The organism is Bowmanella denitrificans (assembly GCF_039522935.1).
GTDB lineage: Bacteria > Pseudomonadota > Gammaproteobacteria > Enterobacterales > Alteromonadaceae > Bowmanella > Bowmanella denitrificans.
The window spans coordinates 230,966-316,754 of sequence record NZ_BAAAEI010000001.1; the positions used below are offsets into that span (position 1 = coordinate 230,966).

60 protein-coding genes (1 of these 60 only partly in view) are annotated in these 85,789 nt (G+C 52.2%); 39 read left to right on the top strand and 21 right to left on the bottom strand.

All coding sequences use genetic code 11. The features are described from left to right. Positions 1-211: the 3' portion of an aldehyde dehydrogenase family protein gene (locus ABD028_RS00875; RefSeq protein ID WP_343840588.1), read on the top strand. It extends 1,163 nt beyond the left edge of the window; 211 of the gene's 1,374 nt are visible here — the last part of the coding sequence; the start codon falls outside the window, past its left edge; it ends in the stop codon at positions 209-211. 661 nt (positions 212-872) lie between these two features. Here ABD028_RS00875 and ABD028_RS00880 read toward each other — a convergent pair. From ABD028_RS00880 to ABD028_RS00895, 4 genes are all read right to left on the bottom strand, one after another. Continuing rightward, the gene (locus tag ABD028_RS00880; RefSeq protein WP_343840591.1) at positions 873-2,153 is read right to left on the bottom strand and encodes an alanine racemase; all 1,281 of its coding nucleotides are present in this window, start codon (positions 2,151-2,153) and stop codon (positions 873-875) included. Beyond that, entirely contained in the window at positions 2,153-3,580 is a 1,428-nt protein-coding gene (locus ABD028_RS00885) for a D-arabinono-1,4-lactone oxidase (RefSeq protein ID WP_343840594.1), read from the bottom strand. The genes ABD028_RS00880 and ABD028_RS00885 overlap by 1 nt, the downstream gene beginning before the upstream one ends. Continuing rightward, positions 3,570-3,902: a c-type cytochrome gene (locus ABD028_RS00890; RefSeq protein WP_343840596.1), complete on the bottom strand. Its 333-nt coding sequence runs from the start codon at positions 3,900-3,902 to the stop codon at positions 3,570-3,572. Before ABD028_RS00890 ends, ABD028_RS00885 begins: the two co-directional genes overlap by 11 nt. A gap of 280 nt (positions 3,903-4,182) precedes the next feature. Continuing rightward, the gene (locus ABD028_RS00895) at positions 4,183-4,836 is read right to left on the bottom strand and encodes a TetR/AcrR family transcriptional regulator (protein ID WP_343840599.1); all 654 of its coding nucleotides are present in this window, start codon (positions 4,834-4,836) and stop codon (positions 4,183-4,185) included. A gap of 203 nt (positions 4,837-5,039) precedes the next feature. Between ABD028_RS00895 and ABD028_RS00900 the strand changes: the two genes are divergently transcribed. Then, positions 5,040-7,367, top strand: a complete 2,328-nt coding sequence (locus tag ABD028_RS00900) for a TonB-dependent receptor (RefSeq protein WP_343840602.1) — start codon at positions 5,040-5,042, stop codon at positions 7,365-7,367. Between the two features lie 87 nt (positions 7,368-7,454). On the opposite strand, the gene ABD028_RS00905 is transcribed toward ABD028_RS00900, so the two are convergent. Together ABD028_RS00905 and ABD028_RS00910 are read right to left on the bottom strand one after the other, a co-directional pair. Then, positions 7,455-7,760: an Mpo1-like protein gene (locus ABD028_RS00905; protein ID WP_343840605.1), complete on the bottom strand. Its 306-nt coding sequence runs from the start codon at positions 7,758-7,760 to the stop codon at positions 7,455-7,457. Between the two features lie 6 nt (positions 7,761-7,766). Then, positions 7,767-9,446, bottom strand: coding sequence for a methyl-accepting chemotaxis protein (locus ABD028_RS00910; protein ID WP_343840608.1), 1,680 nt, complete (start codon positions 9,444-9,446; stop codon positions 7,767-7,769). Positions 9,447-10,025: 579 nt separating this feature from the next. Here ABD028_RS00910 and ABD028_RS00915 point away from each other — a divergent pair. The 6 genes from ABD028_RS00915 to ABD028_RS00940 all read left to right on the top strand — a co-directional run bounded on the left by ABD028_RS00915 (position 10,026) and on the right by ABD028_RS00940 (position 18,554). Further along, a complete protein-coding gene (locus ABD028_RS00915; RefSeq protein WP_343840611.1) occupies positions 10,026-12,989 on the top strand; it encodes a TonB-dependent receptor in 2,964 nt (987 codons plus the stop codon). 63 nt (positions 12,990-13,052) lie between these two features. Next, positions 13,053-14,591 (top strand): tryptophan halogenase family protein, encoded by a 1,539-nt coding sequence (locus tag ABD028_RS00920; RefSeq protein WP_343840614.1) that lies wholly within the window; start codon positions 13,053-13,055, stop codon positions 14,589-14,591. A gap of 7 nt (positions 14,592-14,598) precedes the next feature. Beyond that, positions 14,599-15,312: a SapC family protein gene (locus tag ABD028_RS00925; protein WP_343840617.1), complete on the top strand. Its 714-nt coding sequence runs from the start codon at positions 14,599-14,601 to the stop codon at positions 15,310-15,312. Next, complete coding sequence (locus tag ABD028_RS00930) at positions 15,312-16,319, top strand: cupin-like domain-containing protein (RefSeq protein WP_343840620.1); 1,008 nt, start codon at positions 15,312-15,314, stop codon at positions 16,317-16,319. Before ABD028_RS00925 ends, ABD028_RS00930 begins: the two co-directional genes overlap by 1 nt. Positions 16,320-16,338: 19 nt before the next feature. Beyond that, entirely contained in the window at positions 16,339-17,832 is a 1,494-nt protein-coding gene (locus ABD028_RS00935) for a tryptophan halogenase family protein (protein ID WP_343840623.1), read from the top strand. Positions 17,833-17,834: 2 nt separating this feature from the next. Further along, entirely contained in the window at positions 17,835-18,554 is a 720-nt protein-coding gene (locus ABD028_RS00940) for a DUF6445 family protein (RefSeq protein WP_343840740.1), read from the top strand. A gap of 10 nt (positions 18,555-18,564) precedes the next feature. Here ABD028_RS00940 and ABD028_RS00945 read toward each other — a convergent pair whose 3' ends face one another. The 3 genes from ABD028_RS00945 to ABD028_RS00955 are packed head-to-tail and all read right to left on the bottom strand — an operon-like array spanning position 18,565 to position 22,284. After that, the gene (locus tag ABD028_RS00945; protein ID WP_343840626.1) at positions 18,565-19,566 is read right to left on the bottom strand and encodes a LacI family DNA-binding transcriptional regulator; all 1,002 of its coding nucleotides are present in this window, start codon (positions 19,564-19,566) and stop codon (positions 18,565-18,567) included. Positions 19,567-19,584: 18 nt separating this feature from the next. Then, entirely contained in the window at positions 19,585-20,916 is a 1,332-nt protein-coding gene (locus ABD028_RS00950) for a glycoside-pentoside-hexuronide (GPH):cation symporter (protein ID WP_102796493.1), read from the bottom strand. Positions 20,917-20,922: 6 nt separating this feature from the next. Beyond that, positions 20,923-22,284, bottom strand: a complete 1,362-nt coding sequence (locus ABD028_RS00955) for a GH1 family beta-glucosidase (protein WP_343840632.1) — start codon at positions 22,282-22,284, stop codon at positions 20,923-20,925. Positions 22,285-22,484: 200 nt separating this feature from the next. Between ABD028_RS00955 and ABD028_RS00960 the strand changes: the two genes are divergently transcribed. The 4 genes from ABD028_RS00960 (at position 22,485) to ABD028_RS00975 (ending at position 29,242) form a co-directional block, all read left to right on the top strand. Next, positions 22,485-23,738 carry a sugar MFS transporter gene (locus tag ABD028_RS00960; protein ID WP_343840635.1) on the top strand — a complete coding sequence of 418 codons (1,254 nt, stop codon included), beginning with the start codon at positions 22,485-22,487 and terminating at the stop codon, positions 23,736-23,738. Between the two features lie 2 nt (positions 23,739-23,740). Next, positions 23,741-26,272: a glycoside hydrolase family 3 protein gene (locus tag ABD028_RS00965; protein WP_343840637.1), complete on the top strand. Its 2,532-nt coding sequence runs from the start codon at positions 23,741-23,743 to the stop codon at positions 26,270-26,272. A 14-nt stretch (positions 26,273-26,286) separates the two neighbouring features. Then, a complete protein-coding gene (locus ABD028_RS00970; protein ID WP_343840639.1) occupies positions 26,287-27,096 on the top strand; it encodes a polysaccharide deacetylase family protein in 810 nt (269 codons plus the stop codon). Between the two features lie 112 nt (positions 27,097-27,208). Beyond that, a complete protein-coding gene (locus ABD028_RS00975) occupies positions 27,209-29,242 on the top strand; it encodes a TonB-dependent receptor (RefSeq protein WP_343840642.1) in 2,034 nt (677 codons plus the stop codon). Here the strand turns inward: ABD028_RS00975 and ABD028_RS00980 are convergent. Next, the gene (locus ABD028_RS00980) at positions 29,239-29,478 is read right to left on the bottom strand and encodes a VF530 family protein (RefSeq protein ID WP_102796498.1); all 240 of its coding nucleotides are present in this window, start codon (positions 29,476-29,478) and stop codon (positions 29,239-29,241) included. The two genes, ABD028_RS00975 and ABD028_RS00980, sit on opposite strands and share 4 nt — an antisense overlap. A gap of 157 nt (positions 29,479-29,635) precedes the next feature. Here ABD028_RS00980 and ABD028_RS00985 point away from each other — a divergent pair, with 157 nt between their 5' ends. Together ABD028_RS00985 and ABD028_RS00990 are read left to right on the top strand one after the other, a co-directional pair. After that, positions 29,636-30,811: an efflux RND transporter periplasmic adaptor subunit gene (locus ABD028_RS00985; protein ID WP_343840649.1), complete on the top strand. Its 1,176-nt coding sequence runs from the start codon at positions 29,636-29,638 to the stop codon at positions 30,809-30,811. 9 nt (positions 30,812-30,820) lie between these two features. Further along, on the top strand, positions 30,821-33,973 hold the full coding sequence (locus ABD028_RS00990; RefSeq protein ID WP_343840652.1) for an efflux RND transporter permease subunit: 3,153 nt from the start codon (positions 30,821-30,823) through the stop codon (positions 33,971-33,973). A gap of 27 nt (positions 33,974-34,000) precedes the next feature. Here the strand turns inward: ABD028_RS00990 and ABD028_RS00995 are convergent, their stop codons facing one another. Beyond that, the gene (locus ABD028_RS00995) at positions 34,001-35,077 is read right to left on the bottom strand and encodes a substrate-binding domain-containing protein (protein WP_343840655.1); all 1,077 of its coding nucleotides are present in this window, start codon (positions 35,075-35,077) and stop codon (positions 34,001-34,003) included. A gap of 346 nt (positions 35,078-35,423) precedes the next feature. On the opposite strand from ABD028_RS00995, the gene ABD028_RS01000 reads away from it, so the two are divergent. From ABD028_RS01000 to ABD028_RS01025, 6 genes are all read left to right on the top strand, one after another. After that, positions 35,424-37,235: an aminotransferase-like domain-containing protein gene (locus ABD028_RS01000; RefSeq protein WP_343840658.1), complete on the top strand. Its 1,812-nt coding sequence runs from the start codon at positions 35,424-35,426 to the stop codon at positions 37,233-37,235. Positions 37,236-37,343: 108 nt separating this feature from the next. Further along, positions 37,344-38,183 carry a carbon-nitrogen hydrolase family protein gene (locus tag ABD028_RS01005; RefSeq protein WP_343840661.1) on the top strand — a complete coding sequence of 280 codons (840 nt, stop codon included), beginning with the start codon at positions 37,344-37,346 and terminating at the stop codon, positions 38,181-38,183. Positions 38,184-38,309: 126 nt separating this feature from the next. Beyond that, entirely contained in the window at positions 38,310-40,730 is a 2,421-nt protein-coding gene (locus ABD028_RS01010) for a TonB-dependent receptor (protein ID WP_343840663.1), read from the top strand. Between the two features lie 34 nt (positions 40,731-40,764). Beyond that, entirely contained in the window at positions 40,765-42,177 is a 1,413-nt protein-coding gene (locus ABD028_RS01015) for a tetratricopeptide repeat-containing sulfotransferase family protein (RefSeq protein WP_343840665.1), read from the top strand. Continuing rightward, complete coding sequence (locus tag ABD028_RS01020) at positions 42,171-43,856, top strand: serine hydrolase domain-containing protein (RefSeq protein ID WP_343840667.1); 1,686 nt, start codon at positions 42,171-42,173, stop codon at positions 43,854-43,856. Before ABD028_RS01015 ends, ABD028_RS01020 begins: the two co-directional genes overlap by 7 nt. A gap of 12 nt (positions 43,857-43,868) precedes the next feature. Further along, positions 43,869-45,050 (top strand): MFS transporter, encoded by a 1,182-nt coding sequence (locus ABD028_RS01025; protein WP_343840669.1) that lies wholly within the window; start codon positions 43,869-43,871, stop codon positions 45,048-45,050. A 110-nt stretch (positions 45,051-45,160) separates the two neighbouring features. Here the strand turns inward: ABD028_RS01025 and ABD028_RS01030 are convergent, their stop codons facing one another. Then, entirely contained in the window at positions 45,161-46,081 is a 921-nt protein-coding gene (locus ABD028_RS01030; protein WP_343840672.1) for a LysR family transcriptional regulator, read from the bottom strand. Between the two features lie 102 nt (positions 46,082-46,183). Between ABD028_RS01030 and ABD028_RS01035 the strand changes: the two genes are divergently transcribed. From ABD028_RS01035 to ABD028_RS01055, 5 genes are all read left to right on the top strand, one after another. Beyond that, on the top strand, positions 46,184-47,644 hold the full coding sequence (locus ABD028_RS01035; protein ID WP_343840674.1) for an NAD-dependent succinate-semialdehyde dehydrogenase: 1,461 nt from the start codon (positions 46,184-46,186) through the stop codon (positions 47,642-47,644). An 11-nt stretch (positions 47,645-47,655) separates the two neighbouring features. Continuing rightward, positions 47,656-48,954 (top strand): 4-aminobutyrate--2-oxoglutarate transaminase, encoded by a 1,299-nt coding sequence (gene gabT, locus ABD028_RS01040; protein WP_343840676.1) that lies wholly within the window; start codon positions 47,656-47,658, stop codon positions 48,952-48,954. A gap of 539 nt (positions 48,955-49,493) precedes the next feature. Further along, positions 49,494-50,435, top strand: coding sequence for a helix-turn-helix transcriptional regulator (locus tag ABD028_RS01045; protein WP_343840679.1), 942 nt, complete (start codon positions 49,494-49,496; stop codon positions 50,433-50,435). Between the two features lie 34 nt (positions 50,436-50,469). Beyond that, a complete protein-coding gene (locus ABD028_RS01050) occupies positions 50,470-51,972 on the top strand; it encodes a DUF2779 domain-containing protein (RefSeq protein ID WP_343840681.1) in 1,503 nt (500 codons plus the stop codon). Positions 51,973-51,980: 8 nt separating this feature from the next. After that, on the top strand, positions 51,981-52,616 hold the full coding sequence (locus ABD028_RS01055; RefSeq protein ID WP_343840684.1) for a hypothetical protein: 636 nt from the start codon (positions 51,981-51,983) through the stop codon (positions 52,614-52,616). A 280-nt stretch (positions 52,617-52,896) separates the two neighbouring features. On the opposite strand, the gene ABD028_RS01060 is transcribed toward ABD028_RS01055, so the two are convergent. Beyond that, entirely contained in the window at positions 52,897-55,098 is a 2,202-nt protein-coding gene (locus ABD028_RS01060; protein WP_343840686.1) for an AAA family ATPase, read from the bottom strand. A gap of 171 nt (positions 55,099-55,269) precedes the next feature. Between ABD028_RS01060 and ABD028_RS01065 the strand changes: the two genes are divergently transcribed. Together ABD028_RS01065 and ABD028_RS01070 are read left to right on the top strand one after the other, a co-directional pair. After that, entirely contained in the window at positions 55,270-57,387 is a 2,118-nt protein-coding gene (locus ABD028_RS01065) for a DUF262 domain-containing protein (RefSeq protein WP_343840688.1), read from the top strand. 307 nt (positions 57,388-57,694) lie between these two features. Next, positions 57,695-58,117: a PH domain-containing protein gene (locus ABD028_RS01070; protein WP_343840690.1), complete on the top strand. Its 423-nt coding sequence runs from the start codon at positions 57,695-57,697 to the stop codon at positions 58,115-58,117. 614 nt (positions 58,118-58,731) lie between these two features. On the opposite strand, the gene ABD028_RS01075 is transcribed toward ABD028_RS01070, so the two are convergent. The 3 genes from ABD028_RS01075 to hppD are packed head-to-tail and all read right to left on the bottom strand — an operon-like array spanning position 58,732 to position 61,395. After that, complete coding sequence (locus ABD028_RS01075; protein ID WP_343840691.1) at positions 58,732-59,739, bottom strand: fumarylacetoacetate hydrolase family protein; 1,008 nt, start codon at positions 59,737-59,739, stop codon at positions 58,732-58,734. After that, positions 59,736-60,284, bottom strand: a complete 549-nt coding sequence (locus ABD028_RS01080) for a VOC family protein (protein WP_102796505.1) — start codon at positions 60,282-60,284, stop codon at positions 59,736-59,738. The genes ABD028_RS01075 and ABD028_RS01080 overlap by 4 nt, the downstream gene beginning before the upstream one ends. A 22-nt stretch (positions 60,285-60,306) precedes the next feature. Then, positions 60,307-61,395, bottom strand: a complete 1,089-nt coding sequence (gene hppD / locus ABD028_RS01085) for a 4-hydroxyphenylpyruvate dioxygenase (RefSeq protein ID WP_343840743.1) — start codon at positions 61,393-61,395, stop codon at positions 60,307-60,309. 126 nt (positions 61,396-61,521) lie between these two features. Here hppD and ABD028_RS01090 point away from each other — a divergent pair, with 126 nt between their 5' ends. The 4 genes from ABD028_RS01090 (at position 61,522) to ABD028_RS01105 (ending at position 65,918) form a co-directional block, all read left to right on the top strand. After that, positions 61,522-61,971: a MarR family winged helix-turn-helix transcriptional regulator gene (locus ABD028_RS01090; RefSeq protein ID WP_343840695.1), complete on the top strand. Its 450-nt coding sequence runs from the start codon at positions 61,522-61,524 to the stop codon at positions 61,969-61,971. 113 nt (positions 61,972-62,084) lie between these two features. After that, entirely contained in the window at positions 62,085-64,964 is a 2,880-nt protein-coding gene (locus ABD028_RS01095) for a TonB-dependent receptor domain-containing protein (protein ID WP_343840697.1), read from the top strand. Positions 64,965-65,124: 160 nt separating this feature from the next. Beyond that, on the top strand, positions 65,125-65,499 hold the full coding sequence (locus ABD028_RS01100) for a helix-turn-helix transcriptional regulator (RefSeq protein WP_343840699.1): 375 nt from the start codon (positions 65,125-65,127) through the stop codon (positions 65,497-65,499). A 59-nt stretch (positions 65,500-65,558) separates the two neighbouring features. Then, entirely contained in the window at positions 65,559-65,918 is a 360-nt protein-coding gene (locus ABD028_RS01105; protein WP_343840702.1) for a VOC family protein, read from the top strand. A gap of 27 nt (positions 65,919-65,945) precedes the next feature. Here ABD028_RS01105 and ABD028_RS01110 read toward each other — a convergent pair whose 3' ends face one another. Next, on the bottom strand, positions 65,946-68,396 hold the full coding sequence (locus ABD028_RS01110) for a helix-turn-helix domain-containing protein (RefSeq protein WP_343840704.1): 2,451 nt from the start codon (positions 68,394-68,396) through the stop codon (positions 65,946-65,948). A gap of 217 nt (positions 68,397-68,613) precedes the next feature. Here ABD028_RS01110 and katG point away from each other — a divergent pair, with 217 nt between their 5' ends. After that, positions 68,614-70,839 (top strand): catalase/peroxidase HPI, encoded by a 2,226-nt coding sequence (gene katG / locus ABD028_RS01115; protein ID WP_343840706.1) that lies wholly within the window; start codon positions 68,614-68,616, stop codon positions 70,837-70,839. A 65-nt stretch (positions 70,840-70,904) separates the two neighbouring features. On the opposite strand, the gene cueR is transcribed toward katG, so the two are convergent. Then, a complete protein-coding gene (gene cueR, locus ABD028_RS01120) occupies positions 70,905-71,312 on the bottom strand; it encodes a Cu(I)-responsive transcriptional regulator (protein WP_102796521.1) in 408 nt (135 codons plus the stop codon). After that, entirely contained in the window at positions 71,305-73,677 is a 2,373-nt protein-coding gene (locus ABD028_RS01125) for a heavy metal translocating P-type ATPase (protein ID WP_343840711.1), read from the bottom strand. Before ABD028_RS01125 ends, cueR begins: the two co-directional genes overlap by 8 nt. Positions 73,678-73,915: 238 nt before the next feature. Between ABD028_RS01125 and ABD028_RS01130 the strand changes: the two genes are divergently transcribed. From ABD028_RS01130 to ABD028_RS01155, 6 genes are all read left to right on the top strand, one after another. After that, on the top strand, positions 73,916-75,067 hold the full coding sequence (locus tag ABD028_RS01130) for a TonB-dependent receptor plug domain-containing protein (RefSeq protein WP_343840714.1): 1,152 nt from the start codon (positions 73,916-73,918) through the stop codon (positions 75,065-75,067). Beyond that, entirely contained in the window at positions 74,979-76,457 is a 1,479-nt protein-coding gene (locus ABD028_RS01135) for a TonB-dependent receptor domain-containing protein (RefSeq protein WP_343840717.1), read from the top strand. The genes ABD028_RS01130 and ABD028_RS01135 overlap by 89 nt, the downstream gene beginning before the upstream one ends. Before the next feature lie 165 nt (positions 76,458-76,622). Next, entirely contained in the window at positions 76,623-79,040 is a 2,418-nt protein-coding gene (locus ABD028_RS01140; protein ID WP_343840720.1) for a TonB-dependent receptor plug domain-containing protein, read from the top strand. Between the two features lie 126 nt (positions 79,041-79,166). Next, a complete protein-coding gene (locus ABD028_RS01145) occupies positions 79,167-80,474 on the top strand; it encodes an aminotransferase class V-fold PLP-dependent enzyme (RefSeq protein WP_343840723.1) in 1,308 nt (435 codons plus the stop codon). Next, complete coding sequence (locus tag ABD028_RS01150) at positions 80,449-81,018, top strand: RNA polymerase sigma factor (protein ID WP_343840725.1); 570 nt, start codon at positions 80,449-80,451, stop codon at positions 81,016-81,018. The genes ABD028_RS01145 and ABD028_RS01150 overlap by 26 nt, the downstream gene beginning before the upstream one ends. Continuing rightward, a complete protein-coding gene (locus ABD028_RS01155; protein ID WP_343840727.1) occupies positions 81,005-82,039 on the top strand; it encodes a FecR family protein in 1,035 nt (344 codons plus the stop codon). The genes ABD028_RS01150 and ABD028_RS01155 overlap by 14 nt, the downstream gene beginning before the upstream one ends. 537 nt (positions 82,040-82,576) lie before the next feature. Here the strand turns inward: ABD028_RS01155 and ABD028_RS01160 are convergent. Next, positions 82,577-82,960, bottom strand: coding sequence for a helix-turn-helix domain-containing protein (locus tag ABD028_RS01160; protein ID WP_343840729.1), 384 nt, complete (start codon positions 82,958-82,960; stop codon positions 82,577-82,579). 90 nt (positions 82,961-83,050) lie between these two features. Next, complete coding sequence (locus tag ABD028_RS01165; protein WP_343840732.1) at positions 83,051-84,205, bottom strand: P1 family peptidase; 1,155 nt, start codon at positions 84,203-84,205, stop codon at positions 83,051-83,053. A gap of 887 nt (positions 84,206-85,092) precedes the next feature. Here ABD028_RS01165 and ABD028_RS01170 point away from each other — a divergent pair. Next, a complete protein-coding gene (locus tag ABD028_RS01170; protein ID WP_343840735.1) occupies positions 85,093-85,386 on the top strand; it encodes a hypothetical protein in 294 nt (97 codons plus the stop codon). The last annotated feature ends 403 nt before the right edge of the window (positions 85,387-85,789 follow it).

Consider the following 85,789-nt stretch of genomic DNA (forward strand, 5'->3'; position numbering starts at 1 on the left):
CATCAACGACGGCATGATGTTTATGGCCAATCCAGACCTGCCCTTTGGTGGCGTAGGTAATAGCGGTATGGGCCGTTATCATGGCCGCTGGGGCTTTGACACCTTCAGCCATTTAAAGGCCGTAATGAAACGCAGCACCTGGTTTGATGTGAATTGGCGCTACCCGCCATTCAGTGCCGGAAAAATGAAACTGCTGAAAATGATAAAGTGAGCGACTGTGACTGGGGGTGAACGCCCCCGGATGAGGCTAACAAACCAGAACCATCAGAGTGACAATACCTTCAACCACTCTGCGCCTCTGTGGTGAATAACAAAGGCCTCTCGCAAAGACGCTAAGGCCGCAAAGAAAAGCCCGCCGGTAACCCACCCTCAACCACTCTGTGTTCTCTGTGCCTCTGTGGTTATTTATATTTTGACTTAATTCGTTTTCACCACAGAGGACACGGAGAAGAGCAGGAGATCTTTTAATCTATCCCCTTGAAATCTCTGCGTTCTCTGCGCCTCGGCGGTGAATAACAAAGGCCTCTCGCAAAGACGCTAAGTACGCAAAGAGAAGCCAGCAGAACCATCTTCCCTTAGACAACTCCGTGATCTCTGTGCCTCTGTGGTTTTTTGTATTTTTAAACTGATACGTTCTTACCGCAGAGCCGCAAAGGGCTCAGAGAAAAACAGGAGGTCTTTTAATCTATGCCCCTGAAACCTCTGCGTTCTCTGCGCCTCGGCGGTGAATACTAGTGCCTTCTCGCAAAGACGCTAAGGCCGCAAAGAGAAGCCCGCGGATAACCACATCTTCTAACACTCTGTGTTCTCTGTGCCTCTGTGGTTACTGGTATTTTTTTAAACTAATACGATGTCACCACAGCGAGACGCTTTTAGTCGCCAGCGAGTACCGGCCAGCGGGCCACTAGCTGGCCGCCGCATATGGCCAGTAAATCGCCAAATTGCAACAACACCGCTTCACTTTGCAATGGCCGCAGATAGACCCAGTCATCCACTTCCAGTGGCACTTGCCTGGAGCCGCTTAAACCTTGCTGATTGGAGCTGTCGTACAGGCCATTAAAAGTCAGTCCCGGCGGTGACCAGGGCGTGGCCAGCCATTTGCCGCCATAGATAAAAAAGCTTACCTGCTGATTAGGATCCCACCAGGCTGCCAAATCTCCCAGCCATTCCTGGGTTGGTACGCCCAGATTGGGCTGCTTTTTTAACACCCGGGTGGCGATGATGGCGGCCGGACTAAACTCATTGAGTATAGGTAAATCAAAATCTGCCGGTTTAAGCAGGCAGGAGCCCACCGACAGATCGTTGACCCACTCCACCTGGCCATAACGCAAGAACGTTGGGCTACCAGCGCCATTAAAGCACAACCGCTGTTCAAGCCAGTGCGGGTACGCCTGGCGAATTTGCTCCACATATCCCTGATATTTTTCCTGCACCCGGGTAAATTCACGCTCACCTAAAAAGCCGGGAAGTTTGCTGACATGGGCGTCATACCCCATTAAGCCGGCAAATTGCAGATGCTCTGGATTGGCCGCCACCAAATCCAGGGCCTGGCGGAATTGACCGGGGTGATTAAAGCCGCCGCGGTGCAAACCCACATCTATCTCAAAATTGACCCGCAACCTCTGCCCTTGGGTTTTGGCCAGTTGCAGGTACTGCTCCAGCCGGGGCAGACTATCGATGAGCCATTGCAACTGCTGCTGTGGCACAAAATCCTGTTGAGTCTGGTCAAAAGACTGGTAAAAAGCCCTGGCCGAGGCCACCGGCATAGGTTTTCCAAACAGAATGTCGGCGTCAGGCTGGCGCTTGACCAGAGCCTGTAAAAAAGGCAGGTGAAACACCATATAGGCATGGGTATGGGTGCGTTCGGCAATGTAATCCAGCAGGGCCGGGCTAGGCAGTGATTTCACCACGATGCGGTAAGTTTTATCCGGCTGTTTCTGAAAAAAGCGGTTCAGTGCTGCCAGGTTGCTATCTAACCTGTCCAGATCCACCAGCAACGACGGATGACTAATGGCGGCGCGATTCAAAACATCCGATATACCATTAAAATAATCATCCGCGGCAGCGGCACTGTCCCAGGGTTTGGCCAGCCAGGCTCCGCCTAGCACTGCAGCACCGACACCGGCTTTTAAAAAGGTTCTTCTGCTTGTCATCAGCTAATGACTCCCAATACCTGTTGCAGATGCGTATTCAGTAGTTTTCCGCTTGGATCCAGACTTTCCCTGAGGGCCAGAAAGTCTTGCCAGTGTTTAGGGTATAGGGCCGCCAACTGTGGCGCTTGCAGTGTGTGGATCTTACCCCAGTGCGGCCGCCCGTCGTAGCGATGGAAAATGGGTTCAATCTCGGCAAAGAAGGGGCGGTAGTCCAGGTCGCCAAACTGGTGAATAGACAATACCGCACTGTCCCGCCCCTGATACATGGACAACATAATATCGTCGCCTTTGACGTGGCGATATTCGATGGGAAAACAGGCCGGTAGCCTGCGTTTTTGAATGGTTGCCAAAACCTCACGCAGGCATGCAGGCCCGGCTTCCACTGGTATGGAGTATTCCATTTCACAAAAACGCGTGGTTCTGGCATGCGCCAGTACGCGATAGGATGCGCCGCTGCGGATCACCGGCGGGTTGCCACCGAAGGCCTTTTCCAGCAACCAGGCATAAAGCGATTCCCCTACCCCGGGCAGCCAGGAAACAGATTCAAATACCTGCCGAAGCTGGTTCAATGCACCTGGGTCGTCTTCGCCCTGATTAGCATCACCGGCGCTTGCCTCATTCGTGGTAACAGAGATACCCAATGGCGAATAGGGCAAGGCGAAAAGCTCAAAATTGCGGTTTTGCGCCATTCGCTGGTCCAGCTCGGCCAGCATCTGTTCCAGCGGCTCAACCTGGCTGACCTCGGTCAACTGATAGGCGGGTTGGCATTGCAGGTTAACGCGTGTCACTATACCCAAGGCGCCCAGATGTGTGCATGCCGCCTTAAAGATATCCGCATGACGGTCTGCACTGACATCCAGCAATCGCCCATCCAGGGTCGCCAGGGTCAGTCCCGCCACTTGTGTGGACAAAGAGCCAAAGTTTTTACCTGTGCCATGGGTGGACGTCGCAATAGCGCCGGCCAGCGATGGATAATCCATATCCGGCAGATTCACCGTGGCCAGCCCGACACTTTCCAGTAACGGCCCGAGATTGTGTAATCGGGTACCGCCCCACACCTGCGCCTGCTGTTTTTCGGCATCATGGCTAATCAGGCCGGACAGATAGTCGGTAGTCAGTAAGGTATCGTCGGTGGGCACTAATGCGCTGAAGGCGTGGCTGGAGCCAACGGCCCTGACCGTACCTTTGGCGTTAACTAGCCCTTCCAGCAACTGCGCTTCGTTGCGCGGCGCCAGGCGCTGAGCCGGATAACAGCTATGATTTTTACCCCAATTGATCCAGGGCAAAGACTTACCCGGCACAAAAGGTGCTTGCAGTTGCGGCGCAGCAGGATTGCGTGAACAACCGGTCAGCGGCAAGGCCGCCCCGGCTGCCAGGCCTTTTAGCATAGTGCGTCGGCTAATTTGTGCCTGAGATTTATTGTGCATCACTGTCCTCCCCGGCATCACCCAGCATAAAGTCGATAAGGGCTTGCATATCCTCTTTTGTGCAGGAACTGCAATAGCCCATCGGCGGCATGCCACCAATCCCTTCAATACTGTTTATCAGGAGCTGTTCGCGGCCCTTTTGCAAACGCGCCTGCCAGGCTTTTGTATCGCCTAGCAATGGTGCACCGGTATGCGGCATGGCATGGCATTGCAGGCAGTTAGTACCCAACAGTTGCATCTGTTCGGGTGTAACCTGAGCCTGTGCGGCGAAGGCGGTCAAGCTGGCAATCATCAGCATGATGCGTCTGGCGGGCAGGAGCATAAGTGCCTCAGCAAAAAACATTTATTGGACGAACGTCCAAATTACATAATTGGCGGATGGCTTGTCAATAAGTTGTTAAATCTGAGTTTTGCTGTCGGAATAAATTCCGACCCACTGTGGGTTGGGCTTAAGCCCAACAATAATGGAATACAAAGACTAGCTGCCTTGTTGGCGGGCCGCTCAGTATCTTGCTCTCTTGCTCTCTTGCTCTCTTGCTCTCTTGCTCTCTTGCTCTAAGGAGAATATATGCAATGGCTGTATTTAGCCTATGCTGATGCCTTTAGTGTATTTTTTCTGCACTAAATAAACAGCCAAATAAGCGTTTCAGGCACTGATGCACAAAGGCGGCATCGAATTCCCGGCCACCATTGGCATGGGCAAACTCCATCTGGCTGATGGCGGCAAGGATAAGATGAGCATCCTGCCAGGGCATAGCACTGCCAAAACGCTGGCAAACCGACTCAATCATTTGTAATTGCATATGAGTAAAGGCCTGAATCTTGGCTGCCAGCGGCGGGGCAATGTTAAAGGCATACACAAAATGGCTTTCCACCCCAAGCTCTCGGCGTCGCTGCGTGACCCCGGCCTGAATATGCTGAGTCAGAAAATCAGCCAGTTGCTCGGTCAGTAACGTCATCTGTGCTGCATTTATCTGCCCTTCAGGCAACTGACATTGCTGATCAATACTGGTCCGCACTTTGTCACGATACGGCTGGGTTTGCTCGACAAAACGATCAAAGGCCGCTTCCACCAGTTTGTCCAGGGTGCCAAAGTAGTAACTGGTGAGTGACAGCCTGACCCCGGCGCGATTGGCAATAGTGCGGTGAGACAATGCGGAAAGGCCTCCCTCGGCAATAAGATCCAGCGCAGCTTCAAGTATTTTGCTGCGGGTAATTTCACTTTTAGCTGCCTTTTTATCCGCCTTGTCTGTCATGCCGTATCCTGTCTGTTACAAAAGTCTGACGTTATCCAAGCCCCAAGGACCAGTCAAGCCGCTTTCTCCGTCAGGCTATGCCGGTGCCCAACAACAAATCCATAACAAATCATTGACATACCCACTACTCAGAAATTAAATTGGACGAGTGTCCAACAAAACATACCGACCACTCTGGCCGGACGCACGCAGGAGAATCCGCCATGCCCGTTAGTTTGAAATTCAGTGCTGTGGCACTGTCCACCAGTCTGGCCCTGGCTCCGGCCTGGGCGCAGGATGCCCAACCGGCTGACGAAGGCGCGCTGGAAGTGATTATGGTATCGGCACAAAAGCGTAGCCAGAGTGTCAAAGAGGTACCCATTTCCATTACCGCCATCCCGGCACAGAAGCTGATCGATAACAATCTCAGCACCGCAGAGCAGCTTTCCAGTAATATCGCCAACTTTTCGGTAGGCCAAACCGGCCAGGGCTTTGCCATCAATATGCGAGGCCTGGGATCTGGCTCCAACCAGGGCTTTGAGCAGACCGTCGGCACTTACGTAGACGGCATTTATCGCGGCCGAGCGCAGCTGATGCGCAGCAGTTTTCTGGATGTCCAGCGTATAGAAGTGCTGCGCGGCCCGCAAAGCACCTTATTCGGTAAAAACACCACCGCCGGGGCGCTGAATATTGTCACCGCCAGACCCACAGACGATCTGCGCGGTTATCTGCATGGTGCATATGAGCTGGACAATGGCTACAGCGTGGAAGGGGCAGTTGGTAATGCCCTGACAGACAACCTGCAAGGGCGCATTGCGGTAAAGATCATTAGCGAAGACGGTTTTTTGCGCAACGACCTGATGAACCGTGACGAAGTCGCCAGAGATACCCTGCTCGGCAGAGTGTCGCTGGCCTGGCAGCCAGCCGATGACATCGAGGTATTATTTCGCTATCAGTTTGACCGTGAAGATTCAGACGGGGTACGCAATGCCCAGCCCGTCGCTGAATCCGTATATTTAAACGGCACAGCACAGTTGCCGGATTACTTTGGCGACCCACGCCAATATGTTTTAGACGATGTCACCCAAAAAGGCCTGCGCGAGCTGGGTGAAGACGAAGGCACCGACTATCAGGCCGATCACCTGACCCTTGACGTGCAATGGCAACTTGGCGATCTCAGCCTGACGTCCGTCACTGGCTGGCAACGCTATGACTTGGCCCTCACCAGTGACGGCGATGACAGCCCAGCCCCGCTGGTGTATCGCCAGTACAATGATGAAGAATATCGCCAGCTCAGTCAGGAGCTAAGACTGACGTCCGACTGGCAGGGACCACTGAATTTTATTGCCGGTGCTTACTATCAGGATTCTGAGCTGGATTTTGCTGAGGCGTATCGAATCTACCCCCTGAATGCGCTGGGGCCGCGTGATTACCAGAATGATTCAGATACCTGGGCCATATTCAGCCAGTTTGACTATAGCTTCAGTGACAACTGGCAGGCGACCTTAGGGCTGCGCTACTCCCAGGAAGACAAACAAGGCAGTCGCACCCTGACGTTGGTGGAGCTGTCCAGCGGACAGGCCATAGCCGGGCAGGCGCTGGTCAATGTACCGGATATGTTGCAGGCCATGGGGCTGCCCGAACAACTTCCGTCCGACATCTATCTGGGTATTCTGGCCAGTGAATTGCAACTGGAACAACATGGAGTAAAGGGTGAGCGCACCGAAAAGGCCTTTTCGCCAGCACTGAATGTGAAGTATAAGTTCGACGGCGGCATGCTGTATGGTGCAGTGTCCACCGGTACCAAAGCCGGTGGCTTTGATGCCCGGGCCAATGTGGCCAGGGACTGGGAGTTTGAAGACGAGTCGGTGGTGGCCTATGAGCTGGGCGCCAAGCTGACTCTGGATGATGGCAGCGCTGATTTGAATCTGGCCTTGTTCAATATGGAATTTGAAGATCTGCAAACCTCCACCTTTGACGGCACTGCTGGCTTTTTCGTTGAGAATGGCGGTAAATCCACCAGCCGCGGGGTGGAGATGGATGGGCGCTGGCAATTTGCTGATAATTGGCGTTTGTCAGGCAACCTGGCCTGGCTGGACTTCAGTTGGGACGAATTCAAAGGCGCTAAGTGTTTCTACAGCCTGATGTATACCCCGGATAATATGGCAGCCGACGGTCAGTCCTGCGACTTATCCGGTAAAACCGGCGCTTTTGCCCCTAAATGGTCCGGCTCGGTGGATCTGGATTACATAGTGGAAGTCGGCGACGGCATGGAGCTGAAGGTGAATCTGCAGAATCAGTTCAAATCCATGCATTACACCAATTATGACTTAAACCCCTTTACCGCCCAGGGCGGCTACAACAAGATTAATCTGCGGGTCGCGCTAGCCGATTATGTGAACGGCTGGTCGGTGGCTTTATTAGGCAAAAACCTGACCGATAAAACCACCATCAACTATTCCACCGATATGTCTTTCGGGCCTGTGGGCATGTATAGCATTTATACCGAACAGGGTCGCAGTCTGACCCTGCAGTTTGGCTATCAGTTCTGATACCCTCTTCGGCGTGGCAAAGCCTTGTGCCTGTCACGCCGAAAACAACAAGTTGACTGCCAGTATAATGCAGACAATATCCGCAATTCAGGCTTTTAAGCGCCCCAGCAGAATATCCTTAAACATCACCCAGTCCCCCATCAGACTGTACAAAGGGTAACGAAATGTCGCCGGCTTGTTATGCTCAAAAAAGAAATGCCCTACCCAGGCAAATCCATAGCCCACCAAAGGCACCAGCAGCAGCGTCCAAAGCACCCCGCTGAGCAGGCTATAGGCCAGTAGCGCCAGCACCAACCAGGAGCCGATAAAGTGCAAGCGGCGGCAAATCAGATTACGGTGCTCTTTCAGATAGTACGGATAGAACTCGCGAAAGCTCTGATATTCTTTATTCATACAACCTCAGGCTCTTAATTTGAATCGGTTGACCTCTTCGGTAAGGGTTTTGGCAATATTCAGCAACTCCCCGGATGAAGATGACACAGAGCGGCTTTGCTGGTTAGCCACTTCCGACCCATCACGAATAATAATCAGCCGCTCGGCAATATCATCGGACACCTTGGCCTGTTGCTCCGAGGCTGCGGCAATAGACAGATTCATATCGTTGATATGTTTTACCAGTGCCTGAATATCTGACAGCATTTCCCCCACTTTCTGGGAATTATCCACGGCCAGACGGGCATTTTGATCACTGTTGTTAATACGCTCAGAAACCGATTTGGTCACTGACTGCAAAGCGTCGATTTTACTTTGAATTTCGGTGGTGGACTGTTGGGTACGCTGCGCCAGAGTTCTTACCTCGTCAGCCACCACGGCAAATCCACGCCCTTGGTCACCGGCACGCGCGGCCTCAATGGCGGCGTTCAGAGCCAACAAGTTGGTTTGTTCAGCAATATTGTTTATCACATCCAGTATCGCTGCCATGTCCCGCACTGAACTCTGCAAATCCTGTAAACCTTCGGTGGCGGAGCGCAACACTTCCGATACCTGCTCAACAGAACCAACACTCTGCACTACCGTTTGCTGGCCACTGGTGGTCATATCATCGGCCCGTGACGCCGAATCAGCCGCCTCATTGCAGTTTTGTGCCACTTCCTTTACCGCAGTGGAATTTTCGTACACCGAACTGGAAATCATCTCAATGGCATTATTTTGTTCTTCACTTAACGCCGCCGACTTTTGTGCAATATCACTCAGCACCGCTGAGGCTTTGCTGGCCAATTCAGCCTGAGAGCGTATCTTGCCCAGCAACTCACTGAGCTTGTCTATCATCAGATTAAATGCTGCCGCCAGTTGTGCCAGTTCATCAGAGCCGGGCATACTGATTTGTTCGGTCAGATCCCCTTCGGCTATCCGCACGGCCTTGGCGATCAGCGAACGGCTGGTGTGCACCACGCGCTTTTCCAACCACCAGTAACAGAGGATCAACATGGCAATAATCACCACCACCGCCAGTACACTGAGCATACTGAAGTTGTCGGCACTGGCCTGGGTGTTATCCAAGGCCTGCTGGGACGATTTGTCGATGGCAAGAATGAATTTCTCTACCGGCGCTTTGATTTTTTTGGTTTCCCGTTCGTAAGCCTGGTTATGCAACATATCCACTGCTTTGAGCCAGCTTTGCCGCTCGCTGTCATCCAAGGTGGTGATGTCTTTATGCCTGAAGGGCTCAACCAGCTCAAAAGCGGCCACTTCGGTATTAACCAACGCCATGGATAACTTATTTGATTCTTCCAGATAGACCAACTCATCACTGCTGATGCCCAGAGCCCTTAACCGATCCAGATACCCGGTGGTTTGTCCGTCGTCCCATTTGGCATTGCCCTGAATCTGTTCCACCAGCAGGTTGTATGCATTCAGATATTGGCTGTCCAGGGTGACCACATAATGTCTGGCCAACATGGTTAACATGGAAGAGTTGGTGGCTGACAACTTGGCCAGGTGGCTGGATTGGTAGCGATACTCCGCAGCTTCAAAACTGTCAGCCAGGTTCTGCTTAAGCAACAACACAATTAACAGTAATAACGCAGCAACGGCAATAGTCACGCCAAAGGCTATTCGCAGCAGGTTCTTGATGGTCATAGAGTGGTCCTAACTTAATTTTGCGTGTGACATACCCAGGACCTCCTGTCCTTCAACCTTTATATTCAAACGAGAACAGTTCCATATTCAGAAACCGGGTATAAAAGGCATCAGAATCAATTACTAACCATAGCAGCTTTTAGCAAAGCGCAAGGCCATGTACGGATAAAATCAGCATGTTTGCCATTTAGCCTCTGCTCTTTCGGTAACCCGTCGTTTAATCAGCCCGGCAACGAATTAACAATTTAAAAACACTTGCATTACAACACAAAACAATCTAACTTAATGAAAGCGCTTACATGTCTGTTAAAACAGTTAACATAAGTTGCCCTCAAACTTACACACTCTGTCACAGGCCTTGCTGTTCAAGTGTATTAGCCGTTGTGGACCGAACCCGCAGCAGCCATTAACCTCAGACCCAAAGGTTAAATTTATGTTACACTTGCGATGTTCAGCCAGCGCGGGATGCATCTGGGTAGGCGGCGCCACACGTTCAGGTCAGGCGCTTTTTTCTGACCAAGAATTGTAAGCGCTTACAAAACAAGATAAATCGATGTCACAGGTCACATCGGGGGACACATGAGATACAACAAATTCAATAAAACCCGGCTGGCTACCAGTCTGTCGCTAATTTTAGGGGCCACCATCTCCCCAGCCTTCGCTCAGGAACCCGCTCAGGCGCAAGGTGCAGAAGATGTGGAAGTCATTCAGGTTTCCGGTATTCGCAGCAGCTTGATTCGCGCCATGGACGTAAAACGCGACAGCAAAGGCGTGGTAGATGCCATTACAGCTGAAGACATGGGTAAGTTCCCAGACACCAACCTGGCGGAATCCCTGCAACGTATCACCGGCGTCTCCATTGACCGTTCAAATGGCGAGGGCAGTAAGGTAACAGTGCGTGGTCTGGGACCAGACTACAACCTGGTGACCCTGAATGGTCGGCAAATGCCAGCCTCCTCACTTGAAGCCACTGTGGCATCATCATCCCGTTCATTTGATTTTGCCAACCTGGCTTCCGAAGGAATTTCAGGTGTTGAAGTGTATAAGACCGGACGCGCCGACGTGCCAACCGGCGGCATGGGTTCCACCATCAATATCCTTACCACCAAACCTCTGAATGCGCCCGGCATGAAAGCCACGTTTGGGGTCAAAGGGGTTATTGATCAATCCAGCGATGAAGGCGATTCCATCACACCTGAATTTTCAGGTCTGTACAGTAATACCTTTGCCGACGATAAATTTGGCGTGGCCATTTCCGGCTCTTACCAGGAAAGACAAAGCGGTAACGCACAAGCCACATCCGGCGGCTGGCGTACCTTCCCCGGCGATATTAACGGCTGGGACTGGGGTGGCGGCAAGGCCGAATGGGGTGGTCTGATTCCTGATGGCGACGACGCCTACCAAAACTATCCCACCGCCGATGACGTGTATTCCGTACCGCAAAGCCTGGGCTATGCCTTCCATGAGGTGAAGCGCACCCGTACCAATGGTCAATTGGTACTGCAATACCGCCCGGTAGATACCCTGACCACTACACTGGATTACACCTACTCCAAGAACGAGGTCGACGACCGATACCACGACGTTTCCGCCTGGTTTAACTTCGGCCCCTCCACCGGGGTATTCTCTGACGGTCCGGCTGTTGCACCTATCATCTACTCCGAAGCTTTTGCCGATCCGGGCGATCTGGCCATGGGTGCGGGTAAGTTTGCCACGGTCAATGAAAACAAATCACTGGGCCTGAATATTGAGTGGCAAGCCACCGATAACCTGCAGCTTGAACTGGATGTGCACGACTCATCCGCAGAATCCAAGCCTGACAGCCCATTTGGCAGCAACAACACTATTGGTATGGCAACCTGGGTGCGTGACGTCACCACCGGGCACTTTGATACGCCACTGCCGGTATTGGAAATTGCCTATCCGGATGGCTTTAACGGTATCCAGGCTGAGGATATGCGCGTCACCGGCAGCTCATTCCGCAACAGCCAGATGCGCAGCGACATAACCCAGGCACAAATTAAAGGCACCTACGTATTCGACGAAAGCATCGTCAAGAGTATCGACTTTGGTGTCAGTAGCTCGGAAGTGAAGAATCGTTCTGCTTATTCCAATGTCCAACAGGACAACTGGGGGGGCTTGGGTGAAGCCGGAGATATTGACCTCAGCGCCTTCTCGTTAGATTCCATCGGCCATCACTTTGATATGGGTGGCAGCGATTCCTCGTTGCTACTGCAGCAATACTTCCGCTGGGACTTCGATACAGTGCGTGCCATCGCTGCGGAAAAATATGGCAATCTGGGGCAAACCGGTGATTGTGGCAACTCTTTCTGTTCCTCTTCGGTGATGACTACAGACCGTCGCACCACGGAAGAGCAGCTTGCCGCCTATGCACAGGTTAACTTTGAAGGTGAATGGGGTGACAAGCCTTACAACCTGTCGGTAGGCGTGCGCTATGAGAAAACCGATGTCACCTCCAGAGCGCTGGTGCCTACTTACAGCAATATTGCCTGGGCCGGTGATAACGAATTCAATCTGGTGGCCACCGGGGATCAGGAGTTTACTGAACTGAGCGGCGATTACTCCAACGTTCTGCCCAGCATCGACTTTGACATTGAAGTGATTGATGACGTGGTAATGCGTGCGTCAGTGAGTAAAACCATTGCCCGCCCAAGCTATGCCGATATCCAGGGGGGGCAGACAGTTGATGCCCTGATCCGTATTGATGGCGGTACAGGTCAGCGTGGTAACCCAGGACTTAAACCACTGGAGTCCACTAACTTCGACCTGTCGCTGGAATGGTACTACGATGAAGGCAGCTATGCGTCGGTGGGCTACTTTAAGAAAGACACCAAGAACTTTGTCGGCCGCACCACGGTGGAAGAAACCACCTTTAATCTGCCGCACCCAGCCCAGGGCGCAAGATATGCAGAAGCCGTGGCAGCCGGCGCTGTGGGTAACACCGCCATTCGCGAGTACATTAAACAGAATTATCCCGAAACACTGGATGCCAACGGCTTTATTCTGGGGGTAACCGGTGATGCCATTGCCACCTTTGATATCACAATTCCGGTTAACCAGGATGATGCCAAACTGGATGGTTTCGAACTGGCGGTGCAACATCTGTTTGGTGAGAGCGGGTTTGGCTTTATTGCCAATGCCACCTTCGTAGATGGCGATTTTGACTATGACAACAGCAGTCTGGGTGAACAGTTTGCTTTGCTGGGCATGAGCGACTCCTACAACCTGATTGGCTTCTACGACAAAGACGGTTTGCAGGCCCGTATTGCTTACAACTGGCGTGACAAGTTCCTGTCCAACACGGTGAATGGCCAGGGCCTGCAGAACCCCACGTACGTGGAAGACTACGGTCAGTGGGACGCCAACGTCAGCTACCAGTTGACCGAGAACCTGACCCTGTTTGTTGAGGGATTAAACCTGACCGATGAATACACGCGCAGCCATGAGCGTAATTCATTGCAACTGGTGAACCTGACCCAGACAGGTCGTCGCTTTAATATCGGCGCGAGATACAACTTCTAATCGCGCATTATGTGGTAAAAAAGTAGCCACGAGGGTGGCTACTTTTATTTGCGGATGTCGATCATGGGAAATGCACAGTGCAATATCGTCATTGTGGGTGGCGGTAGCGCCGGCTGGTTAACAGCCGGGATACTTGCTGCAGAGTATCTGCACACGCCAGGCATCCATATTACCCTGATTGAATCCAGTGATATCAGCAGCATTGGCGTTGGTGAAGGCACCTGGCCTTCCATGCGCACAACCCTGCAACGTATTGGCATTAGCGAAACGGACCTTATCCGTTGCTGCAACGCGTCATTCAAACAAGGTTCGTTATTTCGTCAGTGGCGAAACAACGATGCACAGGACCTTTACCACCACCCCTTTTCACCGCCGGTGGCAGCAGTTGAATTTGATATTTATCCCCATTGGCAACCTTATCAGCAGCAAATTGACTTTGCCCATGCGGTGTCACCGCAGCCCAGACTGATTGAAGCCGGTTTGGCGCCAAAACAAATCAGTACCCCCGAATATGCCTTTGTCTGCAACTATGGCTACCATTTAGACGCCGGTAAATTTGTTGAGCTACTGCGCCGTCACTGCACCGACAAACTGGCGGTGCGGCATATTATCGACAACGTGATTGCCGTGCATGGTCAACCAGACGCACCGATTCGCGCCGTGCAAACCGAGCAGCATGGTGAAATCAGCGGCGAGCTGTTTATTGATTGCAGTGGCTTTGCCGCCTTATTGATTGAGCAGCACTTTAAGATTGGCCTGCACCAGCAGAATAAGGTGTTGTTTAACGATACCGCCCTGGCCATACAAGTGCCTTATACCGATCCACAGCAGCCCATTGCTTCGGCGACCTTATCCAGTGCCAGGCAAGCCGGTTGGATCTGGGATATCGGCCTGCAAAATCGGCGCGGGGTCGGGTATGTCTATTCATCCGCCCATACCAGCGACGAGGCAGCACAACAAACCTTAAGCGAATACATAGGCGAACAGGGACAGGATCTGAGTTTTCGCAAGATCCCGATTCGTTCCGGTTATCGGCAAAAACTCTGGCATCACAATTGTGTCGCCATCGGCCTGTCGGCCGGGTTTGTTGAGCCCCTGGAAGCGTCGGCGTTGGTATTAATTGAACTGTCAGCCAGATTTGTTGCAGAACAATTGCCGTTGAACGGCGCCGATCTGTCGTTGGTCCGGGACCGGTTTAATAGCACTTTTGCCTATCGCTGGCAGCAAATTGTCGACTTTTTAAAACTGCATTATGTGTTGTCGAGCCGGGATGACAGCGATTATTGGCAGGACAACCGCCAACCAGACTCCATTCCCGACAGCTTGCAGCACCTGTTGACCTTCTGGCAGCACAATATGCCCAGTCGTTACGATTTCCCTCAAGCCGAGGAAATGTTTCCATCGGCAAGCTTTCAATATATTTACTATGGTATGGGCAAGCACTCCCAGCTGACCGCCAGGCAGTCCATCCAGCGTTATCAGCAACGTGCTCAGGAAGAATTCAGGCAGACAGCGCAAAAAGCCCGGCAACTCGTTAGTCAGCTTCCCGGCAACCGGGCGCTGATCGAAAAAATTCAGGCCCACGGCCTGCAGACACTCTAGGAACATTATGAGCCAGATGAAAGTTGAGTCACTGAATAATATTGATCATAAAGATGTACGTATCGACACGACGAAAGGGGCCTCACTGGGGGACAAGGTGATGCTGAGCATGCTGACCCTGCCCGAGTTCAGAACGGCTCAGGCTTATTACCCTGTGGTGTTGCATAAAAATGCCCAGACCGGGGAATTTTACCCTGTCGCCCTGTTTGGCTTTGAGGCAGAAGAAAATCTGTTTCTGCAGGGGGACCAGTGGCAGGCCGGTTACATTCCGCTTTATCAGCAGCGTGGCCCCTTTCTGATTGGTCAAAGTAATGGGCAGCGGGTGATCCATATTAATATGCAACACCCCAGGGTTAACCTGGACAAGGGTGAGCCTTTGTTTCTGGAATACGGCGGTTACTCACCTTATCTGGAACAACTGGTGTCGGTACTGGAGACCCTGCATCAGGGGGTGGAAATGAACAACCACTTTATCGCCGCATTGCTCGAACTGAACCTGATAGAGTCCTTCTCCCTGGAAGTGCAACTGGACAATCATGCCAAGCATCAGCTACTGGGTTTTTATACCGTGAATGAAAAAAGCCTGTCAGAGCTGAGTGCAGAACAGCTGGCGGGATTGAACCAGCAGGGCTATCTGGAAGCCATCTATATGATGCTGGCGTCCCAGTCACAGTTTGCCAAACTGGTGGCCATGAAAAATGCGCAGCTGGCACTGACCTGATGTCTGAACCGCTGCACAGCATTGCCCAGGTACAGGGTGCCAGTATTGAACATTTTGCGCTGGCCATGATTCAGGACGCCAGACCAAAGGTGTTCAGGGGCTTAGTCAATAATTGGCCAGTGGTTAGCGCAGCCAAAGCAGGGGATGAGCAACTGGCAGCCTGTTTACAACACTATGCGGTGGACGAGCCAGTGACGGTCTACCAGGCGCCTGCCGAGGCTGACGGCAGAATATTCTACAACCAGGATATGACTGGCTTTAATTTTCGGCCCGACCGTATGCCATTAAGGCAATTCTTAACAAGCCTGTTGAACGCCCGTCACCAGGCCGACGCCGAAACGCTGTATCTGGGCTCGACCCTGGTAGATAAATGGTTGCCGGGACTTAAACGCGACCACGCAATGCCATTAACGGATGTTGCACCGCTAACCAGCCTGTGGCTGGGCAATCGCAGCCGGGTAGCCGCTCATTTTGATTTTCCCGACAATCTGGCCTGCGTGATTGCCGGGAAAAGAAAGTTCACCCTGTTTCCCCCCGAGCAGTTACCAAATCTGTATATCGGCCCGCTGGATTTCACCCCGGCCGGGCAGGCCATTAGCCTGGTGGATGCACAGGCGCCGGATCCGGAAAAATTCCCACGTTTTCACATTGCCATGCAGCATGCCCTAGAAGTCGAGCTACAAGCCGGTGATGCCATTTACATTCCCAGTATGTGGTGGCATCAGGTACAAGGGTTATCGGCAGTTAACGGCCTGATTAATTTCTGGTGGCGCAGCAGCCCGGCCTTTCTGGGCAACCCGTTTGACGCGCTGCGCCACGCTTTACTGGCCATTGGTCAATTGCCTGACCAGCAGCGCCAGGCCTGGAAACATCTGTTTGACCAATATGTGTTTGACAAGCCCGCGCTTACACATATTCCTGAACATGCCCAAGGTGTGCTGGGCGAGATAGACCAAACCGCTGCACGCCAGCTTCGGGCAGATCTTTTAAATAAACTCAACCGCTGACGTGGCTAAGAGACCCAAGATGAACAAACACGCAATCAAAAGAATCGTTATTGCCGGTGGTGGCACCGCTGGCTGGATTGCTGCGGCCTGTTTCGCCAAGCTGATTGGTAAGCATCTGGATATTACCCTGGTGGAATCCGACGATATTGGCACTGTGGGAGTGGGGGAAGCCACCATTCCGCCGCTGTTGACCTTACACAAGTTACTGCAGATTAAAGAGCAGGACTTTATGGCGGCCACCAACGCCACGTTTAAACTGGGCATCGCTTTCGAACACTGGCGCAATCTCGACCAACACTATATTCACTCTTTTGGTACCACGGGCAAGGATTGCTGGGCCGCCGGTTTCCAGCATTTCTGGCTTAAGGCTGAACAATTGGGTATCGCCGATGATTTTGGTCAGTATTGCCCCGAGCTGGTGGCCGCGCAGCAGAATAAGTTCGCGGTGATGGGCAATCAGGCCATTAATTACGCTTATCACCTGGATGCATCGCTGTATGCCAGGTTTCTGCGTAATATCGCCCAAAGCCATGGTGCCAAGCGCATAGAAGGCAAAATATCCCAGGTACAAACCTGTGAGCACAGCGGCAATATCACTGCCCTTAAGCTGGCAGATGGGCAGCTTATTGAAGGCGATTTGTTTATCGACTGCACCGGATTCAGAGCCCTCTTAATTGAGCAAACCCTGCATACCGGCTACGACGACTGGACCCACTGGCTGCCCTGCGATTCGGCCTGGGCAGTGCAAACCAGTTCAGTGCAACCGGCCATTCCCTATACCCGTTCCATTGCCCACCCCTGGGGCTGGCAATGGCAGATCCCGCTGCAAAACCGGGTAGGTAACGGCATGGTATATTGCAGTCGCTATGTAGCAGACGACGAGGCCAAACAAGCTCTGCTGAATTCGGTACAAGGCGATTGCCTGACCGAACCCAGACTGATTAAGTTTAAAACCGGTCAGCGGCGTAAGCACTGGCATAAAAACTGTGTGGCGATGGGTTTGTCATCCGGCTTTATCGAACCACTGGAGTCCACCAGCATCCATCTGATACAACGTAGTATTGTCAGACTGTTGCAATTACTGCCTTATGCGTCAGTGGAACAGTGCGATATTGATGAGTTTAATCGCCAGACCGAGCATGAAGTTAACAATATCCGCGACTTTATCATTCTGCATTACCATGTCACCAATCGCACAGACAGCAAGTTCTGGCAGCATTGCCGACAGATGGCCGTGCCGGACTCCCTGCGGCATCGCATTGAGCTGTTCAAACGCACCGGCCGGGTATTTAAGGTGCCAGACGAGCTGTTCGCGGAAAATTCCTGGATCCAGGTGATGATGGGCCAGGGACTGACACCACAGCAATATCACCCAATCGTGGATATGATGTCAGAGCAGGAGCTGCGAGACTTTCTGGCGCATATTAAATCCAACGTCAGCCGTTTTGTGGCCCAGCTTCCCCCGCACCATAATTTTATTCGCCACTATTGCCCCGCCGCGAAGGCCCAGTGACGATGCAGGCAGAGCTGGATACCGCAATTCAACTCAATAGCCGTGCTGCCATTGAGATTTTGCAGGTCGGTCGGGAACAAACGCCGGTGGTGGTGATTGACGATTTCGCCCTGGATATTCAGGCTGTTATCGCTCATGCCAGCCAACAAACCTTTACTCCGCCGAGCGAAGCGGCTTATCCGGGGGTTCGCGCGCCCCTGCCCCGTCCATATATTTTCAGCTTGCTGGACGGAGTGTTTAAGCTGATTTACCAACTGTACCGGGTGCCTGCTCAGTTACGTATGCAGCCGCAAAATTTTGTTTATTCGCTGGTCAGCCAGACACCCGAGCAACTTAGCAGCAGACAGCGTCTGCCCCACTATGACAGCCACTATCTCTATCACTTTGCCTTGATGCATTATCTGAATCCGGGTCCCCATGGCGGCACCGCTTTTTACCGGCATAAACCGACCGGATTTGAAACCATCAGTCAACCCAGAAGAGTGCCCTATATTGCGGCGGTGCAGGCGCATATGGCCGGTTATGGCGAACCCGATAACGCCTATATTCATGACAGCACTGACCAGTTTGAACAAATTGGCCAGGTCGCCTACCGCCCTAACCGATTACTGATTTATCCGGGATTCTTGTTGCACTCCGGTCTGATTGACACAGACTCAGACATCGACAGCAACCCCGTCACCGGCAGGCTGACCGCCAATTTGTTTATTGAGTTCAGATAACGCTTTTTTGCTAGGCAGAGACCGGCAACGCAGAATCCCGCAATACCAGGCTGGGTTCAAACAGGTTTTGCACCTTAAGCTTGTCATCCTGATAGATGTGCTTGCGCACCCAGCGAGCCGCCATACGGCCCATTTCGCCGGCCGGAAAGTCGATTGTGCTTAAATGGGGGAAGGTGTAGCGAGACATAATCACGTTGTCAAAGCCTATAATCGACAAATCTTTGGGGATCTCCAACCGGTTGTCACGCGCACAATTCATCGCACCGCAGGCCATTTCATCGTTGGCGCACACCACAGCGCTAAAGGAACGGCCTCGTGCCAGTAATTTTTCCATTGCAGCGACACCCCCAGCCTCATGAAAGTCACCTTCCATAAACAGCCCCGGATCAAATACCAGTCCCGCTTCCTGCAGGGCACGTTGATGACCGGCCAGGCGATCACGTACATCCAGTTTAAACAAGGGCCCGGAGATATAGGCAATCTGCTTATGGCCAAGCTCAAGCATGGCTTTAGTGGCCAGATAGCCACCCAGCTCGTTGTTCAGGCAGATACAGTTCTCTTCCATACCTTTTACCAGGCGGTTTAACACCACCACCGGCGTCTGCTTGTGCAGCTCCAACAGGTATTCATCGGTTACCGCATCCACATGCAGGATCAGGGCGTCACATTTACGGCTGATTAAAAATTCGATGGCGTCTTTTTCGCTGGCCACGTCACTGTGACCCGCGGCAATAATCACGTGCTTGCCCACCGAGCGCAGTTCGTTTTCCACCCCACTCATCATTTCACCGAAGAACGGACCATGCACTTCCGACACCAGCATACCAACGCTGTTGGAGCAATTGGATGCCAGCGACTGGGCGATGGAATTAGGACGGTAATTAAGTTCCTGCATGGCCTTGAGCACTTTGGTGCGGGTGGCTTCGCCAACTTTGGCGCTGCCGTTCATCACCCTGGACACTGTGGCCAGTGACACCCCGGCTCTTTCAGATACTTGGTAAATGGTTGCCATGCTAAAACTCTTGCACTCCTATCGACTTTCGGCGCCTGCAAGCGCCAGCCTGACTTTTTCGACTTCCTGGTTGCCGAGTTTATAGAACTTCATAATCAGTGCCACTATTAAAAACGCCAATGCCGGTAACCAGGTAAAAGACAACAGAATACCCTGTAGGGTTTCAGAAGATTGCGGTTGGTCGGGTTGATAGCTGTAAAAGGCCAGTAACCAACCAGCCAGTGCACCACCCAGTGCCAGGCCCATTTTGATAAAGAACACCACAGATGAGTAGGTCATACCTGTGATACGCACACCGCTGCGATACTGCCCATAATCCACTACATCGGCCATTTTTGCCCATAACAGGGGGGTGCCCATTTGCAGAATAAAGCACCACAGCACATAAATGCCAAAGGCCAACAGGGTTTGCTCACCCGCCACAAAATAGGTTGCCACACACAACAAGGCCGCAATCAGTTGTATCGTCATATAGGCTTTAACTTTGCAAACCCTGGCTGCCAGCCACTGCGCCACCGCACAACCGGCAATATTGCCCAGCATGCCTAAAGTGACAAACAGGGTAATCAAATCCTCACGGCCCAGGTAATATTTAACGTAATAAATCGCCAATGTGTTACGCAGTACCATCCCCACCAGCACAAATAAGGCGGCCAGACTCAGAATACGCCACTGATCGTTATGCCACAGCGCCCCCATGTCCTGCCAGAAACTGGACTTCTGGTCGGCCGGTGGAAATACCCTTTCCTTGGTGCCAGCGAAGCACAGCCAGAACATGATCACGCCCAGCACACTCATGGCAGCAATAGTCAGTTGATAACCTTTGGCCTTGTCGCCCTGACCGAAGAAATCCACCAGCGGCAACGTGCAGGCAGTCACCAGCAAGCCGCCCAGCATGCCAAACACAAAGCGGTAGGATTGCACCGACACCCGCTCGGCCGGATTCGCGGTAAGCACACCACCCAAGGCCGAATAGGGAATATTGATGGCGGTATAAGCCAGCATCAGCAACCCATAGGTGGCAAAGGCGTAAATAACCTTGCCATCCGCACTGAGGTCCGGGGTGGTAAAAGCCAGCACACTGATAACGCCAAAGGGTACGGCCAGCCACAACAGATAGGGGCGAAATTTGCCATGGCGGGTCTGGGTTCTGTCATTGATAGCGCCCATCAAAGGGTCGGTCACCGCATCAAAGATGCGCACCACCAGAAACAAGGTACCCACCAGCGCCGGTGACAAGCCGAAAATATCCGTATAGAAAAAGGATAGAAACAGCATAACCGACTGAAATACGATATTACTGGCGGTATCGCCAAGTCCATAAGCTACTTTTTCTCGTACCGACAACATTCGCTGTTACTCCCCGGCTATGGCACTTGTCTGACGATGCTTGAGCATGTGCGCATACGCCTGACCACTGGCCTTGATAATACGCTGCTGACTGTCATAGTCGACATACACCAGTCCAAACCGCTTCAGGTAGCCTTCTGCCCATTCAAAGTTGTCCATCAGGCTCCAGGCAAAGTAGCCACGAATGTCCACGCCCTGCTCTGCCGCTTCGTTAACCGCATTGATATGGCTGTGCAGATAGGCCAGGCGGTCCCAGTCATTCACCTGTCCCTCTTCAAGCTTATCCACCATGGCTGCGCCGTTTTCAGTAATATACACCGGTGGCAGTGCATATTGCTGATGATACGACAGCAGCAGGTTGCGCAACCCCTGAGGATAAATTTCCCAGCCCATATCCGTCAGTGGTAGCGATTTCTGCTGACCACCACGGAATAATTCAGTGTCGTCGGCCTGGTATATCTCGCGGGTGTAGTAATTGATCCCCAGATAGTCCAACGGGTGAGCAATCACTTGCATGTCCCCCTCTTCAATTACAGGCCTTTCATGCTCAGGCAAGGCGTGCATCAGATCAGGGTAGCGACCTTCCAGTACCGGGCGCAAATACCAGTGATTATAATACTGGTCGGCGTTTTGGGCCGCCTGAATATCCTCTGGCGCATCGGTTTTGGCGTAACAAGGGCTGAAATTCAGCACGATACCATTTTGGGCATGCGGCGCGTGTTCCGTCAGCTCCCGCATGGCCAGACCGTGCGCCAGCAATAAATGATGAGCCGCCTGTTTGCCCCAGGCCTTACTTTTGTGGCCAGGCGCATGCACGCCGATTTCATAGCCCAGATAGGCACTGCAATAAGGTTCATTGAGTGTGGCATAAGAATACACTCTGTCGCCGAAGGTACGGGCTATCAGCCGGGCATAATCGCGAAAACGATAGGCCGTCAGACGGTTCAGCCAGCCACCCTGATCTTCCAGGTATTGCGGCAAATCCCAGTGATAAAGGGTCACAAAGGCTTTAATCCCGAGCGCATTGAGTTTGTCCAGCAACTGCACATAAAAGTCCAGGCCTTGTTGATTGGGCGTACCATCGGCATGCATGACTCTGGGCCAGGAAACGGAAAAACGATAGGCATCCACCCCCATGCTATGGATTAAGTCGATATCCTGTTGCCAGTGCTCAATATGCCGGCAGGCCTGCAAACCGTTGGAACCGTCGCGAATCTTTCCCGGCTCAGCACAAAAAGTATCCCAGATACAGGGCAAGCGGCTGTCGGCAGCGCCTTCAATCTGGAAGGCGGCAGTCGCCACCCCAAACAGGAAATCCGGCTTCAGTAATGGTGCCCCATCGGGCAGTTCAATGCGTTTGTTATTCAAGATATCATCCAGTCAGGCAAGAGAATTTACATTTCGCTCACACACCATCCCAGACCTCAACATTACTTTTTACATCAGCAATGTGTTGCGCATCGGTTTCAGTGATGCTAATAATGTAAGCGCTTTCACAAATGTTAAACCCTTGTAACTGGCGGGTCAATGCAAAACATCACCCGCCCTCAGCCAAGCCGGAAATTGTTATGCGCCAAGCCGCTTTAGGGGAACAACCCCGCCACGCTAATCTGACCTTTGCACTGGTCTCGTTAACCTCGTTGTTTTTTATGTGGGGGTTTATTACCGCCCTGAATGACATATTGATTCCGCACCTTAAAGCGGTATTCAGCCTGAGCTATACCCAGGCCATGTTGGTGCAGTTTTGCTTTTTCGGTGCGTACTTTCTGATTTCCGTGCCAGCCGGGCGCCTGGTGGACAAAATCGGGTTTCAGCGTGGCATTGCCACCGGCCTGCTTACTGCCGCTTGCGGTTGTTTGCTGTTTGTACCTTCGGCACTTTACGCAACCTACTGGATGTTCCTGATGGCCTTGTTTGTGCTGGCCGCAGGTATCACCATTTTGCAGGTCGCGGCCAATCCACTGGTGACCTTGCTGGGCAACCCGGATACCGCATCCAGCCGTCTGACCATGACCCAGGCATTTAATTCCCTGGGCACCACAGTCGCCCCTGTGCTGGGCGGCATCCTGATTTTTTCCCACACACAGACTGAGCAGTCAGCCGACAGTGTTATCGCCCCCTACATTGGTCTGGCGCTGATTCTGGTCGCCATGGCCCTGTGCTTTTTCCGCCTGCAGTTACCTCAACCGCAGTTGGAGCATACACAGTCCACCACCGATGACAGGCACCGTTCCTTGTTTCACTACCCCCATCTGATCCTCGGTGCGGTGGGGATCTTTGTGTATGTGGGGGCGGAAGTTTCCATTGGCAGCTTCCTGGTGAATTTCCTCGGCGAAGCGCATGTGATGGCAATGACAGAAGCACAGGCATCTAAATACATTGCCTATTACTGGGGCGGAGCCATGGTCGGTCGCTTTATCGGCGCGGCACTGATGCAACGTGTTGCGCCAGGCAAACTGCTGGCCTTTAACAGTTTGGCTTCCATGGCTTTGATACTGACCGCTATTGTTGCCGATGGCAGCCTGGCCATGTGGAGTATCCTGGCCGTGGGTCTGTGCAATTCCATCATGTTTCCAACAATTTTCAGTCTGGCGGTTCGTGCACTTGGGCCGGATACCGGTCGCGGCTCGGGCCTGCTGTGCCTGGCCATTGTCGGCGGGGCGGTGGTGCCACTGTTGCAGGGTATGCTGGCTGACAGTCTGGGCCTGCAATTGTCATTCCTGCTGCCGCTGGTGTGCTACCTGTATATCGCTTTTTATGGTTTGGCCGGGGCCAAAGCCCGCCAGTCTGACTCTTCCACCGTTCAACAAGAGGTTGCCTGACAATGCCATCTTTGACCCCTTCCCTGTCTGCCCGCCCCTTGCTGGGCCTGGCGTTGTGTACTGCATTGTCAGCCTGTAGCGATAGCCAACACAGTCAAAATACGGCAACGCCGGCGGTGCCGGATTTCTGGCCGGTTATTCAATCAGAAGTCAGTCGCAGTGAAGCAATCGAACAACGTGTGCAGTCGCTGCTGGCCAATATGACCCTGGAGCAGAAGGTTGCGCAAACCATGCAACCGGAAATTCGCGATATCAGTATCGAGGATATGCGACGCTATGGCTTCGGTTCGTACCTGAACGGCGGCGGGGCTTTTCCCGACAACAATAAGCACGCGTCGGTGCAGGATTGGGTGAAACTGGCCGAAGCCATGTATCAGGCCTCGGTGGATGACAGTCTGGATGGCAGTCGTATTCCCACCATGTGGGGCACTGATGCCGTGCATGGCCATAACAATGTTATCGGTGCGACACTGTTCCCGCATAATATTGGCCTGGGTGCGGCCCATAACCCGGCGTTGATTGAAAAAATTGCCGGCGCAACCGCCAAAGAAGTCGCCGCCACGGGGATTGACTGGATATTTGCGCCGACCGTTGCGGTGACCCGTGACGACCGCTGGGGTCGTACCTACGAGGCCTACTCCGAAGACCCGGACATTGTCCGTGACTACGCCTACGCCATTGTTAAGGGCCTGCAGGGCCGCGACGAGGCCTTTTTATCTGAACAGCAGGTGATCAGCACCGTTAAACATTTCCTCGGCGACGGCGGCACCCAAAATGGTGATGATCAAGGTGACAATCTTGCCACCGAACAGCAATTGTTTGATATTCATGCGCAAGGCTACGTCGGTGGTTTGACAGCTGGCGCACAGTCGGTAATGGCCTCATTCAACAGTTGGCATGGTGTAAAAAACCACGGCAACCCTTATTTACTGACACAAGTCCTGAAAGAGCGTATGGGTTTTGACGGTTTTGTAGTGGGCGACTGGAATGGCCATGGGCAGATCCCCGGATGCACCAATGAAAGCTGCCCCGCCGCGATCAATGCCGGGCTGGACATGTATATGGTGCCCACCCAGGCCTGGAAGCCACTGCTGGAAAATACCATCGCCCAGGTAAAGGCCGGACAAATTAGTCAGGCAAGATTGGACGATGCGGTAGCGCGAATTCTGCGGGTAAAGCTGCGGGCTGGACTGTTTGACAAGCCATCGCCCGCTAATCGTGCTTTGGCTGGTGACAGCAGCCTGATCGGCCATGCGGCGCATCGCGCCATCGCGCGTCAGGCTGTGCGCGAATCTCTGGTGCTGTTGAAAAACAAAGACCAGCTCCTGCCATTATCGCCTCAGTCACGCATCCTGTTGGCCGGTGACGGTGCCGACAATATTGGCAAACAGTCAGGCGGCTGGACGATTACCTGGCAGGGTACAGGTAATCAAAATAGTGATTTTCCTGGTGCCACGTCTGTTTATGACGGTATAAAACAGGCCGTAGACGCAGCTGGTGGTCAGGTTGAACTGGCAGCCGACGGTCAATATAGTCAGGTACCTGATGTGGCCATTGTGGTGTTTGGCGAAGAGCCCTATGCCGAAGGCAATGGCGATCTGGCGAACCTGGAATACCAACGCGGCAATAAAACCGACTTAGCCTTACTGAAGAAATTACAATCCCAGGGGATCCCGGTGGTGTCGGTCTTTATCAGTGGGCGGCCAATGTGGGTAAACCCTGAACTGAACGCCTCAGATGCCTTTGTCGCCGCCTGGCTACCCGGCTCCGAAGGCGGGGGGATCGCGGATGTGCTGCTGCGCCGTACCGACGGTGCGGTGCACCACGACTTTAAGGGTAAGCTGTCCTTTTCCTGGCCCGCCAGCCCAGAGCAGACTACCGTCAACCGCCATGATCCTGATTATCAACCATTGTTGCCTTATGGCTTTGGTCTGAGCTACGGCGATAAAGACGTACTAAGCGCACCACTGGACGAAAGTGTGCAAACCACCAATGCCGCTTTAGCGCCACTGAGCCTGTTTGAAAATGATATCAAGGCCCCCTGGCAGCTTAGCATCGGCGCCATAGGAAACACTCAGGCGGTGATCAGCAGTGTCCAGCAGCAAGGTCCGGTCAGCCTGCGCACCAGCGACTGGAAAATCCAGGAAGACAGTCGTCGTCTGCATTTTGATGGTTCAGCGCCGGGTGAAGTGCAAATTGGAGCCAGTTTCCCGCAGGATCTGCGTGCCTATGTGGAAGCTAACGCCAGCCTGCATCTGGCGGTAAAACTGGACAGTCAGTTACAAAGCCCAGTCACCCTGGCCATGCTATGCGGCGAAAATTGCTCGTCTGAGCTGGACATCAGTGCCAGGCTCGCGGCACTGCCTGTGGGCGAATGGCACAGCGTTTCGGTGCCCTTGCAGTGTTTTAACCAGGCCAATCATCTTGCCCGGGTGTTCAGCCCTTTTAGTTTGAGGGTGCAAGGTGAATTACACATCAGCATCGCTAATATTCGTCTGCTGCCGGGTCAGGCAGAGGCTAATCAATGTCAGTAGGCAGATAAACAGATATGCACAAGCACCAGAACACCTGCCAGTTAGCCTGCCGTTTAGCAATGCTGCTGATGGGTGGGTGCTCTGCTGTGGTCCATGCAGCTGACTTTGCCTGGCCACAGGGGCAACAGGCGGCGGTCAGTCTGGCCTACGACGACGCACTGGCAAGCCACCTGGATGTGGTTATTCCGCAATTGAATAAACTGGGGTTTAAGGCCAGTTTCTATCTGACCTTGTCCTCTGCCACACTGGTAAACCGGCTTGATGAGTGGCGACAGGTCGCAGCAGATGGTCATGAACTGGGTAACCACAGCATTAACCATGCCTGTCGGGCATCACTCCCAGGCCGGCAGTGGGTGCCGCCACAGCACAATCTGGATACCTGGACGGCACAACGTATGGTAACCGAGGTATTGCAGGCCAATACCCGGCTGCATGCCATAGACGGTCAACTGCAGCGCACCTTTACCCCACCTTGTTCTGACCGTCTGGCTGGCGGTCAGGATTATGTGACAGAGGTCAGCCCGCATTTTATTGCCATTCGGGTGGCAGGCGCCCCGATCACCGGTATGGATAGTCTGGATGTTAAGCAGGTTCCGGCCTGGTCACCGCAAAAACCCAGCCTGCAAAGCCTGATAGATTATGTTGAACAGGCCGCAGCCAATGGCACAATGGCCAATATCACCTTTCATGGCGTCGGGGCGGATTATCTGCAGGTTGATAAGGATGTGCATCAGGCCTTTCTCGACTATCTGGCCGAGCATCAGGACAGATTCTGGGTAGCCGACTTTCGCCGTATCAGCCTGTATATCCGCGATAGCCAATAGCCATCACAGTTCCCCCAACGTTTAGCCCGCATTTTGCGAATTTCATCTCAGTGTAATATTTGCCATACCGGCAATATGTCAGAATGCCGGCCTTTCGTATCGCGGGGGTTATATGTTCAGGGTCAGGCACATTGCGTTTTTCATCAGCACGGTTTTCAGCTCAGCCGCCTTGGCTCATGGCCTGGACTATGAACATATCGCCGTGCATGGTCATCAGACCCGTCTGCTGGGACAGGCACTTTCAGCATCAGAAGGTGTCATAGGTCAGGGCGAGATTGCCCAGCGTCCGCTGCTGCGTACCGGCGAGGTACTGGAATTGGTACCAGGTATGGTCGTCACCCAGCACAGTGGCTCGGGCAAAGCCAACCAGTACTTTTTGCGCGGCTTTAACCTTGACCATGGCACAGATTTTCAAACCAGCCTGGAAGGAATGCCCCTGAATATGCGCACACATGGCCATGGGCAGGCCTATACGGATCTGAATTTTATTGTGCCGGAGTTTATCGGCAATATTCAGTACCGCAAAGGTGCGTACCATGCTGACCAGGGTGACTTTGCCACGGCAGGCTCCGCCCGTTTCTTTCTGGCCTCTGCACTCCCTTCAATGCTTTCCTTGCAGCTTGGACAGGACAATTATCAGCGTGCCGTGGTATCCCATCACCTTGCTCTAGACGATGCCACGCTCAGCGTCGGACTGGAAGCTACCGGCTATGACGGCCCCTGGACAGATATCGACGAAGGTATCCGCAAGTATAATGGCCTGGTTCGTTACAACCGTGCCACTGACAGCGGCCAGTTTAATCTGACCTTAATGGCCTACGACAATCGCTGGCAGTCCGCCGACCAGATCCCGCAGCGTGCCGTGGACCAGGGTCTGATCGACAAACTAGGTTCGTTGGATACCACACTCGGCGGCGAGTCTGACCGCTACAGCCTGTCACTTAACTGGCAATGGTATGACTGGGCCATCAGCGCCTATGCCATTGAGTCGAATCTGGATCTATTCTCCAACTTTACTTATTACCTGAACGATCCCATCCAGGGGGACCAGTTTAAGCAGGTGGACAAACGCCGGATCTGGGGTGGTGAAATCAGCCGTCACGCTTTCACCAGCCTGTTCGGCAAAGAATGGACACATGAAGTAGGTGCACAACTGCGCTACGACGACATAGGTGAAGTGGCGCTGTATAACACTAAAGCCCGGCAAGTTTTGTCGCCAGTGCGGGTGGACAGCGTGGATGAACTCTCCAGCGCCTTGTACTGGCAATCCGAATTGCTGCTGACTAACCGTCTGACCTTAAGTACTGGTGTGCGCTATGACTATTTTGATGTGTCGGTAAACAGCGACCTGGCACAAAACAGTGGTGATGCCAGTGATGATTTACTCAGCTTCAATGCCAGCCTTAGTTACAGCCTGACACCCAGCCTGGAAGGCTATATAAATGCCGGACAGTCTTTTCATTCCAATGACGCCAGAGGGGCCACGATTCAGTTAGATCCGGTCACCGGTGACCGTGCCGAGCCGGTGGATTTGCTGGTTCGGGGTGATGGCATGGAGATCGGTCTGCGCTATTTCGACAGCAAAAGTCTGAATCTGTCGGTGGCTATCTGGACGCTGGAACTGGATTCCGAACTGTTGTTTGTCGGTGATGCCGGTAATACCGAAGCCAGTCGCGGCTCCCGCCGCTATGGTGTGGAAGCGGCCGCTTACTATTGGCTGAATAACAGGCTCAGTCTGGATATGGAGGTGGCATTAAGCCATTCCAGATTCCGCGGTCAGGAAGCAGGCGAAGGCGATCGTATTGACGGTTCTCTGCCGGTGGTGGCCAGTGCCGGATTCACCTGGCAGGCAAATGACAATATCAGCAGCAGCTTGCGGATCAGGCATTTCGGCAAACGCCTGCTGGACAGCAGGGGCGAGGTACGTTCTGAACCTCTGACCGTGATGAATCTGTCCCTCACCTACGCGCTGCAAGCCTGGCAATTCAAGCTGGAAGTGCTGAACTTGCTGGACAGCGATGACCATGACATTGATTATTTATACGAATCCCGCTTACCCGGTGAGCCGCCTGAAGGTGTGGAAGACATTCACTATCATCCCATAGAACCACGGACCTTAAGGCTGGGAGCTACCTATCATTTCTAGGGCGTGCCACGCCCCCAGATATGGAACGCGCTGATATACAAGCGCTCCACTTTTTCTCTGGCCCAGGGAGTGCGGCGCAAAAACTTGAGGCTGGATTTGATTGAAGGTTCATGGGTAAAGCAGCGAATCTCCACCGCCTTACCCATAGCTTCCCAGCCCAGCTCTTTTTCAAGGCGGATTAAGATCTGCTCCAGGGTAACGCCATGCAGGGGATTATTCGCCTGACTGCCACTCATTGATATCTCCGGAAAATTAAGGCCAGCAGGCATTTTAACAGAGTTGCCAGCGGGGTGATCTAATCTGGTTTCTAACACATATTTACAATTGCCTAACGCCTTCATTGCAAAGCTTCGTTATTATAGGCCCATTAAAGACCAGAATATGCACACACCGATGAACAAGATTTGGATCAAAATCACTCTGCCATTGGCTGCTATCGCCGTGGGGATCATAGGCTTTATGGCGATTAATGCGACCGCCAGCGACAAAGGTGACAAGGTAGAGGTTGACTCCCGCCCCACAGTTAAAGTGGAAGCCCTGAGTACCGAAGACTACCAGGTGCTGATTAACAGCTATGGTGAAGTTAAACCACTGGAAAGCACCAAACTGGCGGCCTTGGTCGGCGGGGAAGTGGTGCAATGGCATGAAGATTTTGTACCCGGTGGTCTGGTCAAACGCGGCACTCTGTTGTTCAGCATAGACAAACAGCAATATCAGGCAGCGTTGTTGCAGGCTGAAGCCAGTCTGAGTCAGGCCCAGGCACTGTTGGTGGAAGAGAGAGCCAGAGCCGAAGTGGCAAAACGCGAAGCCAAATCCATGCCGTCCACCCAGGTTACCGACCTGTATCTGCGTAAGCCACAGGTGATGAGCGCCGAAGCGGCGGTTAAATCTGCCGAAGCCCAGCTGAAAATTGCCCAGCGCGATCTGGCCTACACGGATGTACGCGCCCCTTACGATGCTCTGGTGATATCCCGTAATCTGGGCCTGGGCCAGTATGTGCATCAGGGTAACGAAGTGGGCGAGCTGTATAATGTCGAAACCGCCGAGATCAATCTGCCGATTGCCGGCTTTGATGCCATGTTCCTGCCGGCCGAACTGGCTGGCAGTCAAGCCCAGATTACCAGCCGCGGCGCAGTCAGTCTGACCCGTAGCGGTACCATAGAGCGGGATTTAGGCATTATCGATCAGGGCACCCGTATGAGCCAGGTGGTAGCGCGTATTCGCGATCCATACAGCCTCAACACCGACGCACCGGCCTTTAAATTTGGCACCTATGTGGAAGTCACATTAAAAGGTGCCACCCTGGAAGATATCTTCCGCCTGCCACAGGATCTGGTGACCAATCGCAAAGTCTGGGTGGTTAACAAAGACAACGAGCTGGAATCTCGCACCGTTAAGGTACTGCGTGAAGAGGCCGAATACTTCCTGATTGGCAATGGCCTGAATGAAGGTGAACGCGTGGTGATGACGCTGCCCGAATATCCGCAAAACGGCATGAAGGTTAAAATTGCCGGTGAGCAGGACAAGACCAGCGCCGACAGCGCCCTGGTTGCCCAGGCAAACGAGTAAGGAAAGGTCATGTCCAATACCGAAGCCAAAGAACAGGGCCTGATAGCCTTTTTTGCCCGTAACACGGTGGCGGCCAACCTGATGATGTGGTTTATCATCGTCATGGGCCTGGTGAGCTTTTTCACCATCCAGCGCCAGATGTTCCCCAATATTGAAATTAACTACATCAATATCAGTGCCACCTATCGCGGCGCTTCGCCGCAGGAAATTGAAGAAGGCATACTGATCAAGATTGAAGAATCTTTAAAGGATGTCACCGAAATTAAACGTCTGGTGTCCCGTGCCTTTCGCAACAGCGGTCGGGTTACTCTGGAGATTCATACCAAGGAAGATATCACCGATGTGCTGGACAAGGTCAAACTGCGGGTCGACAGTATTGCCACCTTCCCGGCCGGCATGGAACCTGTCACGGTTTCACAGGAAGAATTCCGCCAGGACGTGATTGAAATGGCGGTGGTGGGCGACCTGCCCCTCAAAGACCTGAAAACCATTGCCATTCAGATGGAGCGCGAACTGTTACAACTAGGCAATGTGTCGCTGGTGAATCTGGATGCACCGGATGATGAAATCGCGGTGGAAATCAAACCCGAGATGCTGCGCCGCTACAATCTGACCCTGGACGATGTGGCCACCGCTATTCGTCGTTACTCGGCCAATATCTCGGCCGGCCAGATCCGCACCGATTCAGGCATTATTGCCGTGCGGGTGGAAAATCAATATTACAATGGTGACGAGTTCCGCAATATACCGGTCAAAATAGGTGCAAACGGAGCCAAGGTATTGCTACAGGATGTCGCGTTTATTCAGGACGACCTGACAGAAGGCGAACGCTATTTCAAATACTCGGGTGAAAACGCCATCTTTATGTCGGTAAAAGCCACCAAGGACCAGAATATGGTGCCGGTGGCCAAATCAGTGAAAGACTTTATCGACCATCGTAACCAGACGCTGCCACATGGAGTGGAAATGCGCGTGCTGGTGGATATGACCTATTACCTCAATGCCCGTCTGGATATGATGCTCAACAACCTGTGGCAGGGTGCCATTCTGGTTGCACTGATGCTGACCCTGTTCCTGCGCTTCCGCCTGGCATTCTGGGTTATGGTGGGTCTGCCGGTATGTTTCCTCGGGGCGGTAATGATGATGCCGGTGTTCGGGGTTACCATCAATATTCTGTCGCTGTTCGCCTTTATTATGGTACTGGGGATCGTGGTGGATGACGCCATCGTGATAGGGGAAAGTGCCTACACCGAAATAGAAAACAAAGGGCCGGGGGTGGAGAACGTTATCCGTGGCGCCAAACGGGTGGCCACGCCTGCCACCTTCGGCGTACTGACCACTATTGCCGTATTTGCCCCCTTTGTGTTCAGTAAGGGACCAGAAGGCACGTTCTTTGTCATTATCGCCACTATGGTGATCTTGTGTCTGAGTTTCAGCCTGATTGAATCTAAGCTGATTCTGCCTGCGCACATTGCCCACATCGATTTTAAGCCGGTAAAACCCGGCAGTTGGCGTGATCGCTTCAACCAGCGTTTCTTCGGTTTCGTCAATGGTCCTTACCGCAACTTTGTGACCCGCTGTGTGGAGTGGCGCTGGCTGACCTTATGCGGTTTTATTGCCATGCTGATCATCAGTTGGGCGCTGATTTCCGCCAACCACGTGCGTATGGTGCCCACCCCAAAAGTGCCGCACGATTTCCCGTCGGTCAGCATCGAAATGAATGAGACGGTATCTGACGAAGCCACTATCGATGCATTGAAAATAGTGGAAGCGGCTATCTGGCAGGTGGATAAAGAGATTGCCGCCGAATACGGTAGCGGCATGGTTAAGGACCTGCTGGCCTTTAACCAGGGCCGCACCGAAGCGCGTATAGTAGTGCCGCTGGTAGACGAAGACCAACGTCACTTCACCGCCTTTGAGCTGGCCCGCCGCTGGCGTGAGAAAATTCCGGAGATTCCCGGTATGAAGTCCTTTACCATTCAGGATGATGTGAACGGTGGCGGTGACGACGGAGAATTTGGTTATCTGTTATTTGGTTCAGATATCAAAACCCTGAATGAAGCCGGTCGTTATTTCATTGGCAAGTTGCAGGAACAGGAAGGCTTGTTCGATGTCAGCTCCACCATTGACCCGGCCAGCAAAGAGATCCAGATGCAGTTGTTGCCGGTGGCCTATGACCTGGGCCTGGATTTAACCAGTATTGCCAACCAGATTGGCGACAGCTTCTATGGCAGCGAAGCGCAGCGGGTCATTCGGGGCACCGAAGAAGTGCGCGTGATGGTGCGCTATCCTAAGCTGACCCGCGAACAGTTTGCCGAACTGAAATATGCCATTATCCAGACGCCATCTGGTAAGGAAGTGATGCTGGGCGACGTCGTGACCCTGAGCGAACAGCCAGGCATCAGCTATATCCGCCGCGAAGGTGGGTATCGCAGCGTGTATGTGTGGGGCAATATTGACGAAGAAAAGATTGAGCCCAATGCCGTGGTCAAAACCATTGAGGATAAACTGCTGCCAGATATGCAGGCGATGTTCCCCTCAGTGAAAACCGAACTGGGTGGCGATATTGCTGAACAGCAGGCCCAGCAAAACGAACAGATGATGTTCTTCATTGCCGGCATGATCATCGTCTACATCCTGTTGGCTGTGCCGCTGAAGAGTTACGGCCAGCCCATTATCATTATGTCGGTGATCCCTTTCAGCCTGACCGGCGCCATTTGGGGGCACTTCCTGTTCGGGCTGGATTTAAGCATGATGTCTACTTTTGGCCTGATAGCCGCGGCCGGGGTGGTGATCAACGACAGTCTGGTAATGACCGATTTTATCAATCAGCGCCGCGCCGAAGGACACCGCATATTGGATGCGGTGCTCGAAGCAGGTTGTGCCAGATTCAGGGCCATCACCCTGACCTCTATCACCACCTTCGCCGGGGTATTGCCGATTATGTTTGAAACCAGCCTGCAGGCCAGGTTTGTAATTCCCATGGCGGTCGCATTGGGTTTTGCGGTGATGTACGCCACCCTGGTGACCTTGTTGCTGGTGCCTTGCCTGTATCTGATTCTGGAAGACCTGCGTAAACCCTTCAGATATATACGCACAAAGCTGGGTGGCAAGCTCGCCCAGCAGGAAAGCCAGGACCCGGCCTTAGGCAAAAGCCACTAATACCAAGCCCGTCAAACGACGGGCTTTTTATTGCATTTCAAGACTCAGCGTGGCCGCCAGCGAATCAATACGCATAGGCAGTGGCTCTGCAGTATAGCGGCGGCTAAGCAGGCGAAAATCCAAGGCAGAATATTGACCGGCTTGCATAAACGGCATCAGACGCTTTGCTGCTGCCGACTGATTGCTGACGGAAATAGGTAACGTAATCTGCGGTTGACTTTGCAAGTCACGCAATCCGGCAAAATGTTCATCCAGCATCACCAGGGCCAGACTGCCCAGGGCCATGTGGCCACCAAAGCTGATATAGTCAGCAGGCACATGTGCGGGCTTTTGATCCCAGTTAATACCGGCAAAGCGAGTATGGTTGAGCACATCCACCCCGGCTTCCCGAGCCGCGCGCACCGCACCAAATGCCATGGGATCATTTGCTGCCCATACCGCATCAATGGGTGCCAGTCGTTTAAACAGTGCAAAAGCCACCCGATATGCCTGCGCTTCTGACCAGTTGCCATAATCCTGGTGGACCAATTCAATCTGACCGGGAAACTGATTAATAGCCTGCAGCATGCCCTGGCTGCGCTGTATGGATGACGAAGAGTGACGATCACCGTGAATAGCCAGCAGTCTGAGCGGCCGACGATGATTGGCCGCCAGCAGCGCTGTCACCATCTGATAGCCGGTATCCGCCAGGTCGGCACAAAGGGCACCAAGATAAAACCTTAACTGACGCCCCTGTAGGGCCGCTGTCAGGTCATTGTTAACCAGAAAGTAAGGGATTGCGGCACGCTCCAGGAGCGGCCAGTGCTGGTCCAGTACCCCATTTTCATTCACCAGCAGCAGATAATCGGGACGCTTCTTGATGGCCTGATGCAACAACGCCACCATCTGCACTCTGTCTCTTTGGGCGTAGTCAATATGCAGGTCAACATCCAAATCTTCGGCAGCAGCCCGCATCAAGCCACTGGTTGCCCCCCAAAAATCGCCGGTATGATCAGTTTGCGCTGAGCCTGGGTTAATAAACAACACTTTCGGGCCCGGAGCAGCATAAAGACAGGGATTGACCAACCAGCATAAAACCAACAAGGTAGCACGGCTCAATAACAAAAGGGTTCTGCAGACCAGTGTTTCGTAATCACTAACATAGCGTAAATTGCTATCTCCGTCAGGCCATTTGCCGAGCGGATACTCCTTCCTCCCCAGGCAGAGAAGATGTTAGTACCAGACATTGTTCGCAATTAGAGCCAGATAACACTTAGAGGTCATTCCATGGATCGACAAAATAGGCCCTATACCATTGATTATTAAAATAATTAGCCCACTTACCGTTGTTACAATAGCGGCGGCATTGCTCAAGATAACCGCAGAATAATTCACTGTCCCTATTGTCAGCGGTGGGAAAACCAGATTAGGTTAGGTCCAACAGTGCCAGTTATCAGTCCAGAAGTTGCCTATGCCGTCACTCAACACCTTGCTGATCCATGTCGACCACGGCGACAGAGCAGAAAGCCTGCAAAGCCAGATCCGGCGTCAATTTGTGGATAATATCCTGACCGGCGCGTTGCCAGGTGGCCGCAAAGTCCCTTCCTCGCGCAAGTTGGCAGAGCAGTTGAAGGTGTCACGTAATACCATAGTGCTGGTATACACCAGCCTGATGGAAGAGGGTTTTCTGGTCAGCCGTGAGCGCAGCGGTATTTTTGTCAATGAACAGCTCAGCCCGGCTCGCCCACAAACCAGCAACATTGCGTTAAAGTCAACCAGCGCCAGACCTTCCTTGCACCTGCCAGGTCGTTTGCTGGGCACCTCGCAACATAGTCTGGTGCGCAACTGGCGGGACTATCGCTTCCCCTTTGTGGACGGCGTGTTCGATATCTCGCTCTATCCGGTCCGGGAGCTAAAAGATGCCAACGCCAGGGCCAATGCCAGTAGTGAAATACTGCAGTGGTCCCAACTGCAGCATGACTGTGACGACCCCATGCTACTGGAACAGATTCAAACCCGCATTTTGCCAAGACGGGGGATAAGCGCCAGTGCAGACGAAATCCTGATCACCGCGGGCTCACAGCAAGCGCTGTTTCTGGTCACCCAGTTATTAGCAGATCACAATACCCGTGCGGCCTTAGAAGAGCCGGGCTTTCCTGAAGCCAGGGAATTGTTCCGTCAGCGTACCGACAAACTGGTTTATCAGGGACTGGATCTGCAGGGGATGGTAGTTGACGACAAGCTCAAGGGGTGCGATCTGATCTACACCACACCCAGCCATCAAACTCCCACCAGTGTGACCATGTCGCTAGCCAGACGTCAGGCTCTGTTAGACCTGGCTGTGCAGCAGGACAGCCTGATCATCGAAGACGATTTTGAGTTTGAAAGCAACTTTCTCGGCCAGCCTCATCCAGCCCTTCGCAGCCTCAGTGGTGGAAATCGGGTGGTGTATCTGTCCTGTTTGTCCAAAGTGCTGGCAGCCGGTCTGCAAATCAGTTTTGTGGTAGCCGAAGCAGAGGTGATTGCAGAACTGCGCAAGTTGCGCAAGCTGGTGTGTCGGACACCCTCATTAAATAATCAGCGCACCGCCGCTCACTTTCTTGCCCTGGGTTATTACGATGCCTTTATGATGCAAGTGCATAAAACCATCTATGAGCGCTGGCTGACCCTGCGCGAGGCTCTGAACATTTACCTGCCCAACTCCATCAACACCGGGCCCATTTTTGGCGGCAGCGCATATTGGATAACAGGCCCCAAAGAACTGGACGACAGCTATCTGCTGGATGCAGCGGCCAAGCAGGGCATTCTGCTGGAACCGGTACGTAGGTATTTTGCCGCCGAACAAGCACCGAAAAACTGTTTCCGCATGGGAGTAACCAGTATTAGTGCTGACCGAATTAAAGAAGGAGTGCGAAAACTGGCACAACTGATCCGTGATTTGGTAGCTGACCACGAAGAAAACCTGTCTACAGCCAAGGGCAGGTTATTAAGCCAGTCCGAGCTGGAAAACCGTCTGCCTGGCATGACCTTGTGCTGTGAAATGGTCTACGGTGTGCCTTGTGAGATCCGTCTTCTGGCAGATGGACAAATGGAAGGTGCAACCGGTGGCTATAATCCGGAAGTAGACCAAGGCCGATGGTGGATAAAAGACGGTATGTATTATCGCCAGTGGCAGTTGTGGGGCTACGGTGAAACCCACGGCTATTACGTGATTGTGGATGGCAATGAGATGAAGTGGTTTGATGCCAATTATCGCCTGGTACGCAAGCTCAGCATAGTTTGATCACCACCAGCCCCAATTTGGCCCCATCATTTAACAAAAACTGGCTCTACAGCCAGCCAGCTAAAATGCCTATTGTGCTAGTAAACCGCGCCTGTACTGGAAGACCTTATGGATCATTTTTCCCTTGCCGCCATGCAACTTGCATTACCGCCTGGCAATAACCTGGCGCTGATCAGCCAGAAAATCCGCCACGCCAAAGCAAGATTTCCCTGGCTGAATATGCTGGTACTCAGCGAGCTGTGTATTGATGGTCCATCCATTACGCACGCAGTAGCTTTCCCGTCTCAGGCCGAGCAAGCCTTACAAGCACTGGCTAGTGAACTGAATGTGTGGATTGTCACAGGCTCTCAGTTCGAACAAGCCGATGGCCAGGTGTACAACACCAGCTCTGTGATTAATTGTCAGGGACAATTGCTCAATCGCTATCGCAAGTTATTCCCGTTCCAGCCGTATGAACAAGGAGTCACGCCGGGTCGCGACTTTGTGGTGTTTGACACCCCTGCCGGGCGTATTGGGCTGGCTATCTGTTATGACCTATGGTTTCCGGAAGTGGCCCGAGCATTGGTTTGCATGGGTGCCGAAGTGCTGCTCTATCCGACCATGACAGGCACCATAGACAGGGCCCAGGAGCTAAATATGGCCCTGGCCACTGCGGCCATGCAGCAATGCTATGTGGTGGCGGTTAACGGTGCTGGCAGCCATGGCAATGGTCAGTCCATTGTGGTGGGGCCCGATGGTCGCTGCCTGCATCAGGCCGGAGAGAACGAAGAGATTATTCCTCTGGAACTGGATCTCGGTTGGGTCAGGCGCAGTCGAAAACGTGGCCTGGACAACCTTGGACAGCCACTGAAAAGCTTTCGCGACAGCCAGGTGGTGTTTCCTCAGTACCAGCAAGACAGTCCGTTGGCCGCATTGAACGACCTGGGACCACTGACCATACCAGATTAACAACCATCAGTTTAGCGCCTGAAACTGGCCCCATAGATAGAGCCAAACTGGCGCTAGGGCGACACAACTGGTTGTTCTAGGCTGAACCCACTAGAACAAAAAAACATCCCTTGCCGGAGAAAAAAGATGCAACACCCCTCAGTAAAACTCCACAAGTTGTCTGGCGCCATTGCCAGTGCATTAATGCTGACCCCGTTCAGCCCCATGAGTCTGGCCCAGGAACAGGCCTCGCCCAATAAGGATGTGGAAGTCATTGAGGTTACGGCAAACAGGCGGGTACAGAACATTCAGGAAGTGCCTTACAACATATCGGCTATTTCCGGCGCTGAGCTGGAAAAAGAGAACATAGTGGATGCCAGCGAGATGATGCGTAATGTGGCCGGATTGTCGGTGGTAGATCGTGGCTACCGCAACTCTGGCAATGTCAACGGGGTGGTCATCCGCGGTGTAAACGTAGATGGGGCCACCAATGGAGATGTAGCCTTGTCTTCAGTGGCACCGGTGGCCACCTATATCAACGATACGCCGTTGTACGCAAATTTCATTCTTAAAGACATAGAGGCCGTAGAGGTGTTGCGCGGTCCACAAGGCACACTTTATGGCTCTGGCTCATTGGCAGGTACCGTACGCTACCGCATGAACCGTCCGCAAACCGACGAATTTAGCGGTCAGGTATCGGCCGCCTATGGCCAGACTAAAGGCTCTGACGGCAACAACCTGAATCTGGATCTGACTGTCAATGTGCCCCTTACCGAACGTCTGGCCCTGCGTGCCAATCTGGGCAAAATAGATAATGACGGCATTGTCGATTACGTCAATCTCTATCAGCTTAACGATGCCGGTGCGCCGGTGGCACAAAATGGCGATATTGCCACTGGCGGCCCACAGTTTACCAGTAAGAAAGACGCCGATACGGTAGACATTAACTATGGTCGGGTGTCAGTAGCTTTTGACCTGAACGAACGCTTTCATATTCTGCTTGCCCACCAGTGGCAGGATGATGACATTGGCGGGCGCCGTCAGGTAACCCGCGGAACGAACTGGGTGTCAGGCAGTGAACAGCGCTACGGTGAGTATGAAAATGGCGCAGTGCAATTGGAACCCTCCAGCCGGGATGTCGCCATGACCGCACTGGAAATGGAATGGGATCTTGGCTTTGCCACGCTCACCTCAAGTACCTCTGATTATTCGCACGAGGGCGATTCGGTCAGCGATAACAGTGGCTTTTACGCCAATCAGAACTGGTTTGCAGATCTTTACTATGGTTCTCCCCGTCCCATGGCCAAAGCCGTGCGTGGCTATCGCGATGAGGCATTTGTTCAGGAACTCCGCCTGGTGTCTAATCAGACCTGGAATGGTCTGGACTGGATAGTAGGTGCCTACTATATGGACCAGGACAGCTTTTCCTATCAGGACAGCTTTATGCCAGGTTACCAGGAATGGGCCTCAGCAGCTTTTGCCTGGTGGCCAACGATGGCGGATTACGGTATGGCTTTTACCGACCAGGACTTTCGCTATCGCCGTATGCAGAACTTTAAGGACAAAGCTCTGTTTGGTGAGCTGACCTACCATATGTCAGCCGATTTACGGGTCACTCTGGGTGTCCGTAGTTTCGACAGCGAATTCGTCAATGACACTGAATTGTCGCTGCCTATCTGGCCGGCGCTGGGCGCGGAACCCCGATTTGTAACGGATGAGAGCGACACGCTGTTCAAGCTCAATCTGGCCTATGATCTGGCCGACAAGCACATGGCTTACTTTACCCTGGCCGAAGGCTACCGCCGTGGCGGTGCCAATGCCGTGCCGCTGGAAGGTAGTTTGGCCGAGCGCCCCGAATGGCAACAGTATGATGCCGACAATGCCATTAACTATGAACTGGGCATCAAAGGCAGCCTGGGTGACAGTGGACATAACTATAACCTGTCGCTGTACCGCATAGACTGGGATGATCCACAGCTCAATACAGCTTCCACCTGGGGCTTCTTCACCGTGGCTAACGGTGACACGGCTCGCACCCAGGGGTTGGAGTTTGAACTGAAGGGCTATATTACTGACAGTCTGCGCTATGTACTTGGTTATGCCCATGTGGATGCCAAGTTAACCGGCGATTTCCTGGTGCCGTCATCGGTGGATGCTGAAGCGGCCACCCGTATCGCCGCCAGAGACGGTGACAGATTACCCTCCACACCGAAAAATATGCTGAGTTTGTCACTGGATCATACCTACAGGTTAAACGGCGACTGGTATCTGATTAGCGCCATTAACGGCTATTACCAGTCAGATTCCCTTAACTTCCTGGGCGATAGCCCACAGTTACAAGCAGAAATTGATGGTTTTTCCATCTGGAATGCCAGCGCCCGATTAAGCAGTGATAACTGGGATTTGGTGTTGTATGTGAAGAACCTGTTTAACGAAGAAGGCGTCACAGGCTTGTTGCCAGAAGCCTATATGGGCACCGACCCGGCCGAAAACTTCTATGGTAATGCGTCAAAGGATTATATATCACTGCCGCGCACCATCGGCCTGTCCGCCACTTACCGGTTCTGATAGGCTGAGTGGACCACCAATGTTGGACGTGAGTATGAGCAGCACTGCCAGCCCAGAAGTGTCTACTGAACAGCAAGGCCCGCACAGGGCCAATGAACTGCAAAGGGCCAGAATCTTGTATCAGGCCAATCAGTTTAACGCCCTGGATGACCTACTGGATAAGTTGGTTGCCATACCTTGCAGCTCAGCCACCGAATTGGCTGAACTTGCCTTTCTGGAAAATCTGCGCGGTCGCCTGCAAAGTGCGGAAAAACATTATCGCCAGGCTCTCACACTGGCTCCGCAGCAAGGGGGGCTGCACTTCAACCTGGCCACGGTGCTGCGCTATCAAGGCAAACTGAATGACGCAGAACAGCAACTTGAATTGGCTATTAGCCTTAATCCCCTGGATGCCGAAGCCCATTTGCTACTGAGCCAGCTGCGTACCCAAAATCCGGGTCATCAGCATATTCCCCGTTTGCAGCAGGTGTTGGCACAACCAAATCTAACGTCGCTGGCCAAGGCGCAGTTGCACTATGCCTTGGCCAAGGAGCAGGAAGATCTGGGTTTGCACGCACAAAGCTTCGCCTCGCTACGTGTCGGCGCCGCCCATAAACGGGGCAATATGCGTTACCAGGTGCAAGGGGATATCGACACTTTACAGCAGTTGCAAGCGACCTTTGACGCTGATTGGCTGACGAACACCGCAGATGGCTATGCCAGCCATGAACCGATATTTATTCTCGGTTTACCTCGCACCGGCTCTACTCTAGTGGAACGCATTCTTAGCGCCCACAGCGAAGTGCACAGTGCTGGGGAATTGAACAACTTTGCCTTAACCATGATGGCTCAGTGCCGCTCTGTGTACCAAAAACCGCCGACCAATAAGCAAGAATTAGTGGGAATGACAGCGGCCCTGGATATGCATATGCTGGGCAGGGCATACCTGCAAAGTACTCGCCCAGACACCGGAAAACATGCGCACTTTATAGACAAACTGCCACTTAATTCTTTGAACCTGGGTTTGATCGCCAAGGCGCTGCCCAACGCCAGACTGATTTATGTACGCCGTCACCCCATGGATAGTTGCTACGCTATCTATAAGCAACTATTCACCCAAGGCTACCCCTTTTCTTACGATTTAGGCGAACTGGCTAACTACTATATTGCTCATCACCAGTTAATGCAGCACTGGCAGACAGTGCTTGGGCAAAGACTCTATTGCCTTGACTATGAAGCTCTGGTGCATGAACCGCAAACACAGATTCAGGCCCTACTGAGCTATTGCCGGCTATCCTGGCAGGATAGTTGCCTGGCGTTCCATCAGCAACCTGAACCCAGCAAAACCGCCAGTGCCACCCAGATTCGCCAGCCGCTGTATCGCAGTTCGGTAGGCAACTGGCTGCATTACCAAAATGAGTTAGCTGAATTACGCCAAACCCTGCTCAAGGCAGGTATTGCATGCTAAGAGCAATGGTTTGGTTACTTTGCCTGTGCAATGGCTATGCCGTGGCTTTGCCACCGATGGCCGCCTGGTTGGCCGATCCCGATGGAATAGACAGCCATATTCAGGCGCCACTGAGTTATCAGCAGCTACTGGATAATAGGGCGAAACCAGGTAAAACAACGTCTCAGGGGATGATGTCACTACACCAGGCAAAGCCTGCCCGTCAATTGCTGCACAAGGGTCAGCCCGAGAAAAATGCCAGACAATTGCCCGCTATGCAGGCACGCTGGTATCTCACCAGCCAAGGGCAGGCATTGTCCTTGAATGCATCCATTCAAATACCAAACCAGGGCCGCTGGGACTATGTGATAGGAAATGGCCGCCATTGGCCCGTGCCTGACACTGACGATATTTATCTGGTTGCGCCCTTACATCTGATTGAGAAAAATCAGAACTGCGTACACAATGGTGTTTTAACCCTGCGCTTGCCAGAATCTGGCGGCACAGGCCGTTACTTTTATCAGATCAGCAGTGAAACCTGTGCCTACTACCAGGCAGATTTATGGGGCAGCGGCAAGCTCGATTGGCAGCCAATGTTGCAGCCCGACGCTGACGATGCGCAAAACGCTTTCCAACACTGGCAACAAACCGCGCCGTTGAGCCCGCAGCAATTTGCCAGGCTTTTTCCTGATGCCGATATCGACACACTCATGCTGAAGGACAAGGTCACGGATATCAGTATGCTGGGGTGGGTGCATCAGGGGCTACATGTACAGACTCATTGCCCCACCAGGGCAGGCAACTACCCATTTTGCCGACAATTGTTGCTGCCGTCTTATTCCACTGCCAAGTCGTTTATCGCTGGCAACGGGCTGATGTACCTTAACGCTTTGCATCCTGGCCTTAAAGACGCCCCGATAAGCCAATTTATTCCGCAGTGTAGCGCTCAGAGCTGGCAGGAGGTGACCTTGCAAGACCTGCTGAATATGCGCAGCGGCCACTTTCTTGCCACTGGCTATGGTGAAGACGAAGGTGCACCGCACAGCGCCAGATTCTTTGAGGCCATAACCCATAAGGACAAAATCACCTACGCTTGCGGACAGTTTCCGCGACAGGCTCAGCCGGGCGAGCAATTTGTGTATCACAGTTCAGATACCTATTTACTCGGTGCAGCGCTGCAAACCTTTGTAAAGCAACAGTACGGGCAGGAGCATGAGCTGATCCGTGATGTACTGTTTGCAGGCCTGTATCAGTCTTTATCCCTAAGCGAGGTAGCCAGGCACCACCGACACAGTCAAGGGCAACCCGCCATGCCATTTTTCGGTTATGGTAGCCTGCTCTACGTCGATGATTTATTGGCCATTGCCCGGTTTACCCAGCAGCAACAGTATGCAAGCAGACCACTGCTTGACCCCGTTATGCTGGCCCAGGCATTGCCCAGTCAGCAGGGCCGGGGGCTGGCTACCGGCTTTGACAAACTGGCTTACAGTCAGGGTTACTGGGCGCTGGATGTTAGTGCTGAGCTTGGTTGTCAAACGCCGACCTGGCTGGCGTTTATGTCGGGTTACGGCGGTATTACTGTGGTGCTGCTGCCGGACAACCGGCTGTTTTACTATTTCAGCGACGGTCAGGTTTTTAAATGGCTGAGCGCCATCGAAGCCTTGCACAGTCTGTCGTCTATTTGCCAGCAGGATGTTTAAGAGGTATCAATCATGAACAGCCAGGCTCTTACGTTGACCAAGTATCATGTGGCCCCAGCCGGGGCGCCGGCCAAAATATTCCTGGCCTTTTTGGCCACCGCTGGCATCTTCTACATCAATATTATGCCGGCACTGGTCAGCGGCCTGATCGATGACTTAGGTTTTAGCAATCAACAGGCGGGATACATCAGCTCCGCCAATCTGTATGGTGCCTCGCTCGGCGCATTGGCGGCAGTGGCTTTAGTCAGGCGCATTCACTGGAAACAGTGGAGTTTTGTTCTACTGCTAGGAATTCTGGTTCTCGACTTTGCCTCAATATATCTGACCCAGCCGGTTATGCTGGCCGCATTACGTTTCTTGCATGGCCTGGTAGGCGGCTTGTTAGTGGGCATTGGCTTCGCGGTGATTTCCCGTACCGGTGACGCAGACCGGGCCTTTGGCTATTTGCTGTTTATACAGTGGGGATTTGGCGGTCTTGGACTGATGTATCTGCCGGGTCTGGTGCCGGACTATGGCGTGGCGGTGTTGTTTTACGCACTGATGCTGTTTACTGCCGTTACCTTGCTGATGCTGCCGTTTTTACCTGATTTTGCCATTGCACAGACTCGCCCAGCATCAACCGGTGAATTTCGCCCGGGTAAGGCATTACTGCTAACCCTCACAGCAATTTTCCTGTTTCAGGCTGCTAATATGGGCCTGTTTGCCTATGTTATCGGCCTTGGCCGAAACAAAGGGTTGACTCTGGAATACATCAGCCCGGCTCTGGCACTGGCCAGTTGGATTGCCCTGGCAGGTTCGGCATTGGTGATAGCCCTTGGCACCAAACACGGTCGAACCAGGCCACTGCTGATAGGTATTCTGATTACCGCACTGGCCACCTGGTTACTGCATTACAGCGGCTATCACTGGGTATATGGTGGTTTCAATATTCTAATTGGCATAACCTGGGCCTTTGCTCTGCCGTATTTGTTTGGCATGTGCTCGGAACTGGATCCCAGCGGCAAGCTGGCGGCACTAGGTGGATTTTGTTCCAAGATGGGTCTGGCCAGTGGACCTTTGGTAGCAGGCATACTACTGGGTGAAAATAATTATACTGCCGTTATCAATGCCGCCGCGGTTGGCCTGTTGCTGTGTGCAGCAGCAGCCATCTGGCCAGCCAGGGGGCTGGATAGTGCCAGTCGCAAACCTGACTAGGGATTGTTTATTTTTCAAGTATAGGTTTTAGCCGGTTTACAACGCAGGGCGACAGGTATAATGGGCACAAGCCAAAGGGTGCAACACGTAGGCAAGTTCACTGAACTGCGTTAGCTGTGCACGGCTTGCCAGATACGCATAAAAGCGGACACTTTGTCCTGCTCCCGAGCAGCCTGACGGGTTACCAGGCTGTATTCAACATCATAAAAACGCTTGTGTGGCTGAATAGCCCGTAGCTTGCCTTGTGCCAGCCAGGGCGCAGCATAGTCGGCAGGGAAAAAGCCCAGATAACCACCGGATTGCACCAGTGCCATACGGGCATCGAAATGATAGGCCCGTGCAGCGCGGTTTAACTGGTTAAGCTGCTCACGCCCCTGGGCGTTTACCTCGACTCCCGGATACACCACCGGATAATCCCTGACCTGCTGATCGGAAATCTGCTGTTCGGTCAGAGCAAATAACGGGTGTCCAGCCGCGCAATACAAAAACAGCGGTTGATGATAGACCTGCTGGTATTGCAAGCCTTCAATCTGACGGTAACCCGGAAACAAACCGATATGACACTGATCTTTAAGCAGCATTTGCTCAATACTGTTAATACCGTTTACATCCACGACCACATGCAGTTTTGGTTGTTCCTTTTGTAATGTGCCCAACACCGTCGCCAGACGAATCTGTGGCGATAGTGCCACTTCGTCACTGCATTGAATAACCAGCTCGCCGCTAATTTCGCCCGCCACTGTGGCCACTGTGGTGGCGAATCTATCCAGCGATGCAAACAGCATAGTCGCAGCGTCATACACCTGTTGCCCCGCACTGGTCAGGCAAAAGCCAGCCCGACCGCGGTTACAAAGCTTCAGACCCAGGCGTTGTTCCAGATTGCCCATATGCACACTAATGGTGGAACGGGACAAATTCAGTTCGGATTCTGCCGCGGAAAAACCACCGCATTGCACCACAGTGCGAAACACCCTCAGCAGGCGTAAATCATATTCGCTAACAGGTTTGGGCAGCACCGGTGACTTATACATACAATGTTTGAATTACTTAAACCTTAATTTTGATAGTTTAATATTTATCTGCATAAAAGTTCAGGGCTAAATACAGTGAATTTGTTTAGCTGACCAAGACTTATGCTGACCTTACAAGACCCGACATTGTTAAAAACTCAAAGTTACCTAAACGGAAGCTGGCATGATGCCAGCGCCTACTTCAGTGTGCACAACCCGGCTGATGGCAGTCTACTGGCCGAGGTAGCCGATGGTGGCGTTGAACACTGTCAGTTGGCCATAGCAGCGGCCAGTCAAAGCCAGGCTGACTGGGCCGCCCGGCCCGCCGCCGAGCGGGCGCGTTTGCTGCGCCGCTGGTTTGAGCTGCTGCTGAACCATCAGGAAGATCTGGCCCGTTTAATGACTGCTGAGCAAGGTAAGCCGCTGGCCGAGGCTCGCGCCGAGGTGGTGTACGGCGCGTCTTATATCGAGTGGTTTGCCGAAGAAGCCAAGCGCCTGTATGGCGATACCATACCCGCTCCATCCGGCGATAAGCGCCTGTTGGTCATTCGCCAACCGGTGGGGGTAGTAGCCGCCATTACGCCCTGGAATTTTCCCAATGCCATGATTACCCGTAAGGCCGCTCCGGCCCTGGCCGCTGGCTGCAGTATTGTGGTGCGTCCAGCGGAGCTAACGCCGTTGTCGGCATTGGCACTGGCTGAACTAGCTAATCGTGCTGGCATTCCCGCCGGCGTTTTTAATGTGGTAACCGGCGCTGATGCCAAAGCCATGGGCGAAGTGCTAACCCGCCATCCGGCGGTCAACAAATTTTCCTTTACCGGCTCCACGGCGGTGGGCAAACAACTGATTAGCCAATGTGCCGATAGCGTCAAACGGGTTTCTATGGAGCTCGGTGGCAACGCCCCTTTTATTGTGTTTAGCGACGCGGATCTGGACGCCGCAGTCGCTGGTGCCATCGCCAGTAAATTCCGTAACGCCGGTCAAACCTGCGTATGTGCCAACCGTTTGCTGGTACAGCAAGATATCTATACCGAATTTGCCAATAAACTGGTGTCGGCCGTGCACAAGCTGCAACTGGGCAGGGGCGATAAGGAAGGCGTGCATGTCGGCCCCATGATCCATGCCCGTGCCGCTGCGCGGGTCAATCAACTGGTGCAAGATGCCCTGGCACAAGGTGCAACCTGCCTGACAGGCGGACCGAGGACAGATTTAGGTGACAACTATGTTGCCCCGACCATACTCTGTGGTGTCAGCAATCAGATGGCGGTGGCACAGCAGGAGATTTTTGGTCCGGTGGCACCGCTGATTGCATTTAACGATGAAGCCGAGGCTATTGCTTTGGCCAATGACACCGAGATGGGGCTGGCAGCTTACTGCTACACCCGCGATATTGGTCGCGCCTTGCGTATGGGCGAACGTTTGGCTTACGGTATGGTAGGCCTGAATGAAGGAATTATTTCCAATGTGGCTGCGCCTTTTGGTGGCATTAAGGCCTCAGGCAATGGTCGCGAGGGCTCCAAATACGGTTTGGACGAATATACTGAAATCAAGTACCTATGCCTGGGTGGCATAGAACAGTTTTAAAGGACATTATCATGACCCGCAATGCACAACTTCAGGCCAGAAAAGAACAGGTCATCGCCCGTGGCCAGGGCAACCTTTACCCCATTTATGTGAAAAAGGCCCTCAACGCCGAGCTATGGGACGAAGACGGCCAGCGTTATATCGACTTCGGCACCGGTATTGCGGTGTGCAATACCGGCCATAACCACCCTAAAGTCAGCGCAGCGGCCAAGGCCCAGATCGATGACTTTTCCCATAGCTGTGTGATGATCAACCCTTACGAAGAAGCCGTGGCTCTGGCCGAACAACTTGTGAGCCATACCCCTGGTCCCTCTGCCAAGAAGACCATTTTTGTTACCACCGGCGCCGAAGCGGTGGAAAATTGTATTAAGATTGCCCGCGCCCATACCGGTCGTCGTGGGGTGATTGCTTTTAATGGCGGCTTTCACGGCCGTACCAATCTGGCCATGGCCCTGACCGGTAAGGTCAGCCCGTATAAATACCAGTTCGGCCCCTTTCCTGCCGATATTTACCATGTGCCCTTCCCCACCGCTTTGCATGGTATCAGTGAAATCGACAGCCTAAAGGCCATTGAAACCCTGTTTAAAGTGGCCATTTCCCCCACAGATGTGGCCGCCATTATTATCGAGCCGGTACAGGGTGAAGGGGGCTTTTATATGGCCTCGACCGCCTTTTTACAGGCGCTGCGTCAGCTTTGTGACCAGCACGGTATTGTGCTGATTCTGGACGAAATTCAGACCGGCTTTGGCCGTACCGGCAGTATGTTCTGTCATCAACAGGCCGGCATTGAGGCGGATTTAATGACAGCTGCCAAAGGTATTGCCGGCGGATACCCGCTGGCCGCTGTGGTGGGCAAGGCAGATATTATGGATGCACCACTACCCGGCGGCCTGGGTGGCACCTATGGTGGTTCACCGGTTGGCTGTGCCGCAGCCCTGGCAGTACTGGATGTACTTGAAGAAGAACGGCTGATTGAACGGGCTAACTGGATCGGTGAGCAGTTTAAGGCACGCCTGCATGCCCTGCAGGGTGAGTTTCCCCAACTGGTTGGCGAGGTCAGGGTCAAAGGCGCGATGGTAGCCCTGGAACTGGTGAAAAACGGCGATGCCCACCAACCCAATATAGATCTGACCAAAGCCTTGGTAGCCAATGCACCGGCCCATGGGCTGATTCTGCTGTCCTGCGGCTTTTACGCCAATGTGATCCGTTTCCTGCCAGCCCTGACCATCCCTGAGGCGCATTTGCAGGAAGGCCTGGATGCGTTTGACAAACTGTTCAGGGAACTGGCTGTAGCGGCGTTGGCGGCTTAGACGTTGGTTTTAACTACGAAAAGCACAATGTTGAGGAAAGGCCAGGGGCACTGCCCCTGTGCCCCTGACTAGATATCGGCTTTATCTGGCTTGAACCACAACAGCCGCAGATTCCTTTACATGCTATTGCGCAAAAGCCTCTTCAGGGTTAATCAGACACTGTTCTACAAGTGTCGTTTTGTTAGCACGATTCATGGCAAGATGAAGAAGGCTAACGTCCATATTGGTCATGCCATCCATCTCACTTCAGTCAATATTTTGTGATCTGTTCTACTGAAACGTGTTTTGATGTTGTGATAATGCCCACACCCGGTATTTCTCTTACTCAGGTGCGTTGACACTTTGCTTCTATTTAATGAATTTACCTTAACGTTATGCCAACCCTATCCTCTTGCTTATGACAACGTATCCACCTTGATACATTGTCTGGTTAGCTGAGAGGAAGGTTTTTCTACTCTATTAACCGTTGCCTGCCAGCTTACCATTGTTTATGTTGAGGCGATGTGCGGTTTAAAAGTTATAAATAGAAAGGAAGGTGAATGCCTGCCGCCAATAAAGATTCTCTAATTCGTTTATTAACCATGATGCAGATGATCCCTTTATACCCTCGATGGATAACGGCTAAATCATTGCATCAAGGGCTTGCCGATCAAGGATATGATGTAACCAAAAGAACTATCGAGCGAGATCTTAATCGTTTTTCCACCATACTGGGATTGGTCTCTGTAGACTCGCCAGAGGGCAATAAGTGGTCATATTCACGGGATACACAAGTATCCTTTCTGCCAGCCTTGTCGAATGCAGAAGCCTTGTCACTTAAAATGGTTCAACAGCATTTGAATCATCACCTTCCGCCATTTTTGTTTACTAACATGCAAGCCATGTTCAGCAAGGCTGAAAGGGTGCTACAGGACAGCCACAACCTTAGTCACTGGGTGTTTAAAGTAGCCGTCGTCCCCCCCGGGATCCCTATCCGGCCGCATCAGGACGACCCCAATGTTATCGCTACTTTATATCGTGGGCTGTTGGAAAATCGGAAAGTTAAAATCCGCTACCGCAATCAAAAGCAAGACTACAGCGTTTCATTGCTGGGATTGATTGTACGTGACAATAAACTGGTATTTGTGTGTTACTACGAAGGATTTAAAGACACCCGTATGATACTGGCCCATCGTGTACGCTCAGCTGAATTAGAAGATGAGAAACACAGCGAAGCGTTCGACCTGCAGCAGTATGCCCAATCAGGTCAGCCGGGTAGTGCTATCACCAACGAAGACATCACTCTTGAAATGGAAGTAAGGGGGTATGTTAAATTGTTGCTGAGCGAATCAACCATTGGCAAGCACCAGTCAATGCAAACCAAAGATGAATGCTGGTCGTCAGTCAGTGTGATGTTGCCTTACACTCGAGAGTTAGAGCATTGGCTGATGTCCCATATTAATGACATTAAGATAATCGGACCACAAAGTCTAAAACAGTGAATCCTGAAAGCCTTGACGGAAGGGCTTGAGCAAAATGCCTAAACCTAACCTGTCAAAATCCAAAGTCATGGCATACCGGCAATGTCCCAAAAGATTGTGGTTGCAGATTCATAAGTCTGATGTCGCCCAGGTGTCAGCTCAGTCTAAGGCGAGCTTTGCAACAGGTAATCAGGTGGGAAACATTGCGATTCAACTATATGACCCAGACAACCTGCAGCAAATCCTAGATCCTTTTACCGATGGCTGGGAATCGGCAATGGATACAACTCAGGAGTGGATAAAGGGCAAGCATCCTATCTTTGAAGGCACTTTTGCGATAGATGGGGCATTGGCGCTGGCCGATGTATTGAAACGGGATGGATCCACTCGCAGCAAACAGTGGCATATGGTGGAAGTGAAGTCTGCCACTTCAGTAAAAGATATCCATATCGAAGATACTGCCTTTCAGTACTTTGTGGTGAGTCGAAGTGGCGTCAAGCTTTCCGGGGTAAGCCTCGCCTGTATCGATAGCAATTGGACCTACGCCCGTGAAGGGGATTATCGGGGCTTGCTAAAAGAACACGACTTAACGGAACAGGCCAGAGCACTGCAAGGCGATGTCGAGGTTTGGTTGGCTGACGCCCACCGCGTTGCCCGACAACGCAAAGAGCCCGATGTGAACATGGGCAATCAATGTAATAAGCCTTACGAATGCGAATTTAAAGCTTATTGCAGCAGGCATATCGAACAGCCTGAATTTCCAGTGGAGTGGCTTCCAAGACGTTCGGGAAAACTTAAAGCCTTTATTGAAGAAAATCAGATTTCTGATATGCGTGAGGTGCCAGATCACATGCTGAACGGTAAGCAGATTTTGGTTAAAGAGTGCACGGTAGATAACGAATATTTTCTGGATGAGGAAGGGGCACAGCAGGCCCTCAGCCAGTGCCGCTATCCACTGTATTTTCTGGATTTTGAAACCATTAACTTTGGTGTGCCGCGCTGGGTGGGTACCCGCCCTTACCAACAAATCCCCTTTCAATATAGCCTGCACAAGATTTCTGATAACGGCGCAACCACTCATAAAGAGTTTTTGGATTTATCCGGCAATGACCCGAGTTTGCCATTTGCAGAGCAACTGATTAAAGACTGCGGCAAGCGAGGCTCTATTCTGGTGTACAACCAGGCCTTTGAGAAAAAACGTATTGAAGAGTTGTCAGAAGGTTTCCCACATCTGGCGGAAGAACTGCTGGCATTGAATACGCGGGTGGTTGACCTACTGCCTGTTTGCCAGAATTTTTATTACCACCCCGAACAGCATGGCAGCTGGAGCATTAAAAAGGTATTGCCTAATATGGTGCCGGAACTAAATTATGCTGAACTGGACGGTGTGCAACATGGTGGCGCCGCCATGGAAGCCTTTGTCGAAGCTATCCATCCAGAAACCAGTGACGAGCGAAAACAGGAGTTGGATAGTCAACTACGCGAATACTGTAAACTTGACACTTGGGCCATGGTAAGGATTTGGGAATATATTACCCTAACTCAATTGATTGAATAGGAAGTACTATGCAACGCGCCACAAAAGGCAACTTAAAAAATATAATCATAGATGCTATTTTAAGTTCAGCTGATGAGTATTATGAAATGGCAGGTGTGCCAATCTATAAGGCTCCAGAATATTTTTTAAATGTAAATGTAGCTAAAACAATTGCAGAACAGTTCCCAAAAGTTGGTTACAGACTGGAAATGCAAGTTAAAGAACTTATGTCTCTTTTCGATATTTCAGATAAAGAAGTCTTGAACCCAGATTTACTTAGATTCTCAGGAAACTTCGATTTACTTTTAATCTCCAGGGATAATCTAAAACCGCGGCATGTAATTGAGCTTAAAAGGCACCTAGGGCGGCGTGCAATGAAAATAGAAGCCAGGCGCATCGCCGCCTTGTGCATCCAAAATCATTTTAGAAAGCAGCTAAAGACAGGATTTATAGTAACAATCAGTAGGATCAAGAGCAAAACCTCCAGGGCCATTCCTGCGGATGAAAAGATTGAATCTCGTATAGATGATGTTCAAGATGAGATTGCTAACTTGGGAAACTTTTCAGTTTCTGGATTATATTACCATTGTAAAAATGGTGAATATGGGTATGGAGAGCATGAATCTCTATTGGTATCCGTAATTGAGATAAAACTTTTGGAATAATTTCATTTCAAACCTATTTAAGTTGTTAGTGAACAATAATGTATTGTGTTATCTGTCTGAATTATTATTTCAGATGATTTTTCTGAGGAGTTTAAATTATGCAGAAAAATAGTTAAAAAGGTTTTTACTTTCAAGTTAAAGCCATTCACCAGTAAGTACTGGCAGACTGAAATTTCGATGGATTTATTCCATCTAGACAAATGAACCGTGACTTTATGCTAACGGGGAGGTGCGAGCTCTGCCCAACGCCTTCCCTTAGCACTAGATTAATTACCCTACCTTAGTGCACAAAACCAATAGGGCGGCTCATGCCTTTGACCTTGTAACTATGCTCCTTAGCCAGCAATTCCAAACAGATACCAACGCTTCGTTGCCCGGTTAGGCTGCTTTTACGCTTAATCACTGAAAAATCACCGGGAGTGAGCCTGGGCATTGTTTGCAACTTTGCCATAGCCGACCTGGGTAGTGATTTACATCCCGACACCTCAAGTAGCAAGATTGCAGCCTGGTCAGGTGTCAGATAGTCAAACTCCAGTTTAAAATCAAAGCGTCTGGCCATAGCCCGGTCGAGCCGCTGCTCAAAATTGGTTGAAGCGATTAAAATGCCCTGAAAACACTCTATTTGCGTCAGCAGCTCGTTGACCTGGGATGTTTCCCAACTGCGTTGATGCAAACTTCTGTCTGTCAGCAAGCTGTCAGCTTCATCCAACAGTAAAATGGCGCTTTCCCGAGTGGCCTTTCTAAACACCTCAGCAATGTTTTGCTCTGTTCCTCCGACATACGGATCCAACAAATCCGACGCTCTGGTGTGGTGCAAAGGCATCTCTATCAGGCCAGATAAATAATAAGCAAAGCCGGTTTTGCCAGTGCCCGGTGGACCAAAAAGTAATAATCGTCCTTGTTTGGAGCGTGCCAACATTTGCTGAATATCTACCAAACGGTCCCCTTTTAAATTGGTTAATTCGGGTCGGTAGGTGGTTTCTGACACATATCCGCTTTTTTCCAAGTTCTCCCCCAGAGGCTGCAATTGCCCTTCCAATAACGCTTCTATACAAGACTGCGCTTGTTCTTGGCGGTATCCGAGGGCTGAGGCAACTTTAGCCGCGGAAGCAATATGGCCCTGGGTTAACGCCCCATGTGATGCAAGCCTGTCGCAAAATACCTGTGCCACTTTTAACTTGCCCAATTGTTTTCGATACATCTTAGCCTTTTGGGACATAGTGGGAGGATCCACTTTTACTACCATATCGAAACGGCGCAGCAATGACGGTTCAATGTGCTGGATCCAATTGGTGATCCAGATGGTGGGAACCACTGAATCTTCCAGCAACTCGTTAAGCTGTATTTTGGAACTTACATCTCCCAATAACGTTTTTTCAAAGATGTCCTCGCATTCATCGACGCAGAGCATGGTATTGTCGACCCTGGACAATATCTTTTGAGCCAATCTAACTTTGCTGGTGCGCGAAGGCTTTCTTCCACTCAGGTCATTTTCTAAATTGTCCACACTAAATAAGTTTCCGTTTGCGTGCTTAGCAACGAGTCGAGAGAGTTGAGTCTTTCCCGTCCCCGGAGGACCGTAGAGTAAGATATTGACACCTCGCTCCCTTTTTTTCAGGCAAATAGCGAGATAATTGATTACTGGATCGATTTCGAGGTGGGCATAATGGCCTTTGTTTAGATGGCACTTGGGGTTACGGGATACCACTGCATTTAATAAGCTATCTGCAGTTAGTAGCCCATTGCATAGTAGAAGCTCCCTGATCGTATAGTCTATATCCAAGTCTAGGTACGCAATCCGTGGCAGCACGATTGTCCCCAGTACACCATTTTCGTTAAATGCCTTGACAAAGGAAGTAGCTGGTTGCTTTAACATACGAGCAAGCCCTGACGTACCATGCTTGTCTGTATCGATAAGCATATCGGTGAATCGACAATAGTCGCCGTCTAACTGCCGGGCAAGAGCGAATTCAAGCAGCGCAGACTCTGCGTCATTCAAATTCAGCAACTCTGCCAACCTAGCGAGATTCTTTGCGATTTGAAGTGGATAAGGTATAGCCTCAGCCAGAGTAATAACAGTATAAACCAGCCAATCCCATTGCAGACTTTGTACGTCCGCTAACTCACTGAAGCCTTTTACTATTCCTCTGAATCTGGGCTTGAAGATAGACTCCAACCAGTCAAAAACATCGTTATTTCGTCTACTGACTATCAGCCACTGACGGCGTACCCAAGGTTGAGTCACTATCCTCGACAATATATGAAATTGGAACTGCGTGGTGATATTGGTATCAAGTAAGTATTTTGCTGCCGTCTCTGGAGTAAACCAGCTTTGCCAATCTTCCAATAATACTCTGCCAACCCGCATCTGTTTATGGAAGGTAGACTCAAAATCCCGGATTTGCTCAAACGGAGAGATATCGGATTCTTCGCATCTCGCTTCCAACTGTTGAGTTTCTTTCAATGTAGTTTTATGGCCCATCTATACCTCCAGACTGTTGCTTGGAAGCTAAATCATGTGCCGAAATTGCGACATAATGCGTCGCCATATAGATTGATAAATGCGAATGTTACCATAATGGGCTGTTGCTCCAGCAATAGAGCTTATGCGCATAGCTTCAGGAAACCGTTTAGAGGATTGTGTGGTAACTTAATGGTTCATAAAGCATTTTTCGACAGAGAAGCATATATGTCTGGTATCAAACTTATTGATAACACTAACTTGATTACTGTTCTATTGCCGGACTGGTGTGGTGCGTTAGGGGAAGATATCTATTTACCTTTGATACAACGAAATTTTGTCTGGAAACCAGAACAGATCGCTTATTTATGGGACAGCATTTTACGAGGTTTCCCGCTGGGAAACTTGATGGTTGTGCCGATTGAGCAAGAAACAAAGGTTAAGTGCAATTCAGAATATCAGTCTGTCAGCAGTGGTTGGCTGCTTCTGGACGGCCAGCAACGCTCCAGAGCCATTGCGGGTGGATATAAGTTCTCCGAGGATAATGGTTTCAGGGTTTGGGTGGGGTTGAATTCCGAGCCTGCAAATCCGAAGCTGAAATTCGATATCAGGGTAACCACTCGGCAGCACCCCTTTGGGTTTGACCCTTTGTTTAGACCTCTGAGTATGTCACACCGATCTGCTGCCTATTCTTACTTTGAAGAGCAATACAAGGGTGAGAAGTCTGCTTCACTAGGACTGAATGTGACAACGCCGTTTTCAGCTCAAGGGCATGAGTATCTTCCACTGGATGTATATTTTGACAGTGAGAGGACGCACGAGGAACTAATACCTTTCACTCTGAAAGAAGCTCTTGAGGGAGTTAAAGCTTACCAACTGGTGGCTCTGTCTGTCAGTACAGATGTGTTAAACGCACCAGTTGAAGTAGGTACAAGACAAGACTCAAAGCCCGAAGATAGTAACTTACCTGTTGAACTGCTGTTCGAGCGAATTGGCAGCGGTGGTACGCGTTTATCTAATGAAGACTATGCCTATTCATTAATTAAACAGCGCATGCCCGATGCACACAAAGTGGTCGAAAATGTGCTTAAACAGTCGGATTTACAGGAATTCTTTTCCCCTCTGTCACTCATCAGCATCGCATTGCGGTTATCTTGTAGTTTTTGTGGCGAGGGTGGAAAGGATATTGATGATGTGCATTATTCAAAAAGTAACATTTTCAAGATTATTGAAAACAATGCCAACAGCAGGTTTATCCAAGAACAGGTTGTGCAAGCCGGACGGTTAACCACGCTCCTAGAGTCATTGATCGAATCTCTTATGCATACAAATAGTAACGCCAATGGATTACCGGTCTACTTGCTGAAGGCTTTACCGATTTCGTTTTGGCAACTGATGATATGTTGGATTTGGCAACAGCCTAACAAACATCTGTTGGAAAGTAAGGAGCAACTAATTGGGTTTGCGTTGTTGTGGTTGTTCTATTCACCCAATACGAAGATGGCACGGAAAATTACACGCCATATCATCAAAGATATAAGGACTAACCCTGTTCGCTCCGCTGATTGGCTTGGCGAACAGTTTTGTCTGTATTGTCTCGATCTTTCCGTTAACAACATTACCCCAAAAGCGGGTCTGATTACGCCTGAAATATTTCGCAGTAGCGTGATTACACTGGCGAATCAAGAGGAACCTATCCTAAAAAACCGTAATTTTAGAATTCAGAATCTCAAGAATCAATTTAATGACGAGCGAAGTCAAATTGCTGCGGGTGAATGTTTGTCCCATTTTTGGAGCAACAGAAAGTTACTTATTTGGTTTCAGCGAAAATATTTACGCGAAATAAATAAGCAAAGAGCAGTCAAGATTTCGGAACATATTACACCTTATGACTATGATCATATTGTTCCCCAGAACTATTGGGCAAGAGGCAATACCAGCAGAGGAAAACAGCTGCAGCAGACAAACTTCTACAGTTGGAAACTTCAACACAATGCCCATACCGATTTAGGTAATAGTATTGGCAATTATCAATTGCTGAGCTTTGCCGACAACCGCGTAAAACAAGATAAAGACTATCAACGTTTTATCGCTGACTTTGCAGGTGATAAAGCTCGGGATTTATGCATCGAGCCCAATGTTGGGGCGTTATTCGGGGAAACGCCAGGTAAGCATAATAATTATGAATGGAATTCTGATTCGGTAAAGGCGTATCAGAGTGCTATTGAGCATAGAATAGTCGACCTGTATACCCAGTTTTACCAGTTTATCGCAGACGTTGGCCTCACTTCCACATTGATTGACACCTAAGCTAGACAGATGAAGCAATTATAGGGGAACAGAGCGATGACATTGAGCATACACAACGCAGACAACTGGGCATTGAGGATGTTTGGCAAAGCCGAGCTGAAGGATAAACGCAGAACATGAAGGTTGATAGACGTGACAACCCGGCAGGCGTAGTAAATGGGGTAGTCTGTTACCCCCCTTTGCCCGATTGGTTCAATACACAGTCTGCGATGCGCAACAACACAGATGAAAAAAATAATGCATCATTTTTGTTATTGCAATGTTAACGCCGTCGGGATAGTGTAGAAGAAAACAAGGAATGTTATTTATGAATCAAACCTATAGTTCCAAGGTGGATATTCTTTTTGCTCTAATTTTAATTTTTTCGCTTTTTATTTCTCTTAGAGGTTTGTCATCTTTAGGCTTATCTCTTCAGTTGAACCAATCTTTTATTCCAAAGATAGTGTTGTTACTTTTTGGTATTATTCTACCGCTATCAATATTGTTTTTTACCAACTACAAAGTCGAAGGAGAGCAACTAATTGTTCGGTCCTCAATCTTTAAATGGAATATACCTATAAATTCTATAGAAAAAATAGAGAAGGAAAAGAACTTAGTTGCTTCACCAGCACTTTCCATAGAACTAATCTCTATTAAAGCTAAAGACAAACACATCCTAATTTCACCCAAAGAAGAAGATGAGTTCATTAAAAATCTAATAAGCATCAATGAGAAAATCGTTGTGAAATAAAACAATTAAAAATGAAAATAATTTAAAACAATAAAAAATGAAAATAATTTAAAACAATAAAAAAGGAAACATTCTTGGGTTGTGCTATTTTAATCATCGCAAGAATACACTTATTAATTTAGATGCATAAGAGGTTGATGATGGAAACATTCACTTTTATGGCTTCCTTTATTCTGGTATTTGTCGCTATACCCGGCCTGGTTGTATATCGGCAGCATAAGAGTATTGAAAAAACGGCTCGCTGGATTATTGTATTTCTAGCACTGCCAATAATCGGGATTTTGGTCTATATCTACTTAAACAAAAAACAGTAATTTCTGTTAAGTTTTTTGACTAAGCTTATGATGGCTGCTCTCCTGCAGCCGCCATAAATACCTACCAATTATGCAGATTGGTGACACTAGACAATTCTTACAGAGTAATCATTTAGTGTCTGTATAACGGAGTCATCGCAAACTTCACTTCGTGTCTTTCGTGGTCTTCGTGGTCTTCGTGGTCTTCGTGGTAAATTCTGTTATCCATATTCTAATAACCAGAAAAACAAAAAGCGCCAACCAGGGCGCTTTGCTTAGCCGATGCATCAATAAGCATAGATCGGCAATGTAAAGTCGGGCTTATGCCTGCTGCACAACCTGATCAATACAACCAAATATAGACTGACCGTTCTGGTCCAGCATCTCAATGCGGATACTGTTGCCAAAGTCCATAAAAGGCGTACTGGGCTGACCTTGCTGAATGGTTTCAATCATACGAATTTCAGCAATACAGCTATAACCGACACCGCCTTCTGCTACAGGTTTACCTGGGCCATCATTGAGTTTATTCGATACCGTACCGGAACCGATAATGGTGCCGGCCACCAGCGGACGGGTTTTAGCGGCATGGGCAATTAACTGGCCAAAGTGAAAGGTCATATCCACTCCGGCATTAGGCTTACCAAACAGCTCTCCATTTAAATGGCTGATCAGCGGCAAATGCAGTTTGCCGGCTTGCCAGGCACCACCCAGCTCGTCCAGCGTTACGCATACCGGTGAAAAGGCACTGGAAGGTTTGGACTGGTAAAAACCAAAGCCTTTGGCCAGTTCCGCCGGAATCAGACCACGTAGCGACACATCGTTAACCAGCATCACCAGGCGGATATAGGACAACGCCTGCTCGGCCGAAACACCCATGGGCACGTCATCAACAATCACTGCGACTTCGGCTTCAAAGTCGATACCAAAACCTTCACTTTGCGGCATCAGCACTGGGGCATGAGGGGCAAGGAAGGTATCTGAGCCGCCCTGGTAAATCAGCGGGTCGGTCCAGAAAGTATCAGGCATCTCGGCATTACGCGCCTTACGCACCAACTCAACGTGGTTCACGTAAGCACTGCCGTCGGCCCAATGATATGCACGAGGCAGTGGCGATGCGCAGTCTGCCTGATTAAAGGGTTCGCCGCTCACATCACCCTGTTCCAGGGCCTGATAGCGTTCGCGCAGCGGCGCTTCCAGCTCGGCCCAGTTGTCCAGGGCAAATTGCAGCGTCGGCGCGATATCTGAGACTGACAGCATACGGCTCAGATCTTTGCTGACCAGTACCAACTTACCGTCACGAGCGGATTTCAGACTGGCCAGCTTCATTGCTGACCTCCTGGAAATTCACCTTCGCCGTGCAGCCAGGCGGCGTGTTTAGGCGCCTTTTTGGTTTGTGCCCATTCGTCCAACATGGCCGGAGCAACGCGTTTCAGCTCTTCCAGCATACCGGGTTTGGCGGTATTGGCCGCCAGTTCAATCCGGTGACCATTAGGATCAAAGAAGTAGATGGACTTAAAGATGGTGTGCTCTGTAGGGCCCAGCACCTTTAAACCGGCATTTTCCAGACGCTGTTTAGCGGCCAGCAACTCATCCATTGAGGCCACTTCAAACGCAATATGCTGTACCCAGGCCGGGGTATTCTGATCGCGATCCATATCCGGCGAGTTTGGCAGCTCAAAGAATGCCAACACATTGCCCTGACCGGCATCCAGAAACACATGCATATAAGGGTCCGGGGCCTTGGTGGAAGGCACTTCGTTTTCAGCGATGGCCAGCAGAAAGTCCATATCCAGCAGGTCGCGGTAAAATTCCACGGTCTGCTTGGCATCCTTGCAGCGGTACGCTACGTGGTGAATGCGTTGAATTTTCATCGTTACTCCTTATGCCGTTGCCTTATGCTTTTTCTTTGGCTGAGCTGCCGACCACGCCACGGGCGACCTGGTCACGTTCAATGGATTCAAACAGCGCCTTGAAGTTACCTTCACCGAAGCCTTCGTCTTCTTTACGCTGAATAAACTCAAAAAATACCGGCCCCAGTACAGTTTCAGAGAAGATTTGCAGTAACAAACGTGGGTTGCCACCGTCGGTGGTGCCGTCCAACAAAATACCGCGGGCCTGCAACTGGTCTACCGGCTCACCATGGCCTGGCAGACGTTCTTCCAGCATCTCGTAGTAAGTGGCCGGTGGCGCGGTCATAAACTTCACACCTTTGGCTTTTAGCTTGTCCCAGCAGGCCAACAGGTCGTCACAGGCAAAGGCAATATGCTGAATACCTTCGCCGTTGTATTTCATCAGGAACTCTTCAATCTGACCACCAGCGCTGGCTTCTTCATTGAGCGGAATACGAATTTTGCCGTCAGGGGCCGTCATGGCCTTGGACAGCAAACCTGTGTACTCGCCCTTGATATCGAAATAACGAATTTCACGGAAGTTGAACAGATTTGTGTAGTAGTCGGCCCAGTACTGCATACGACCACGGTAAACGTTGTGGGTGAGGTGATCCAGAGTATGGAAGCCACAACCTTCAGGGTGACGATCCACACCTTCAATCCAGTTAAAGTCAATATCGTAAATCGTCTGACCTTCTTTGTAGCGATCAATCAGGTACAAGGTAGCCCCGCCAATCCCCTTAATGGCTGGCAGGCGTAATTCCATGGCACCGGTCTGAGTATCGACTGGCTGCGCACCCTTTTTCAGTGCGGCTGCATAGGCTTTTTGCGAGTCTTTTACTCTGAACGCCATACCACAGGCTGACGGTCCATGCTCAATGGCATAGTAGTGGGCATGACTTTTAGGTTCATAGTTGGTGATAAAGTTAATGTCGCCCTGACGCCACAGCTCCACATCCTTCGACTTATGACGCGCTACCAGGGTGAAGCCCATGGCTTCAAAAATGGGCTCCAGCACACCTTTCTGCGGTGCGGTAAACTCGACAAACTCGAAACCGTCCAAGCCCATCGGGTTCTCAAACAAATCCGCCATTTCAATCCCCTTATTTACTCTTTGCTGCATTTTGGGCAACCTTTGACACAATGTTACCCAAGTGTTTTGTTTCAGTTGAAAGCATGTTAGTTTCAATTGAAACCATTGACAATGGCGGAGCCGAACTTGCCCTGTAAACCAAACTCTCCACTGCTGTTGCAGCGTTTCCTGCCTTACAGACTGACGACGTTGTCCAATAAAATCTCTCAGGCTTTGGCCGCGCAGTACAGCGAGCGTTTTGATTTAAGCATTCCCGAATGGCGCATAGTGGCGGTACTTGGTGAGGGGGTGGCACTGTCTGCAGCCGAGATTGTGCAGCGTACTGCAATGGACAAAGTGGCCGTTTCCAGAGCCGTTAAAAAGCTGTTGGAAAAGGGTCGACTGGAAAAAAATCAGGACACTAATGACAACCGTCGCTTCGCATTATCATTGTCAGAAGCAGGTAAAACCCTTTATGAAGAGGTAGTCCCCATTGCCCTGGACTACGAAAAACGCCTGATTGCGCAGCTCAACCATGAAGAAATCGACAATATGGACAAACTGTTTAACCACCTGGACAGTGTGATCCTGAAATAGCGCCGGTAGTTTGCCCCAAAACCGGGCATTGACTGCTGCCTGTCAGCAAAAAACTCACGCCTTGCAAAATATGCCATAGAATTTGAAAAGGGCATAAAAGGGCGAGAATCCTGATGACTTGCAGAGCTGATAATCCTAGCGGCCGGTTTTTAGCCTTAACCGGGTTATTGCACAAACACAGTATCACCAACCCTATGCAGCGAGCCTGCATACTGGCCGCGATGCTGTTACCACCACCAGCCCTGTCACAAGAAACGCCTGAGTCTGGCGCAGAATCGCAACAAATAGAACGTATCAGCATCACCGGCTCACACCTGCGTCGGCGCGGCGCCGATGCGCCCATTCCCACTACCGTGCTTGGGGCTGACTATATCGACAAAAAAGGCATCACCAGTATCGGCGATATGATGATCGAGTTACCCGCCATCAATGCTGGCATTAATGGCCAGAATAACAATCTGAACATGGGCAATGCCGGTTTAAATCTGTTAAACCTGCGCGCCCTTGGTTATACCCGTACGCTGGTGTTGGTCAATGGCCGTCGGCATGTGGGTAGTCAGGCCGGAAATACAGCGGTAGATGTTTCGACCTTATCCCCAGCCCTGATAGAGCGGGTGGAAACCATTACCGGTGGTGCATCGGCGGTATACGGTGCAGACGCGGTGTCCGGGGTGGTGAACTTTATCACCAAACAGCAAATGGACGGCCTGCAACTGGACGGTCAGATAGGCGCAGCCGAGCATGGTGCCGCTGAAGATATGAGTGTCAGCATTACCGCCGGTAGCGGCTTTAACCAGGATAAAGGCCAGTTGCTTCTGCATCTGAACTACGCCAAAAACAATGGCCACCTGGCCAGCGATCGTGACTTTTCAAAAACTAACCTGACCTTTCAGGATACCGATAACGACGGTGTGTTTGAGGCATATAACGACAACGTTATCCGCGTGCAAGGTCCCACCGGCGTCACCATTGGGCCAGTACCCGGTGGCCTGGTAGCCTGGACCCGTGATGGCAACTTCACTGATCCCAGTGGCAATCCTATTTTCGGCTTTGCCAGCCAACAGGGCGGCATTGGCCTGCGCACTGCTGATTACGCGCAGCCGCGCCCGGCCACCCAGCGAGTCATCTTTAATGGCCGCATGGATTACGCCTTGTCACCCAGCATGTACAGTTTTTTTGATGCCAAATACGCTCTCACCCGAGCCGAGATCCATGGGCAACCTGCGTATTTCGCCTCCTTTGGTAACTTTGCCAGACCGGCAGATATCTATATCGATAATCCTTATCTGCACCCGGATGTGGTGGCCTATATGCAATCCCAGGGCTTAGCCAGTCTGCGGGTGGAAAAAGCCAGTGAAGAACTGGGTCTGATCGATTTTGATAATCGCCGCCATGTACTGCAGTTGGTTACCTGTCTGGAAGGGGACATCGGCGATGACTGGAACTGGTCGGTTGCTTATCAGTATGGTCGCAGTGAAGGCGATGAAGACGGCCTGGATCGCGATGAAGCACGCGCCCAACAAGCCATCGATGTGATTCGTGACGAGCAGGGGGTGATTCGCTGTCGCGACCAAAGTAACGGCTGCGCACCAATGAACTTGTTTGGCCGCCAAACCCTGTCAGAGGATGTCATCGGCTTTATGATGTTCCGGGATACCGACAAAAATACCCTGACTCAAAAAGTGTTTAGCGCGCGAATCAGCGGCGAAGCCTTTACCCTGCCTGCCGGTCGCCTCGGCCTGGCGGCAGGCCTGGAGTATCGCCAGGAACATAGCGAGTTCAGCCCGTCGCAAGCCCACCAGCTGGGCAGTACCTATCGCACCAACTCAGGCGCCTTGCTAGCCAGCCGCGGTGAATACGATGTAAAGGAGGCGTATATTGAAACCCTGGTGCCCCTGCTACAAGACAAGCCCTGGGCCAATCAGTTAAGCCTGGAGGCGGCGCTGCGGCGTTCGGATTATTCCCTGGCTGGCACCTCTTCGGCTTGGAAGCTGGGATTGAGCTGGGAACCGGTGCAGGATCTTAAGTTACGCTTCAATCGTTCAAAGTCAGTGCGCGCCGCCAATATTGCCGAAATGTTCCAGCCACAGCAGCCGGGCTTTGCCTTTGTGGAAGATCCCTGCCATTTCGAAAACCTTACATTGGGCGCAAGTCCGGCTAATCGGCAGGCCAATTGTCTGGCCCTGGGCTTAAGCACAGACTTTCAATCAGAAGCCGAAACCTCGGTACGTACGGTGCTGACCTCCGGCAGTCGGGACTTAACGCCAGAAACCGCGCTGACCACCACCCTGGGGCTGGTCTACACCCCATCCTGGCTAAACAACCTGACTCTATCCGTAGACAACTGGGAGATTAACATTGCAGATGCCATTCAGGCATTCAGCGCCAACAATATCCTGAATAACTGTGTGGATCTGTCCTCAGTGGATAACGAGTTTTGTCGGCTGGTCAGCCGCGACGCCGAAGGGCAAATTAGCAACATCAGCGTCAAGCAAATCAATATTGCCAATTTTAACGCGGCAGGACTGGACCTGGAGGCGCACTATCAGTGGCAATGGGGCGACGGACAAATGGCACTGAATGTGCTAGCCACCTATTTACGCAACAAGGATTATTACGAAACCCCACAAGCCCAGGTACCACTGCGTCAGGCCGGTAATCTGGAAAATCCCCAATGGCAGGGTATGGCCATGCTTTCATATCAGACAGGTGCCTGGAATCTGAGCCTGCACAGCCGCTATGTTGGTTCGTCACAAGTGGATGCGGCAGAACAAAACCCCAGCTACCACCGCCAGATCCCAAGCTATTTGTTGCATTCAATGCAGCTCGGCTATCAATTCCAATCAGACCTGCAACTTTACCTGGGAATCAATAATCTGCTGGATGAAGAACCCCCGCGCCGCGCCGAAGTGTATTCCGGACAGGGCGTGGCTGGCAGTTTTTATGATACGGTTGGCCGTTTTGCCTACCTTGGTGCCAGATATCAGTTCTGATACTGAGCTGCCAACGCCTTATTGCCTGTGACTATACAAATTGAAATAACCTGCGCCGCTCATAAGCCTATATATTAAGACGGCAATATCATTGCGGTGGACTGAAACCTTGGGCAACAAAGCTTATTTTTATCGTAAAATGCTGTGGGCAAAACAATATATGGACCAGCATTTCGCCGAAGAGCTGGACATAGCACAGGTAGCCAATCAGGCCTGCTTCAGTAAATTCGACTTTATCCGCCAGTTCAAAAAAACCTATCACAGAACACCTTATCAATACCTGAAATTTATCCGGCTACACCGGGCCGCCATACTGCTTAGAAGCGGACAATATTCCGTGCAGGAGGTGTGCTTTCAGGTAGGTTACACCAGCCTTTCCTCATTCAGCGGCTTATTTAAATCCGCTTATGATCAGTCACCCAATAAGTATCTGCAGGCCCACAAAGCAAGAGCCAGACAGCAGGCTATAGGGCCTTCTTGCGTTATCCCGGCTTGTTTTGCCACTTTGCAGAGTTGCATAAAACAGCAATTCTGAAGAAAAAACCTCCGGGTATTTTTCCTATGATAGGGGTTCAGGCAAACCAGGAGCAACGCATGAAACCCCAATTTACACCCGGCAATAACATGGCCATGAAAATACCCAGCCATGAATATCAGGCTACGCTGGCTTTCTATCGTGAGGTGCTGGCCTTAACTGAAATAACCAGCCCGGAGCCCGGCTCAACGCCCAGGTTTGCGTTTGGCGATAAAACCTTATGGCTGGACAACGTCGCGACCTTAAGTCAGGCGGAAATCTGGCTGGAAATTGTCACCGATAATCCGCAGGCGGCGGCGGAGTATTTCAACAAAGCAGGAATTCAGCGCTGCGATGATATCGAGCCGTTACCGGCAGACTTTAAGGGCTTTTGGATCACCAGTCCCAGTAACATCATCCATCTGCTTTCCAGCCAATAGCGATATGACAGTAGGGCGGGACTGGCCCTATTGTCCCGCCAGGGCCAGTCGAATGTCTTCCCAGCTCACCTCATCCCCCAGTGCCGTTTTGACGGCTTTCAGGCTGTTGTCCTGCTGAGCAGCGGCGGCTTGACGAATGGCCTCAATACGTTCTGCTGGCAGTAACTCCTGCACCTCAATCTCACCGGACTGAATAAAGTGGCATAAGTGATTGGCCACCGTTCCAGGCACCAGGCCGCGCTGCTCGGCAATCTGTGCCAGGTTTAAGCCCTGGCGGTAAAGATCCAGGGTGATATCGCGAGTGCTGCGCTTTTCGGTGACATCTTCTGTGCTGTTTTCCTGGCCGGATGATATAGCGGCTGCGCTGTCGACGCTGGATAAGGGTGCAGGATCGGTCTCCAGCCCCTGCTCAGCGCAGTATTCGGTCACCAGCTTAAGTAAATCCTCGCCATATTTTTCCACCGTGCTGGGGCCGACTTTATGCACTTTTAATAACGTCTGGCGACTGCCCGGCAAATGCTTGGCAATTTGCAACAGGACTTGCTGATGAGCAATGCGGTAAGCGGGTACCTGCTGGTGTTCGGCCTGCCCACTGCGCCAGTCCCGTAAGCGCTGAAACAGCGCCGGGTGCGCCAGGTCATCGATGCTCAGTTCTTCTGCCGGGGGGCTTTTCACTGCAGCGCTTTTACTTTCCTGAATCCCCGCTTTGGCCAGGGCTTGTAACCAGATGGCCAGATTGAACCCGGCTGCGCTGCAAGCCACAATGGCCTGCTTCTCGGCCAAAACCCTATCCAGTCGTTCCAGGGCCTTTTTAATCTGCTTGTTAAGCTGTTTGTTGTCGGTGGCATAGTGAAATGCAGCTCGCCAAGTTATCAGTTCAGTCAGGGCCTGACTGAAATAGCCGCTGGCTTTGCTGACCCGCTCCTGTACCGAACGATCCTGCTCAGGCAGCGATGCACTAGCAAACAGGCTGTGTAACTGGCGCTGGAACTTCGTTGCCACTGCGACCACGTTATTCTGGATGGCCTGCTTTAATTCAGGCAAAGCTGCACTGTTATGGCTTTGCACCCTGTCCCCGCCATCCGCCAATTCCCTTTCCAGCCGGTTTAGCGCAAACCCCAACCCACTAAAATCAAAACTTTCCAGCAACAGTCCTTGCTGATACTCACCTTTGGCCTGCTCCAGCATGGCTGCATCCGGCGCCGGACAATGCTGGCTGAAATGTATAATCAGCTCGTCACAACGCACGGCCTGGGGACGCAGTGGGCTTTGCAACACCAGTCCATCCAATTGGCGACAACGACTTAGCGCCACATAAATCTGCCCGTGGGAAAAGGCTGCCTGACCGTCGATTATGGCCTTGTCGAAGGTCAGCCCCTGGCTCTTATGAATGGTAATTGCCCAGGCCAGGCGCAGCGGTATCTGACTGAAACTGCCGATGACGTCCTCGCTAATCTGCTGTTCACCGTCCAATCCATATTTGATGTTTTCCCAGGTGGCCGCTTCTACCTCAATGGGTTCAGGCTCGTCCGCACATTGCACCCAGACCTTGTCGGCCTGTACACGGCTGACCACCCCGCGTTTGCCGTTAAAATAGCGCCGCAGCTCACCCTGGTCATTGCGGATAAACATCACCTGAGCGCCAACTTTCAGTGCCAGTTGCGCGGCGGCCGGATAGCTTTGCTCAGGGTAATCACCGTTAACCCGCGCCTCGAAATATTGAAGTTCGCCAGGCAGCGCCGCCAGTTTGCTGTTATTCAGCTTGTCCGCGCTGTGGTTATGGGTACTCAGCACAATATAATCGTCATCATGAAAATCCGGCTGATAGCGCCGGTTCAAGGCGTCAAGCGCCTGGTCATCCAACTGGTTATTGCGCACCTGATTCAGCAGACTGATAAAGGCCGGGTCGGACTGACGGTAGACCTGCTGCAGCTCAACCTGCACCCACTGGCTTTGCGCCAGGGCCTGGCTGGCAAAAAAGTAAGGGTTGGCATAATGCTGTTGCAGCAGTTGCCAGTCGCTATCTTTCACCACCGGCGGCAACTGGTATAAATCGCCAATCAGCAGCAACTGCACGCCACCAAAGGGCTTGTTGCGGTCGCGAAAACGCCTTAGCACCGCATCCACGGCGTCCAGCATATCGGCCCGCACCATACTGATCTCGTCAATCACCAACAAGTGCAGGCTGCGGATAATATTGATCTTTTCTTTGCTGAAACGGTTATGTTCAGCCTGTCTGGTACCAGGTATATAGGGCCCGAAGGGGAGCTGGAAAAACGAATGCAGTGTTACGCCGCCGGCATTAATGGCTGCCACACCGGTTGGCGCGGTGACCATCATGCGTTTAGGACTATGCGCCTTCAGGTCACGCAGGAAGGTGGTTTTGCCGGTACCAGCCTTACCGGTCAGAAACACATGTACGCCGGTTTGTTCCACCAGCGTTCTGGCTGTGTGCAATTGGGGATTGGGGTTGGTCATATTATCCCTGCCTGGATTCTGAAGTGCCATCCTATCATTAATTTAGAACAGCCTGGGCCAAGGTCCAGTCGAGAGTACCTATTGCTCTTTAATATATTTGATTCAGCCAACCTATTGCATCAATCAGTTTTCTTCATAACCAACCATCTGGTGTACCGATAAAAGCCACCTATAGTTACCCAGGGCAAAAACAACCTGATAACAAAAGGACACTATTATGCTGAGCAAACCCCTTCCCCTGTTCTCCGCCGCAGCTCTGGCCGTCACCCTGGCACTGTCTGCCGGTCAGGTGGCCGCGGATCCCATGGCTAAATCCAACCAGTTCTGGTGGCCAGAAAAACTCGACCTGGCGCCGCTGCGCCAGCACGCAGCAAAGTCTGATCCCCTCGGTGATAATTTTGATTATGCCGCAGCTTTTAAGCAGTTGGATTTGCAAGCGCTGAAAGCGGAAATTCAAGCCTTAATGACTCAGTCTCAGGATTGGTGGCCGGCGGATTATGGCCATTATGGTCCGTTTTTTATTCGCATGGCCTGGCATAGCGCCGGCACCTACCGAGTCGCAGATGGACGTGGCGGCGCAGGCGGCGGTCAGCAACGCTTTGAGCCGTTAAATTCCTGGCCGGACAATGTCAGTCTGGACAAGGCCCGACGCCTGCTGTGGCCAATAAAGCAAAAATACGGCCGCAGTATCTCCTGGGCCGACCTGATGGTGCTGACCGGCAACGTGGCGCTGGAGTCCATGGGCTTTAAAACCTTCGGTTTTGCCGGAGGCCGTGAAGACGACTGGGAAGCGGATATTGTTTACTGGGGTCCCGAGCAGAAATGGCTGGACGATAAGCGCTACCATGGCGATCGCAAGTTAGAAAAGCCGCTGGCAGCGGTGCAGATGGGCCTGATTTATGTCAATCCGGAAGGGCCTAATGGCAACCCCGACCCACTGCTGGCCGCCAAGGACATTCGCGAAACCTTTGGCCGCATGGCCATGAATGATGAAGAAACCGTGGCCCTGATAGCCGGAGGGCATACCTTTGGTAAAGCCCACGGTGCGCATAAACCGGAGGAATGCCTGGACGCGGAACCAGCCGCCGCAGGGTTAGAGCAACAGGGTTTTGGCTGGAAAAATAAATGCGGTAAAGGCAATGCCGAGGATACCATCACCAGTGGTTTGGAAGGTGCCTGGTCAGCCAACCCCATTGCCTGGACCAGCCAGTATCTGGACAACCTGTTTGGCTTCGAATGGGTTAAAAGCAAAAGTCCGGCCGGTGCCACTCAGTGGGTGCCTAAGGATGGTCAGGGACAAGGCTTGGTGCCCGATGCCCATGATAAATCCAAACGCCATGCACCTATTATGTTTACCACCGATCTGGCCCTGAAATTTGACCCGGCGTACCGCAAAATTGCCGAACGTTTCCATAAAAACCCTGCCGAGTATCAACTGGCATTTTCCAAAGCCTGGTTCAAACTGACACACCGGGATATGGGCCCCAAGGTCCGTTATCTGGGCAATGAAGTCCCGGCTGAAGCCCTGATCTGGCAGGATCCTTTGCCCACAGCGGACTATCCCATGATCGACGACGGTGATGTGGCCAGCCTCAAAGCCGAGATCCTGAAATCCAAACTGAGCACAGCGGACTTGGTTCGCACCGCCTGGGCTGCAGCAGCGTCATTCCGGGCCACTGATTTACGCGGCGGAGCCAACGGTGCCAGATTGCGCCTGGCCCCACAAAAAGATTGGGCGGTTAACGACCCTAAATCTCTGGCCAAAGTCCTTAAACGCCTGGAAGAGATACAAAAAGACTTTAATCGCAAACATAAGGGCGGCAAGCAGGTCTCTCTGGCCGATCTGATTGTGCTGGGCGGCGCAGCCGCTATCGAACAGGCGGCTAAACAAGGCGGACACAGCGTAACAGTGCCGTTTAAACCCGGTCGCGTGGATGCCAGCCAGGCACAAACCGATGCCGACTCCTTTGCGGTGCTGGAGCCTAAAGCCGACGCCTTCAGAAATTACTACAGCGCAGACAATCGTCTGCCGCCTACCGAAAGCCTGGTGGACAGAGCCAGTCTGCTCAATCTGAGCGTACCGGAAATGACTGTGTTACTGGGTGGCATGCGGGTATTAGGGGCCAACAGTGGCAACAGTCAGCACGGCGTGCTGACCGACAAGCCCGGGGTCTTAAGTAATGACTTTTTTGTCAACCTGCTGGACATGTCCACCCAATGGGCCAAGTCAGACAAAATGGAAGGCTTATACGAAGGATCAGACCGTAAAACCGGCAAAGCCCGTTGGACCGCCACCCCGGTTGATTTGATTTTCGGCTCCCACTCCGAGTTAAGAGCGGTGGCCGAAGTCTATGCCAGCGACGATGCCAAGCAGAAGTTTGTGCAGGACTTTGTCGATGCCTGGGCAAAAGTCATGACGGCGGATCGTTTTGATCTAATGTAGTATTCAGCAAGCGGCGCGATTGCGCCGCTTGTTATCTGTTGGAATGCCGATATACCAGGCGATGGTCAGGTCTCCGGCCCAGCCAAAGAGTCCAGAATCGCGCAGTCCGGGTGACTGTCACCGCAGCACTGACTGGCCAGCTTCTGAAGCACCCCATGGATCTGCTGTAACTCAGCGATTTTCTGGGCCACATCCTGTAGATGTTGTTCAGCAATCTGCTTCACTTCCCGGCTTTCTCTGCCAGGGTCGCGCCACAGATTCAGCAACGAGTGGATCTCTTCCAGCGAAAAGCCCAGTTGGCGGCCACGGCGGATAAAATGTAACTGGCGTAACTGCTGGGCATTATACAAACGGTAACCGGATTCGGTACGCGGGGTTTTCTCCAATAATCCGGATTGTTCATAATGGCGGATCATTTTAGCCGACAGGCCACTGGCCTTCGCCGCCTCACCAATGGTCAGTAACTTAGTCATGCTTTTTTGCCCTCCAACGCTGTAACAACAGGGCGTTGCTGACCACCAACAGACTGCTGCTGGCCATCGCCGCACCGGCAATAATCGGATTAAGATACCCCAGCGCCGCAGCTGGTATACCAATCACATTGAAAATAAACGCCCAGAAAAGATTCTGGCGGATCTTCTGATAGGTCTTACGCGCCAGCACCAGTGCAGTTGCCACCAGATTTGGCTCACCGCGCATTAAGGTCATGGCCGATGCGCTCACCGCCACTTCGGTGCCGGTGGCCATGGCCATGCCCAGATCGGCCTGAGCCAGGGCCGGTGCATCGTTGATACCGTCGCCCACCATGGCCACCTTAAAGCCTTGCTGCTGATAGCGTTTTACCCTGGCCGCTTTGTCCGCAGGTAACACTTCCGCTTCAACAGTATCCAGGCCTAGTTCAGCGGCCACCTGCTCGGCGCTGGCTTTACTGTCGCCGGTTAACATGGCTACTTTTATGCCCTGGCGCTGCAAACGCTGCACCGCACTTTTGCTGCTGGCTTTGATAGTGTCGGAAAAACACAGCAGCCCCATCAGCTTAGCGCCACCATCGTTAAGTACCGCCAGCCAGGAAATAGACGCCCCGGCCACACTGACCTTGTCCATAGGCAGCTCCAGTTTGTGCTCACGCATCCAGTGAGTGCTACCCAGCAGCCAGGTCTGCCCTTGCATCTCGCCACTCACACCTTTACCTGCCACCACCTTAAAGTTATCCACCGCCAGCGCGCTAATATCTTGCTGCTCGGCTTTTTGTACCACGGCTTTAGCCAGTGGATGCTCACTGTTTTGCTGCAGCGAATACGCCAGTTGCAATAAATCCTGCTGACTATCGGTTAACGCCGTTAACTGACTGAGCTGCGGCTTACCTTCGGTGAGTGTGCCGGTTTTATCAAACACCACTAAATCAATGCCCTGAGCCTGTTCCAGGGCGCGCGCATCCTTAACCAGAATCCCCTGTTTGGCGGCCGTGCCGGTGCCGGCCATAATCGCCGCCGGGGTTGCCAAGCCAAGGGCACAAGGGCAAGCAATCACCAATACTGCCACGGCGTTTAATATTCCCACCGTCCAGTCGCCGGTTGCCAGGCCCCAGCCTGACAGCGCCACCAGCGCCACCAACAGCACCACGGGCACAAACACCGCACTGATGCGATCCACCAAGGCTTGTACCGGCGCCTTGGCACCCTGAGCCTGTTCGACCAGACGGATAATTTTGGCTAGGGTGGACTCGGCGCCGACTTTGGTGGCCACCAGCTCCAGCACCCCATCCAGATTGACAGAGCCGCCAATGGCGTTATCGCCAACTTTCTTATGCAGCGGCAGGCTCTCGCCACTGATCATGGACTCATCTACCTGACTGTCACCGGACTGAATTTCGCCATCCACCGGAATGCGCTCGCCGGGCAACACCTTGACCTTGTCACCGCTTTTCAGGCTGGCGGCAGGCACGGATTGCCAGCTACCGTCCCGCCATAATCGGGCTTCAATGGGCTGCAGATTTTCCAGCGCCTTTAGTGCGTCTGTAGTGCGCCGTTTGGCTCGGCGCTCCAGATATTTACCCAGCAGCACCAGGGTTAATACTGCCGCACTGCTTTCAAAATACAGATGTGGCATGCCCTGGCCCTCGAACACCGCCCACAAATACAACGACAGACCATAGGCCGCCGAAGTACCAATGGCCACCAGCAGGTCCATATTGCCGCTACCGGCTTTTATGGCCCGCCAGCCCGCAGAATAAAAACGCGCGCCGAAGTAAAACTGCACCGGTGTGGCCAGCAACCATTGCCACAAAGGCGGTAGCATCCAGTCGCTGCCAAACAGCATACCGATCATGGGTAGCACCAGCGGCAGAGTGAATAAGCTTGCCCCTGTCACTGGCCAGCTGTCGCGCTGGAAAAAACCTGATTCACTGGTTGTTTTCTCGCTAGCGGCTTTATCCGCATCCAACAGTTGGTAACCAGCCTGCTCAACAGCGGCAAACAGCAGCGAGACATCCAGTCCCGCCAGATGCTCGATGCTGACCTGCTCGCTGGCCAGATTAACCGAGGCCTGAATAACCCCGGGGACCGTGTTTAGCGCCTTTTCCACTGTACCGGCACAGGACGCGCAGCTCATCCCACCCACCCCGTACTGGCGGGTCTGGGTGGGCACCTTGTAACCGGCAGAATCGATGGCGGCAATTAACGATGCCGCATCAGCCTCGCCCTGCACTGTGGCGGTTTCAGCGGCCAGATTAACCTGCGCCTGGCTGACCCCTTCCACTTGCATCAGGGCTTTTTCGATGCGCCCCACGCAGGAGGCGCAGCCCATACCACTAATAGGTAACTGCATGCTATTTGCCATGTTTATCTCCAAAACCAGCTTAGATAGCATAAGGCTAAAGTTTAACCTTATGGGAAGGTCAAGGTTGTATTTTCATCTTCCTTAAAAAAAACATCCCATCGACTGTAAACAATCTGTCATGCTGCTGTCGCACCATAGCGCCTTGCCTTTTTCAGGCCAGTGTAAGCTGGTCGCAACCGCAGGGCCTTTGATAATCGTGTTGAGTCGGCGATGGCAGCTTTGGCTGTGCAGTCTGTGTTTGGTTACCCGAAGTATTTATGCTGCACCATCGCCTGCAGCTGAAACGCCAGCCATGCAGGTCGCGTTAGCGGCCGGTTCTTTTGAGCAGGCGATCAGCCAGATCAGTGCACTATTCAATGCCAATATTCTCTACCCGGCCGGGCTGCTTTCGCAGCAGCAAACCCCAGCGATCAACGGGCAGTACAACTTTAGACAGGCACTGGCGCTATTACTGAGCGAACAGCCGGTGCAGGTGCAATGGCTTAACGCACAAAGCGTGATCCTTACCGCCACAACACAGGACAAACAACCGCGCTCTGACGTCAGCCCGCAGCAAAGCGCCCAGGCCATGGATGAAATTATCGTCACTGGCACCCGGGTTGCTGCCCGTACCCGTTACGACTCCATGTCGGCCATCGATATTCTGACCACGCCGGATGGCACCGGCTCACAAGACTTGCTCAATACCCTGGCCTTTTACCTGCCCAGCTTTACCGCCTTTCGCCTGCCACTCAATGACGGACGGATCTTTAACCGCTCCTTTGGCTTACGCGGGCTGAATTCAGACCACACCCTGATCCTGGTCAACGGTAAACGCCGCCACCGCTCGGCCTTTGTGGAAACCGAGGACGGCCACCCCATCGACCTGTCAAAAATCCCCAGCAACGCCATTAAACGAATTGAGGTTATGCGCGACGGTGCCTCCGCCCAGTACGGCTCTGATGCCCTGGCCGGGGTAATCAATGTGATCCTGGAAGACGGCGAGCAAAGCGCTGGTTTTGCTCAGTACGGCCAGTATTTTCAGGGGGATGGCGTCAACTGGCGCGGTGGTATGCGTTTAGGCTGGCAAGACACCAACGAGGATTTCTCGATGTTGAGCCTGTCCGGTTATCGCAATGCACCGACTTCCAGAGGCACACAGCCACAAGATGCCAGAATATTTGCCCAGCAGCATCCCGAGCTAAAAGTCCCGGACCCGGTACAACGCTGGGGACTGCCAGAGCAGGAAGGGCTGCAGCTGGCGCAACCCGGATACCAATCTGGTCTATCAACCCAGCAGCCTGTATCCGGATTTCAACCTGTTGGATATTTATCCGGTCGGCTTTACCCCCAGATTTGGTCAGCGAGAGTCGGATGTGTCGGTGCATACTGGTATCAGCACCCTGGCTGAAGCGCGCCCGCAGGCCGAACTCAGCCTGGGCTTTGGGCAAAACCGGATCCGCTACTTTTTAACTAACAGCATCAATGCCTCGTTGGGCCCACATAGCCCCACGGCTTTTCATCCGGGCGAGTTAACCCAGCAGGAAGTGACCCTGGACGCCAGCATCAACCAGCAAACCAACTGGTCGGCACAACAGCTCCCGATTAACCTGGCCACCGGCCTGCAATTGCGCCGCGAGCGTTACCGGGTGCAGGCCGGCGATCCTGCGTCCTATGCGGTTGGCCCCGCGGCAATTGAAGGTCTGCCGTCCGGTGCCAACGGCTTTCCCGGCTATTCGCCACTGCAAGCGGGTCACTTCACCCAACAGGGGTTATCGGCCTATGCCGATATGGATATCACCTTAAGCACGCCGCTACGTCTGAATCTTGCCGCCCGTTATGAAAGCTACTCCCTGTTTTCGTCTATGCTGCGCGGCAAACTGGCTCTGTGGTACGAACTTGCTCCTGGCATCATGCTGCGTACCACCCTGTCTAATGGTTTTCGCGCGCCCACCGCCGGCCAGGTATTCAGTGAACGCACCTCGCAATCCCTGAACAGCAGCTTTGATGCCATCACCACCAGCGGCCGCTTTTCGCCCAATGCAGAGGTAGCGGCGGTATTATCCGAGCGCCCCGACGTGACTATTCGCCCGTTGCGGGCCGAAAAGTCGGTGAATATCAGTGCAGGTGTAGGCTTCAGCCTGCCCGGGGAGTTTGATTTAACCCTGGATTTGTATCGTATTGATCTGAGCGACAGATTTGGCCTGTCTCCCACTTACAGTCTGACCAGCGACGAGCAGCAACGTCTGGCGGCGTTTAGCCCCTATCAGAATTATCAGGTCGCCAATGTACGCTTTTTCCAGAATATCTTTAATACCCGCACCAGCGGCCTGGATCTGGTGTTGACCCGCAGCAGCCTGCTTGGCAGCGGCCAGTTGTTTTTTTCGGCAGCCTATAACTACAACCGTACCCAGGTAACAGGCGGCGAGCTGATGGATAATCTAATCCGTCGCACCCAACAGGAACAAGGCGTGCCCCAGCACCGCGCCAGCCTGTCGGCCAGCTATCTGAGCGGCCCCTGGGAATGGCGGGCCGGTTGGCGCTATATCGGTAACTGGCAGGATCAGGCCATCAGCGATTCGGAGCAGTTCCAGCAGTTTTCGCCCTTGCAGCGGTTTGATCTGTCGCTGACCTATGCAGTCGATGCAGCACTGAGCGTGAAATTCGGCATTGAAAATCTGTTTGACACTTACCCCGACGAAGCCAGCCTGCAATCCAACCGCGGACTGCGTTATTCACGTAATTCACCCTACGACACCGATGGCGGCCAGTGGTATCTGCGCACCAATTTTGCTTTTTAAGCAACATGTTAGCGGGAGGAAAAGGTGCTGTTTATATGAAACTTTTATGAACATTGCCCGCCCACCAACAGATCCATCACGCCGCTGCGTCTTTACCCAGGAAGCCCTTGCATAAGGCAATGGGCGGCAACGCAATAAACTGTGCCACACACACTGGGAAACACCATGAAACACCTGAATAAAACCGCCACTTATGGCTGCCTTGTCCTGGCATCCAGCTCCACCCTGGCTCTGTCTGCCCACGCGCAAGACGTGGCAGGTGCAAGCCCCGGTAATCTGGAAAGCATTATTGTGACCGGCACCCGTCAGGCCAACCGCACCGTGTTTGACTCCATGGCGCCGATTGATTTAATCGACGCCTCCGCCATCGACAGCACCACCTCAGAAGATTTGCTCGACAGCGTGGCGCAAATCGTGCCGTCTTTTAAGGTTCAGCGTTTACCTATGGCCGACGGTCAGGTGTTTGTGCGCCCGGCATCCTTACGTGGCTTATCTGCCGACCATACGCTGGTGCTGGTTAACGGCAAACGTCTGCACCGCGCTGCACTGCTGGGCAGCAATGGCGCCCAGTCTGCCGACCTGGCGTCTATTCCCTCCTACGCCATTAAGCGTATTGAAGTGCTGCGCGACGGCGCTTCGGCCCAATACGGCTCAGACGCCATTGCCGGGGTGATCAACATTATTCTTGATGACAAGGCCGGTTATCAGGCCTTCAGCCAGTTTTCCCAATATTTTGAAGGGGACGGCACCGCTTACCGCGCTGGGGTACAGGGTGGATGGGATCTGAATAACCGTGGCTACCTGGCAACCACCTTTGAATATTATGATGCCGAACGTACCGCTCGCTCCCGTCAGCGCCCCGATGCCGAAGAATATCAGGCCGCCCACCCGGAAGTAACCTTGCGCAATCCGGTGCAGGACTGGGGACAGCCTGATCGCGACGCACTGCGTTTTGCCCTGAATTCTCAATACAGCCTGACCGACAACACCGACGCCTACCTGTTTGGTACCTACAACGAAGGCAGCGGCATGAGCGACTTTAACTGGCGTAATCCGGATTCGGCGGTATTCAATCCAAGCGAAACCTACCCGAATTTTGACCTGAAAGACCTGTATCCAGCCGGTTTTGCCCCACATTTTGGCCAGGATGACCGTGACTTTTCCTTGTATGTGGGGGTAAAGGGCATTGTTGGCCAGTTGAGCTGGGATGCCTCCGTCAGCCAGGGCAACAATAAAATCGACTATCAGTTGAACAATACCATCAACGCCTCACTCGGTTCTGACAGCCCCACGGATTTTTATGCCGGTAGCCTGGAGCAGGACGAGTTTACCGCCAATCTGGATGCCAGCTATCTGTTGTCAAACGACTGGTTTGCCGATGACCTGAATATTGCCTTTGGTGCCGAGTACCGCGAGGAAACCTACAAGGTATCGCCGGGTGACGAAGCCTCTTATCTGGTTGGCCCGGCCGCTAAGGAAGGCTTACCGTCCGGCTCCAACGGCTTCTTCGGTTTCAGCCCGGATCAGTCTGGTGAGTTTGATCAGGACAGCGTGGCCTTGTATGTGGATATGGAAACCATGCTAAGCAGTGCCTGGACTATTGGTCTGGCGGCCCGTTACGAAGATTTCTCCGAATTCGGCGATACCCAGAACGGTAAAATTTCCACCCGCTATGCCTTATCAGACCATGCCGCATTGCGTGCTACCTACTCAACAGGGTTTCGTGCCCCTACCCCAGGCCAGCTTTACAGTGAGCGGGTGTCTCAGGGTTTAGATACCAACACTCTGGAGGTGTTTACCCGTGGACGTTACAGCCCGCAAGGTGAAATCGCACAGATTATTAATGCGCGCAGCGATGCCAATATCGCTTCACTGACACCGGAAGAGTCCAACAACCTGTCATTGGGCTTTACCTATCAGGATGCCAGCGGCCTGAACGCCAGTGTCGACTTCTACCGTATCAGCATCTCTGATCGTTTCGGCACCTCTACTACCTTCAACCTGACGGCGGATGAGCGCGCCAAGCTTATCGCCCTGGGTGTTACAGGTGCCGAGAGCATCACCAGCGTGAACTTCTTCCAGAATGACTACGACACCAAAACCACCGGTGTGGACTTGGTACTGAGCCGTAAGTTCGAACTGGGCGAAGGCAACTTGAATCTGGTGGCGGCCTACAACTACAACAAAACCGAAGTGACCGGCGGCGATATCAGCCGCAATGAAAGCCAGCGCATTCTGCTGGAAGAACGCCTGCCCAAACAGGCCGGTAACCTCAGCGCCAGTTATAGCTGGGCAGACATGACCTTCAACGCCAAGCTACGTTACTACGGTAGCTGGAAAGATAGCTCCGGCAACGCCGACGGCGATATTTTCCAGCAGTTCGGCGCCGAGACCTTCTTTGATATCGGTTTGAACTACGATATTACCCCCGCCATTGCCCTGAGCCTGAACGTGGAAAACCTGTTCGACAACTACCCCGAAGAGGCCACCTTTCAGGCCAACCGTGGCTTGATCTACTCGCGTAATGCGCCGTACGACTCCGACGGCGGCAACTATTCACTGCGTGTGGATATGAAGTTCTAACTCCAGGCATGGTCACAAAACTGTGACCTTATCTGGCTACAGTACCCGCCTGTCCGGCCCCTGCGTTGGACAGGCTGATTAGCCCGGCCCTGACCGGGCATTATGTTGTAAGCAAGAGGTATCATCATGAGCAGTTTTACCCGGCGCCAGTTTCTTACCACCAGCCTGGCATCGGCCGCCGCCGGTTCACTTTTGGCCTCGCCGGCCGGCTGGTCAGCGCCACTGCCAACATCCGCGCAATCGCCCCTGGCACAACCCCGGGACGAAGCCTATTGGGCACAGGTTGCCAGCCAGTATGAGGTGCGCCCCGGCATCATCAATGTGGAAAACGGCAACTGGGGCATAATGGCCAAGCCGGTAATGCAGGCCTATTTCAAACATACCGAGCGGGTCAATCGCGACAACTCCTATTTCTCGCGCCGCCAATACTGGCCGCTGCTAAAAGACATAGTTGCCGCGGTGGCCGACCGTTTGGCTGCCAAACCCGAAGAAATCGGCCTAACCCGTGGTGCCACCGAAGCTCTGCAAAATCTGATTGGTGGCTTCAACGGCCTGAGTAAAGGCGATGCCCTGATGTATGCCGACCTGGATTATGGTGCCATGCAGGATGCCATGCGTACTAAGTCCGCCCAATGCGGCGCCGAGGTGATCGAGCTGGCCATTCCCGAACCGGTTGACCATCAGGGGCTGATAGATTTTTACCAGGCGGCTTTTACCCGCCACCCCCACTGCAAACTGCTGCTGCTCACTCATATCAGCCACCGCACCGGGCTGGTGATGCCGGTAAAAGAAATCACCGCCGCCGCACGGCAAAAAGGCATCGCAGTGATTGTGGATGCCGCCCATTCCTGGGGGCAAATGGACGTTGATGTGGCGGATTTGGGCGCTGATTTTATCGGTTTTAACCTGCACAAATGGATGGGCGCACCACTAGGGGTGGGTGTGATGTATATCCGCCAGGGCAAACTCGGGCAGATTGCCGCCAATATGTCGGCCTCGCCGGGTCAGGAGCAGAGTATTTGGGGTAAGTTTCACTCCGGCACCAGTAACTTTGCCGCCTTTCTTAGCGTGCCCGATGCCTTTGCCTTTCATGACCAGATAGGCGCCAGGGCCAAAGCCGCGCGGCTGCAATATTTACGTAATCTGTGGGTTGATGAGGTTCGCCAGCTTGAGGGCATTGACATTCTCACCCCGCAAGACCCGCGCCTGTACGCCGGTATTACCTCGTTTCGTATCAAAGGCCACACCAGCAGCGCACAAAACCGCGCCATTGCCGAGTACCTGCTGGCCGAACATCAGGTATTTTGCGTACACCGCGACGGTATTGATAACGGCAGTTGTGTGCGCATTACCCCGAGCCTGTACAACAGCGCCGCGGATCTGAAACTTACCGCCAAGGCCATTGCCCATGCCGTCAGCCGATTTGCTGCTTAATCAGGCTGCCCTGACCAAGCCAACCCAGTCGGGAGGTAACAAACAGTACCTGGAGCGTCTGTATCAGTGTCATGCCCCGGCGTTGCTGCGTTACGCCTGTAGCAAAGGCGCCTCCCAGCATGATGCCGAGGAACTGGTGCAGGAGCTGTTTATCCGCTTGTCCCACTATGAAAACGCGCAGCAACTGCATAATGAAATGGCTTTTTTACGCACTGTGGTGGTCAATCTGCTGCGCGACCGCCACCGGCGTAACCAGCACGCGCCCCAGTGGGTGGAATATGACGAGTCAAACCATGAACACCACAGCCAGGCACCTGAGCCGGAGGCCCAGCTTAGCCAGCAGCAGGCCGTGGCCCAGGCCGAAGCTGATCTGGCACAACTCCCCGCCCTGACCCGGCGGATATTTTTACTTAACCGAATCCAGAGCCTGTCCTATGAGGACATTGCCACCCAACTGAACATCGGCGTGATGGTGGTCAGACGGCATTTGCGCGACGCTCTGATGTATCTGACCCAGAGGCGTATGCAACGTGAACAGCAGTAACCAAGGCAATAGCCATCAAAACAGGGTTATCGACCCTCAGATCCTGGCCGAGGCCTGCGACTGGCTGCTGGATATTGAAACCAGCCCCGCCATACTGACCTCCGCCAAGTTTGAAGCCTGGTTACGTGCCGATCCCGAGCATGTGCGCGCCTATAACCATGCGGCCAATACCTGGCAGTTGGGCAGTGTGTTAAGCCTTGACGCAAACAGCGTGGGTCAGCCAAGCATGTCGCCGTCGCCCCAGGTGATTCCAATAGCAGAACGTCGCCCGGCCAAAAACCTGAGCAAAGTACTGACCGCCCTGGCCGCCACGGTGTGCCTGATGGTATTCAGCCTGTCGCTACTGCCAACCACGCCAGCATCAAACAACATACTGGCCTACCAAACCCAACAAGGGGAGATTCAACAGCTGCAGCTTAGCGATAGCAGTGCACTCTATCTGGACAGCAGCAGCCGGGTTCGGGTAGAGATGCAGGACAAGCGTCGTGATGTGGAGCTGATCCAGGGCCGGGTATTTAGCCAGGTGGCCCATCAGCCCCGGGAGTTTGTAGTCAGAGTCAACCACAGTACCGAATTTGTGGCACTGGGCACCGCCTACTCGGTGGAAAAACTGGCCAGCGCCTGGACACTGGAAGTCTATCAGGGTGTGGTTGGGGTACGCGGCGGTGCGCTCAGCGGCACCGCGCCGGTGCATGCCGGTTGGGGCCTGAAATATCAGGACAATAAACTCAGCCGCTATCGCCTACTCCCCGCTTTACAAGCTGGTCAGCCGGACTGGAGCAGCCATCGTATTCGGTTTGATGATACCCGGCTGGAACAGGCCATCCGTCAGATTAACCGCTATAGCCCGCAGCCGCTGGTGTTACAGGATAAAGACCTGGCCGGGTTTGCCATTTCCGGGGTGTTTAATCTGCAGGATGTGGAGGACTTTGTGCAGAGTGTGGAAGGCCTGACCCAAACCCGCAGTGTGAAAACCCCTGAAGGGATTTTATTGGGTTTGCCACGGAGGGCTGGTGACTGAGTAAGCCTCTCGGGCCAGTTAAAGCTTGTCTCGGCGTAGATTTATTCGCACTACTGGTAATTAAATAGCTTCACCATGGGGAAGCCTTTCTCGCAGAGCCGCTGAGCACCCAGAGTAATTGAAAGCAGTAAATACCTCAGCGCGCTTTTCTCTGCGCCCCCGCGTCACAGCGAGAGGTATTCCAACATTATTGGCCGAAGGCGGTTCGTGTAGTTCGTGGTGGTTATTTTTATTATCACCAAGGACGATAGAGGTCGCATTTTCAAAATCTATTTAATTCGAAAATCATCATGCAAATTCCCCCAATGGGCCTTCAATTTCTTTTTGTGCGCCTGATTCATTGGAAGGTTTTCAATGGCTTCTCGCCAGAGCGTTTTGGCCTTGTCCATAACGTCATCTAAGTGAGGCTTAATCACTCGCCATGGAATCTCGGCACGCTCAGCACATTTCTACCGCCTTGAAAGCCCGCCAAATAACCAACCAGTCTTCCGTGCAGGCTCAACTTGAGTACTTTTATTTCATCGACTGGAGCTCCGCTCATGATTCATCACCCAGTAAATCCTGCCATGGATCATCTGAAAGACTTTTCTTCGCATCTTCGTTTGAAGTTTTTTTCGCCTGAGACACATGCATCCTGTCTGAATCAGAACTCTCCTGTTCAAGTAATGCCATAACCCCGCCAAGCTTTTCCTTTGGTATAAGCATAAGTTCACTATTCAAGCCCTTCGCAAGCAACTGCAAAGTGTCGAGTCGAGGGTTTCCTTTGGACTCCAGGCGCTGATATTGCTGGCGAGATACCCCTACCCGCAACATCATGTCGCTCTGTTTGAGGCCCAGTGTCAGTCGCCGCTGTTTTATTTGGTCGAGTATCGAATTCCTCACTGTAAACACATATATTGCTTTACCTAACAATAGCAACATATTAGTTGCCTGAAAAACCAAAAGCAACTTATTGGTTGCTTTTGCTTAATTCGCCATATCAACAGCAGGAAAAGCAATACAAATGTTGCTTTAATTGGATGTCGTTAGCAGGGCTTTTAGTTGCTTTAGCGGCAAGGCTTTTACGCAGTTGGCCTTACCTGTGTCACTGCGGGTACCGCAGGTGTCGGCGGCTTTTAGCATAGAGTTATAAATCGCTTCTTCGCTGGCCTCGATAACCGCCTGAAACAGCGGCGACATACTGCCGTTAGGCACAGACTCGGTGCTGGATACCTCACCGCGGCGCTCGGCGGTGCGACGTACCGACGCGGCAGTGGAGAAGCTCAGCACATAATCCCCCGAGCCATTGGTAAAAGACGCCCCGGTGCGGGCTAAGCCTGCCACCGCCCGTTTAGCTAAACGGGTTAGATTGCGATCTGACAAAGGCGCATCGGTCGCCACAATCAGCATAATGGAGCCGTCGGCTACCTCAGAGTCCAGGGCATCTTGCAGATAATACTGGCCAAGCGCTTCACCCACCGGCTGACCGGCAATCTGCAATACCCCGCCGTAGTTAGACTGCACCAACACCCCCACCGTATAACCACCCAGTTTGGCTGGCAGCACACGGGAACTGGTGCCAATACCGCCTTTCCAGCCAAAGGCCACCGTGCCGGTGCCGGCCCCCACCGCCCCTTCGGCCACCGGCCCGTCACTGGCATTTGTGATAGCTTTCAGACCATGTTCGGCTTTAAGGGCACGCTTGCGAATATCATTTAAGCGGCTGTCGTTGGTTTCCCCCACCACCGCATTCACCGACACCACCTGTTCATTGCCGGGTTGCTTTAAGGTCCAGCCAATAATGGCCTCGGCGGCTTGCGGCACCGACAGGGTATTGGTGAGCAGAATCGGGGTCTCAATCTCCCCCAGTTCCTGTATTTGTGAAATGCCGGTGAGCTTGCCATAGCCATTGGCCACATACAGCCCGGCGGGCACTTTGTCCTGATACAGGTTGCCGCCATGGGGTAAAATCGCCGTTACCCCGGTACGCACATCCTGCCCATCCAGCAAAGTCACCTGCCCAACCAGCACCCCTTGCACATCGGTAATGGCATTATGCTGGCCGGTTTTTAGAATGCCGGGCGCTATGCCTAAGTCCCGGCTACGGGGTTTTGCATTATCGGCCAGCGCCTGCGCTGTCACCAGTAAACCACCCACTAATAAAGCCAAAGCCGCTTTGTTCCGCATAAATGCTCCTGTAGTTGTGAATTTACGCTAATGGAGGGAATCATTTGTTGCAAGTCTAAAGGGGTGAAACAACGGAGTCGCCTTCCTAGCTTATATGGCACTCCATCCCTGGAGCGCCAGTCCCATTTACAACAGGCTTCCTGCTGGTCCGAAGGAAAAGCTACAAGGACGTAGCTTTCAAAGCGCGCCCGCGGAATTGTTTATTATGGATTGGGTAACAAACAGGGACTTTTGTAGCCCTGATCTAGCAACTTCCCTGTTTTTTATGACACGCCGTCCGGGCGCGCCAGTCCCTTTTCTTTGCTGCGCGGCAAAGAAACGAGACGCAAAGAAAACGCGCCGCTGGATTCCCAACTACGTCAGTCCAGGGAGCAGTGAAAAGGCGGTCGCAGAAACGACGTTCCCGACGCGTCTTCTACTCAAGTCGTTCCAGACGACTTGTCCCCCTTTTCACTGCTCCCTGAACCGACCGGGAATTTTTAAGCGGGGGTCAAAGCGGCTTGGGCCGCTTAAGGGGTAGCTTCTGATTGATGTTTTGTCGGTTAATGCCTGCTTTATTCCAATAGCGGTCATTGACTGCAATAACGGTCTTGTCACCGCCCAATTCTCTCAACCTGTCTCAACAACTATGCCCCCTTGATCCAGCCATATAACACCCCACAAATAACTGTTCATTTACACAGATTGAAGCAAGGATCCGTATAACAGCAATGGTACGGAACAAGTCCGCTTTTTCCCGGCACCAATTTGGTGCAACCTCCAAACTCATGCTAGGCAAGGGCCACAGAGCATGCTAAAAAATGACCATGCAAAAGTACGGAACTTATCCGTGTTTAAACACGGAACGGTTCCGTCTAATAACATTGTTAGGCATACAGGCGGACCCCATGACATTGAAGTCTAAAAATAGAATGCTGCTATCACTCTTTGTATTGGCGTTCACTTTAATACCAATAGGTTGTGTTTACCTGAGTGAAGCCATTGCGTCTATAGTTGGTTGTTCAGTTGGTGAAGCGAGTACCCAAAGCTGCGAGCTTCTTGGTATCGATATTGGTGGTTTGCTTTATATGCTTTTCGTTTCTGGTTGGCTAGGGATAATAACTATTCCCGTCGGCGGTATTTCAACAATTGTTTTATTTATCATGGCTCTTAGCTCATGGAATGATACGGAAATTATTTAGCATGCCTAACAAACCAAGTCAGCGGGAATTTTACTCGCTGAAAAACACTCATAAAATCCCCTGCTTGGGGCGTTATGTGGCTAAGACCAGCACTACAGCATTGGAAATTTATCGAATATAAGCAAAATATAGAAAAGACCAAAACTCCAAGAAGCACGTCAAGAATTCTATATTCGGCAAGAAAAAAATTGTCGGTAGCGACACAAAGTATCACGCACTCAAGGTGTGTCTGGAGACACTATGATTTTTAGCAGATTAAGAAGTTACCTGAGAGAACGGAAATACGGCGTTCTTTTCTTAGAATTTATTATCTTAGTTGTTGGTGTTTATCTTAGTTTGTAGTGGTCAAGTCATATTGGCCACAGGTTTATAGTTACGCCAGTATCTTCGTTCTGACTCGTTT

Excerpts from the sequence above, each read along its gene's own strand:
- ABD028_RS00880 (WP_343840591.1), bottom strand. The coding sequence starts at position 2,153 with ATGACAAGCAGAAGAACCTTTTTAAAAGCCGGTGTCGGTGCTGCAGTG.
- ABD028_RS00885 (WP_343840594.1), bottom strand. The coding sequence starts at position 3,580 with ATGCACAATAAATCTCAGGCACAAATTAGCCGACGCACTATGCTAAAA.
- ABD028_RS00890 (WP_343840596.1), bottom strand. The coding sequence starts at position 3,902 with ATGCTCCTGCCCGCCAGACGCATCATGCTGATGATTGCCAGCTTGACC.
- ABD028_RS00895 (WP_343840599.1), bottom strand. The coding sequence starts at position 4,836 with ATGACAGACAAGGCGGATAAAAAGGCAGCTAAAAGTGAAATTACCCGC.
- ABD028_RS00900 (WP_343840602.1), top strand. The coding sequence starts at position 5,040 with ATGCCCGTTAGTTTGAAATTCAGTGCTGTGGCACTGTCCACCAGTCTG.
- ABD028_RS00905 (WP_343840605.1), bottom strand. The coding sequence starts at position 7,760 with ATGAATAAAGAATATCAGAGCTTTCGCGAGTTCTATCCGTACTATCTG.
- ABD028_RS00910 (WP_343840608.1), bottom strand. The coding sequence starts at position 9,446 with ATGACCATCAAGAACCTGCTGCGAATAGCCTTTGGCGTGACTATTGCC.
- ABD028_RS00915 (WP_343840611.1), top strand. The coding sequence starts at position 10,026 with ATGAGATACAACAAATTCAATAAAACCCGGCTGGCTACCAGTCTGTCG.
- ABD028_RS00920 (WP_343840614.1), top strand. The coding sequence starts at position 13,053 with ATGGGAAATGCACAGTGCAATATCGTCATTGTGGGTGGCGGTAGCGCC.
- ABD028_RS00925 (WP_343840617.1), top strand. The coding sequence starts at position 14,599 with ATGAGCCAGATGAAAGTTGAGTCACTGAATAATATTGATCATAAAGAT.
- ABD028_RS00930 (WP_343840620.1), top strand. The coding sequence starts at position 15,312 with ATGTCTGAACCGCTGCACAGCATTGCCCAGGTACAGGGTGCCAGTATT.
- ABD028_RS00935 (WP_343840623.1), top strand. The coding sequence starts at position 16,339 with ATGAACAAACACGCAATCAAAAGAATCGTTATTGCCGGTGGTGGCACC.
- ABD028_RS00940 (WP_343840740.1), top strand. The coding sequence starts at position 17,835 with ATGCAGGCAGAGCTGGATACCGCAATTCAACTCAATAGCCGTGCTGCC.
- ABD028_RS00945 (WP_343840626.1), bottom strand. The coding sequence starts at position 19,566 with ATGGCAACCATTTACCAAGTATCTGAAAGAGCCGGGGTGTCACTGGCC.
- ABD028_RS00950 (WP_102796493.1), bottom strand. The coding sequence starts at position 20,916 with ATGTTGTCGGTACGAGAAAAAGTAGCTTATGGACTTGGCGATACCGCC.
- ABD028_RS00960 (WP_343840635.1), top strand. The coding sequence starts at position 22,485 with ATGCGCCAAGCCGCTTTAGGGGAACAACCCCGCCACGCTAATCTGACC.
- ABD028_RS00965 (WP_343840637.1), top strand. The coding sequence starts at position 23,741 with ATGCCATCTTTGACCCCTTCCCTGTCTGCCCGCCCCTTGCTGGGCCTG.
- ABD028_RS00970 (WP_343840639.1), top strand. The coding sequence starts at position 26,287 with ATGCACAAGCACCAGAACACCTGCCAGTTAGCCTGCCGTTTAGCAATG.
- ABD028_RS00975 (WP_343840642.1), top strand. The coding sequence starts at position 27,209 with ATGTTCAGGGTCAGGCACATTGCGTTTTTCATCAGCACGGTTTTCAGC.
- ABD028_RS00980 (WP_102796498.1), bottom strand. The coding sequence starts at position 29,478 with ATGAGTGGCAGTCAGGCGAATAATCCCCTGCATGGCGTTACCCTGGAG.
- ABD028_RS00985 (WP_343840649.1), top strand. The coding sequence starts at position 29,636 with ATGAACAAGATTTGGATCAAAATCACTCTGCCATTGGCTGCTATCGCC.
- ABD028_RS00990 (WP_343840652.1), top strand. The coding sequence starts at position 30,821 with ATGTCCAATACCGAAGCCAAAGAACAGGGCCTGATAGCCTTTTTTGCC.
- ABD028_RS01000 (WP_343840658.1), top strand. The coding sequence starts at position 35,424 with ATGCCGTCACTCAACACCTTGCTGATCCATGTCGACCACGGCGACAGA.
- ABD028_RS01005 (WP_343840661.1), top strand. The coding sequence starts at position 37,344 with ATGGATCATTTTTCCCTTGCCGCCATGCAACTTGCATTACCGCCTGGC.
- ABD028_RS01010 (WP_343840663.1), top strand. The coding sequence starts at position 38,310 with ATGCAACACCCCTCAGTAAAACTCCACAAGTTGTCTGGCGCCATTGCC.
- ABD028_RS01015 (WP_343840665.1), top strand. The coding sequence starts at position 40,765 with ATGAGCAGCACTGCCAGCCCAGAAGTGTCTACTGAACAGCAAGGCCCG.
- ABD028_RS01020 (WP_343840667.1), top strand. The coding sequence starts at position 42,171 with ATGCTAAGAGCAATGGTTTGGTTACTTTGCCTGTGCAATGGCTATGCC.
- ABD028_RS01025 (WP_343840669.1), top strand. The coding sequence starts at position 43,869 with ATGAACAGCCAGGCTCTTACGTTGACCAAGTATCATGTGGCCCCAGCC.
- ABD028_RS01030 (WP_343840672.1), bottom strand. The coding sequence starts at position 46,081 with ATGTATAAGTCACCGGTGCTGCCCAAACCTGTTAGCGAATATGATTTA.
- ABD028_RS01035 (WP_343840674.1), top strand. The coding sequence starts at position 46,184 with ATGCTGACCTTACAAGACCCGACATTGTTAAAAACTCAAAGTTACCTA.
- gabT (WP_343840676.1), top strand. The coding sequence starts at position 47,656 with ATGACCCGCAATGCACAACTTCAGGCCAGAAAAGAACAGGTCATCGCC.
- ABD028_RS01045 (WP_343840679.1), top strand. The coding sequence starts at position 49,494 with ATGCCTGCCGCCAATAAAGATTCTCTAATTCGTTTATTAACCATGATG.
- ABD028_RS01050 (WP_343840681.1), top strand. The coding sequence starts at position 50,470 with ATGCCTAAACCTAACCTGTCAAAATCCAAAGTCATGGCATACCGGCAA.
- ABD028_RS01055 (WP_343840684.1), top strand. The coding sequence starts at position 51,981 with ATGCAACGCGCCACAAAAGGCAACTTAAAAAATATAATCATAGATGCT.
- ABD028_RS01060 (WP_343840686.1), bottom strand. The coding sequence starts at position 55,098 with ATGGGCCATAAAACTACATTGAAAGAAACTCAACAGTTGGAAGCGAGA.
- ABD028_RS01065 (WP_343840688.1), top strand. The coding sequence starts at position 55,270 with ATGGTTCATAAAGCATTTTTCGACAGAGAAGCATATATGTCTGGTATC.
- ABD028_RS01070 (WP_343840690.1), top strand. The coding sequence starts at position 57,695 with ATGAATCAAACCTATAGTTCCAAGGTGGATATTCTTTTTGCTCTAATT.
- ABD028_RS01075 (WP_343840691.1), bottom strand. The coding sequence starts at position 59,739 with ATGAAGCTGGCCAGTCTGAAATCCGCTCGTGACGGTAAGTTGGTACTG.
- ABD028_RS01080 (WP_102796505.1), bottom strand. The coding sequence starts at position 60,284 with ATGAAAATTCAACGCATTCACCACGTAGCGTACCGCTGCAAGGATGCC.
- hppD (WP_343840743.1), bottom strand. The coding sequence starts at position 61,395 with ATGGCGGATTTGTTTGAGAACCCGATGGGCTTGGACGGTTTCGAGTTT.
- ABD028_RS01095 (WP_343840697.1), top strand. The coding sequence starts at position 62,085 with ATGACTTGCAGAGCTGATAATCCTAGCGGCCGGTTTTTAGCCTTAACC.
- ABD028_RS01100 (WP_343840699.1), top strand. The coding sequence starts at position 65,125 with ATGGACCAGCATTTCGCCGAAGAGCTGGACATAGCACAGGTAGCCAAT.
- ABD028_RS01105 (WP_343840702.1), top strand. The coding sequence starts at position 65,559 with ATGAAACCCCAATTTACACCCGGCAATAACATGGCCATGAAAATACCC.
- ABD028_RS01110 (WP_343840704.1), bottom strand. The coding sequence starts at position 68,396 with ATGACCAACCCCAATCCCCAATTGCACACAGCCAGAACGCTGGTGGAA.
- katG (WP_343840706.1), top strand. The coding sequence starts at position 68,614 with ATGCTGAGCAAACCCCTTCCCCTGTTCTCCGCCGCAGCTCTGGCCGTC.
- cueR (WP_102796521.1), bottom strand. The coding sequence starts at position 71,312 with ATGACTAAGTTACTGACCATTGGTGAGGCGGCGAAGGCCAGTGGCCTG.
- ABD028_RS01125 (WP_343840711.1), bottom strand. The coding sequence starts at position 73,677 with ATGGCAAATAGCATGCAGTTACCTATTAGTGGTATGGGCTGCGCCTCC.
- ABD028_RS01140 (WP_343840720.1), top strand. The coding sequence starts at position 76,623 with ATGAAACACCTGAATAAAACCGCCACTTATGGCTGCCTTGTCCTGGCA.
- ABD028_RS01145 (WP_343840723.1), top strand. The coding sequence starts at position 79,167 with ATGAGCAGTTTTACCCGGCGCCAGTTTCTTACCACCAGCCTGGCATCG.
- ABD028_RS01150 (WP_343840725.1), top strand. The coding sequence starts at position 80,449 with ATGCCGTCAGCCGATTTGCTGCTTAATCAGGCTGCCCTGACCAAGCCA.
- ABD028_RS01160 (WP_343840729.1), bottom strand. The coding sequence starts at position 82,960 with ATGTTGCTATTGTTAGGTAAAGCAATATATGTGTTTACAGTGAGGAAT.
- ABD028_RS01165 (WP_343840732.1), bottom strand. The coding sequence starts at position 84,205 with ATGCGGAACAAAGCGGCTTTGGCTTTATTAGTGGGTGGTTTACTGGTG.
- ABD028_RS01170 (WP_343840735.1), top strand. The coding sequence starts at position 85,093 with ATGACATTGAAGTCTAAAAATAGAATGCTGCTATCACTCTTTGTATTG.